General features: G+C 41.4%; 98 protein-coding genes and 1 pseudogene. 55 read left to right on the top strand and 44 right to left on the bottom strand.

The window, feature by feature from the left end:
• The first annotated feature begins 381 nt into the window (after nucleotides 1-381).
• A complete protein-coding gene (locus RMZ95_RS19130; protein WP_322684291.1) occupies nucleotides 382-1,599 on the top strand; it encodes an acetate kinase in 1,218 nt (405 codons plus the stop codon).
• A gap of 266 nt (nucleotides 1,600-1,865) precedes the next feature.
• Here the strand turns inward: RMZ95_RS19130 and RMZ95_RS19125 are convergent, their stop codons facing one another.
• From RMZ95_RS19125 to RMZ95_RS19115, 3 genes are all read right to left on the bottom strand, one after another.
• Nucleotides 1,866-2,837, bottom strand: coding sequence for a hypothetical protein (locus RMZ95_RS19125; RefSeq protein ID WP_322684292.1), 972 nt, complete (start codon nucleotides 2,835-2,837; stop codon nucleotides 1,866-1,868).
• The gene (locus RMZ95_RS19120) at nucleotides 2,834-3,664 is read right to left on the bottom strand and encodes a hypothetical protein (RefSeq protein ID WP_322684293.1); all 831 of its coding nucleotides are present in this window, start codon (nucleotides 3,662-3,664) and stop codon (nucleotides 2,834-2,836) included. The genes RMZ95_RS19125 and RMZ95_RS19120 overlap by 4 nt, the downstream gene beginning before the upstream one ends.
• A 109-nt stretch (nucleotides 3,665-3,773) precedes the next feature.
• On the bottom strand, nucleotides 3,774-4,280 hold the full coding sequence (locus RMZ95_RS19115) for a hypothetical protein (RefSeq protein ID WP_322684294.1): 507 nt from the start codon (nucleotides 4,278-4,280) through the stop codon (nucleotides 3,774-3,776).
• Nucleotides 4,281-4,807: 527 nt separating this feature from the next.
• On the opposite strand from RMZ95_RS19115, the gene RMZ95_RS19110 reads away from it, so the two are divergent.
• From RMZ95_RS19110 to RMZ95_RS19090, 5 genes are all read left to right on the top strand, one after another.
• Nucleotides 4,808-5,593, top strand: a complete 786-nt coding sequence (locus RMZ95_RS19110; RefSeq protein ID WP_322684295.1) for a hypothetical protein — start codon at nucleotides 4,808-4,810, stop codon at nucleotides 5,591-5,593.
• A gap of 80 nt (nucleotides 5,594-5,673) precedes the next feature.
• Nucleotides 5,674-6,093 (top strand): GNAT family N-acetyltransferase, encoded by a 420-nt coding sequence (locus RMZ95_RS19105; protein WP_322684296.1) that lies wholly within the window; start codon nucleotides 5,674-5,676, stop codon nucleotides 6,091-6,093.
• Nucleotides 6,094-6,119: 26 nt separating this feature from the next.
• Nucleotides 6,120-6,902 (top strand): aminotransferase class IV, encoded by a 783-nt coding sequence (locus RMZ95_RS19100; protein ID WP_322684323.1) that lies wholly within the window; start codon nucleotides 6,120-6,122, stop codon nucleotides 6,900-6,902.
• A gap of 139 nt (nucleotides 6,903-7,041) precedes the next feature.
• Nucleotides 7,042-8,883 (top strand): ATP-dependent zinc metalloprotease FtsH3, encoded by a 1,842-nt coding sequence (gene ftsH3 / locus RMZ95_RS19095; RefSeq protein ID WP_322674696.1) that lies wholly within the window; start codon nucleotides 7,042-7,044, stop codon nucleotides 8,881-8,883.
• Nucleotides 8,884-9,205: 322 nt separating this feature from the next.
• Nucleotides 9,206-9,862, top strand: coding sequence for a Uma2 family endonuclease (locus RMZ95_RS19090; protein ID WP_322684297.1), 657 nt, complete (start codon nucleotides 9,206-9,208; stop codon nucleotides 9,860-9,862).
• 166 nt (nucleotides 9,863-10,028) lie between these two features.
• Here the strand turns inward: RMZ95_RS19090 and RMZ95_RS19085 are convergent, their stop codons facing one another.
• Both RMZ95_RS19085 and RMZ95_RS19080 read right to left on the bottom strand, forming a co-directional pair.
• Nucleotides 10,029-10,247, bottom strand: a complete 219-nt coding sequence (locus RMZ95_RS19085) for a hypothetical protein (protein WP_094350008.1) — start codon at nucleotides 10,245-10,247, stop codon at nucleotides 10,029-10,031.
• Nucleotides 10,248-10,772: 525 nt separating this feature from the next.
• On the bottom strand, nucleotides 10,773-11,549 hold the full coding sequence (locus tag RMZ95_RS19080) for an ABC transporter permease (RefSeq protein ID WP_322684298.1): 777 nt from the start codon (nucleotides 11,547-11,549) through the stop codon (nucleotides 10,773-10,775).
• A 327-nt stretch (nucleotides 11,550-11,876) separates the two neighbouring features.
• Between RMZ95_RS19080 and RMZ95_RS19075 the strand changes: the two genes are divergently transcribed.
• The gene (locus RMZ95_RS19075; RefSeq protein WP_322684299.1) at nucleotides 11,877-13,025 is read left to right on the top strand and encodes a DegT/DnrJ/EryC1/StrS family aminotransferase; all 1,149 of its coding nucleotides are present in this window, start codon (nucleotides 11,877-11,879) and stop codon (nucleotides 13,023-13,025) included.
• 112 nt (nucleotides 13,026-13,137) lie between these two features.
• Here the strand turns inward: RMZ95_RS19075 and RMZ95_RS19070 are convergent, their stop codons facing one another.
• Together RMZ95_RS19070 and RMZ95_RS19065 are read right to left on the bottom strand one after the other, a co-directional pair.
• A complete protein-coding gene (locus tag RMZ95_RS19070) occupies nucleotides 13,138-13,881 on the bottom strand; it encodes a DUF561 domain-containing protein (RefSeq protein WP_322674700.1) in 744 nt (247 codons plus the stop codon).
• A 176-nt stretch (nucleotides 13,882-14,057) separates the two neighbouring features.
• Nucleotides 14,058-14,600 carry a Uma2 family endonuclease gene (locus RMZ95_RS19065; RefSeq protein WP_322684300.1) on the bottom strand — a complete coding sequence of 181 codons (543 nt, stop codon included), beginning with the start codon at nucleotides 14,598-14,600 and terminating at the stop codon, nucleotides 14,058-14,060.
• A gap of 126 nt (nucleotides 14,601-14,726) precedes the next feature.
• Here RMZ95_RS19065 and RMZ95_RS19060 point away from each other — a divergent pair, with 126 nt between their 5' ends.
• Nucleotides 14,727-15,251: a GAF domain-containing protein gene (locus RMZ95_RS19060; RefSeq protein WP_322684301.1), complete on the top strand. Its 525-nt coding sequence runs from the start codon at nucleotides 14,727-14,729 to the stop codon at nucleotides 15,249-15,251.
• 15 nt (nucleotides 15,252-15,266) lie between these two features.
• Here RMZ95_RS19060 and RMZ95_RS19055 read toward each other — a convergent pair whose 3' ends face one another.
• The gene (locus tag RMZ95_RS19055) at nucleotides 15,267-15,788 is read right to left on the bottom strand and encodes a hypothetical protein (RefSeq protein ID WP_322684302.1); all 522 of its coding nucleotides are present in this window, start codon (nucleotides 15,786-15,788) and stop codon (nucleotides 15,267-15,269) included.
• Nucleotides 15,789-16,101: 313 nt separating this feature from the next.
• Nucleotides 16,102-17,037 carry a putative 2-dehydropantoate 2-reductase gene (locus tag RMZ95_RS19050; RefSeq protein ID WP_322684303.1) on the bottom strand — a complete coding sequence of 312 codons (936 nt, stop codon included), beginning with the start codon at nucleotides 17,035-17,037 and terminating at the stop codon, nucleotides 16,102-16,104.
• 169 nt (nucleotides 17,038-17,206) lie between these two features.
• Between RMZ95_RS19050 and RMZ95_RS19045 the strand changes: the two genes are divergently transcribed.
• Together RMZ95_RS19045 and RMZ95_RS19040 are read left to right on the top strand one after the other, a co-directional pair.
• The gene (locus RMZ95_RS19045; RefSeq protein WP_322674704.1) at nucleotides 17,207-17,608 is read left to right on the top strand and encodes a fasciclin domain-containing protein; all 402 of its coding nucleotides are present in this window, start codon (nucleotides 17,207-17,209) and stop codon (nucleotides 17,606-17,608) included.
• Nucleotides 17,609-17,809: 201 nt separating this feature from the next.
• Entirely contained in the window at nucleotides 17,810-18,139 is a 330-nt protein-coding gene (locus tag RMZ95_RS19040) for a hypothetical protein (RefSeq protein ID WP_322684304.1), read from the top strand.
• Between the two features lie 141 nt (nucleotides 18,140-18,280).
• Here RMZ95_RS19040 and RMZ95_RS19035 read toward each other — a convergent pair whose 3' ends face one another.
• The 4 genes from RMZ95_RS19035 to RMZ95_RS19020 all read right to left on the bottom strand — a co-directional run bounded on the left by RMZ95_RS19035 (nucleotide 18,281) and on the right by RMZ95_RS19020 (nucleotide 21,098).
• The gene (locus tag RMZ95_RS19035) at nucleotides 18,281-18,838 is read right to left on the bottom strand and encodes a GNAT family N-acetyltransferase (RefSeq protein ID WP_322684305.1); all 558 of its coding nucleotides are present in this window, start codon (nucleotides 18,836-18,838) and stop codon (nucleotides 18,281-18,283) included.
• Nucleotides 18,835-20,190, bottom strand: a complete 1,356-nt coding sequence (gene murF, locus RMZ95_RS19030; RefSeq protein WP_322684306.1) for a UDP-N-acetylmuramoyl-tripeptide--D-alanyl-D-alanine ligase — start codon at nucleotides 20,188-20,190, stop codon at nucleotides 18,835-18,837. Before murF ends, RMZ95_RS19035 begins: the two co-directional genes overlap by 4 nt.
• Nucleotides 20,191-20,337: 147 nt before the next feature.
• The gene (locus RMZ95_RS19025; RefSeq protein WP_322684307.1) at nucleotides 20,338-20,784 is read right to left on the bottom strand and encodes a tellurite resistance TerB family protein; all 447 of its coding nucleotides are present in this window, start codon (nucleotides 20,782-20,784) and stop codon (nucleotides 20,338-20,340) included.
• A 176-nt stretch (nucleotides 20,785-20,960) separates the two neighbouring features.
• Nucleotides 20,961-21,098 carry a hypothetical protein gene (locus RMZ95_RS19020; protein WP_180277588.1) on the bottom strand — a complete coding sequence of 46 codons (138 nt, stop codon included), beginning with the start codon at nucleotides 21,096-21,098 and terminating at the stop codon, nucleotides 20,961-20,963.
• A 179-nt stretch (nucleotides 21,099-21,277) separates the two neighbouring features.
• Here RMZ95_RS19020 and RMZ95_RS19015 point away from each other — a divergent pair, with 179 nt between their 5' ends.
• Nucleotides 21,278-21,445, top strand: a complete 168-nt coding sequence (locus RMZ95_RS19015) for a hypothetical protein (protein ID WP_322684308.1) — start codon at nucleotides 21,278-21,280, stop codon at nucleotides 21,443-21,445.
• Between the two features lie 147 nt (nucleotides 21,446-21,592).
• Here the strand turns inward: RMZ95_RS19015 and RMZ95_RS19010 are convergent, their stop codons facing one another.
• Both RMZ95_RS19010 and RMZ95_RS19005 read right to left on the bottom strand, forming a co-directional pair.
• Nucleotides 21,593-22,513, bottom strand: coding sequence for a histone deacetylase (locus RMZ95_RS19010; protein WP_322684309.1), 921 nt, complete (start codon nucleotides 22,511-22,513; stop codon nucleotides 21,593-21,595).
• Between the two features lie 73 nt (nucleotides 22,514-22,586).
• Nucleotides 22,587-25,223 (bottom strand): EAL domain-containing protein, encoded by a 2,637-nt coding sequence (locus RMZ95_RS19005; RefSeq protein ID WP_322684310.1) that lies wholly within the window; start codon nucleotides 25,221-25,223, stop codon nucleotides 22,587-22,589.
• A gap of 851 nt (nucleotides 25,224-26,074) precedes the next feature.
• Between RMZ95_RS19005 and RMZ95_RS19000 the strand changes: the two genes are divergently transcribed.
• A complete protein-coding gene (locus RMZ95_RS19000; protein ID WP_322684311.1) occupies nucleotides 26,075-27,430 on the top strand; it encodes a GTP-binding protein in 1,356 nt (451 codons plus the stop codon).
• Between the two features lie 331 nt (nucleotides 27,431-27,761).
• Nucleotides 27,762-28,019 (top strand): Calvin cycle protein CP12, encoded by a 258-nt coding sequence (locus RMZ95_RS18995; RefSeq protein WP_322674713.1) that lies wholly within the window; start codon nucleotides 27,762-27,764, stop codon nucleotides 28,017-28,019.
• Nucleotides 28,020-28,160: 141 nt separating this feature from the next.
• Here the strand turns inward: RMZ95_RS18995 and RMZ95_RS18990 are convergent, their stop codons facing one another.
• The 5 genes from RMZ95_RS18990 to apcB all read right to left on the bottom strand — a co-directional run bounded on the left by RMZ95_RS18990 (nucleotide 28,161) and on the right by apcB (nucleotide 30,662).
• A complete protein-coding gene (locus RMZ95_RS18990; protein WP_322684312.1) occupies nucleotides 28,161-28,979 on the bottom strand; it encodes a TlyA family RNA methyltransferase in 819 nt (272 codons plus the stop codon).
• Complete coding sequence (locus RMZ95_RS18985; protein ID WP_322684324.1) at nucleotides 28,980-29,414, bottom strand: DUF29 family protein; 435 nt, start codon at nucleotides 29,412-29,414, stop codon at nucleotides 28,980-28,982.
• Nucleotides 29,415-29,553: 139 nt separating this feature from the next.
• Nucleotides 29,554-29,889 carry a XisI protein gene (locus RMZ95_RS18980; RefSeq protein WP_322684313.1) on the bottom strand — a complete coding sequence of 112 codons (336 nt, stop codon included), beginning with the start codon at nucleotides 29,887-29,889 and terminating at the stop codon, nucleotides 29,554-29,556.
• Nucleotides 29,877-30,002 (bottom strand): hypothetical protein, encoded by a 126-nt coding sequence (locus tag RMZ95_RS18975; RefSeq protein WP_409883186.1) that lies wholly within the window; start codon nucleotides 30,000-30,002, stop codon nucleotides 29,877-29,879. The genes RMZ95_RS18980 and RMZ95_RS18975 overlap by 13 nt, the downstream gene beginning before the upstream one ends.
• A gap of 150 nt (nucleotides 30,003-30,152) precedes the next feature.
• Complete coding sequence (gene apcB, locus RMZ95_RS18970) at nucleotides 30,153-30,662, bottom strand: allophycocyanin subunit beta (RefSeq protein WP_322674716.1); 510 nt, start codon at nucleotides 30,660-30,662, stop codon at nucleotides 30,153-30,155.
• 356 nt (nucleotides 30,663-31,018) lie between these two features.
• On the opposite strand from apcB, the gene glnA reads away from it, so the two are divergent.
• On the top strand, nucleotides 31,019-32,443 hold the full coding sequence (gene glnA / locus RMZ95_RS18965; RefSeq protein WP_322684314.1) for a type I glutamate--ammonia ligase: 1,425 nt from the start codon (nucleotides 31,019-31,021) through the stop codon (nucleotides 32,441-32,443).
• 115 nt (nucleotides 32,444-32,558) lie between these two features.
• Here the strand turns inward: glnA and RMZ95_RS18960 are convergent, their stop codons facing one another.
• Entirely contained in the window at nucleotides 32,559-32,759 is a 201-nt protein-coding gene (locus RMZ95_RS18960) for a hypothetical protein (RefSeq protein ID WP_100899525.1), read from the bottom strand.
• Nucleotides 32,760-33,151: 392 nt separating this feature from the next.
• Here RMZ95_RS18960 and RMZ95_RS18955 point away from each other — a divergent pair, with 392 nt between their 5' ends.
• A complete protein-coding gene (locus RMZ95_RS18955; protein WP_322674718.1) occupies nucleotides 33,152-34,051 on the top strand; it encodes a ferritin-like domain-containing protein in 900 nt (299 codons plus the stop codon).
• Nucleotides 34,052-34,884: 833 nt separating this feature from the next.
• On the opposite strand, the gene patX is transcribed toward RMZ95_RS18955, so the two are convergent.
• Nucleotides 34,885-35,112 (bottom strand): heterocyst-inhibiting protein PatX, encoded by a 228-nt coding sequence (gene patX / locus RMZ95_RS18950; RefSeq protein ID WP_322674719.1) that lies wholly within the window; start codon nucleotides 35,110-35,112, stop codon nucleotides 34,885-34,887.
• A gap of 107 nt (nucleotides 35,113-35,219) precedes the next feature.
• Nucleotides 35,220-36,986: an FAD-dependent oxidoreductase gene (locus RMZ95_RS18945; protein WP_322684315.1), complete on the bottom strand. Its 1,767-nt coding sequence runs from the start codon at nucleotides 36,984-36,986 to the stop codon at nucleotides 35,220-35,222.
• A gap of 452 nt (nucleotides 36,987-37,438) precedes the next feature.
• Between RMZ95_RS18945 and RMZ95_RS18940 the strand changes: the two genes are divergently transcribed.
• The 3 genes from RMZ95_RS18940 to RMZ95_RS18930 all read left to right on the top strand — a co-directional run bounded on the left by RMZ95_RS18940 (nucleotide 37,439) and on the right by RMZ95_RS18930 (nucleotide 43,446).
• Complete coding sequence (locus RMZ95_RS18940; protein ID WP_322684316.1) at nucleotides 37,439-40,675, top strand: efflux RND transporter permease subunit; 3,237 nt, start codon at nucleotides 37,439-37,441, stop codon at nucleotides 40,673-40,675.
• 89 nt (nucleotides 40,676-40,764) lie between these two features.
• Nucleotides 40,765-42,189 carry an efflux RND transporter periplasmic adaptor subunit gene (locus RMZ95_RS18935; RefSeq protein WP_322684317.1) on the top strand — a complete coding sequence of 475 codons (1,425 nt, stop codon included), beginning with the start codon at nucleotides 40,765-40,767 and terminating at the stop codon, nucleotides 42,187-42,189.
• A 210-nt stretch (nucleotides 42,190-42,399) separates the two neighbouring features.
• Complete coding sequence (locus tag RMZ95_RS18930; RefSeq protein WP_322684325.1) at nucleotides 42,400-43,446, top strand: zinc-dependent dehydrogenase; 1,047 nt, start codon at nucleotides 42,400-42,402, stop codon at nucleotides 43,444-43,446.
• A 27-nt stretch (nucleotides 43,447-43,473) separates the two neighbouring features.
• On the opposite strand, the gene RMZ95_RS18925 is transcribed toward RMZ95_RS18930, so the two are convergent.
• Nucleotides 43,474-43,959, bottom strand: coding sequence for a hypothetical protein (locus RMZ95_RS18925; protein ID WP_322684318.1), 486 nt, complete (start codon nucleotides 43,957-43,959; stop codon nucleotides 43,474-43,476).
• 36 nt (nucleotides 43,960-43,995) lie between these two features.
• Between RMZ95_RS18925 and RMZ95_RS18920 the strand changes: the two genes are divergently transcribed.
• The 3 genes from RMZ95_RS18920 to hetR all read left to right on the top strand — a co-directional run bounded on the left by RMZ95_RS18920 (nucleotide 43,996) and on the right by hetR (nucleotide 51,221).
• The gene (locus RMZ95_RS18920; protein WP_322684319.1) at nucleotides 43,996-45,297 is read left to right on the top strand and encodes an inorganic phosphate transporter; all 1,302 of its coding nucleotides are present in this window, start codon (nucleotides 43,996-43,998) and stop codon (nucleotides 45,295-45,297) included.
• Between the two features lie 799 nt (nucleotides 45,298-46,096).
• On the top strand, nucleotides 46,097-48,418 hold the full coding sequence (locus tag RMZ95_RS18915; RefSeq protein WP_322684320.1) for an EamA family transporter: 2,322 nt from the start codon (nucleotides 46,097-46,099) through the stop codon (nucleotides 48,416-48,418).
• A gap of 1,903 nt (nucleotides 48,419-50,321) precedes the next feature.
• Nucleotides 50,322-51,221 carry a heterocyst differentiation master regulator HetR gene (hetR, locus tag RMZ95_RS18910; RefSeq protein WP_094349731.1) on the top strand — a complete coding sequence of 300 codons (900 nt, stop codon included), beginning with the start codon at nucleotides 50,322-50,324 and terminating at the stop codon, nucleotides 51,219-51,221.
• Between the two features lie 796 nt (nucleotides 51,222-52,017).
• On the opposite strand, the gene RMZ95_RS18905 is transcribed toward hetR, so the two are convergent.
• Entirely contained in the window at nucleotides 52,018-52,701 is a 684-nt protein-coding gene (locus RMZ95_RS18905) for a hypothetical protein (RefSeq protein WP_409883184.1), read from the bottom strand.
• 632 nt (nucleotides 52,702-53,333) lie between these two features.
• Between RMZ95_RS18905 and rpsD the strand changes: the two genes are divergently transcribed.
• Nucleotides 53,334-53,942 (top strand): 30S ribosomal protein S4, encoded by a 609-nt coding sequence (gene rpsD / locus RMZ95_RS18900; RefSeq protein WP_069071263.1) that lies wholly within the window; start codon nucleotides 53,334-53,336, stop codon nucleotides 53,940-53,942.
• Nucleotides 53,943-54,008: 66 nt separating this feature from the next.
• Here rpsD and moaA read toward each other — a convergent pair whose 3' ends face one another.
• Nucleotides 54,009-54,995: a GTP 3',8-cyclase MoaA gene (gene moaA / locus RMZ95_RS18895; RefSeq protein WP_322684496.1), complete on the bottom strand. Its 987-nt coding sequence runs from the start codon at nucleotides 54,993-54,995 to the stop codon at nucleotides 54,009-54,011.
• A gap of 162 nt (nucleotides 54,996-55,157) precedes the next feature.
• Between moaA and RMZ95_RS18890 the strand changes: the two genes are divergently transcribed.
• Nucleotides 55,158-56,189 (top strand): hypothetical protein, encoded by a 1,032-nt coding sequence (locus RMZ95_RS18890; RefSeq protein ID WP_322674727.1) that lies wholly within the window; start codon nucleotides 55,158-55,160, stop codon nucleotides 56,187-56,189.
• Between the two features lie 60 nt (nucleotides 56,190-56,249).
• On the top strand, nucleotides 56,250-56,966 hold the full coding sequence (locus RMZ95_RS18885) for a Uma2 family endonuclease (protein WP_322674728.1): 717 nt from the start codon (nucleotides 56,250-56,252) through the stop codon (nucleotides 56,964-56,966).
• 149 nt (nucleotides 56,967-57,115) lie between these two features.
• On the opposite strand, the gene RMZ95_RS18880 is transcribed toward RMZ95_RS18885, so the two are convergent.
• From RMZ95_RS18880 to RMZ95_RS18850, 7 genes are all read right to left on the bottom strand, one after another.
• Complete coding sequence (locus RMZ95_RS18880; protein WP_322684497.1) at nucleotides 57,116-57,346, bottom strand: hypothetical protein; 231 nt, start codon at nucleotides 57,344-57,346, stop codon at nucleotides 57,116-57,118.
• Entirely contained in the window at nucleotides 57,324-57,425 is a 102-nt protein-coding gene (locus tag RMZ95_RS18875; protein WP_322684498.1) for a BrnT family toxin, read from the bottom strand. Before RMZ95_RS18875 ends, RMZ95_RS18880 begins: the two co-directional genes overlap by 23 nt.
• A 333-nt stretch (nucleotides 57,426-57,758) precedes the next feature.
• Complete coding sequence (locus RMZ95_RS18870; protein WP_322684499.1) at nucleotides 57,759-60,182, bottom strand: filamentous hemagglutinin N-terminal domain-containing protein; 2,424 nt, start codon at nucleotides 60,180-60,182, stop codon at nucleotides 57,759-57,761.
• A 202-nt stretch (nucleotides 60,183-60,384) separates the two neighbouring features.
• Nucleotides 60,385-60,708 (bottom strand): hypothetical protein, encoded by a 324-nt coding sequence (locus tag RMZ95_RS18865; protein ID WP_322684500.1) that lies wholly within the window; start codon nucleotides 60,706-60,708, stop codon nucleotides 60,385-60,387.
• A 576-nt stretch (nucleotides 60,709-61,284) separates the two neighbouring features.
• A complete protein-coding gene (locus RMZ95_RS18860) occupies nucleotides 61,285-63,747 on the bottom strand; it encodes a filamentous hemagglutinin N-terminal domain-containing protein (protein ID WP_322684501.1) in 2,463 nt (820 codons plus the stop codon).
• Nucleotides 63,748-63,915: 168 nt separating this feature from the next.
• On the bottom strand, nucleotides 63,916-64,242 hold the full coding sequence (locus RMZ95_RS18855) for a hypothetical protein (RefSeq protein ID WP_322684502.1): 327 nt from the start codon (nucleotides 64,240-64,242) through the stop codon (nucleotides 63,916-63,918).
• Nucleotides 64,243-64,444: 202 nt separating this feature from the next.
• Nucleotides 64,445-65,272 carry a carbohydrate ABC transporter permease gene (locus RMZ95_RS18850; RefSeq protein ID WP_322684503.1) on the bottom strand — a complete coding sequence of 276 codons (828 nt, stop codon included), beginning with the start codon at nucleotides 65,270-65,272 and terminating at the stop codon, nucleotides 64,445-64,447.
• A gap of 181 nt (nucleotides 65,273-65,453) precedes the next feature.
• On the opposite strand from RMZ95_RS18850, the gene RMZ95_RS18845 reads away from it, so the two are divergent.
• The 5 genes from RMZ95_RS18845 (at nucleotide 65,454) to folE (ending at nucleotide 70,353) form a co-directional block, all read left to right on the top strand.
• Entirely contained in the window at nucleotides 65,454-66,152 is a 699-nt protein-coding gene (locus RMZ95_RS18845) for an aldehyde oxygenase (deformylating) (RefSeq protein WP_322672174.1), read from the top strand.
• 137 nt (nucleotides 66,153-66,289) lie between these two features.
• Entirely contained in the window at nucleotides 66,290-67,309 is a 1,020-nt protein-coding gene (locus RMZ95_RS18840; protein WP_322672173.1) for a long-chain acyl-[acyl-carrier-protein] reductase, read from the top strand.
• Between the two features lie 168 nt (nucleotides 67,310-67,477).
• Nucleotides 67,478-68,458: an acetyl-CoA carboxylase carboxyltransferase subunit alpha gene (locus RMZ95_RS18835; RefSeq protein ID WP_094349744.1), complete on the top strand. Its 981-nt coding sequence runs from the start codon at nucleotides 67,478-67,480 to the stop codon at nucleotides 68,456-68,458.
• Between the two features lie 362 nt (nucleotides 68,459-68,820).
• Nucleotides 68,821-69,546: an SDR family oxidoreductase gene (locus RMZ95_RS18830; protein WP_322672172.1), complete on the top strand. Its 726-nt coding sequence runs from the start codon at nucleotides 68,821-68,823 to the stop codon at nucleotides 69,544-69,546.
• Nucleotides 69,547-69,645: 99 nt separating this feature from the next.
• Nucleotides 69,646-70,353: a GTP cyclohydrolase I FolE gene (gene folE / locus RMZ95_RS18825; protein WP_322672171.1), complete on the top strand. Its 708-nt coding sequence runs from the start codon at nucleotides 69,646-69,648 to the stop codon at nucleotides 70,351-70,353.
• 99 nt (nucleotides 70,354-70,452) lie between these two features.
• On the opposite strand, the gene RMZ95_RS18820 is transcribed toward folE, so the two are convergent.
• Nucleotides 70,453-71,082 carry a phosphoribosylanthranilate isomerase gene (locus RMZ95_RS18820; protein ID WP_322672170.1) on the bottom strand — a complete coding sequence of 210 codons (630 nt, stop codon included), beginning with the start codon at nucleotides 71,080-71,082 and terminating at the stop codon, nucleotides 70,453-70,455.
• A 114-nt stretch (nucleotides 71,083-71,196) separates the two neighbouring features.
• Here RMZ95_RS18820 and psaK point away from each other — a divergent pair, with 114 nt between their 5' ends.
• The 9 genes from psaK to RMZ95_RS18775 all read left to right on the top strand — a co-directional run bounded on the left by psaK (nucleotide 71,197) and on the right by RMZ95_RS18775 (nucleotide 82,358).
• Complete coding sequence (gene psaK / locus RMZ95_RS18815; RefSeq protein ID WP_322672169.1) at nucleotides 71,197-71,451, top strand: photosystem I reaction center subunit PsaK; 255 nt, start codon at nucleotides 71,197-71,199, stop codon at nucleotides 71,449-71,451.
• A gap of 339 nt (nucleotides 71,452-71,790) precedes the next feature.
• On the top strand, nucleotides 71,791-72,987 hold the full coding sequence (locus RMZ95_RS18810; protein ID WP_322684504.1) for a site-2 protease family protein: 1,197 nt from the start codon (nucleotides 71,791-71,793) through the stop codon (nucleotides 72,985-72,987).
• A 283-nt stretch (nucleotides 72,988-73,270) separates the two neighbouring features.
• On the top strand, nucleotides 73,271-74,641 hold the full coding sequence (der, locus tag RMZ95_RS18805) for a ribosome biogenesis GTPase Der (RefSeq protein WP_322676536.1): 1,371 nt from the start codon (nucleotides 73,271-73,273) through the stop codon (nucleotides 74,639-74,641).
• Between the two features lie 190 nt (nucleotides 74,642-74,831).
• Nucleotides 74,832-75,749: an energy-coupling factor transporter transmembrane protein EcfT gene (locus RMZ95_RS18800; RefSeq protein WP_322684505.1), complete on the top strand. Its 918-nt coding sequence runs from the start codon at nucleotides 74,832-74,834 to the stop codon at nucleotides 75,747-75,749.
• 862 nt (nucleotides 75,750-76,611) lie between these two features.
• Nucleotides 76,612-76,890 (top strand): transcriptional coactivator PipX, encoded by a 279-nt coding sequence (gene pipX / locus RMZ95_RS18795; protein WP_069068710.1) that lies wholly within the window; start codon nucleotides 76,612-76,614, stop codon nucleotides 76,888-76,890.
• Nucleotides 76,887-77,555: a YggS family pyridoxal phosphate-dependent enzyme gene (locus tag RMZ95_RS18790; protein ID WP_322684506.1), complete on the top strand. Its 669-nt coding sequence runs from the start codon at nucleotides 76,887-76,889 to the stop codon at nucleotides 77,553-77,555. The genes pipX and RMZ95_RS18790 overlap by 4 nt, the downstream gene beginning before the upstream one ends.
• Before the next feature lie 392 nt (nucleotides 77,556-77,947).
• Complete coding sequence (locus RMZ95_RS18785; protein WP_322659462.1) at nucleotides 77,948-78,553, top strand: cell division protein SepF; 606 nt, start codon at nucleotides 77,948-77,950, stop codon at nucleotides 78,551-78,553.
• Between the two features lie 169 nt (nucleotides 78,554-78,722).
• Nucleotides 78,723-79,541: a pyrroline-5-carboxylate reductase gene (proC, locus tag RMZ95_RS18780; protein WP_322684507.1), complete on the top strand. Its 819-nt coding sequence runs from the start codon at nucleotides 78,723-78,725 to the stop codon at nucleotides 79,539-79,541.
• A 141-nt stretch (nucleotides 79,542-79,682) separates the two neighbouring features.
• Nucleotides 79,683-82,358 carry an RNA helicase gene (locus tag RMZ95_RS18775; RefSeq protein WP_322672163.1) on the top strand — a complete coding sequence of 892 codons (2,676 nt, stop codon included), beginning with the start codon at nucleotides 79,683-79,685 and terminating at the stop codon, nucleotides 82,356-82,358.
• Between the two features lie 242 nt (nucleotides 82,359-82,600).
• Here the strand turns inward: RMZ95_RS18775 and RMZ95_RS18770 are convergent, their stop codons facing one another.
• A complete protein-coding gene (locus tag RMZ95_RS18770) occupies nucleotides 82,601-82,981 on the bottom strand; it encodes a hypothetical protein (RefSeq protein WP_322684508.1) in 381 nt (126 codons plus the stop codon).
• A gap of 630 nt (nucleotides 82,982-83,611) precedes the next feature.
• Here RMZ95_RS18770 and RMZ95_RS18765 point away from each other — a divergent pair.
• From RMZ95_RS18765 to RMZ95_RS18750, 4 genes are all read left to right on the top strand, one after another.
• Complete coding sequence (locus tag RMZ95_RS18765) at nucleotides 83,612-85,606, top strand: heavy metal translocating P-type ATPase (RefSeq protein WP_322684509.1); 1,995 nt, start codon at nucleotides 83,612-83,614, stop codon at nucleotides 85,604-85,606.
• Nucleotides 85,607-85,700: 94 nt separating this feature from the next.
• On the top strand, nucleotides 85,701-86,378 hold the full coding sequence (locus RMZ95_RS18760; RefSeq protein WP_322684510.1) for a hypothetical protein: 678 nt from the start codon (nucleotides 85,701-85,703) through the stop codon (nucleotides 86,376-86,378).
• A gap of 45 nt (nucleotides 86,379-86,423) precedes the next feature.
• A complete protein-coding gene (locus tag RMZ95_RS18755; protein ID WP_322672159.1) occupies nucleotides 86,424-86,750 on the top strand; it encodes an SMI1/KNR4 family protein in 327 nt (108 codons plus the stop codon).
• 117 nt (nucleotides 86,751-86,867) lie between these two features.
• Nucleotides 86,868-87,020: a hypothetical protein gene (locus RMZ95_RS18750; protein ID WP_322672158.1), complete on the top strand. Its 153-nt coding sequence runs from the start codon at nucleotides 86,868-86,870 to the stop codon at nucleotides 87,018-87,020.
• Nucleotides 87,021-87,051: 31 nt separating this feature from the next.
• Here the strand turns inward: RMZ95_RS18750 and RMZ95_RS18745 are convergent, their stop codons facing one another.
• Nucleotides 87,052-87,582 carry a HEAT repeat domain-containing protein gene (locus tag RMZ95_RS18745; RefSeq protein WP_322672157.1) on the bottom strand — a complete coding sequence of 177 codons (531 nt, stop codon included), beginning with the start codon at nucleotides 87,580-87,582 and terminating at the stop codon, nucleotides 87,052-87,054.
• A gap of 64 nt (nucleotides 87,583-87,646) precedes the next feature.
• Between RMZ95_RS18745 and RMZ95_RS18740 the strand changes: the two genes are divergently transcribed.
• Nucleotides 87,647-87,778, top strand: coding sequence for a hypothetical protein (locus RMZ95_RS18740; protein ID WP_322672156.1), 132 nt, complete (start codon nucleotides 87,647-87,649; stop codon nucleotides 87,776-87,778).
• Nucleotides 87,779-88,413: 635 nt separating this feature from the next.
• On the opposite strand, the gene RMZ95_RS18735 is transcribed toward RMZ95_RS18740, so the two are convergent.
• Entirely contained in the window at nucleotides 88,414-89,502 is a 1,089-nt protein-coding gene (locus RMZ95_RS18735; protein WP_322684511.1) for an aromatic ring-hydroxylating dioxygenase subunit alpha, read from the bottom strand.
• A gap of 321 nt (nucleotides 89,503-89,823) precedes the next feature.
• Between RMZ95_RS18735 and RMZ95_RS18730 the strand changes: the two genes are divergently transcribed.
• Nucleotides 89,824-90,249: a heavy metal-responsive transcriptional regulator gene (locus RMZ95_RS18730; protein WP_322684512.1), complete on the top strand. Its 426-nt coding sequence runs from the start codon at nucleotides 89,824-89,826 to the stop codon at nucleotides 90,247-90,249.
• Nucleotides 90,250-90,255: 6 nt separating this feature from the next.
• Here RMZ95_RS18730 and RMZ95_RS18725 read toward each other — a convergent pair whose 3' ends face one another.
• From RMZ95_RS18725 to RMZ95_RS18715, 3 genes are all read right to left on the bottom strand, one after another.
• A complete protein-coding gene (locus RMZ95_RS18725) occupies nucleotides 90,256-90,480 on the bottom strand; it encodes a hypothetical protein (RefSeq protein ID WP_322684513.1) in 225 nt (74 codons plus the stop codon).
• A gap of 22 nt (nucleotides 90,481-90,502) precedes the next feature.
• On the bottom strand, nucleotides 90,503-92,797 hold the full coding sequence (locus tag RMZ95_RS18720; protein WP_322684514.1) for a heavy metal translocating P-type ATPase: 2,295 nt from the start codon (nucleotides 92,795-92,797) through the stop codon (nucleotides 90,503-90,505).
• Between the two features lie 221 nt (nucleotides 92,798-93,018).
• Entirely contained in the window at nucleotides 93,019-93,213 is a 195-nt protein-coding gene (locus RMZ95_RS18715) for a heavy-metal-associated domain-containing protein (RefSeq protein WP_322672151.1), read from the bottom strand.
• Between the two features lie 411 nt (nucleotides 93,214-93,624).
• Here RMZ95_RS18715 and RMZ95_RS18710 point away from each other — a divergent pair, with 411 nt between their 5' ends.
• Nucleotides 93,625-95,064: an RtcB family protein gene (locus RMZ95_RS18710; protein ID WP_322684515.1), complete on the top strand. Its 1,440-nt coding sequence runs from the start codon at nucleotides 93,625-93,627 to the stop codon at nucleotides 95,062-95,064.
• Between the two features lie 244 nt (nucleotides 95,065-95,308).
• Here the strand turns inward: RMZ95_RS18710 and RMZ95_RS18705 are convergent, their stop codons facing one another.
• The gene (locus tag RMZ95_RS18705; RefSeq protein ID WP_322684516.1) at nucleotides 95,309-95,614 is read right to left on the bottom strand and encodes a hypothetical protein; all 306 of its coding nucleotides are present in this window, start codon (nucleotides 95,612-95,614) and stop codon (nucleotides 95,309-95,311) included.
• 503 nt (nucleotides 95,615-96,117) lie between these two features.
• Here RMZ95_RS18705 and RMZ95_RS18700 point away from each other — a divergent pair.
• Together RMZ95_RS18700 and RMZ95_RS18695 are read left to right on the top strand one after the other, a co-directional pair.
• Nucleotides 96,118-96,532: pseudogene (locus RMZ95_RS18700) on the top strand (DUF1016 N-terminal domain-containing protein); the annotation flags it as partial.
• Nucleotides 96,509-97,258 (top strand): YhcG family protein, encoded by a 750-nt coding sequence (locus tag RMZ95_RS18695; protein ID WP_409883182.1) that lies wholly within the window; start codon nucleotides 96,509-96,511, stop codon nucleotides 97,256-97,258. The pseudogene RMZ95_RS18700 and the gene RMZ95_RS18695, both read left to right, overlap by 24 nt.
• Nucleotides 97,259-97,348: 90 nt before the next feature.
• Here RMZ95_RS18695 and RMZ95_RS18690 read toward each other — a convergent pair whose 3' ends face one another.
• Entirely contained in the window at nucleotides 97,349-97,684 is a 336-nt protein-coding gene (locus tag RMZ95_RS18690; RefSeq protein ID WP_322672145.1) for a hypothetical protein, read from the bottom strand.
• A 360-nt stretch (nucleotides 97,685-98,044) separates the two neighbouring features.
• Between RMZ95_RS18690 and RMZ95_RS18685 the strand changes: the two genes are divergently transcribed.
• The 4 genes from RMZ95_RS18685 to RMZ95_RS18670 all read left to right on the top strand — a co-directional run bounded on the left by RMZ95_RS18685 (nucleotide 98,045) and on the right by RMZ95_RS18670 (nucleotide 103,745).
• The gene (locus tag RMZ95_RS18685; RefSeq protein ID WP_409883180.1) at nucleotides 98,045-98,293 is read left to right on the top strand and encodes a Rieske 2Fe-2S domain-containing protein; all 249 of its coding nucleotides are present in this window, start codon (nucleotides 98,045-98,047) and stop codon (nucleotides 98,291-98,293) included.
• Between the two features lie 138 nt (nucleotides 98,294-98,431).
• Entirely contained in the window at nucleotides 98,432-99,217 is a 786-nt protein-coding gene (locus RMZ95_RS18680) for an HAD family hydrolase (protein ID WP_322672144.1), read from the top strand.
• A gap of 170 nt (nucleotides 99,218-99,387) precedes the next feature.
• A complete protein-coding gene (locus tag RMZ95_RS18675) occupies nucleotides 99,388-100,566 on the top strand; it encodes a DNA double-strand break repair nuclease NurA (protein ID WP_322684517.1) in 1,179 nt (392 codons plus the stop codon).
• A gap of 485 nt (nucleotides 100,567-101,051) precedes the next feature.
• A complete protein-coding gene (locus RMZ95_RS18670) occupies nucleotides 101,052-103,745 on the top strand; it encodes a PAS domain S-box protein (RefSeq protein WP_322684518.1) in 2,694 nt (897 codons plus the stop codon).
• A 97-nt stretch (nucleotides 103,746-103,842) separates the two neighbouring features.
• Here RMZ95_RS18670 and RMZ95_RS18665 read toward each other — a convergent pair whose 3' ends face one another.
• Nucleotides 103,843-106,017, bottom strand: a complete 2,175-nt coding sequence (locus tag RMZ95_RS18665) for a DEAD/DEAH box helicase (protein ID WP_322684519.1) — start codon at nucleotides 106,015-106,017, stop codon at nucleotides 103,843-103,845.
• Between the two features lie 209 nt (nucleotides 106,018-106,226).
• Between RMZ95_RS18665 and RMZ95_RS18660 the strand changes: the two genes are divergently transcribed.
• A complete protein-coding gene (locus RMZ95_RS18660) occupies nucleotides 106,227-106,607 on the top strand; it encodes a Spx/MgsR family RNA polymerase-binding regulatory protein (protein WP_322684520.1) in 381 nt (126 codons plus the stop codon).
• Nucleotides 106,608-106,740: 133 nt separating this feature from the next.
• Here RMZ95_RS18660 and RMZ95_RS18655 read toward each other — a convergent pair whose 3' ends face one another.
• The gene (locus RMZ95_RS18655; RefSeq protein WP_322684521.1) at nucleotides 106,741-107,571 is read right to left on the bottom strand and encodes a lectin ESA-2; all 831 of its coding nucleotides are present in this window, start codon (nucleotides 107,569-107,571) and stop codon (nucleotides 106,741-106,743) included.
• 695 nt (nucleotides 107,572-108,266) lie between these two features.
• Between RMZ95_RS18655 and RMZ95_RS18650 the strand changes: the two genes are divergently transcribed.
• The 3 genes from RMZ95_RS18650 (at nucleotide 108,267) to RMZ95_RS18640 (ending at nucleotide 111,050) form a co-directional block, all read left to right on the top strand.
• The gene (locus RMZ95_RS18650; RefSeq protein ID WP_322684522.1) at nucleotides 108,267-108,704 is read left to right on the top strand and encodes a DoxX family protein; all 438 of its coding nucleotides are present in this window, start codon (nucleotides 108,267-108,269) and stop codon (nucleotides 108,702-108,704) included.
• 23 nt (nucleotides 108,705-108,727) lie between these two features.
• Nucleotides 108,728-109,294 carry a DUF2808 domain-containing protein gene (locus RMZ95_RS18645; RefSeq protein ID WP_322684523.1) on the top strand — a complete coding sequence of 189 codons (567 nt, stop codon included), beginning with the start codon at nucleotides 108,728-108,730 and terminating at the stop codon, nucleotides 109,292-109,294.
• A 436-nt stretch (nucleotides 109,295-109,730) separates the two neighbouring features.
• The gene (locus tag RMZ95_RS18640) at nucleotides 109,731-111,050 is read left to right on the top strand and encodes an acetyl ornithine aminotransferase family protein (RefSeq protein WP_409883151.1); all 1,320 of its coding nucleotides are present in this window, start codon (nucleotides 109,731-109,733) and stop codon (nucleotides 111,048-111,050) included.
• Nucleotides 111,051-111,241: the final 191 nt, after the last annotated feature.

Raw genomic sequence — 111,241 nt, 5'->3', positions numbered from 1 at the left:
GATCTGCCTTGTTAATACATCGGCTTGTATTGTGAATGCGGCCGCGGCCTTGTTAATACGTCAGCTTGTATTGTTAATGCAACGGCCGCCTTGTTAATGCATCGGCTTGTATTGTTAACATGAGTTCGACGAGTGCTATTTTGACCTCTCCCCCAGCCCCTCTCCTACCAGGAGAGGGGAGTAAAAACCCTCCTTACTCATTACTCCTCCCTCTCCTACCAGGAGACGCAACGCGTTCGCCTTTTAGGAGAGGGAGGCTGTCTGGGAGAGGTCTGTCGAACTTACATATTGTTAAGGCTACGCTTTTACGCAAGACTGTACTAAGCATGAAGCTAGAATTAGTGACACGATCAAAAGAGATCGTCTTTTTGTGTTGTCACTATGAAAATATTGGTGCTAAATGCCGGATCGAGCAGCCAAAAGAGTTGTTTGTACGAAATTGCAGGTGAAACTCTGCCCACCCAAGCACCCCAACCCCTTTGGGAAGGAAAAATCAACTGGACTCAAGATCGGGGTGTGGCAGAAATTGAGGTGAAAACTGCTACGGGTGGAACGCTACAAAAATCAATCTCTGGTGATTCCCCACAGGCGCACCTCACCTATATGCTCAATACACTCGATCGTGATGCCACCAAGGTAATCGATCGCTTGTCAGAAATCGATGTGGTAGGGCATCGGATCGTACACGGTGGAGAAGATTATCGAGATAGTGTAGTAATTACCGAAGATGTCAAAAAAGCGATCGCCGATCTGTCTAATCTTGCTCCCGAACATAATCCAGTTGCTTTGGAAGGCATAGAAGCAATTGAACACATCCTAAAAGATGTCACTCAAGTAGCAGTGTTTGATACCGGATTTCACGCCACTTTACCCGATGCAGCAGCAATTTATCCAGGCCCGTATCAGTGGGTAGAGCAAGGTATTCGCCGCTATGGGTTTCATGGTATTAGTCACCAATACTGTTCTCAACGTGCTGTCCAAATTCTCGGTCGAGATGTTGCACCTAAGCGATTAATTATCTGCCATCTGGGGAATGGATGCTCTTTAGCGGCGATTAAAAACGGTCGCAGTATTGATACTACTATGGGATTCACGCCCTTAGACGGATTAATGATGGGTAGCCGTTCTGGTTCAGTCGATCCGGGGATTTTGATTTATCTGTTGCGACACTGCAATTACTCTATTGAAAAGTTGGATGAGTTACTAAATAAAGCTTCTGGGTTAAAAGGAATTTCGGGTGTATCTAGCGATATGCGTGAAGTCAGAGAAGCGATGGCTCAAGGTAATTCCCGCGCTCAACTGGCGTGGGATATCTACGTACATCGCTTGCGTTCTGGTATCGGCGCAATGCTTGCTAGTTTGGGGGGATTAGATGCTTTAGTATTCACAGCAGGTGTAGGTGAACACTCTGCGGAAATTCGCCAAGCCGCCTGTGAAGCCTTTGGATTTATCGGATTGAAAATAGACCTTGAGAAAAATCAACAGCAGCCAGTCGATAAAGATATTGCCACACCTGACTCAACAGTGAGAGTATTAGTCATACATACTCAAGAAGATTGGGCGATCGCCGGACATTGTTGGCAAATATTAACAAAGTAAAAATCATCAAAAAGCCAACCCCTTTTAGAAGTTAGCTAAATTGCAGCAGATTTCAAGGAAAGTGTTGTACAGTATTTAGGTCTTAAAGCTAGACAGAGAGATTATTCTAATTCTTTTAGCGCACCGGGGCGTAGCCGATTCAGAATTCAGAATTCTGAATTCTGATTAATCACTTTCGGGAGAGAATATTCAAAGCTCAATTCTGAGTAAGAATTTTGGATTTTACTCTAGCGATAGTGAAAAAAAGAGAGTTAAAAGGATTTTATTTAATTGAAATTTCTTAATAAGGGACGCATAATTAATTTAACAACTCGCCCCCATGTAAAGCTTAAAATGTACTTTACAAGTTTTGGGGCGATCAGTGAAAAAAGCGGTAATAATAAGCCAGTAATGTTACTAAAGCTAGTAGTAGCAACAACACTAGGAATGAAACAAATCAGCGTCCATATCAAGCTATTTATAAATTTAGAGTTTATGGAAGTACGACTTTGAAGTTGATTAACAACTATATAGCGAGTAGTAGCAAATAATATAGTTAACCCTAACCAAGCAAATATTACTAGCATCCAATTTGCTGGATGAAGATTGTAAACTAGAAAACCAGCAGGAAAGAGAGAAGCTATCTCCCAAACTAGCAGATTTAATTTACTCCGAAGACAGCTTAGTATTTGTTCAATAAGCCAATAATGAACAGAAACAATATTTAAACACTGAGGATTTTGGATAACATCACTCCTAATTTTGTGAATTATGTCGCCATAAAATAAGATATTGCTTTGTAAAATAATATCTTGTTCTTTCCAAAAATATAAAGCTGATGTATCTTCTCTATAATAAGAATTAAAAGTAAGTCCATACTGTAATTTCGATTTATTTTGTAATGCTTTACTCCAGAATAATTTGATAAAATTTACGATAAAAGTATTGTCAAATATTTTAAAATTTTTTTTATTAACTACTAATTGAGTGTATAACGTAGTGTTAGTACTAAAGCAAATTTTATCGCTAAAACAATTGTAGTACCAAAGATAAGCTAGTAATTTTGGTGGAATGTATAAAGAGCAGCCTATTTCTCGTGCTTCTTCAATTTGTTTTAAAACGGTTTTATTTAGATAAAAAGTATACTGTCCTGGTTCAACCTTAATTTCTAGTTCAATAGGAGTGCCTTGAGGTATTTGTACAAAGAAAGAGAGTTGAACATCAACTTCGTTATCTGTGTGTGTTTGTTCGGCGTTCATTGTCGGGATAATTTTGCGATATTTTGTACAATACCAATCAGAAAATCTAGTGTTCCACGCCACTGTTTCTCTCCAGCAACTACCCCTTCATTATGTATTTTTAGAATTAAATCTCTATCTACTTCAGGTAATTGAAATAGCTTTTTATGATAACGACTAATAATATCTCCATCTAATTGCATAACAGTTTGAGCATAAATAACATCAATATCTACGGTGGTAATATTGCCACTATTAAGTGCCGCTTTTAGTTCAGACATTTTCCGCAAAGTACGAATAAATTTATCATTATTTAAAAGTTCTTCAATCTCTTTCCATCTTTGCTGCAAACTTTTTAGATTATTTTCTTCTCGATCTGCAACAGGAGTGGGAGCAGGCAATATTGGTCGAGCTAACTTTATGTATACCTCGTCAGTTGGAAGAATATTCGCTTTATGTTCCACCTGATATTTAAGACGCTCTTGATATTGGATTATTCTGGAATCTGGCTCACTACTCTCATTACTTTTTTCTAGGAGAATGTAAAAATATTCTCTTTCAAGTTGCGAAAATAGACTTGTATAACGCTTGCGTAATTCTTGAGCTTGAGTTTTTTGTGGTTCTGGTAAATCGTCTGGATTTGGAATTCCTTTGACATCAAAGTAGTCTTTGTCATTTATTGAATAAATCTCTTCATACGCTTGCCAAGCATTAAACTTTGCACCAGTAATTTGATCCACAACCATTGTATTTATTTCTAAAGCTGTAATATCATCAACTAATTCATGTACAGATGAGACTACTTTCTCTAGCAAATCTTTGGCTTGTTCTTGAATTTTGTTAGGCATAGTCATAATTTTCTTGATTTATTTAAAGCAAATTAACCTACAGGTTTGGATAAATTCCTATTCTGTAGGTATTTTAGGTTTACTAACTATTAATTAATATTAATAATTACTATGGACGAGATAGCGATTGTTGTGAAGTTTTACGAGATTTCATAATTTCTATAAAAAATCCATATAGCTTATGCAAACTTTCTATATTTTTTTGCATAATTTCCCGACTTTCTTTGATTTGAGTTAGATGAAATTCGCGAAGTTCTGTATATGGCCCGCTCCCAACAAATTGACTACCAACTTCATTAGTTATATCACCATCAATTAGATTGATTATAGTGCGCATTCGATTACCTGGTTGAGCAATTTGCTGCTCTTTTAGTTGTTCTAACTGAGTAGATGATTCTGGAACCCAAGTGGTAATTTCTAACTCGATAACTTCAACTATTGCTGTTTGAATAGCATCAATAATTTCATCAATATTGAATCCTTCTTTATTACTATTCAGCTTCTTAACTTTGATTTTAAATTCACTACTTGGTTTGCTATATTGACTATTGTTTTCCGAATTTTCTATGGCTTGACCATTAGTTTCTGTGTTTTCATTAAGAGTATTATTCACCATGATGTTTTAGAGGTTACAGACAGATTTAAATATAAACAAGATACAACTATAGGTGATGTCAAAAGTTTTCAGGCTTTTACTACAAAAAAGTAATTAAAGTCAAAACAACTTAATATTTTAGAAATTTTTACTAAAAAAAATTATGATTTCCTAGAGCAAAATTTATCTTAGAAAAAGAATAATACCATTTTAGATTTTGGAATAACTGCGTTGCAGTGAATCCAGCACTACCGTAGGGTTTCCCCATTGTCCTATGTAGCGTGATTCTGAAATAATTATTTAATTAGCTTTTGGACGTTTCCTTCAAATCAGTATAAATTAGATATAATTTTATACAAAAGTGAATTAAATATATGTCAGACCAAAGATAAAATTGAAGTATTAACAGGCACTAAATAATAAAATTAGTTTATTTAAGTCAACTTTTTTATCTTACCTAGCAAAGCTTAGACACACAAGTAGTCCTGACTTTTGCTATACCACTGTGTATACAATGATATGACTGCGATCGCAAAGCCAAGGAAAATATGTTGTTATCTCGTCAAGCTTTTGCTACACCTTGTGTAATTTCTATGTGTATTTTAGGAGTTGGCTTGATTCAATTCCCCCAATTGCAAAAACTAATAAATAGAAAACAATCTGCCTCTTTAGAAAGTTTAAAAAAAGAAATAAAAGCTGAAAATATCCGTCTAAATTTTCTCAAAAAAACACCTAGTTTTGGTTATGATAACTTTGTTGCAGATTTGGTATATCTCAATTTCCTCCAATATTTTGGAGATGATGAAATTCGGGATAAAACAGGTTACAGTTTAAGTCCAGAATATTTTGAAGTTATTCTAGAACGTGACCCGCGATTTTTAGCAGCCTATCACAGTCTTTCGATCAGTACTTCATTATATGCTGGTATGCCAGAACGGGCGATCGCAATATCAGAGAAAGGCTTAAAATCAATATCTCCCTCAGTTCCCAAAAAGTCTTATTATATATGGCGTTATAAAGGAGTTGATGAGTTATTATTTTTAGGCAACGCTAAAGCTGCGCGACAGTCTTTTGCAACGGCGGCAAACTGGGCAAGTAAATTTTCAGATCCAGAGAGTCAACTTATAGCTAATACTTCCCAAAGGACTGCGGAATTTCTGAGTCGAAATCCTAATAGTAAATATGCTCAAATTTCTACATGGTCAATGGTTTTAAATAATCATGCTGATGAAAGAACTCAGAAGCGCGCAATTAGAGAAATCGAAGCTTTGGGAGGAAAAATAGTTACAACTCCTGAAGGCACGAATAAAATTATATTTCCACCTAAAGATTAAATTATTGTAAGTGTAATCTAGGATTATATTCACTCAATTAGTTTCAAGTTTATCATACATGATTAAGAAGGGTAATACTGATGTCAATAAAATTGGCAGAATCTGACTTTCAAATATTAGGGTGTTTTCCTGTTATTTCTCAGTTGCGCCCGCACCTTGAGCAGGATAATTTTGTAGAAAAAGTTCGATATCAAATGAAAGAAGGATATCAACTTGCATTCTTGGAGGTAGAAAAGCAAGCTGTAGCGATCGCTGGATTTCGTATTTCTAATTGTTTAGCATTGGGAAAATTTTTATACATTGACGATTTAGTTGTTGATGAGTTGAAGCGATCGCACAGCTATGGTCAACAATTATTTCAGTGGCTAATTGAATATGCCAGAAATCATGAGTGTAAACACCTGAGTCTAGATTCTGGTGTTCAGCGATTTGCAGCCCACAGGTTTTATCTCATGCAGCGTATGAGCATTACAAGTCATCACTTTTCAATGGAGTTGTAGCAACAAGCACTTTGGTTGTGACAAATATTTTTTGGTATGACGGCAAATTAATTCACTCTCAAACCCTAGAATTAAACATTAACGATCCGGGTTTACTTTATGGGGCAACTGTTTTTACAACACTGCGGGTTTATCAGAACTCCCTAGATAGTAATTTAACTAATTGGCAACCACATTGCGATCGCTTACTCTTCTCACTACAAACTTTTGGCTGGCAGCAACCCGATTGGAACCGTCTGCGTCAAGGCGCTCAAATTCTTCTTCCACACTTTCCCGTTCTCAGAATCACCCTGTTTCCCGATGGACGAGAATGGATAACTGGTAGATTATTACCACAAAATTTGACAGAAAAACAAAAAATTGGTATCTCATGTGCAGTTGCGAGTCCTGAATTTTCTCGCTCTCTCCCCTCTCATAAAACTGGAAATTATTTGAGTGCTTGGTTGGCAAAAACTAGCTCAGATGCTCAAGAAGCAATATTAGTCGATGCTCAAGGAAATTGGCTAGAAACCAGTACAGGGAACCTTTGGGGATGGTGCGATCGCAGTTGGTACACGCCACCGTTGACAGCCGGAATTTTGCCGGGAATTGGGCGATCGCAACTTGTAAACTGGTTGCAAAACCACCAGCAGCCAGTGCGAGAAGAAACTTGGAGCGTCGAGCTAGTCCAGAGATTTGAAGCGATCGCTTACACTAATAGTGTGGTAGAAATTATTCCCATTCATACAGTTCATCTGCCTTCAGGGTCGCTACAATGTAATCCCTACCATGATAGTTTTCAGCTAATAAGGGAGCTTTTTTTAGCATGACAACCACGCCAAATTTGTTATATCTTAAGATAAGTTAACATAATTCTTAATAATCACATTTGCGATCGCAGACGCTAGGCGATGGCGCAAAGCACCCGCTGAAAGCTAACGCGCAAAAAGTACCGGAGGATAGACCTTAGTGAATAAAAGATGGAGAAATGCAGGGCTGTACGCGCTGCTGTTTATTGTCGTAATTGCGCTGGGAACAGCATTTTTTGACAAACAACCCCAAAGCAGAGAAACATGGCGATACAGTCGCTTTATTCAAGAAGTTCAGCAAGGCAGAGTAGAAAAAGTCAGTTTGAGTGCAGACCGCTCTACAGCATTGGTTACAGCCAAATATGACGGAAATAAACGGATTGTGACCTTAGTCAACGATCCAGACTTGATTAATACTCTGACTTCTAAAGGCGTTGATATTTCTGTTTTGCCCCAAACCGACGAAGGATTTTGGTTTAAGGCACTGAGCAGCTTATTTTTCCCTGTATTGCTTTTGGTTGGCTTATTCTTCTTACTACGTCGCGCTCAAAGTGGCCCAGGCAGCCAAGCGATGAACTTTGGCAAATCCAAAGCCAGAGTGCAAATGGAACCACAAACTCAGGTGACATTTGGCGATGTTGCTGGTATTGACCAAGCCAAGTTGGAATTAAACGAAGTCGTAGACTTTTTGAAAAACGCCGATCGCTTTACCGCCGTTGGTGCAAAAATTCCTAAAGGTGTGTTGTTAGTTGGGCCTCCTGGTACAGGTAAAACCCTCCTAGCTCGTGCCGTAGCTGGTGAAGCAGGTGTACCCTTCTTCTCAATCTCCGGTTCAGAATTTGTGGAAATGTTCGTTGGTGTGGGTGCATCCCGCGTCCGCGATTTATTTGAACAAGCTAAGACCAATGCTCCTTGTATCGTCTTCATCGATGAAATTGACGCCGTAGGTCGTCAACGGGGTGCAGGTTTAGGTGGTGGTAACGATGAGCGGGAACAAACCCTCAACCAGTTGCTTACAGAAATGGATGGTTTTGAAGGTAACACTGGCATCATCATTATTGCCGCTACCAACCGTCCTGATGTTCTAGATGCAGCCCTGTTGCGTCCTGGTCGCTTTGACCGTCAAGTTGTGGTAGACCGTCCCGACTACGCCGGACGCAGCGAAATCCTCAAGGTACACGCCCGTGGCAAGACCTTGGCGAAAGATGTGGACTTGGATAAAATCGCTCGTCGTACCCCTGGATTTACTGGCGCAGATTTATCCAACCTGTTGAATGAAGCCGCAATTTTGGCAGCCCGCCGGAATTTGACTGAAATTTCGATGGATGAAATCAACGACGCGATCGACCGTGTATTAGCTGGGCCAGAGAAGAAAGACCGGGTAATGAGCGAAAAGCGCAAAACCTTGGTGGCATATCACGAAGCTGGTCACGCTTTAGTTGGTGCTTTGATGCCAGATTATGACCCAGTACAAAAAATTAGCATCATCCCTCGCGGTCGTGCAGGTGGTTTAACTTGGTTTACTCCTAGTGAAGACCGGATGGACACTGGTTTATACAGCCGCGCTTATCTGGAAAATCAGATGGCTGTGGCTTTGGGTGGTCGGCTTGCTGAAGAATTAATCTTTGGTGAAGAAGAAGTTACCACTGGTGCTTCTAATGACTTGCAGCAAGTAGCACGGGTTGCGCGTCAGATGATTACCCGATTTGGGATGAGCGATCGCTTAGGCCCTGTTGCTCTTGGTCGTCAACAAGGTAACATGTTCCTCGGACGCGATATTATGTCAGAGCGCGATTTTTCTGAAGAAACTGCCGCCGCCATTGATGAAGAAGTCCGCAAACTTGTAGATGTAGCCTATACACGCGCGAAAGAAGTGTTAGTGGGCAATCGCCACATTCTAGATCAGCTAGCGCAAATGCTGGTTGATAAAGAAACAGTAGACGCTGAAGAGTTGCAAGAAATTCTGTCGAATAACGATGTGACAACTGCTGCGTTTGCCTAATTTAATGAATAGTTAGGAGTAGAGACGCGATTCATCGCGTCTTTACAAGAGTTAGGAGTTAATGGCAAAAGCCCGGTCTTCACGATCGGGCTTTTACCGTAATGGGGTTATATTCCCCGGAGGTTCGTTATAGAGTTTCAGTATAAATCGCTCATCTGATGATAAAGACTACCACGCGAGCATAATCAGTTCCGGAAAATTAGAAAAAATTTTTTAGATACACCAAAATCAAAAGAGCTATAACTTTGACTTCACAAGGGAAAAGATACAATCTAGCTACAATTTAAGAAGTCTGGATTGTGAAAAAATCCCCGAACCCATCATGTTAGAGTACAATCCATTAGCTTGCTTGCCTTCCTCTGAGGAACTGCCCGACTCTGACGATACCCCTGTGGATAATGAACTACAAGACTTAATTCCTAGTTTACTTAAAGCCGTACTGGCAATGGCATGGGCAGATCGAATGGACTGGTTTTTCGGGGCTGATATGGCTGTTTACTATGACCCCAATCTACCAGCGATAGTGCCAGATGCATTTTTAAGCCTGGGAGTCGAGCGATTTTTTGATGAAAACCTCCGTCTAAGTTATGCAATTTGGGAAGAAGAAAAAGTTCCTATATTGGTACTGGAAGTAGTATCTCAAACTTATCGCGGGGAATACACTACCAAAAAAAACGAGTACGCAAAGCTCAAAGTCTTGTACTATGTTGTTTATAATCCTACTCGCCGCCGCAAGCAACACTTAGAGGTCTATAAATTAGTCAATAACGAGTATCAATTGCTGTCAGGAAATCCTGTTTGGCTACCAGAAGTAGGTTTGGGAATTGGCATAGAACGAGGAATATATCACGGTATCACGCGAGAGTGGCTGTACTGGTATAACGAGCAAGAACGACGTTTACTAACGCCAGAAGAACGTGCCCAAATGTTGGCACAGAGGTTACGCGAACTTGGTATCGATCCTGATTCTCTCCCGTAATCACTCGAAAGCAGGGTAACTCGGAGATTTTACGAATTACCTTGATTGCGATCGATGCAAAAGAATTTATGCATTCTGTCGCACACCCCTTATGACATCAAATAGATAACTTTCTAAATCTCGATCGGACTAGCGCCTGTGACTGGATACTAATCAGTTGGTTAACTTAAACTCTAGATGTCGGTTTCAAAAATAGCCATGCCACAAAGAATGTAGCTGCCGTAAATAGTTGCGTCAAATCCAAAGCAGATAGATAGCCATCTGCAAATGAAGCAATACTGCGATCGGTAATGCCAAATACCCAAGATGACAGGCCAAATAGCCAAATCCCATTCTTGAGATTTCCGACGAATTCTTTAGAGTCCGATCGTTTTTGATCTTTCATAATCTTCTGTTCCGTTGCTGAACAATCTGGTGATTGATGCTAAATACCTGCCATTAGGAATTTTTTCGGATTCCTGACGCTGAATTTACATTTACTATCTATTAACAATATTAATAAATATTTCACCTACTTGACATCCCTACCTAAAGGGACATCTCCTAATGATGACATTCCTCTTTTGGTTCTGTTACCTCCGATAGACGGCAATACGTTGAGTTCTCAGCTTTACAGCGTCAGGTTTGAATACTGAAATCACATGATTTTTAAATAACCATATAAATATTTATTTATATTTTGTATAAAATACCTCATAGGATAGATGCGTTTCCAAAATATTTTCATATTTCAATTATGTAGAGACTATGTAGGGGCGCATAGCTGGCTGTGCGCCCCTACAAGGAAATGAAATACTTATTTTGGAGTAGATTAATTCCTTACTCTTGATTCTTGACTCAGCACTCTTCACTCTTAACTCTTCACTCTTGATTCTTGACTCAGCACTCAGCACTCTTGACTCAGCACTCATCATCTCACCAACTGCGCGGCAGAATTAAAAAATTGCCGACACAACCCCTTCGTGACTAAAACTGTTGTCAACAAGTTAGCAAAAGCAACCATGAACATAATCAAAATTTCGTAGGAGACAGCATCTAGAGGTTTGACACCAGCTAATAACTGTCCGGTGGTAATTCCTGGTATTGCGACCATACCTATGAGTATCATTTGATTGAGAGTAGGAATCAATCCGGCTTTGATGGCGTCTTTGCGATACTGGCTAACTGCTTGCTCTGGAGTTGCACCTAAGCTTAAATGGGTTTCTATTTCGAGATGGCTGGAATTAATGGTGCTGACAAGGCGATCGCCTGCGATCGCCGCTGCATTGGTAGCATTACCTAAGACTATCCCTGCTAGGGGAATTATATACTGTGGTTCGTACCATCTCTCTGGTTGAACGATTAAGAAGTTGATGTAAAACACTGTCACGGCGGTACTAATTAAAATTGCACCCCACACCAAAGGCAATAAATGAGGAATTTTTGGAGTAATGCGATTTCGTGCGACAATCGCCGTAATTGTCAGCATTATTGCTAATAGCGCCAAAACTGCCCAAGCATTGTCTAAAGCCAAGATGAAATCTAAAATGTATCCCAATACAAGAAGTTGTAAGATGGTTCTCCCAGTAGCAAGGGCTAAGTTCAACTCTAATCCTAATTTTTCCCAGGCAGATAAACCAATGGCGATCGCCATCAATCCCACAGCTATAGCTAAATCCACGAAATCCAGCTTGATCAGATCCTGCATGGGTTCTCTATTTCCTAATGTTTTCTTCTCCAAGCAGTCTACACAAGAGGAACTTTGATCCGATGTGTTGGATCTTGGTTGATATATATCACTTTCATCAATTCAAAATTCCAAATGGTACGACTTTAACATGGCAAACACCTAGTATGCCTACTATCTGTAAATTAAATGTGCAGTGGTTTCCCGCACCACAATTTAAGTAAAAACCCTAATAGATGCGTATCTTGGGCGATAGTCTTTTCGTAGCTCCTCTTTGATTAACAATTCAATCAGCAAAAATTGACTGTCGAAGTGCATCCTTTGTATCTCCCGATAAAATGAGAACTCATGATCCAAAGTGTAAATCCCATCCCAGCCTTTGATATCAAGCAGCAATACACCACCATCGAAGCAGAAGTAAGTGCAGCCGTCTTAGAAGTTTTAGCTTCTGGCCGCTATATTGGCGGCCCCTTAGTCGAAGGCTTTGAACAACAATTTGCCGCTTATAATACTGTTACTGAATGTGTGGCTTGTAATTCTGGTACTGATGCGCTCTACTTAGCGTTACGAGTCTTGGACATTGGTGCAGGCGATGAAGTGATTACAACGCCTTTTACCTTTATTGCAACATCTGAAGTAATTAGCGCCGTCGGTGCAAAGCCTGTTTTCGTTGACATTGACGCGACTACGTTTAATTTGGATGTGGAGCAAGTCGCGGCGGCGATTACATCTAAAACTAAAGCGATAATCCCGGTTCACCTCTTTGGACAACCTGTGGATATGACATCATTGATGGCGATCGCTCAATCTTACAATTTGTCAATAATTGAAGATTGCGCTCAGTCTACAGGCGCGATTTGGGTCGGTGAAAAAGTCGGAAGTATTGGACATATTGGTTGCTTTAGTTTCTATCCTACCAAAAATCTTGGTGGTTGCGGCGATGGTGGAGCAATAACGACTAACGATCCAGCGATCGCCACTAAACTGCGAATACTACGAGATCATGGTAGTAAAATTCGATATTTACACGAAGAAATCGGTGTAAATAGCCGATTAGATGCTCTCCAAGCAGCCATTTTGCAGATTAAGCTACGTTATTTGGATATTTGGAACGATCGCCGCCGAGATATCGCCAACTATTACTATCAGTTCCTCAGTCAACTTCCGGGGATTGTCCCGCCCCAAGAATTACCTGGGGGTATTGGGGTATGGAATCAATACACTATTCGTATATCCGGCGAAGGGCGCAATGGTTCTAGCGCTAAATATCGAGATTGGGTGCGTAGTCAATTGCAAGAACAGGGCGTGAGTTCAATGATTTACTACCCCCACCCTTTACATTTGCAGCCAGTTTATCAAAGTCTGGGCTATGAAATTGGGGACTTACCAATAGCAGAGCAAGCTTGTCATGAGGTTATATCCTTGCCTATGTTCCCAGAACTGACACAACAGCAGCAAGACCAGGTGATTTATGCGTTGAAAGAAGTTATGAGTTAGAAGTTAGGAGTTAGGAGTTAGAAGTTAGGAGTTTGAAATTAGAAGTTAGGAATGAATAAGTTCCTTCAACTCATAACTCATAACTCTTAACTCTTAACTCCTAACTCTTAACTCACTTAATTACTGCATTTGCAGTTGCTAAGGCTTCTACTAGTCCACGCACAGCGGCAATCATTGCAACTTCGCTATTGAGTTGGTTGATGGCGGAACCAACACCAACACCAGCAGCACCAGCCGCGATCGCTAATGGTGCGGTAACGTTAGAAATGCCGGAAGCACACAATACGGGCACTGACACTACACGGGAAATCTCAAAAGCTGCTGCCAAGGTGGGAGCAGCTTTTTCAATTAATCCTAGAGTTCCGGGGTGAACTGGGTTACTGCTAGTACCGCCTTCGGTTTGGATAATGTCTGCTCCAGCTTTCACCAGTTCTTCTGCTAGCTGTACTTGTCGATCTAGTTCCAAGATGTGGGGAACGGTGACAGATAGGGTGATTTCCGGGAGAAGAGCGCGAGTTTGCTTAGTCAGTGCTAGCACTTCTGGAGCTTCAAAACGGCGTCCTTGAGCATAAAAGGAATCGAAATTCCCGATTTCAATTAAATCAGCACCAGCTGCCACTGCTTGTACAAATTTATCTGGCTCTACTGCTGACACACAAATCGGTAAAATTGTCAAACTTTTAGCTAGTTGGACTAAGGCTACATCGGCGGCAATATCGACAAAAGTAGCACCGCCTAATTCAGCAGCTTTGACTGTTGCAGCGACGCTAGTGGCGTCGAAGTTATTCAAGCCGCTAATCACTTTGAGAACGCGGCGGTTAGTAAATGCACGTTGGAGTGTGGAATGCATCGTCATAGTTTGGCTTTTGAAGCTACGAAAATTAGGTATATTCTACCGTCCCTCATGTTGATGAGAGACTAAATCAGTATGGTAGTTGCCAAATATTGATAATTTTATCTTTATTGCCACTAATCAAAATTTTGCCATCTGTACTGAAAGCGATTTAAGTCTGTAGGGTTTTTACCACTATCCTAGTCAAACTCTGGAGGCCACAAATCTGCAATTGGTACTTCCCATCCTGGGAGCAGTTCGGGAACTGTTAAAATATCGCCATCATGAAGTATTATTGGCTCTTGTCCAAAGTTGTAAACTTCAACAATCCGCTCATCTGGATTGAGCAAAATTCCTACCTTAGTTCCTAAACTCAGAAATTCTTGAATTTTGGCTCTCAGATCCTCTAAATTATCGCTAGGGGACTTCACCTCTACAGTCAAATCGGGAGCCAATTGAGCAAAAGACTTGGGACTACGACGCAAGCGTTCGGCTAAAACAAATGAAGCGTCCGGTGCGCGCAAATCAGAATTAGGCAACCTGAAACCGGCGCTAGAAGCTGCTGTTCGCCCCAGTTTGCGCGGTCTAACCCAGTTACGTAACTCGGTAATCATGGCAGCTGCGACTTCATCTGATTCGTATCCTGATGGACTCGAAACAATAATATTACCCTTGACTAATTCCATACGAAAGTCAGGATAGTGTTGCTGCATTTTTTCCAAGTCTTCAAGCGTTAGGGACATAAAACCTCTAATTATCGCACGCCTTGTATTTATATTATGGAGACAACAGACCTCTCCAGATGCGATCGCTCCATGAATTACCTTGACTTTTTACGGAATGTAGAAAGGGTACATTGATTTTACTAAATGAATTTCCTAATTATTTTTCGCGTTTACAATCAAACTTTATTTCCTGCGACTATGATTTCAGATACCAAAACCATTTTTGCTATCTTGACTGATAAAAGGTCTACCATCGACTGGAACCGACTGCTTACCGAAATCTTGACTGCTTTCGATTGCTCTACAGCTACCATCCATACCCTAGATAAAGACAGCCAGTTATTGCACCTAAAGGCTTACCAAGGCATTCCAGAATTGCTTTTGCCTAAAATGACGATAATTCCCACTGGCAAAGGGATGGCTGGTGTCGCCGCCGAACGCAAGCGACCCGTACAGATTTGCAACCTGCAAACCGACGAATCAGGAGTGGTTAGACCCTCAGCAAAAGAAACGAAGGTAAAAGGTTCTATGGCAGTGCCGCTGATGCTGAATGGTCAATTGCATGGTACTTTGGGCATTGCAAAGCCAGTTCCCTACGAATTTACTGCCGAAGAGGAAGAGATACTGATGGAGATTGGAGAGGCTATTAGCCGGAAAATCGTCAGTTAAAATCAAATACTATTACTATTTTTCAAAATACTTCATTGCTGTTTGTAATTTTTCAACTTGTCTGGGTGCTTGCATTTCGTTAAAGAGTGCGTAGGCGTAGCCCGTCGCAGACATCGCTTGCACAAAATTTTCCTGACTACGCTCAATTTCACCCATTTTTTTATAAGTTAATGCCAACTGATAATAAGCCTCGGCTAAGTCTGATTTAGCGCCGATTTTATCAAGAATTTCTATTGCTTCTGAATGATGAAAAATTGCTATAGTAAATTCTCTCTGCTCTCGAAAAATTTCTGCAAGACAACTTATAGCTTTAGCTTTAATCTGGGTAAAGTTGTTTTCTTCGGCATGAAATATAGCTTGTTGGCAGAACTTAAAGGATTTTTTAAGATTACCTAAATTTTTATAAGTTAAGCAGAGAGTTACTAAACTATGCCCGATTCCCCATAAAGTCACTCTACTTGACAATGACATAGCATAAAAGGCATCTTCAGCAAGATAAAATGCATCTTTTCTGCTACCATAGCGTGATTTTATCAAAGCTAAACAGCATTAAAATATTTTTTGTTGGTACTATTTGGCATTGCGATCGCTTACGTTTTATCAAGTGGTTTGGGTATCTTACAAATCATACCCATACTGCTGTACCTTTTACAACAGTTTTTGCTTCCACTGGGAATTATCCTGTTGTGTTTAATGACAATAGCAGTCATTTTTGAATCCCTGCGTTAAAAATTGGGGGAGTTAGGAGTTAGGAGTTAGGAGTTAGGAAGTTAGGAGTTAAAAGTTATTTTCTGCCCCTGCTTCCCCTGCTTCCCCTGCTTCCCCTGCTCCCCTATCTCCCTAATCTCCCTCACTTTCCCCTGGCATCTAAAAACTTCAACTGGTGGTATAAACAGCTAATCTGCATTAAATTCACACCCTTTACTTGGGCTTTCCGTAATGGGTTGCCGAAAATTGCTTCTATCTCCAAAGGACGATGTTCGTCGTAGTCAATTTTCATGCTGGGGCGGTAAGGTGTCATTTTGACAGTATAATCGAGCATTGTTTGAATGAAGCGATCGCTAATAATCCGCCCATAACTTTTTGCCCCCGCCGCTACTTCATACATCAATTGTTCAACTAACTCGCGGGTGTACTCATACGCCATTAATTCATCAGTTCTAGCGTTGAGAATCACAGAAAGCCCATTGTAGGGGATATTCCACACCAGCTTTTTCCAACGTGCTAGTAGTAAATCTTCAGCTAATTCAATTGATATACCAGCGCTTTCAAAGTCATCAGCAATTTGCTGCATCCTCTGAGTTATCCCACTAGGCTGATAATTAGGAGTATATTCACTGAAGGTAATTTGCCCATAGTCTAGGTGGTGTATATGCCCTGGCCCCACTTTATTAGAACATAAAAAGCACAATCCACCGATAACCGTTACATTACCAACAATTTCAGCAACTTCCTCTTCTACACCAAGTCCATTCTGTAATACCAACACCACACCATTATCTGTAACTACAGGTGGCAACATCTTTGGTAGTAAATGGTTTTGCGTCGTCTTCAGTGCCACCACCACCACGTCGCATTGTGGCATCTTTTCTACGTCGTTGTAGGCGTGGACTTCAGGAAGGGTAAAGTCACCGTCTTTGGACTCTACCACTAAACCATATTTCTTTACCTGTTCGTAATCACTCTTGAGCAAAAAGTGGACATCTAACCCAGCTTTTTGCAGTCTGGCACCATAGAACCCACCTAATGCTCCAGTTCCCAGAATGGCATACGTGCGATCGGACATTTCTTTAGATAACGGAATTTTCCTAGAAACATCATAAGGTGATGTCTGGCGAGGGTACGCGTCTAGGTGTAGTTTATTCAACACCTGATTTTAAATTTATTTTGTTTAATAAAACTTAAAATAGGTTTATTATCCTTTAAAATCTTTTGCAGAGATTTAGGTAAGATATATGGCTGATATTGTTGATATTGCAGTTACGTCTGAGTCGTTTAAAACACTGGTAGCGGCTGTACAAGCTGCTGGTTTAGTAGAAACTTTAAAAAGTCCTGGCCCGTTCACTGTCTTTGCACCAAATGACGATGCTTTTGCCAAGTTACCACCGGGAACTATCCAAACTTTGTTACAGAATATTCCCCAGCTAACACGGATTTTAAAGTATCATGTCGTTCCCGGAAAGCTGCTAGAGGCTGATTTGGCACAACTCGGTACGGTTAATTCTGTGGAAGGTTCACCCATTAAAATTCATTCTTCTGATGGTTTTGAAGTTAAAAATGCCACAGTTTTAGCAGCAGATATCGAAGCTGATAATGGTGTGGTACACGTTATCGATACGGTGATTTTACCAGGTTAATTCTGGCTAGGGTGGGTATTTTCCACCCTACCGATCCAAAATCTTTATAATTAACTAACTATTGGTACTATCAAAACGCAACTCAAAAGTTTAGTTTGTGTTATGTTTGCAATGTGAGTACTCACTGTTATGTTAATGTAAATTTCGTTGTTTTAAAATAAATTAAATTCTTAAAAAGCCAACATCTATCCCAGGAAATTAATGCTCGAATTTACCACCTTAGCTGAGTTCTCTCGTGGCAACTGCGTAAGCATTTGTACATTTCTCGTACCAGCGAACTTACTTGTCACAATTTTAACGATGAGCCTAGTTGCCTTACGTCGTCCATCGCCTCAAGTGTGGCAATCTGCTGGAATCGCTAGCTTTTTCGCTTCTGTAATGATACTGCACGTATATACTTGGTTCATGATTGGTGTGGTGATGGCTCCTACTTATATCTTGATGTGGCTAGCAATCACCTGCTTAGTGACTAATTTTGCAGCAATTCTTTTTCAAAGACGCTACAGCAACAGTCCTAGTCTTTCCAACTGAAGTCTATCAGACATCTATGGATGATATTTTCAGCAAATCAATCATCATTCGATCGAATAATTACTAATTCGTAATTCGTAATTATGAAGTTAAATTACGAATTACGTTAGCGTAGCGGTAGCGAGTCTGCGAGCGTCATTATCAATTACGAATTATGTTGTCGCCTCTCCATTCATGCTCAAGGATGGCATATAGCCAAGAGTCTCGCCATTCTCCCTTAATCCAATGGTGTTTTCGCAAATACCCTTCCTGCTGCATTCCGATTTTTTGCATAACTCTTGCTGAGGCAATGTTTTCTGGGTGACAAGTGGCAAAGATGCGATGTAAGCCTAACTCATGAAAACCAAATGATACAACTGCTTTTACAGCTTCAGTTGCATATCCTTGTCCCCAAAATTCCTTAGTAAAAGAGTATCCAATAGAGCCTATTTGATTGTCAGTATCCCGAACGGATATACGACAGATACCAATTAATTGCTTTTGGGGTTTTAAAGTCACTGCCAAGGCAAAATGCTGACGGGGTTTTTCGCCTTGTAATGAAATCTCTTTTTGCAAAAAGTTTTTGGTATCTTCTTCAGTATTCGGGCCAAAAGTCAAGTAACGCACAACTTCAGCATCAGCAGCATATTGATGAACCTCTTGCCAATCTGATTCTACAAAGTCTCGCAGTATAAGACGTTTGGTTTCTAGTGGTATCATTTGGGAAATTCTGCACGTAACTGACTGACTACCCGATCTAGTCCTACGGAATGGGCGGCTTTGAACAATAAACGATCGCCTGCTTGCACAAATGTCTTCAATCTAGCCACCAACTCGGCATGAGTTGCAAAACACTCCGATGCAACACCCTCTGCACTAAGAGCGATCGCTTCGGCATCTTGTCCATCTACCAAAACCAACAAACCGTCTAAATTCAAGTTACGTACTGTTTCGCCCACTCGCTGGTGCAACTGCTGCGATCGCTCTCCCAATTCTTTCATTGCACCCAATACGGCAATCTTCCGTTTTCCGGGTGTATCTGCCAATAATTGCAATGCTGCAATCATAGCTTCTGGTGCAGCATTATAAGTTTCATCTAAGATTACCACATCGTTGGGTAAGGTAAATCGCTGCGATCGCCCTGTGGGCATATCCACCATTACACCTGATTTGAGCGTTGCCCAATCGATCCCTAAAACCTTTGCCACCGCTAAAGCTGCCAAGAAATTAGTGGCATTATGGCGACCAGGCAAAGGTAGAGGTAGTTGGATTCCTGCGACTTCCACCTGGTCGTTATCAATTAACTGCCCTTGAATATCTCCACCAGAAAAGCCGTAAGTCAAAACTTCTCCGTGCCAAAATTTCGCCGCCGTGGCCATTAATAAAGGATTGTCGTGGTTGAGAATTGCCACACTATCAGCAGGCATTTCGACTAACAACTCACATTTTGCCTCAGCGATCGCTTCTTCGGAACCTAGTAACTCAATATGTGCTGTGCCTACATTGGTAATCACTCCAATTGTTGGCCGCGCTATTTGCGTCAGTTCGGCAATTTGTCCTCTACCGCGCATCGCCATTTCAATCACGGCGTAATCATGTTCTGCGCCAAGTTCTAAAAGAGTTTTCGGGACACCGATTTCGTTGTTGTAATTTCCATAAGTTTTGTGAACTCGTCCCTTTGTTCCTAAAACTGCGGCGAGCAATTCTTTGGTTGTAGTTTTACCCACCGAACCTGTTACACCAATCACAGGAATATTAAAGCGATCGCGCCACCATCGAGCAATTGTTTGATATGCCTTGAGAGTATCTTTTACTTGTAGTACAGGAAAACCAGGATTTTCGTATTCAAAATCTACGATTGCAGCTATTGCCCCCTTTGCGATCGCAGTTGGCACAAATTCATGTCCATCAAACTTATCACCTCTCAAAGCGACAAATACTTCACCCGGCTTCAAGGTACGGCTATCTGTTTGGATACCGCTAGTGACTTGTGTTAAAGCAGCTTCAGATAAGTTTACAGAATGAGCAAAAATAACTTCAACCAGTTGGGTTAGGGTGGCAGAACAACGCATAAGCAATTGATAATTTAAAGTTCAAAATCATAAAAGCAAAAAATAGTGGCAAAGAAGCTTAACTTCCGTGCCACGCTTTATTTATAAGCTACTTATACAGTTTAATCAAGTAAGGACAATGGGCATAACAAGTTATGTTCGATCGCCCTATGCACGATTTTTAATCAAGATTACTTGCACAATTTGTATTGCTATCTCACTCGAAACCCCTAAAGCTTGATATAAATCAATTAAGAAGTTTTTTTCTTCTTCAGGTATAATACCTTCAGCTAGGACTAAATCGGTAGCTACTGCAAAGGCTGCTTCCCGCAACTCTTGAGATAGAGAATCTTTGGCTGCATTAAACAAAGCATTAAAGTCATCGCCTTGGAGAATGCCCAAAATTTTTTCAAACAGCCTGTTCATCATTTCATTAGAATAACTTTTAAAAAGTTTCATCCGAGACAGCACAGAAATGATAGAATTTGCTTGCTCAACAGAAAGATAACCGTCTGAAGCAGTTGCCGTCAATATAATGACAGCAAAAGCTTCCGCTGGATTGAGTGCTGCTTGGATTTGGCTATCTGTACCCAACACAGCGTCGAATAGACCCATTGTAGTAGCTCCTTGGTTAGAGTCCCAATAGCGTTACTGTTACCTGTATGTTTGGTAGATTTACAGGTAAGACTGTGACGCTTGAGACTTTCATCCTTTAGTGTTCCCAGGATTTATTCACGGCGAACACTCGTATCCAAAGGTTTTTGGTAGGAACTACATTGCCATCCGTAAACTTAGCGTTCTCCTGTCTTTTCTATTGTCTCAATTACCGCCAGACCTATACCAGAAGCTGCCATTAACAGTACTACTGAGATCAAATAGGCGTTGGTCAGCATTTGTAGAGCTTCGTCGAAAAAAATATAGGTGGTCATTGCTTCACCTTTGGGAATTTGTGCTGCTTGTGCTTTTTATTTCTCCACACCCCGATAGGTGAATTTCGCTGAGAAACTGCTAGCAATTGCATCTTAACAAAACTTTAGCTCTTTCAGAACCCCGCTGAAAATTTTTCTTTCTGAAGATTCTATGAAGTTTATAAAAAAGGGAATGGGGCATGGGGCCCATACCAGTACCTTTGCCGATAGGTGTCGTGGTGAAAAAAGGATTAAAAATGCGCGATCGCACTGTTTCAGGTATCGCACAACCATCCTTGGCGATCGCAACCGCACCAACTACAATCCTTAATAAGGAAACACCAACAAAGCTTGCAACCAGTTTGTGAGAAATTTTCATAACTGTATGTCAGCTATAACCGCGTCAGTATTCAGTGTTCCCAAATCTTTGCAGAAAATTTAGGCTATTACCTTGGTAATTGCGATCGTCGGTGTATATATCAGGTATTTCGTGAAATGGGATAAACAAGACAAGCTTAAAGTAAACAGCGTTCAATCGTCGCTACAACTGATTGAGAAAGAGTATCGAAGTCGTAACCACCTTCTAAGCCAAACAGAATTTTACGAGTTAGCCCCAAACAATAATCAGTAAATAAAGCGTAGTTTTCTGGCTGTAAATTAATACTTGCCAAAGGATCTTCTGCATTGGCATCGTAACCAGCACTGACAATTAGTAAATCTGGCTGGAAGTTGGCTAAAAACGGTACTACCTGTTTTTCAAATAGTGGCTGATATATTGCAATATCACTACCAGGGGGTACTGGTAAATTTAATACGTTATTGTGAAAACCCCGTTCTGTCGATCTTCCCGTACCGGGATAGCATGGGTACTGATGTAGGGAACAATAGGCGATGCGTGCTTCAGTTTCAACGATCGCCTGAGTACCATTACCATGATGTACATCCCAATCAAGGATGGCGACGCGGTTAATTCCAGGTTTTTCTAGAGCAAATAAAGCGGCGATCGCGGCATTAGAAAATAGACAAAAGCCCATCCCTGCATCACTTTCAGCATGGTGTCCTGGGGGACGCGCTAATACAAAAGCAGGATTAGCCGACTTTAACACAACCTCAACTCCATCCAACCATCCACTGACTGCTAACAATGCCACATCATAACTGCGTGGGGAAACTGGCGTATCTCCATCCAAAGGGCCGCCGCCACTAGAAGCGATTTGCCACAGTTTTTTGATGTAGGCTGGGCTATGTGCTTTAACCAACGAAGACATCAGTGATGGTTGTTCTGATGCTGGTGTAGGCGAATACCAGGTAATTTTATCTGCGAATGTAGCTGCTTTTAAAGCATTTGCGATCGCACTTAAACGTTCTGGTTTTTCAGGATGGTATTTTCCAGTCTTGTGATCTAAAAATTCGTCGGAATAAATGACTGGTAGCATAGGACGAAAAAGGTCGGCAGCAAGACAATGAATTTTATTGTATCCTCACTGGTACAAAGAGTTTTCCTTTGTACTAGATCGTTGGTCGTTTACTTTCGAGGACTTCTGTTGCTTTCTGTTCAGAAAGTGGGCGGTAGAATAAAAAGCCCTGTACCTCCTCGCAGTTGATAGATTTCAAAAACTCCAATTCCTCTTCCTTTTCTACCCCTTCGGCTGTTAACTTTAATCCCAAACTGTGTCCCAAGGTAACTATGGCCTGGATAATATGAGCTACTTTGGCATCCTGCGTCAAATATTGAATAAAAGATTTATCTATTTTCAGATTGTGGAGTGGCAAAAGCTGTAGGCGCGAGAGCGAAGAATGACCTGTACCAAAGTCATCGATGGAGATATAAACACCCATCTGCTGTAGCTCCTCTAACACCCTTCTGGTAAAACCCAAGTCCTCAATTGCTGTGGTTTCCATAATTTCTAATTCTAAAAAACGCGGCTCCAGACCCGTTTGTTCTAAAACCTTAGCTATAGTCTCTACCAATTTGGGTTGGCGGAACTGCTTCAGAGAAAGATTAACAGCGATCTTAATCGGTGGCAATCCAGCATCTTGCCATGCTTTATTTTGGCTACAGGCCGTCTGTAGAGTCCATTCGCCGATGGGGACAATTAATCCACTTTCTTCGACTAAGGGAATGAATACACTGGGGGCGACCAATCCCATCTCTGGGTGCTGCCAACGCAACAGAGCCTCCATACTAGTAATTTCTCCTGTGGCGATGTTCACACGAGGCTGATAGTAAAGCTTAAATTCATTGCGTTCTAGGGCATAGCGCAAGCTCTTTTCTAAAGTCAGGAGTTCAGGATTTTTAGCACTTAGAGAAACACTGTAAAATTGGTAGTTATTCCGCCCTTTGTCCTTGGCGTAGTACAGAGCAGCATCTGCGTGCTGGATTAGTGTTTCGGTGTCAGGGCTGTTGCGATCGAGTAAGGCAATACCGAGGCTAGCAGTTACATAAAGTTCATGCTCTTGGAGATGAAAAGCATCCTCTAAGGCTTGTAAGATTCTCTGCGCCACCAAAGTTACCTCTTCAATATCATTGATTCGTGGAAGTAAAATAGTAAATTCATCGCCTCCCCAACGGGCTACAGTGTCTCCATCTCTGAGTGAGTTTTTTAATCTTTGAGAGACGCTTTGTAACAATTGGTCTCCCAGAGTGTGACCCAGAGTATCATTAATCACCTTGAAGCGATCCAAATCGAGGAAAATCACAGCTAAACTTTCGCCATTTCGAGTGGCGTTGGGCAGAGTTTTACTGAGCAATTCGTTAAATAGTAGACGATTTGGCAACCCTGTCAGCAAGTCATGGAGGGCTTGATGGCGAATCTTTTCTTCTACTTGCTGACGCTGCCGCGCACCAATGATACTGGCGGCCATGGTCAAAAGAGTAGATTCTTCATGCTTTGACCAATGACGTTCAAAGGTGCAGTCTGCCAAGCCAAGATACCCCCAGAAATGATTATCCAAGCGAAGAGGTACCAAGAGAAGGGATTTAATGCCATCTCGAATCAGGAATTCTTGTTCGGCGACAGGAAATTTTTGAGTGATGCCGCTAATCGACTGGCCGCTAGAGAGAACTGTGTACCAACGGGCTAATTCAGGAGCTTGATAAAACTGATTCTGCCAATCGTGGAGGGTAGATTTAATCCCAGATTGTGTCCATTCAAAGCGTAGGCTGACTGCCATTTCCTCTGTAATAGGATGGAGATGGTTTTGAAAGAGATAGGCACGATCTGCCTTAGCAGCTTCACCCACTACCGCTAGAGCTAGATCGATACCAGTTTCGTAATTCATTTCTCCTAGCAAATAATTAGCAGCTTCTGCAACTGCTTGTAGCAAGCGATCGCGCTGGCGTAGTTCGGCTGTAGCTTGCTTTTGCTCTGTAATATCTCTAATAATAAAAGTTCTAATTAAATCACTTTCTGGAAGATAAAGTACGGATTGTTCAAAAACTTCTGTACCTACTTCCACCTCGCGCACAAAAGAATTGTTTTCTAGATTTTTAGCTCCAATCAACAGTCCCGTTAAAATTGGGTGTTCTGTCCCAACTTCCCTAAGATTGGGAAACTTGATCGCTGCGGCTGGATTGAGATACGTAATTCTTCCCTCGAAATCCATCTCAATAATTGAATTGGGGATGAGTTCAGGGAAGGATGCTAGGCGAGCTAGAGCAGACTCACTAGCTGCTTCAAAGCTGGGATCGATGGCTAAGGTTTGAAAAGGATTGGCAGGACTGGCTTGCTCTGATAAAAAACCAGATAAGTCTTCAACATCAAAAGATTCAGAAAATGCTTGTTCGGAAATGTTGGAAATAGCATAATATTTAGCCTGAGCTTTATTACTGCCAAAAGCGATGATATCTCCATGCCTAAGATTATGAGAAAAGCATTTAGTGCCATTTACAAATAACCCATTAGTGCTTCCTTTCCCCTTATAGTTACCATCAATAATCTGAAAGCCGTATTGGTCAGTTTCTGGAACAGTGACTCGCAATAAAATTGCATGTTGCATTGATACCGAGCGGGAAGCCAAGACAATAGTGTTTGCAGGATGCCGCCCCAGAGAATAAGTAGTCTCTCGTAAAGGGACAGTTCGCCGCCCTTCTAGGTCTTGGATGACCAACAGATGGCGTATTTTTTCCCGCTCATTTCCTTGCATGGCTGTTCCTCAAATTTCTCATATAATTAATATTTATGTCTTAGTCTGAAAAAGACTGCTCCTATAAGTCCAGAATTTCAGGCTGCACTTATGGGAAAACTTGCTCAATCAAAGTTCTCACCATCTGCGTAGGCGAGCATTTACCGCAAGCATCGCAAAATTGGTATAAGGGTGTAAACGAGCTTTTACCTTCATGATTGACCGCACTCAGCACTCTTCTTTTTATAGAATGAGTTGGCTAATTATTCAATCAGTTTTTGTAGTAGAAATTATAGTTTTTTCTCTACTCATAGATAAGTTATAAATTTTGTTCCTTCATCTATATCATTTAACCTTGTCTTTCTTAGGATACCCAGATTAACAATTCAAAATTAAAATTTGAAAATTGCACCCTTACAGGGAAGCAAGCTAGGCGTAACGTGATGTTGCGGCAGCCTCTTGTAGAGAAGAGAGTTACATAAGAAAATTTCAAAGCCGACTAAAACTGAATAAAGTCGGAGCCAATGCACCTTCGATCTCAGTGTAGATTTTGGCGTTAGTCTCTCTTTACAGCTATCTATTAGTCACATGTTTTTTAAGACTTTATAAAATACCTAATCTCCGACCTCATAAACTTAGAGACTTTTTATGTCCCATATATAGATTATTAGTACAAGAGCTTAGGGATATAAGATAGAGAAGTATGTTTAACTTTTCCTTTCCCTGATAATGGGGTTGAAAAAGTGAGCATTGATTGAGTATGGTTAATGAGTACGAATTCATACCTATTATTCACAATCGAATGCTGAAAGTAAGTGTTTTGAGCATTGGATGAGCATTTTAGAGAGAGTGAAGGCTGAAGCGTTGATATTATGTCGGTTTATCGTAATCTGCAAGAAACTCACTTAAATCGTGCCCGCGCCAGTCTCAGACAAGGGCTTTCTTGGTATGGATATCTTCGCAAGTCAGGACAGTTATCATCTAACCCAGAATTAGCAGGTTTGATGAAACCAGAATTAGAAGCTTTGAGAGCCACACTCAACAAGCTAGATTCAAACGTCATTAGAATTGCTGTCTTTGGTTTGGTGAGTCGGGGAAAGTCAGCAGTTTTAAATGCCTTGTTGGGAGACAAGATTTTGCAAACTGGGCCTCTGAATGGTGTCACCCAATGGCCCCGTTCCGTGCGGTGGCAGCCCAGCGATAAGGTACTAGTAGAGTTAATTGATACCCCTGGATTAGATGAAATTGAGGGGGAGTCACGGGCGGATATGGCACGAGAAGTAGTACATCAAGCGGATTTGATTTTATTTGTCGTGTCTGGTGATATCACACGCACTGAATATCAAGCGCTGCTGCAATTAAGGCGATCGCAAAAACCCCTGATTTTAGTGTTTAACAAAATAGACCTTTACCCAGATACAGACAAAGGAGCAATTTACCAAAATTTACAACAATTGGGTGCAGGGCATCCAGAAGCGAAACCTCTACTACCTGATGAAATTGTGATGGTGGCAGCGGAACCAGCGCCAATAGAAGTGCGGGTAGAATGGCCTGATGGGCGTGTCACTTATGAATGGGAGACACCACCACCGCAAGTAGACGAACTCAAAGAGATAATTCTGAATATTCTGAATCGGGAAGGGCGATCGCTTCTGGCTTTAAATGCACTGATCCAAGCACGGGATGCAGAAGCCGCGATCGCTCAAAAAACCATCGATTTACGCGAAAAGGAAGCTGAAGAAATTATTTGGCAATTTACCAAATACAAAGCTTTGGCAGTAATGCTCAATCCCATCGCCTTCTTAGATATCCTTGGCGGAACTGTTGCTGATTTAGCTTTAATTCGCGCTCTCGCTAGATTGTATGGTTTGCCGATGACTAGCTATGAAGCCGGGAAAATTTTAAAAACGATTTTATTTAGTTCTGGCGGCTTGCTACTTGGAGAACTAGGTAGTAGTTTTCTTTTGGGTTTAAATAAAAGTACGGCTGCGATCGCTAGTGGTGACAATCCCAGCAATATTACTGCTTTTGCTGGCAGTGCGATCGCTCAAGCTGGTATCGCAGGTTATGGCGCATATTCTGTTGGCAAAGCTGCCCAAATCTATCTCGAAAAAGGCTGCACTTGGGGACAATTAGGCGCTAGCAGCGTCATTCAAGAAATTCTCTCTCAAGTTGACCAAAATACAATTCTGTATCGTTTGCGACAAGAATTAAACATAAAGTATTGAGAATAATTAAAAACTGCTATCTTTTTGTTACCGTTTATAAGCGTTTATCAACTTCTATCAAAGTCTTCTGACAATTAACCGACATTCTCAATTTGGGATGCAAGATTGAGAACATGACCACCTCTGCTTGCGATCGCAACTAGTAGAATTCCCATACCTTTTTGAATTTAAAGATGACAAGAGGGTAATCCCACTCAATTTTGCGAAAAAGATGGCGGTGTTTACCACTACTTATTGTGGGAAGCCTATCTAAACTAGAAATGTGAGCTGACTGAGGTCATTAAAAGCTCGCAGTTAATAACTCTGTCTGTAAATTAAAGGTGAAAGTATCATGACAACTACCCTAAAAATTGAAATTGCTGGGGCGGCAACTCTTGAAGAAGCCATTACTAATGCCATTACTGAAGCTCGGACAACTTGCGATCTAGATGGCAGTAATTCTGCTGGTTGTGCTGTAGCGTGGGACATTGTAGAAGAATTGCAGGCTGAAAAATCTCACCAACATCAAGCAAAATCCAAAAAAACCTCTTTGGAAAATTACTGCGATCGCCATCCAGATTCCGTAGAATGTCTAATCTACGACCTTTAATAAGAAAGAATTCAGGAGTCAGGAATCAGAATTCAGTATGAATTGGAGTCAGAGTGCAGACTTCGGCGTGAGCGCTCAGTCGAACGCTGAACATATCGGTTTAAGTCCCTGACTAATTGATTCTGAATTCTGCATTCTTTTTTAACTCTTGCGTAAATCAGTTGTTGCTGATTGCGTTATTTGCTTAATTGCTTCTAAATCAACTGGTGGTGTTTCACTTTCTATTGCCAACCACAAAAGATATTCGATATTCCCAGCCGGGCCAACGATCGGCGACCAAGTTAAGCCTTTGTATTTCCATCCTAATTCGTGGGCAGCTTGCAAAACCTGGAAAATGGCATCAGCTTGGTCGTTTGGATCGCGTACAACACCTTTTTTACCCACACGGGATCTGCCGACTTCAAACTGTGGCTTGACTAACAATACAGCTTCTCGGTTAGCTTGAGTTAGTTGCCACAAAGCAGGCAGAATCTTAGTTAAAGAAATAAACGATACATCAACCACCGCCAAATCAGGAATCGGGTCATTTTCACCATATAACTCATCTGGTCGTAGTTGCCGTAAATTGGTGCGTTCCCGTAAAATCACCCGCGAATCATTTCGCAACCGCCAGTCAACTTGTCCGTAACCAACATCAATACCGTAAACTTGTTTTGCTCCAGCTTGCAAGAGACAATCAGTAAAACCACCAGTAGAAATCCCACCATCTAAACAAATGCGCTCTACTACGGGAATGGCAAATACTGATAAAGCTTTGGAGAGTTTTTCACCGCCTCTAGAAACAAAAGGCGATCGCTTTTTAATATTTATTTGAGCCGAAATATCAACTTCAGTACCAGGTTTATCAACTAACTGCTGATTAACAGTAACTTCCCCCGCCTGAATTAACCGTTGTGCTAAGGCGCGAGAAGAACATAAATTTAGCTCTACTAATAGTGTGTCGAGTCGCTGTTTAGCCAATTAACTAGACTCTCCTGGTAAGATTAAAGCCAAAGCACGATTAATAATTTCTTCTTGGTTAACCAGCTTTTCTAATTCTTGGGTTTCATAACGACCTTCTTCTACTTCTAGAGAAGCCCGATCGATGGCATTTAAATAGGCTTCTGCTAAAATTTCTAACAATTCCTCTGGCGTAAGATAATAGCCCCCAGCTTTGCGCCGCTTATTTTCTCGTTGAATTTCCCGAATTGAATTCCGAATTGAGACTTCCCAAGAACGAGTCGTGCGATTTTCCGCTTGTTGTTTAATCAGAAGCAACAGCAAAATCACTGCATAGCTACGAATCGTTTTGATTATGTCATTTCGGCTCATTTCCTCTAATTCTTCAACTATAATCAATGCTCCTTGAACATCGCCTTTAACAAGCAAGTCTTTCAGAGTTAATAATTCTTCCATCATCAGCGCCTCAAACATCGGCAACTTCTATTGTGGCTTATAGAGGTTCCAGTTTAGATAAGATAGGCTAATGCGTTTCATCTATAAGCGATCGCTACTTAAATGTATTATTCTTTGCAAATACACAATATTCAGATAATTAAGATACAGCAAAATCGGTGTATTGCCGTAGTTCAGCAGGATGGAAACCCAAGACAATATCTTCGCGCAAAATACCCGCTTCTAATAATGCCTCTGCAACTGGCTCAGAAGTACGATCATATTGAATCCACACTTTATCATTAATAATATCTATATGTACCACCGAACCATGTACGCGGCGCACTCCATCCCAGCCAATGTGTAACACTTCGTAGTCGTTTCGCTCCGAGTCAATGACTGCTTCTGTGTCTATTTGACCGTTAGCAGGCTTGTGACTAGCATAGTCAAATATCAACTGACGAATAATTTCACGATACCGAGTTAGCTTATCCATCTGATAATCCTTTCTAGTTGCTCGTCAAAGACAATTAGGTTTATTCTTATACTATTAAGAATTAGCTGACCAAAGCGTTCGGAAAATATACCTTCGTAAACCCGCTTGGGAATTGCTGGTTATGATTTTGCCCTTTGCAGGCAAAATCTTGAATAAAGCCCTTCTCAACGTCTAGAGTTCACAAAAAAGCGATCGCTCCATTAAACCAAAGTGCGATCGCTATTTAAGTTTATGTCGGGGCAGACACCTTGCCCACCTAAAATCTAAATATCTATCTCGCTCAACTCACGTGTAATGTGATCGAATGGTTCATCTACAAAAGCACTATTAACCACACCTGCTGCTGCTACTTGCTCCTTAATTAGCTCCTTGAGAATCTGGATACCGCGAACCGTAGGGCCAATAGGTACTCCTAAAGAATTGTAAGTTTCCCGCAGCCCTTGCAGCACTCGTTCATCCAACACATTGGTATTCCCAGCAACCAGCGCATAAGTGGCGTAGCGCAGATAGTAGTCCATATCGCGCAGACAAGCTGCATAACGACGAGTTGTATAAGCATTTCCACCAGGGCGAATCAATTCTGGCAGTTCTTCAAATAACTGTAAACCAGCTTGCTTGACAAGTCCAGCCGCATTAGAATTGATTGCCGCCGCCGCTTGTACTCTTGCTGTACCACTATCAAAGTAAGACTTTAGGCTATCGATCGCATTCCGGTCAAAATAACGACCAGCTAAGTCATAATTCTTAATTAAACTTGTTACTGCATCGCGCATTCCTTCTTCTCCCAATCATTGCTATTTATGGTTTGATATTTATTTGGCTGCACTTATGCACCAGTAAATTTTTGTGCTATTAAAAATAGATTCGGCACAAAAACAATCTATCCACTACATAAGGATTTTATGTCAAAGTTGACCCTATATGATGAACTTTCCAGTTTTGTACAGATGATCGCCGAAAGGTTAATATAACCTGATAATCCAGATATCTGTAGCACAAGCTACAAAATCAGCTAATGTCTAGTATTTAAGATATTTCTGGTGTGTCACGGCCTGATTGAGATCGGTAGGGTTAGGATGCAATGTAAGATTTTGGTTTACTTTAGGAAATTGGTAGAGAAGGAGTAACAATGACAACACCACAAGAAGTCTTGAAATTGATCCAAGACCAAAAAATTCAGCTGATCGATCTCAAATTCATCGATACAGTAGGGACTTGGCAGCACCTCACACTGTACCAAAACCAAATCGATGAGACTGCATTCACTGATGGCGTACCGTTTGACGGTTCCAGCATCCGGGGTTGGAAAGCGATCAACGAATCGGACATGACGATGGTACTCGACCCCAACACTGCTTGGATAGACCCATTCATGGAAGTCCCAACGCTAAGTATAATTTGTAGTATTAAAGAACCCCGCACGGGTGAATGGTACAATCGTTGCCCACGCGTTATTGCCCAAAAAGCAATAGATTACCTGGTTTCCACTGGTCTTGGCGACACAGCCTTCTTTGGCCCTGAAGCTGAGTTTTTCATCTTTGACAGTGCTAGATTTGCCCAAACCGCCAACGAAGGCTACTACTTCTTAGAGTCCGAAGAAGGTGCTTGGAATTCCGGTAAAGCTGGTACAGATAACAAACCCAACTTGGGTTACAAACCACGCTTCAAAGAAGGTTACTTCCCAGTTTCACCGACGGATTCTTTCCAAGATATCCGTACAGAGATGCTGTTGACGATGGCACAATTAGGTGTACCCATTGAAAAGCATCACCACGAAGTTGCTACTGGTGGTCAGTGCGAACTAGGTTTCCGTTTTGGTAAGTTGATCGAAGCGGCTGACTGGTTGATGATTTACAAATATGTCATCAAGAACGTTGCCAAGAAATACGGCAAAACCGTTACCTTTATGCCAAAACCAATTTTTGGCGATAACGGTTCGGGAATGCACTGTCACCAGTCCATTTGGAAAGACGGCCAACCTCTGTTTGCAGGTGATAAGTATGCTGGTTTGAGCGATATGGGGTTGTACTACATTGGTGGTCTTCTCAAACACGCCCCAGCGCTGTTGGCAATCACCAACCCTAGCACCAACTCATACAAGCGCCTAGTACCTGGTTATGAAGCTCCTGTGAACTTGGCTTACTCCCAAGGGAACCGTTCTGCTTCTATCCGTATTCCTTTATCTGGTACTAACCCCAAAGCCAAACGTTTGGAATTCCGTTGTCCAGATGCTACTTCTAACCCCTATTTGGCATTTGCTGCAATGCTTTGTGCTGGTCTCGATGGCATCAAGAACAAAATCCATCCTGGTGAACCCTTAGATAAGAATATCTATGAACTCTCTCCAGAAGAACTGGCAAAGGTTCCTTCAACTCCAGGTTCTTTAGAGTTGGCTCTGCAAGCACTAGAAAAAGATCACGCCTTTTTGACCGAATCAGGCGTCTTCACGGAAGACTTTATCGAAAATTGGATTGACTACAAACTAGGTAACGAAGTCAAACAGTTGCAGCTGCGTCCTCATCCTTACGAGTTTTACCTCTATTACGATGCTTAATTAAGAGTCGTATCTAACTAAAAAGTAATAAGTAAGTTTTGCCACCCTAGAGTAAAGGGTGGCTTTTTTTAGAGTTGTCGGTTGAGATATTCACTCAAAAAATCAACCTTAAAACTTAGCTCATGGAAGCATGACTCGGCCCATAAATCATCCGAGTGTTAGCATCAACCTTCCCTTGAATCGGGTTCCAGTAGTGGGATGCTTCTTCAGGAAGACCAAGTTCTTGTGCAGCCCGCATCAGCATAGATTGTTGGCGATTCTTGACTTGCTGATGTTCGCGCACCATTAACGCACGGGATTTATCTGCGATAGACATAACCATAGTCCTCTCTATTTTGTGAATATATAATTTTTGGTTTTTTACTTACAAGACTAATATAACAAAAATTCTGTAACATAAGCTACTTTTTGCAAAAGTTTATATTTGCCTTTGCTGACAATATCAAGTATTTGTTTCCAAAAGCCGGAAAAATCTTCCCAATCTACTTTTGATAACTAAAATCATCTAGCTTCAGATTGGTCTAACCTAAAAAAACACACCTTACCCAAGGCTGAACATTTATTCGTTACTTTTTTCTACACTTAAGGTCAACTCAAGTGATTAATTTTTGTAACTTTGATTTTTTTTTCGGTGAAGCGACACGAATACAGCAGTTGCAAAAAATTAAGTTACGATCGAATAAAGATTTACAAAAATTTACATAAACTATGGCAGTTACCTATCCGCGTAAATTTCAGAATGTTTTGAGTGCCAGAGATATATTAAAACGGGTGGTATGCGATCGCGAAATCCATCTAATTACTCTCAATCGCTACCGTTACAGCGAACAACGCAGTTGCAAAGACCTAACTGAGGTAATTGAACAACTGAATGGACAGCCACGGGAACTGATCCGGGATTTGTCTCATCACGTCTCAGATGAAGCTCGTCATGCCATGTGGCTAACTGACTTGTTGATTGATTTGGGAAGCGATGTAGGAACTCCCCCCGGAACTTCCTATATTGATGAATTCGATCGGCTGCTCGACAAAGACACCTACGATCCAAAACACAACCTAGAGGACGGCATGATTGCTGCCTTGGCCGCAATTAACATTACCGAAAAGCGGGGTTGTGAGTATTTCTCTGCTCACATTCACGCGCTTAAACAAGCACCGCAGACAGAAGAAAACATCAAAATTCGGGAAACTCTTGAAAAAATTCTCCCAGAGGAAGCAGGACATGTCCGTTGGGGTAATCGTTGGCTAGGAGAACTTGCGCGTAAGAGTCCAGAACATCAGCAAAAGGTAGAGCAAGCCAAGCGAAAATATACTGCAATTGAACAAGCGGCCTTTGAATCAGGAATGGATATCACCTTGGGTGCAGAACTACGGGGAGTTGCCAACCTGGTGGAAGTCGCAAATACTATGCCGCTTTGGCAACGTCCCCAATACTTGATGGAACGTTTACCCCAGACTTTGCTAGCGCCGGAGTTGCAATTTACTAGGATTCAGGCTGCACAAAAGGCTTGGCAGCGAGATCCACAGACATTCATCGAGAAGTTTGTGCCAATGTTCCTCAACGGCATCCAGGGAAGAGAAAGTAGCCGCAAGAACACAACGGTGTAAAAAGGCATTGGGCAGAGGGGCACAGGGGAAAAACTTACTGCAACTTTTCCCCTGCTCCCCACTCTCCACTCCCTTTTCTTTAAGGAAAATTCATATAAAAAGACCAGATGCAAAGTTTTGCATCTGGCCTTGGGTGTAAAATAATTAAAAAGACTAAGATGATCTGGCAGATCCTTCTTAACATTTATTTTGTCGGGAGCTATCTACGAAGAGAACAAACTAAGGAACAAAAGTAGATTTACATTAGTAAATTTGTTAGCAAGCGTAATAAGCCTATACTACTTGTGTGAATGCCTACCTAGATAAGCAAGAGATGAAACGAAAGGGATTTTATGCTTCGGGAAAAGACGCTAAACAGATGTCAGAGCAAAGATCGGTTACTTGCTTATGTAGATAATCGGCTACTGGATGTATGAGAAGAAAATTTATTGGGAAATAAAGTGAAGTTGCCCTAAGGCTGTTTGTTCAACAAGCAAAATGTTTGAATTAGATGTGCTTTAGATTAACTCATAGCCTAAGTAACATCTATTTCTAGAGCCGTTGAGGATTGAGATGCAAAGCTTTCCATCGAATATGAGCAACAGTTGTAGAGCTTTTGAGGAGTTGGTAATGCTATCGATCCAAGCACTTAATTTGATTTGCTTTTCGATCGGCAGGATTGAGACCAACTATATATACAAAGTTTGCAGTTGAAATACTAAGCGATCGCTGAAGACTTTCGTGTGTCAACTGTATATATCTTTGCCAGAAAAGCTGTGTAAAAGACGTTAGCCCAACATCCTGTTTTCTGGTAATTCTGTTCCTTTGAGAAAAGAGGCATTACCTTACAGTAGTTAAACCACAGCATAGATAGTTCGGACTTTTTGTGTCACTTCTCTGCGCCCACTACCGCGATGACGTGGCGCATCATCTGAAGCTTGTTCAGATGCCGCCGAGAGCCACTGTTCCGAAGTAGGCGTGGAAGGCAGCCCTGTTGATAAGTGATTGACCATTGCTTGGCAGTTAAAAGCTAAGGGGCCGAACACCAGACTCGAGACTAAAAGTGAAATGGCAGCACGCATAGCAAATGTCTATTTTGGAACTCTCCACTTCACTGATACTTAGCTTTTTGATTAATATCCGGACAATTCATCAAAAAGTATTCTGTTTTACTGAAAATAAACTCTTCTTATCCTCCGTTTAAATGTTCGACTAATAACCAATTACCAGAGCGATTGTAACGACCCCACAATGTAACTAATTGTTCGTGGGGATAAGCGCGTAATTGCTCGTCAATATGCGATCGCAAAGTCACAAGCTGCCAGTTTTGCCCTTGATATGTGGCTGGTGCTATGACAGTGAATCTATATTCCTGCTGTTCCAAGCGGTAAAAAATCCCTTTGAAACAGTTACTTTCCTGAATTAATGGCTTGCCAAAAGCAGATTCAGGGCAATCGCCACTAACTGGATAGGCTTGTGGGTTATCTAAGTAATACAGTTGCCAGTGCCGCCAATCCGAACGATTGGGGGGAAGATTAAACAAAGGAATAATTAGCGCTTTTGAGCGATTATCTTCTAATAAAGCAGTTTGCAGCTTTCTAATAGGTAAATCCCTCGGCTGGCAGTTTAATTCAACACATATCGCCGCCGCCATCCCTGCTGCTTGACCAATGCCCATAACCACAGGTTGTAATCTAGTAGCGCCATTGGCAATGTGGGAGACAGAAATATTCTTTTCACAGACCAAGAAACCATCTGTTGTGGCTGGAATTAGACAACTGTAAGGAATTGTAAAAGGAGTTCCAGTCCAACGCCCTCCCCAGCGGATGGATTTAGGTTGCAGTGGGAATTGAACACCAGGATAATGATGGTCATTGGCGTAATTACCAACTGCGATTGCATCATTAAATATAGATGCAACTCTACCTTTTGCGATCGGCAAAATATCCTGTTCTCGGACAGTAGTTAGCCCCACTAAGCGGCGGCTTTCCCGGTAATAGGGATGTAGTGCAAAAGCTGTAGAAGTGTGAGGAAATACTTTTTCGGCTAAACCATAGCGATGACCAAGCCGTTTTTGGATAAAATGGGCAAAATTTTGGCTGTGCCAGCGAGATTCTTGGATGAATTCACCTCTGGATACATCTGACTCTATCAATCGCCCTACCCCTTCGCCGTAGTCATTGCCACAGATTGGCCAATTCATCATAAACAGGCCACCGGGCAAACGTCCATAATTTAAAAATGTCTCTGCTCCATAGCCATCCCAAGCACCTGTAAACTGTGATGAATTATAGTTAGGCGCAGCCGGAATCTCTGGTGCGTAGGCGTAGCCCGTCGTAGACATCGCTTTACCAAAGTCTTGCATAATCACTACATAAGTGGGCGCTTGCACAGGATATTTTTGGGTTAAAGAGTTAAAAGTTACTGGGGCGCTGGGTTCTCCCCACTCCGATTGCAATTCCCAACCCCAACGGTAAGGTATGTCAGCTAAAGCTAATAAATCTCCTAATTCTGTGCCATCAAGAATAATCTTGGCTGTGATAGCAAAATCAGCAAAGCGGACACCAGTTATAGAATCACCTTGTCGAAATACCTCTAAAGGTACTTGTCCAGAAATCCAATGCAAATTGGGCAATTCCTGCACCCAATCTGCAAAAATCTCTGCTCCAATTCGGGGATCGTAACTGAAAAAGCTTACCCAACTGTTATCTAATCCTCCAAGCTGTCGTTGTCGCAATTCCTGCAAAAACGCACCCCATAACCCTGTTTGAAAGGCTTCTAATTCATTGCCATCGGGTGCAGACACTCCAGACGAAGTTAGCATTCCTCCCAACCAAGGAAATTCACTCACCAAAATGGTTTTGGCTCCCCGTCGTGCCGCTTGAATAGCAGCCGCAGTTCCTCCGGTTCCTCCACCAACAACTATGACATCAGCTATGTATGTCTGATGAACCATGACCAAGTCCTCCACCAGGGTTAGCTATCTAGCTGATTTCGGTTGATCCTTGGCTCTACTTTTATCAGCTGAGTTTATAATTCACCTCTAGAAATCAGCTTTTGTCAAGTTTAAGAGGACTTTTCTAAACACTAAAGTGCTTACTACAAACATTTAAAATGTACTATCGCAATTACGTATGAAATATTACATATTTGTTTTGGTAAGTTACAGGGTCTTGCATTTTACACATCTGTATGCAAAGATAATTTTACATAAAATACTGTAAATCTATCGATTTACCGGATTAATAAGTTTTAGTGCTTTTAAATCTAACTGATTGCAAATAAAGGCATTCAGCAAGTATTCATTTGGCAATTAGCAATGAATAACTAAAATTTAAATAATAATTTCCTTTAATGTAAATCGCACTGACAGACTAAAGAAAAAAGAAGACTTGAAACTAAAAAATAATGTGGATTGTTAAACTTGCTCTTCGTCGCCCCTACACCTTTGTAATTACTTCCATACTTATTTTTGTTTTAGGAGTAGTTACTATTACGCGCATGGCAACGGACATTTTTCCAGAAATTAATATTCCTGTTGTCAGTGTAATTTGGTCTTATGGTGGTGTTTCACCAGAAGAAATGGAACAGCGTATCGTGACAGCGAGCGAACGCTCTTTTACAACCACTGTTAATGATATTGAACACATCGAATCACAATCACTCAATGGTGTTAGCGTCATTAAAGTTTTCTTCCAACCAGGAGCAAAAATTGAAGCAGCAGTAGCTCAACTTACTTCTAACACTCAAACAATTCTTCGAGGTTTACCTCCAGGAATTACACCTCCTTTAATTATTCGCTACAATGCCTCTAATGTGCCTATTCTTCAGCTAAGTGTTAGCAGCACATCACTATCAGAGCAAGAACTTTACGATAATGGCAATAATTTTCTGCGGACTCAGCTAGCGACTGTTCAAGGCGCGTCTGTACCGTTACCTTATGGAGGCAAACCTCGGCAGATTATGGTAGACATTGACCCGCAGGCACTATTTGCCAAAGGTCTTTCAGCTACAGATGTCACAACCGCAATCAGCGCCCAAAATCTTATCTTACCTGGGGGAAATGCCAAATTAGGCGATCGCGAGTACAGTGTTCGACTCAATAGTAGCCCCCAAGTCTTAGACGCGTTAAACAATTTACCCATCAAACAGATTAACGGCACTGTAATTTATATACGTGATGTTGCCCAAGTCCATGATGGCTTTGCAGTGCAAAACAATATCGTTCGTCGAGATGGTCGGCGTTCTAGCTTATTAACCATTCTCAAAAGTGGTAGTGCTTCAACTTTAGATGTTGTAGCTAGAGTCAAAGAAAGGCTACCAAAAATTCAAGCTACATTACCCAAAGAATTAGATTTAGAAATCTTATTCGATCAATCTATATTTGTTAAAGCTTCCATCCACGGAGTATTAATCGAAGGATTGATTGCTGCTTGTTTAACTGCCGCCATGATTTTATTATTCTTAGGCAGTTGGCGCAGCACTTTAATTGTGGCAATTTCTATCCCTTTATCAATTCTTTGTTCTATCATTGCTCTGCGATTGATCGGACAAACTCTAAATATTATGACCTTGGGAGGTCTATCTCTAGCAGTTGGAATTTTAGTTGATGATGCCACAGTAGAAATTGAAAATATCCACCGCAATTTGGCACAAGGAAAACCTCTGCAAGAAGCTATTTTAGATGGCGCACAACAAATAGCTGTTCCGGCTTTCGTTTCTACCTTGGCAATCTGTATTGTTTTTATCCCAATTGTCTTTTTAACAGGAGTAGCACAATCGCTATTTATGCCTTTAGGAATGGCGGTTGTTTTTGCGATGCTTGCTTCTTATCTACTGTCGCGGACAGTAGTACCAATGTTGGCAAAGTTTCTCCTTGGTAAGGAACTACATCTTTATACTGAACATGAAAATTTAGGTAATAACGGTAATGGTCATGTCATTCCCAAAAAAGATATTTTCTGGCGAATTCATGAACAGTTTAACCGCCAATTTGAGAAATTTCGCCAAACCTATCGAAATACTTTAGCCAAAGCTCTAAATCATCGGGGTATAGTTTTTGCGATGTTTGGTGCTTTTTGGGTAAGCGCCTTAGTTTTACTACCTTTTGTCGGTCAAGACTTTTTCCCACAAGTAGATGCAGGTCAGTTTCGGTTGCATGTCCGCGCTCCTGCGGGAACACGACTTGAAAAGACAGAACAGATTTTTACTCAAGTTGAAAATGAGATTCGCCAAGTTATTCCTGAAGAAGAATTAGAAATTATTCTTGACAATATTGGTCTACCTGTAGGTGGAGTAAACCTTGCTTTTAGCGACACAGCAACTATAGGGCCTGGTGATGGAGAAATTCTTGTCGGTCTTAAAGAAGGTAAACATCATTCAACTTGGCAATATGTTAGACAACTACGCCAAAAATTAACTGCCCAATTTCCTGAATTAACCTTCTTTTTCCAACCTGCGGATATAGTAACTCAAATTCTCAATTTTGGTTTACCAGCCCCTATTGATATTCAGATCATAGGCCCAGCTAAAAATCGTCGGGATAACTACAAAATTGCCAAACAAATCAAAACCCAAATAGCTCAAATTCCGGGAGCAGTTGATGTTCATTTACATCAAGTCGTTGATGCTCCAGACCTACGTATTAATGTAGATCGTTCTCAAGCACAACGTAGCGGTTTAACTCAACGAGATGTTGCCAATAACCTACTCACATCATTAAGTTCTAGTGGTCAAACATCACCCAATTTTTGGCTCGATCCTATCAAAGGAGTCAGTTATTTAATAGCAGTACAAGTTCCTCAGTACAAACTTAACTCCCTAGAAAAAATTCAAAATACTCCTGTAGCGAACGGTTCTAACTCGTCACAACTTTTAAGCAATCTTGCTGTTGTTAAACGTGGGAAAGCTCCTGCTGTTGTTAATCATTACAACGTACAGCCTGTATTTAATATTTACGCCAATGTTCAAGGTCGTGATTTAGGTGGTGTAGCCAGCGATATTTATAAAATAGTTAGGCAATTTCAGCAGAAGTTACCACGGGGAACTTCAATTATGGTGAAAGGTCAAGTAGAAACTATGAATTCATCTTTTCTAGGATTAGAAGTAGGATTGATATTTGCCATTGGATTAGTTTATTGCTTAATAGTAGTCAATTTTCAATCTTGGATCGATCCATTCATTATTATGATGGCACTGCCAAATGCTTTAGCAGGAATTGTCTGGATACTATTTATAACGAATACGACTTTTAGCGTACCTTCTTTGATGGGTGCAATTATGAGTATTGGGGTTGCTACTGCCAATAGTATTTTGCTCGTCACCTTTGCTAATGAGCAACGTCTAATAGGAGAAAAAGCTGTTTCTGCGGCTTTAGCTGCTGGTTATACCCGTTTGCGTCCAGTATTAATGACTGCTGGAGCCATGATTATGGGGATGTTACCAATGTCTCTTGGTTTAGGAGAAGGTGGTGAACAAAATGCTCCTTTAGGACGTGCTGTAATTGGTGGATTATTAGCAGCAACAGTGGCAACTTTAATTTTTGTACCTGTAATTTACAGTATTTTACGCAGAAAACAACCCCAAAATTTAGAGTTAGAGGAAGAATTATCTTCTACTATCAAATTAACTGTAGCCAATCGGTAAATTATTCGGGAATAATTAGATCCCCGACTTCTTTAATAAGTCGGGGATCTTAAAGAATTTCATCAACAAATCAAATAGAATTATATAGTATGGATACTCAAGAAAATACCAAAGTTGATAATTCTGATATCGCAGCAACGACTAAAAAAAGTCGCTTCAATTTTATCACCATTATTGCTACGACTACTTTTGTTGTTACTGGACTTTTAGCACTTGGTATTATACCTCGCTTACAAAAGCAGTCAGAATTAAATGCTTTCGCTAAATCTACAACAAAAAAAGCTTCTTCGGTTAATGTAGTTCAACCAAAAGTTGCTGCTAATTTCACCGAATTAGTTCTACCTAGCAGCATTCAAGCCAGCCAAGAAACCACGATTTATGCCCGTACCAGTGGCTATTTACAAAAAAAATTAGTGGATATTGGCGAACGTGTAAATAAGGGGCAGCTACTAGCTATAATTGATGCCCCGGAAACTGACCAAGATGTACAGCAAGCTCGTGCAGAATTGGCGAAGTCTGAGGCTAATCTCGCTCAAGTTCAGGCAGATTTAGCACAAAAGCAAAGTAATCTTTCTCAAACAAAAGCTAACTTAAAGGCTAGACAGGCGGAATTAGCCGAAGCACGTACTAACCTAGAACTAGCACGTCAAACTTGGCAACGTTGGCAATTACTTCAAAAGCAAGGAGCCGTGACTACACAAGCTGCCGATGAACGTCAAACTGCTTTTAATGCAAGTCGAGCTAATGTAGATACTTTAATTGCTCGCGTTAATTCAGACCAAGAAAGTGTAAATACTGCTCTTGCAGCTATTAATTCCCAAAAGGCTAACATTAATGCGTTTATCGCAAGTAGGAGTGTTACTAAATCAGATTTACAACGGATAACTGCTTTACAAACATTCAAACAAATTGTTGCCCCTTTTGCGGGTGTAATTACTGCTCGCAACATAGATTCAGGAGCTTTAATTTCTGCGGGTAGCAATAATAACAGTGGAAATTCCTGGTTATTTAAGATTGCTCAGACAAAGAATTTACGTATCCGAATTAATGTTCCCCAGGCTTTTGTGCAATCAATTCACCCTGGACAAAATGCGCTTGTTCGCGTTCGTGAGTTACCGAAAAAATCTTTTTCTGGTAAAGTTATTCGGACTGCTGATGTCTTGGATGCTACTTCTAATACTCTTTTAACTGAAATTGAAGTACAGAATTTAGAGAATGTATTGCGTCCTGGGATGTATGCTGAAGTCACTTTTAAGACTGAACGTGCTAATCCACCTTTATTAGTACCAGCTAATACCTTAGTGATTAATGCAGATGGTATACAAGTAGCCACTGTGACGAAAGAAAAGAAAGTTAAGTACCAGAAAGTAGAGCTTGGACGAGATTATGGTACTGAAGTTGAAGTTGTTTCTGGTTTAAGCCCTAATGTTAGGTTAATTACTAATCCTACGGATGCTCTCCAAGATGGGAAATCGGTTCAGATACTTGCATCCAAGCCTAAGACTAAGAATTGAATTTTGAATTCGGAGCGTACCCCTTCTCTACGGGACTCTCTGTGAATGGGAAGCAAGCGACGTGACTACGCAAGAGTTATAAAATAACGAACCACAGAGGCACGAAGGACACGGAGAAATCAGAGTTTGAGAGATATTTTGCGTAAGTCCTATAGCTTAACGTTGACCACTAATGTTACATCTAGTATCGTTGAGCGGGGAAAAACCAACGTGAAAGCACAGGTATTTAGAGGCGTTAATCAACTGTCTTACGAAGATATCCCAGTTCCAACCGTGGAACCAGATGAAGTGCTGGTACAGGTGCGGGTTGTGGGATTGTGTCAGTCAGATATTAAAAAAATTCGTTATCCACTTTATGAACCGCCGCGCATTTTTGGACATGAAACCGCCGGCACGATCGCAGCAATAGGCAATAATGTCAAAGGTTGGCAAGTTGGACAACGGGTAGCAGTGATGCACCACATCCCTTGTATGCGTTGCGCCTACTGCCTAAATGATAATTTCTCTATGTGCGATGTTTACAAGAACATCTCCACTACCGCAGGCTTTAATGCTAGTGGTGGTGGTTTTGCCGATTATGTCAAGGTTCCTGGACATATTGTGGAAAATGGTGGGTTGATTCCCATCCCGGATAACATCAGTTTTGAAGAAGCGAGTTTTGTAGAACCAACTAACTGCTGTTTGAAGGCAGTGAGAAAAGCTCAAATTGCCCCAGGACAAACTGTATTAGTTACTGGTGCTGGGCCAATTGGGTTAATGTTTATCATGTTGGTGAAGTATTTCGGAGCAAAAGCGATCGCTACTGATTTACTACCCTCTAGAATTGAAAAAGCCTTGAGTGTCGGTGCAGAAGCGGCTTTTGATGCTCGCGATCCCGATTTACCCGCCAAAATCTCTGCCTTAACTGGTGGACTAGGCGTTGATGTTACACTGCTGGCGGTTCCGAGTGAAAAAGCTTTCTTTCAAGCACTTGATAGTACTCGCAAAGGCGGTAAAATCTTGTTTTTCGCCGAATTTCCTGATGAAGTGGAAATTCCCATTAACCCAAATATCCTCTACCGTCGGGAAATTGACTTGATCGGCAGTTACAGTTCATCTTACCGGCTTCAGAATTTATCAGCCGATATTGTGTTTAATCAACGAATTGATGTAAAAGCATTGATTAGCGATCGCTATCCATTAAAAGATTTATCAGCAGCCGTGGAAGTTGCGATCGCACCCACACCGGATACTTATAAAATCTTAATTTATCCGTAAAAGGAAGATTAGAGAGATAGGAGAGTGTTAAATAATTCGTAATTCGTAATTCGTAATTACAGCAGATTTCAAGTTAGTGAGGTACACAAGCTCGCGTCTCAAAGCCAAGTATAAGCCTGTTTTACTTCTGACTCCTGAATTCTGAATTCTGAATTCTGCTGTAAGTTTTGCAATGGGGATTTTAACCCCACCGCAAAACTTGCCGCTTGATAGAAGCGGGGGACTTAAACCCACATAATTTGTTAAAACTAGAATTTTAAAGCTCAAAGGTTCGACGATGAGGCTCAAAGGTTCGACGATGGAGCTAAAAGGTTCGACGATGAAGCTCAAAGGTTCGACGATGAAGCTAAAAGGTTCGACGATGAGGCTAAAAGGTTCAACGACGAAGCTCAAAGGTTCGACGATGAAGCTAAAAGGTTTAACGATGAGGCTCAAAGGCTCGACGATGAAGCTCAAAGGTTCGACGATGAGGCTCAAAGGTTTAAAGTTCACCCTTAAAAGCTCAAGTTTCATCCTTATCTCTCTCACTTTCCTCTTGTCCCTAACAAAATGCTTATTACCCTACTTTTCGTCGCTCTACTAGCTTTCTATGTCGCCTGGAATCTCGGAGCAAACGATGTCGCTAACGCGATGGGAACCTCTGTAGGTTCCAAAGCTGTCACCCTCAAACAAGCACTAATAATTGCTGGGGTATTAGAGTTTACGGGTGCTGTGTTGTTTGGACATGAGGTAACGGAAACTCTAGCAACAAAAATTGCTAATCCCGCTTTATTCGCAGCTACACCCCAAATATTCGTAACTGGGATGGTAACGGTATTAATATCGTGTGGTGTGTGGTTGCAAATTGCGACATCACGCGGTTTACCTGTATCGTCTTCTCATGCGGTTGTTGGTGCGATCGCTGGATTTAGTTGGGTAGCTTTGGGAGTAAATGCAATTGATTGGTCATCAATTGGCTTAATTACCATTGGCTGGATTTTAACGCCGTTAATTAGTGGTGCGATCGCCGCTTTATTTTACAGTCAAATCAAGCACTGGATTTTAGATCGACCCAATCAAGTAGTCCAGTTACAAGAATGGATTCCCTGGTTGAGTACTCTGCTGCTAAGTGTCTTCGGTGTAATTGTCTTACCATCGCTCACAGAACCGCTAACCAATTTTGTAATTGAGCAAACTGGTTTTACGATCCCTTCTCATGACATCCCGCTTTTAACGGGAGCAATCGCAGCAGTTGGACTCACAATCATTAGTTGGCGACAATTGGGAGACAAACGAACAACAGCGCAAACACAAGAGTCTACCCAATCCCCCATGCCCAATGCCCCATGCCCCATGCCCAATCAAGTTGAGCGCTTATTTGCGCGATTTCAACTACTAAGTGCTTGCTTTGTAGCCTTTGCTCACGGTTCTAATGATGTGGGAAATGCGATCGCTCCTTTAGCTGCGATCGTTTACATCAATCGCACTGGTAGCGTACCTACTGATGGTATAACTATCCCCCTTTGGATTTTAATTCTTGGTGGTGCTGGTATTGTTGGTGGTTTAGCTGTCTGGGGAAAAAAAGTTATTGCCACCATTGGCGAAAACATCATTGCCTTGCAACCCAGTAGTGGTTTTTGTGCCGAACTGGCAACTGCTACCACTATACTTATTGCTTCCCGGCTAGGTTTACCAGTCTCCACCTCCCACGCTCTTGTCGGCGGTGTAGTTGGTATTGGACTAGTGCAAAATCTCAAGTCGATTAAGTTTGAAACACTAAAAGGTATTGCTGCCGCATGGCTAATTACAATCCCTGTGAGTGCTACCCTTAGCGCTGCCATTTTCAGCATCGCCCAGATTTTATTCTTCTAAAAATTATTAATATTTTCCAAACTTTTCCTCTATTGGAATTTACACAAAGCAAAACCCAGACTGCAACAACGCCAAAAAAAGCGTGCTTTTGCAGAATTGCTGCTCATTCATTAGAATGTTGTGCAGGGGATAACGTAACTTAGAATTTCCACAGAAGGATACTTTAATCCCCGTTTAGAGATATAAACTGTCACACCAGTTACATTCCACACAAATTTACAGTTAGTTTCGCAAGTCAGACAATTTGGTGGGGATATCTAGCGACAAATCGCCTACGCACAAGCATCTGTGAATCTTTGACAATTATTATTGGCAGCAAAACAATAAATATTATTTGGAGTGAGATTTCTTTAAAAGAAAAAATTTCATTGGCAAATAATTTATGAAAATTAAACTGACCAAAAATAAAAAAGTCTTTATTTAAGCGACTTCCAGGCGTGGCGATCGATCGAAAATCCTTTCGGGTTGGGCAATCCCCCAGATGCTCTGGCGTCGCTAACTATGGGAATCGCCATCGCTCTTAGCGTCTCCCCTTGGGAGAAGACGGGTGCTACCTCATCAAAATTCCCAATCTAATGGTTAAATACTTATCAATGTTGAAGAGAACACGGTGTAGTAAGCTGTATGGCAAACTTAGGATGCTTTGCTAACTTGTGTTCAGTATGACAGAATTACGTTGAAATGCGGAAGTGCTGTTAAAATTTTTAATTTATCTGACAAAATACAGGAAATTAGGATGACCGCCAATAAAGTGTACGGGAAGCAGCTTTATCGTCAAAGTGTTAGAGGTTAGAAGCTAATGGGGCGATTCGAGAAGCAACCAGAAAACCCAAGAGTCAGAGGGGAGCTATCTAGAGCAGCAGAAAATGCTCTTTGGGCTTTAGTTGAAGACTTAGAAAATCTTCAGCAGAATGTCCTCAGAGGCTTGCAGGAAGACGTAAAGCGGCTTCAGTCAGAAAAAAATCGGTTATCTGATGAGATTCAAAGCTTGGTAGAGGAAAAAGAGCATTTACAACAAGTGCGCCAAATCACCGAGCAGCAAGTATTAATTCGGCAACTGGCAGAAGTTCTGGCAAAGCATATATCTTCACAACTGCAATCCTCTCTGGCAACTTTAGCTAATCAAAGCATAGAGGGCAAATCTTACGAACAAGCCGCGCTCAAGTCTGCTGAAGTGAGCAGCAATGTAGTAGGTGAAATTAATGAAAAAGTCGAACATATGTTTGACAGTCTCGATGACACCGTTACTGTTACCTTTAATTCCTTACAACAGGAGCTGAAGAACTATCAAAGTAATCTTTCCCAACAGTTGTCACGGATGTATAGCCAGCAGCAGCAAGGGGAAACGATTTTGGCGGAGTTTGTTAACCGCCTGCATGGAGAACTAGAAAAAACTATAGAAGAAACTTCACGTAAATCAGCAACAGCAGGTATACCTACTGTTTTGCAGTTTACGGAGCCAGAAAAAAACAGTTCTGTTGAAACATCCTTACCAGAGTTTGAGCAAGTAGTAAGAAATTCCCTTGAGCCAATTTCACCGATTTCCAATCAATTTTCACCAAGGGAAACAACATTAGAACCGCCGATTGTTAAAGAAAACACCGCGCCTCCAATTTCTTCTCCCAGCAAAAATTTATCGGTAAGGGAAACGACATTAGAGGCGCCGATTGTTAGAGAAAACGTTGCGAATCCAATTTCTTCTCCCAGCAAGGATTTGTCGCCAAAAGAAACAACATTAGAGCCGCCGATTATTAAAGAAAACGTCGCGAATCCAAGCAAGGATTTGTCGGTAAGAGAAACGCCATCAGAATCTACTGCGGCTATAGTTCCGCCATCGAAGGATAATGCCACCGAGCCAATTTCTGTCCTTAATCAGGAATCGCCGGAAAACGAAACTAAATCAGAGCCTTCGATCGCATCTGTGCTACAGCCGAGAATAATCCGACCTTCTCTCAAGATTCCTACTGAACCACTTTCTGTCCGCCGTAAGAACGTATCGCAAAGCAAAGCTGAACCCTCATCGACCACTGCGCCAGAACCGCAGGTGGAAGCAAAACCCCCACAATCGCGATCGCCTAATTCTTCTAGCTCATCGACACTCAAAATCGGTTTGTTTTTGATCGTCTTATCGGCAGTGGTATCGTCGCTTTACAACGTAGCCATCAAGGTGATTTTCCACGAAGGTTCCCAGATTTTTGGAGTATTAGAGGTAGAACAATTGCTACCGCCGACTTTGGGCAATACTCTGTTAATTTTGACGCTACGGTTTATGGTAGTCGTACCATTAATGGTACTTTTGTCTCCGATATTGCATCCAAGACTGTGGCAAGACTTGGAAACTTTGTCTGCTTCAGTCCGAGGAAATGCTACACCTGCCAATGCAGCTACCAAGCAGATTTTGGTGTTGTCAATTGTGAGTGGGTGCTTTTTGTTTTTATCTCAGGTACTAATCTATATTGCGATCGCTCAAATCACAACTGGAATGGCGATCGCACTGTTCTTTATCTATCCAATGGTTAGCGGTCTATTTTCGTGGTTTCTGTTTCGCGATCGCCCCACTCTATTCCGCATCGCCGCGATCGCCGCAATTTGCTGCGGTGAATTGTTGGTTTTAGGAGGTTCTCCCAGCATCGGGATCGGTAATACTTCAATCGGAAGCAGCACTGCCATTCTTTCGGGTGTGGCTTTTGCTGCCTACATAATTCTGACGCGAGTCTGTGCTAGCAAACTCCATCCGGTGACTTTTACTTTAATCAACTTCACTACCATGTTGTTGTTGAGCTTTATCTGTTTGATGCTACCTTTGCCAAGCAGTTGGAATTTGGTAGTAGTTGACCCCTCGAAAATGTTGGAATTGGTTTTAAGCGCGTTTATTTTAGGCGTGCTGACCCTTGCAGGTTATTTACTCAATAATGTTGGTATTAGTAAACTAGGTGCCTCGCGATCGGCGCTCATCGGTGGTAGCATCCCAGTTTTAACCGTGATTTTCGCTGGGTTAATCATTCAAGAAAATTTGGATATTGTGCAAATTCTGGGAGTGTTATTTGTAACCTTTGGCGCGGCTGCTTTCAGCTTTGAAACAATGCGAAATCAGGTTAAACCCTCTAGTCCCACGAATTAAATGGCGAGTTCAATCAGCTTAAGAGTGATAGGAGCTACTTTACTCCTCATCACTCTCAGCATCAATCCTGACACTAATGTGACAAACAAGATCCCCGACTTCTCAAATAAGTTGGGGATTTAAATTTTTACGAATAATTTCAGAATGCTGTATAGGTGCAGATAACACTTAATAGATCGGCAAGCAGTATTCAGAATAAATCGACTTGTAATATATTTTTAGGAATTTAGCCTGATACAGGTAGGGAAAACACGTATATGTAAGCAATATGAGTAGTACTGACTCCAGCAATTGGGCACAAGTACTTGCTCAGAGAGAAGATTCGCAAGGAGTTAAGACTATTGCAGCATATTTTGGAACTAAGAGATGGAGAAGTCGCAGAAATGCTTAGAGGAACTCATTGTTTCAAGCCAAACGTACTTAATTGATATTAGGCGGTGAACCTACCTATTTTTCCAGTATGGGAGGCAAAGTAAGTGGGCAAGAATAGACTAACTTATGTTAAGCAATGTAAATTACATGAAATTGCCTTGTAGTGAGGACTAAAGCCCTTATCCTTTGGTTTTATTTGTCCCTAATGGGGAAGTTTATCAGACCGCACTAAGTCACTACAAATCTTTAATTATTCACACCCACTTACTAATTTTGTTTTGTAAGATGGTATCTTGATTTCTGTCGTTTTATACAAGCTCACTGAATCTGCGATCGCCAAAACACCCAGAAAAAGAAGCTTTTATCGTACCTTACTACGGATTATCACTCTTTTCTCGCAACCAACTATCTACGTAATTTAAGCCTCTGAAATATATAAAATAGCGAGGTAAAACATACTTAAAAGTAGCCAATAAATTAGTTAAATCATGAAAATTTAAAATTCTTTCATGAAAGAAATATAAATTTATGGCAAAAAACTTTTTAAACAATCATCGGATAGAACCCAAGATGTTTTATTATATGTATGGCTATTAACTAATTTTTCGGTTATTAGCACGAGCAGCAAAGCCTTATAGATACGCGATTTAATTGGGAATAATCGCGGCTTTTTGTGTCCAATCATCATATAGAAAATAATAAATAAAACTGGGATTTAGGCTAGATATAAAATATCATCAAACCTTGATTTAAGCAGAATATAAAATATTTAAATAGTCATCATTTATAAACTTTAAAATGCATAATTTTATTTCAAAACCAAAAAATAGTGATATGATGAGGAACAATATTTGAAAAACAACAGGTATTTTGAAATTGGAATTATTTGCTCTACTTGATGTCTATTATTTTCCCTCAAGCCAACGGCTGATACTGCCGAGACATCACTGGAGGTTGTGAACGGAATGATAGTTTACAACGGGCTGTATAGCTCAACCTCTAAATTTGGCTACACCTGGTAAACGATTTGTTTTGAGACAATTCCCAATTATTTCTAGTCAATTGTGTACTACAAATAACTCGCCAAAGTTGCAAAAAAGCATCTTTTTCTAGTAACAGATATCCCAGATTAACTGCGTAAACTAGTTTTTATTCTGAGTCAGCATAGCGCCATCATTCGGTGTATGCAGCTTGACGTTGTTGCTCTTGAAAGATGAAAAAAACCAGAAAACTGAAAGGCTTTGGAGATTAATTGCAGCATAGTTGAGTGTTGGGACATAAAGCACTGTTAAGCTAGATTTAATGGTGTCTCTAATTTTCCGGTTAGATGCTCCAGACAGTTATAGTCACAACTACTAACTCTGCTTTTTTAGCAGGAAATATGCGAAAACGGTAGTTTCCGCTACCACCGATATCATCGTTATCGCATACTAATATAGTTTGAAGTAAAGACAGCCTTCAGCCAGGTGTATACTACCTAATTCTCACTCGATTAAAAATTTTGTAAACGTGCTATTCAATTGTCTGTAATATGAGTAACGACATAGATCTGATCAAACGTCTTGACCCCAGTGCGATGGATCAGATCATGCTTTATCTGGCTTTTAGTGCCATGCGGACGAGTGGGCACAGGCATGGGGCATTTTTAGACGCAGCCGCAACAGCAGCAAAGTGTGCAATTTACATGACCTATCTAGAGCAGGGACAAAACCTGCGCATGACAGGGCATTTGCATCACTTGGAGCCAAAACGAGTAAAAATTATTGTAGAAGAAGTCAGGCAGGCACTAACAGAAGGCAAACTGTTAAAAATGCTGGGTTCTCAAGAACCTCGCTATTTAATTCAATTGCCTTATGTCTGGCTAGAAAAATATCCTTGGCAACCGGGGCGATCGCGTGTTCCTGGTACTAATCTGACAAGTGAAGAAAAAAGACAAATTGAGCAAAAACTGCCCAGTAATTTACCTGATGCTCAGTTAGTTAGCTCCTTTGAGTTTCTGGATTTGATCGAGTTTTTACACAAGCGATCGCAAGAAGACTTGCCACCAGAACACCAAATGCCTTTGAGTGAAGCTTTGGGCGAGCATATTAAGCGCCGTCTGCTTTACTCAGGAACGGTAACACGGATTGATTCTCCTTGGGGAATGCCCTTCTACGCGCTTACCCGTCTTTCTTATACCCCAACAGACGATGAAGAACGTACACACATCACCGTGGAAGATACTGCTCGGTATTTCCGCATGATGAAAAATTGGGCAGAACGGCGACGAAATGCCATGCGCTTGCTGGAAGAACTTGACATCCTCCCAGAAAAAATGGATCAGGCTATGGAAGAATTGGATGAAGTTATCCGTGCCTGGGCAGACAAATATCATCAAGACGGTGGTATTGCAGTGGTTTTACAGACAGCTTTTGGTGAAAGAGAAGACTAGTACAACTAACTGTCCAAACTGTGCAAAATCCTAAATTCCCAAAGCTGAAAAACTGACGTGAGTTCAACTAACCTCTCTCCAACTCCTCTTTGCGTTGGAGAGGAGAATTATAATGTTTTTCATTTATTTGAATGAAATGCTTACCTAGTCAGTGGACACTTTGGGAACAGTGCTAGGTATCGTATGCCCACAAGTGGCAGAAGTGCTACGGAAGTTTGTCCTAGCTAATAGAACGTTTGACAAAAGTTGCATTAGCGTACAATCCGCCTAAAAGTTCGCATGATATCTTTGTAGTCTAGATAATACCAGATGTTGACATCATTGAGAAGGGCAAAAGGACGGCTTTTTTGGGCGAGGTAGAGAAACTTCTGCAACCTTTTGATGATGATATAAAGACCAAAGTAAGAAATATAGTAACTAATGTAAATATTACTGTCATTGCCTAACCAAAGCTATACAGTCAGCAAAGGTAAATTAACGTGAGTTCGACAAGCCCTTTTTTGACCTCTCCCCCAACCCCTCTTGGACACCCAGAGAAGAGCCAAAACCCTAATTTCTCGTTGCTCCTCCCTTTCCCCGTGGGAGAGGGAGGTTGTCCGGGAGAGGTTCATCGAACTCACGTTAAATTATCCAGTCAGGTTGAAGCATTGTAAATATATAAGGTTGGGTTTCGCTGTTGCTCAACCCAACCTACAAATTAAAATCAGATAATTTATTTTTTGGTAGTCCCTGAATCAGGGTGGCAAATAGCCACTCTAAATTCAACCTGTATATCAATTACACAAAGCACTGTAATCTAATTAGTGCCCGGTTGAGTTGGAATAACTGGTTGAGTTGGAATAACTGGTTGAGTTGGAATAACTGGTTGGGTTGGAACAACCGGTTGGTTTGGAAATGGGGTAGTTTCTAAACTTGGACTTGAACCCGCAGGAATTATCGTTGGCGGTGTAGACGAAGATGAAGCACCGATAACACTATCATCAGCACTGATACAAGTATCTAGCGCTTGAGTAGCGGGAAAGTCGATTTGGCTACGCAAGCCAACCACACACTGGCCAAAGCGCACGGGTAACAAACTGCGTCCACAATAATCTAAAACTGTTGGATTAGCTTCTTCTTTAGTACTTAAGCTGACGCCAACTACACAGGTTGCTAACTCTTCAGGACGCCGGGCCTTTCCACAAGAATAAAGCGCATCCGTTGCAGCAATTTGGGTTTCCTTATCAATTTTCACCACGCAAGCAGCCAAATCTCTTGGACGCAATGCTGCTGCACAACCTTCTGATGCCGCTTCTGCCCTTACACCCACACTCAGGAGGCGACCCGCACAGACACTATAATCATTTCTGTAAGAGGCAGCGACAGCCACATTAGGCAAGATTGCTAAACATCCAGCTATAGCCAAAACTGGTAATGTTAAAATCCTGGAGGTGGAACTGCCTTGTTTGTTCTTAACTCTGCTAACCACTTTTTTGCTCATTGACATTGCCATTCTCCAAACACCCAAAGTTATGCTAACTCAAATATCTTAAAAATCCTCTGTAATCTAAGAATTTCAGAGGTAGTAAGCTGTTACGCAAAAAGAAAAGCACATCAACTGGTGTTCGCGCACCATCTCCTTCAGGAGAAGTTGTCCTAAGTCAATTGTCCTTAGTAAACACAAATGACTAATGACTAATGACTAATGACGGTCTACACGGAGTTTGTGCAATATGTAGGCGCGTTAGCTTCAAGTATAGACATAATTAATTATGTCGAAAATTGTGTTAATATAGCTGTTTGAAAGATAAGTAGGCAACGTAAAAAGTATTTCAGAGTAAGAATACTGCGTAAACCAATCTGATGATTGAGTAGCCTACGAAACTAAATAAACACAAAAAACTTATTGGCAGGAGTACGGCGTGACAGGTCGGAATTCAGGCTTGGAGGCTAGTTTGTCGGGTTTACCGATTAAAAGCAACTGGCGCAAAAATCGATGCGTCTACCTTGGTGAGATACGTCTTACCTCGGTAAGCAGCTTCAAAAAACCAAGAATCCCCTGATTAAAAATTAGGGGAATGTCAAAATTGAATGTTTCGGTAAAGTTTAAACAGGATTAGATTAAGGAAACTCATGTCCCGATATAGAGGGCCCCGCCTCAGAATTGTCCGCCGCTTGGGCGACTTACCAGGATTAACGCGTAAAAGTGCCAGACGCGCTTACCCACCTGGGCAGCATGGCCAGAATCGCAAGAAGCGCTCTGAGTATGCTATCCGTCTAGAGGAAAAGCAAAAGCTCCGCTTCAACTACGGTTTGACTGAAAAGCAATTGCTCCGCTATGTGCGGAAAGCCAGACGTGTTACTGGTTCTACCGGACAAGTGCTGCTGCAATTGCTGGAAATGCGCTTGGATAATACCGTTTTCCGCTTGGGTATAGCCCCGACTATCCCAGCAGCTCGTCAACTGGTAAATCACGGTCACGTAACTGTTAACGGTCGTGTGGTGAATATTGCCAGCTACCAATGCCGTCCTGGGGAAACAATTGCAGTCAGAGATCGGGCACAATCCCGGAAGTTGGTGGAAGCTAACTTGCAATATCCCGGTTTGGCTAACCTCCCCAGTCATTTGGAATTTGACAAAAATAAGTTGGTTGGTAAAGTCAACAGCGTTATTGAGCGCGAATGGGTGGCACTACAAGTTAATGAACTACTTGTGGTGGAATACTACTCACGACAAGCTTAATAATCATTTGTCCTTAGTCATTTGTCCTTAGTTATTTGCAAAGGACAAATGACAAATGACCAATGCCTAACCACCAATTTGCGACATGGTGCGGGTATATGCACCTGAAATGCCAGAATCGCGCCCTTTAAAGTTAATTTCTGGTTTGATTCCGAGTAAATGTCTCACCTGCTCTTGTAATTGAGCGGTGCTGACACCAGAACGCAGGGCAGTTTTTAAATCTATTTGACCAGTTTCATTTAATAAACAGGGGCGCAGCCAGCCATCGGCACTTAGGCGCATCCGATTACAACGATCGCAAAAACATTCTGACATCTGACTAATAAATCCTAGTGTCCCCTTCGCATTGGGAATTTGAAAGACATCAGCAGGGCCAGCACCACGAACTTGAGCTTCTGTCAAGCCCCAGCGATCGCGAATGCGTTCTCGTAAATCGGCTGAAGATACCCAACCGCGATCGCCAAATAAATGCACATTACCAATGGGCATAAATTCAATAAATCGAACGTGCCACTGTTTATCGATTGTCAGGGCAGCTAAATCGAGAACTTCGTGGTCATTAACCCCAGGAATCACCACCACATTCAGCTTCAGGGGGTCGAATCCGACTTGATGGGCAGCTTGAATCCCCTGCCAAACTTGTTGCCAACGAGAACGCCCCTGATTACCGATAATTTGGTCAAAAATATCGGGATCGAGAGAGTCAAGACTAATATTAATTCGTCGCAGACCAGCATTATAAAGGTTTTGTGCCATCGGAGCCAGCAAAAAACCGTTGGTCGTCATTGAGATATCTTGAGTTTGGGGTAAAGTTGCGATCGCACCGACTAAATCCACCACACGCGGACGCAATAAGGGTTCTCCCCCAGTCAAACGAAATCGGGTAAAGCCTACTGGAATAAATACCTCTTCAATTAAGGTGAGTAGTTCTTCATCAGTCAATAACTGTTGCTTGAGAATATAATCCAGTTCTACTCCCTCTGGCATACAGTACTGACAACGAAAATTGCAGCGATCGATTAAGCTAATGCGGAGGTAGTCTACCTGGTTCATCGTTTTATTTTTATTCTCTCTGATTAATTAAAGACTTTACAAAAGTTGTTTACCCCTTCCTACTATCTTTGTTGTAACTCAAAATACCGTACTCCCCCTTAAGTGAGAGTCCACAGATTGTGGCATAATAAGCCGATCGCATCCACTAGTTAGTCATCAATCGTGCAAGATACCGACTCCATCAACGACCTTGCTGCTGCTTTACAACAGCCAGCCGATATCAGCTTTGAACTGCCCGATCCAGAAGATGAACAGATTCTAGAGTCAGATTTTCAACAGCAGCTAGAAGTAGCTTGGCAGGTATGCGATCGCTTTGATTTGCAAACTGAAATCTGGCGAGGGCGAATTTTACGGGCGATCCGCGACAGAGAAAAAGTCGGTGGTGACGGCCGCGGTACTGGCTTTTTGCGATGGCTAAAAGAGCGGGAAATCAGCAAAAGTCAAGCATACTCCTGGATTCAACTGGCGAATAGTGCCGATACTCTGATTGAAGATGGTAAACTTGACCCCGGATCTGTGAATAACTTCAGTAAACGGGCATTTGTCGAAACCTCCAAAGCAGTCCCAGAAGTGCAACAGATGGTGAGTGAAGCTGCCCAAAAAGGCGATCGCATCACTAGGCGAGAAGTGCGTCAGCTCAACGATGAATGGACAGCCATGTCCTCAGATTTATTACCCGAAGCAGTTAAAGAAAAAGCCGCAGATAACACCCTTCCCCCGCGCTACATTGCCCCACTGGTGAAGGAAATGGAAAAACTCCCAGAATCGCATCAAAAGTTTATCCAGAAGGAAATAGCTGCTAATCCTGATGTAGATACCCTGAAACAGGTAACTAGCGAAGCGCGTAACTTGGCGAAATATCTCAAAGGTGCGGCTCAAGTTCAGGCGTTAACGCAGGAAAATGTTGATATTGAAACAGCTTTAGAAGAAGCGCAAAGGGTCGGCTGTTTGAGCATTGCTGCTGATTTGGTAAATCAAGCATCGCAGATTGAACAAACGATCGCTAAATTGTACATGACTTGGAAACGGATCGGTAATTTAGCAGATCGATTATATGTAGATACTGGCGCAAGTACACCCAACTTGCGATCGCTCCTCACCTGCTTGGAACCTCTGGGTGGTGAAATCATGGAATTGCAACTTAGTGGTGCGACTGAACACACTGTTCGTTTGCAAATTCAAGAGACAAATTAGGGAGTGGGGAATTAAGAGTTGTGCGACATAATAGCAATAACCACCTGACTCCAGGTTTCTATGTCAACAACTATCATTGAACCCATTGTCACTTGGGAAAAGTTACCTGATGACTTTCCTTTACCCGATGAGCCTGTGGATAATATTAGTCAGCCAGCGATCGCATTTGCCTTAACTGAAAGCTTGGAACTGGCTCTTTTAATTCAGCCTCAGATACTCATTGGTACAAATTTTGGAATTTGTGCAACTGTAGATGGCAAGTTGGTAATTAAAGCCCCGGATTGGTTCTATGTCCCTTCTGTGTTACCGACAGTTCCACTAAACCAAAACCGTCGTAGTTATACCCCGAAGCTAGAAGGAGAAATTCCGGCGATCGTCATGGAATTTTTGTCAGAGACAGAAGGTAGTGAATACTCAATTAAAGCTAAGTACCCACCTGGTAAGTGGTACTACTATGAGCGCATTCTTCAAGTCCCCATCTATGTAATTTTTGAACCAGAGGCGGGGTGGGTGGAAGTCTATCAACTTAGTGCTTCAGGGCAATACGAACTCCAGCAACCGAATCAGGATAGACTGTATTGGATTGCTAACATTGGACTGTTTTTAGGAATTTGGCAGGGTGCGAAAGTAAATCGCACTGGATATTGGTTGCGCTGGTGGGATGAAACTGGTCAATTGCTGCTGTGGGGAGCAGAACGCTTACAACAAGAGCAGCAATTGCGATCGCGTATGGCCGCAAAGTTACGAGAATTAAACATTGATCCAGAGACAGTTTAACTTATAGCCGTTTTATGCTCTTTTTGAACCACAATCTCCTCTAGGGGCACACAGCTAGTTATGCGCCCCTACCCTATGGTTTTATTTGCTATATCGGCGTACGCATTTGCTATATCGGCGTACCCATTTGTTATTTCGGCGATCGCAGTTTATCTTTCAGTCTTTGGAATTGCTGAGAGTAAGGCACGGAGAGCGTTGTTAACAGCTTCTGATGTTTTGAATATCTCAGCGACATCAGCATCAAGAGTAACTGTCAAAGGAGCTTTTTCTTGCTGACTAGCAAAACGGTTGGGCAAGGCTTTGCGATAGTCAAAGTTATACTCTAGAAGCAAGTCATCGTCTGCGTTGTTGTAGAATTCAGAAGCCTGTGAATTCTTCATAATCTCTTCGTTCTTTCTTGGTTGCTAGACGTGCGCTAATAATACGGATAACGTTTGCTCTTTCTGTAAAACAGACCAATAACAGGCGATTGTCTTGGTCATGTCCGATGATGATTTTTCGACGTTCACCAACAGAGTGCTATTCATCATTGAATATGTAAGCTAGAGGTCGTTAAAGACAGTCTTAACTGCGTCAAAGCTGATACTATGCTTGTTGAGATTCAAACTAGCTTTTTGGTTATCCCACTCAAATTTTAAATTCATCCCCTGATATCAGGCTACTCTACTTGCAATGAAATCCTAATTTGTGAAGGTAGAGCGATCGCAACAAGAGCAGCAATTGCGTAGGTGTAGCCAGCCGTAGGCATCGCGGATGACTGCAAAGTTACGAAATATCGCCATATCTCAAATTTTAATGAGCAGCGCAAGATGTATTGGTGAGCGATGAATTATGGGGCGATTGTGTGGGTACTTGAGCAACCAGAACTACGTTCCCATTGGCATCTATTACCCAGCCTTGGGCTTCTACAATTTGAGTAGGTTCATTGACAAAATTAACTTTCTGTAATTTTTTTTCTGTGTTTCTCTGCGCCTGAACAACGGCTCTTTTCTGAATACCGCCAGCACGATTCTGATTCTCTGGAGGGAGCGCGATCCAATCTGCTAGTACAGCATCATCAGCTATCAATGGCTCCGTGGGATCGGCTACTACTCCTCCACGTCCAGTGGTAATAAATGAATTTCTTGCTATTTTTCCACCAGAACTACAACTAGCAACAATTTGCCGCGAAGCATCAACCAGATTTAGGGGCAGTTCCACTAATCCTTTGCTGGGGTCAGCATCCGGTGAGTTGATTTGTACAGTGCCATTTAATGAAGGATTTTGCTGAGAAAATGCAGTGATGTCACTTGTTGGTAGATTATTCGGGTTTGTTTTGCCTGTTGGATCGAGCTTCTCTACATCTGCACCTGTGCGAGGCACAAAACCAAAGAGGTTCTTAGCAGTGATTGTGATTTTACCACCAGAGCCAGAGAAACCGTTGGCGGTGATATCGTTGTTTCCGAAGGGAGTGGCGACGAGGAAACCATTAGGTGCATTAATGGTGATATTACCGCCAGTTTTATCACCCCCTCCATTAGTGGATATTTGACTATTGCGGCGCATCAGTAACAAGTCTCCCACCTGTAACCCAATATCACCACCCCGATTTGACTCACTATTAGATGTGAGTGTTCCTTCGTCGAGTAGGATGGAGCTAGCAGTTATATTTAGATTTCCGGCTTCTCCTAGTTGATAGGTTGGATCATTTTGAAATTCACTGCTTACAGTTACTACAGCTCCATCCTGAACAATCAATTGCTCTGTAGTCAGCGTTAAGTCTCCAGCAGCTCCAAAACCTCGTGTAGAAGCAAGCAAGCCGCTGACTCTAGAAGTATTTTCCGGGATTCCAATTAATTCTATAGACTCGGATGCGTTTACAGTCAAACGTCCTCCTTGTCCTTTAGCTGGTATAAATTCGCCATAAGGTGACATAGAACCAGCAGATTCTGTTAGTATCCTTGCTCCATCTTGAATACGCAATCTTTTAGTGGTGATAGTTATGTCGCCAGCATTTCCGTTTCCTGAAGTTGCAGTAAACAATCCGCTTGCCAAAAAATTATTACTATTTGGTAAATAGGATTGGGATGCACCGCCAATCAGTTCTACGGAGTCTGAGGCGTTTACGGTCAATAGTCCAGGGGAACCTGAACTAATACGATTACTATTAAGTACTACTTGTGCGCCATCTCTAACAACTAACTTCCTAGTTGTGATTGTTAAATCTCCGGCATTTCCAATGCCGAGATTTCTGGTTCTCAAAGAGGTGCCAGAACCAATCAATTCTACTGAATCTGAGGTAGTTACCGTTAAATTTGCTCTTGGTTCCAAGCTAAGAGTATTAGCTAAAATAATCGAACCTCCATCGAGTACTAACTGCTTACCTTGCACCTGGATATTGCCGCCACCTTCGCCACTGACATCTACATAAGACGGAGTATTAGTTCGTTGAGTTAGTTGAATATTTTGAAAATTCTGAACTCCTTCATATCCCAAACTCCAAGCTTGGTTTGTTGGGTTTAGGTTGACCTTAACCAGACTATTAGCAGCAACACTTCCGAGTTCAATTCTTCCTGACTTTGCTGTTAAATTCCCGCCCTCCAACGTTATGTCACCACCCACTAGTGCCAAAGTTTTACCTGTTTGCACTTGTAGACCAGGAGGGGAACTCAAACTATTAGCTTCGCCATCAAGACTAGGTGCTTGGGATCTATTGTATATGGGAGCTGCACTTGGCCCAAATTGTAAGCCAAAAGGAACGCTGACTGTGAGCAGAGGTATATTTTGAGGTTCTATGGCACTAAACGTTGTACCATCAGCAAAGTTCAGACTATTCGCCGTGCTTGCAATAAATGAACCGTTAATTTGTAAAGACGCATTAGGTCCAAAAACGATCCCATTAGGATTAATCAGAAATAGATTAGCTTTGTATTGAGCTTTAATGATGCCTTCAATGTTAGAAAAAGACTTACCTGTTACTCTGCTAATAATATTCTGAACACCCTCAAGATTTCTAAAATCAGCAGTAGTTCCATTCCTTACAGAAAACTCTTTAAAACTGTGAAACAAGTTGTTTCCTACTAAGGTGCCACCTTCAATACTTGTGATGTTGTTACTTTCTGTAACTTGAGAATTAGTAGGTAGAGTATTATCTCCAATAATTTGAGCTATAGCAGAGTTTGCATAGAAAGTTATTGCACTACTTATTATGACTCTTAGCCATCGATTCCAACTCATAAAATTATTCATACCAAAATATTACAACCCACTAGATAAAAGTTTATTTAGAGGATGTCTGAAAAGTTTTGGCAAGGTATATTTTGTCATTCTGAGTGGAGCGAAGCGGGACGAAGAATCTCGATTTTTCGTTAATTTGTGAGATGCTTCACTTCGCTAGCGCTACGTTCAGGATGACATTTTTGACTTCTCAGACATCCTCTTAGGGACATATCCACCCACCATCTGGACAGCAAGGTAATTTGTCATACCATACACATCCCATTAGTTTCTTTTTCTGGCCTGGAATTGCTAACAATAGTTCATTAACTTTTTGGTCGTTAACAGCATCACTCAATTTAATCTGAGTTAAGTCGAGAATACACTGAACCTTGAAAAATTCTTGCCCTGATATGCCATATTTTTTCACTATCTTGCCTAAATTAGAGTTATTCAATATATTATTCAATTCGTTTTTAATCTCGTCTTCTAATTGCTGTAATTTTTGAGTATCAATGACTGTTTGCTGTGAGGTTTTAGATTCCATGAATTTTGCTCTCCTTGTAGACTGTTAGATGTGTGAACTTATCTTGTGATGTACTAAATAAACGTGAGTTTGATTAATACAGTTTGGCAACGAAGAAATAAATAATACAGAGTTTAGAGTGGTACAAAAGCACTAAGTTTCTAACGCTCTTGTGAACTTCGATAATTATGAATTCAGCTTGACTAGTTATAATTACGCATGGTGTTACAAAACTTCATATATTCTGCCGGATTTGCTTAAAGCATTCATGAATCTGGCTACTCACCGTTGATTACTCAAAAGAATTGAGTAATTGATACCTCCTCAAGTCTCCCACTCTGCTTACGGTTTGGATAAGCCTACAGGCTTTATTAAGGCGATCGCTTGCATAAAGTCCATAGCGAATCAGCGATCGCACTCACACACCTGAATTCAGCCAAAAGAGCGATCGCTTGCATAAAGTCCATAGCGAATCAGCGATCGCACTCACACCTATTTGAGTAAAAAAGCGATCGCTCATATAAAGTTCATTGCAAATCAGCGATGTCTACGATGGGCTACGCCGACGCACCAACAAAAGTTTGAGAATCTCAATTTTTAATTAGCACCGCAAGATGTAGCGACGAGCGAGGAGTTATGAGGCGATGCAGTAGGTACTTGAGCAACCAGAACCACATTCCCATTGGCATCTAAAATCCACCCTTGGGCTTCTACAATTTGAGTAGGTTCATTGACAGAATTAACCTTCTGTGATTTTTCTTCTGTGTTTCCCTGCGCCTGAACAACTGCTCTTTTCTGAATACCGCCAGCCCGATTCTGACTCTCTGGAGGAAGGGCAATCCAATCTGCCAACACTGCATCATCAGCTATCAATGGCTCTGTGGGATCGGCTTGTATTCCTCCACGCCCAGTAGTAAAAAATGAACTTCTTCCTATTTTTCCACCAGAACTACAACCAGCAGCAATTTGCTGCGAAGCATCAACCAGATTTACAGGTAGTTCCACTAATCCTTTACTGGGGTCAGCATCCGGTGAGTTGATTTGTACAGTGCCACTTAATGAAGGATTTTGCTGAGAAAATGCAGTGATATCACTTGTTGGTATATTATTCGGATTTATATCTTTTGGATCGAGTCTCTCCACCTCTGCACGGGTGCGTGACACAAACCCAAAGATATTCTTAGCAGCGATCGCGATTTTACCACCAGAACCAAAGTTGGCGTTAGCGGTAATATCGCTATTTCCGAAGGGAGTAGCGACGAGGAAGCCATTAGGTGCATTGATGGTGATATTACCGCCAGTTTTATCACCTCCAGCATTAGTAGAGATTTGACTGTTGCGACGCATCAGTAACAAGTCCCGCACCTGTACCCCAATATCACCGCCCTTACCTGACTCACTATTAGATGTGAGTTCTCCTTTATCCAGCAGGATGGAACGAGCGCTTATATTGAGTTCGCCTGCTAGACCGAAATTGGATACACCCCCTTGATAGTTAACATTGTTTCGAGCTTCACTGCTCACAGTTATTGCCGCCCCATCTTTGATAACCAATTGCCCTGTAGTTAAGGTCAAGTTGCCGCCATTTCCAGGCCCTTGAGTGCCAGCAAATAAGCTACTGAGCCTAGAACCATTTGCTGAGGTTCCGATTAATTCTACGGACTGAGAGGCGTTCACTGTCAAATCTCCTCCATTTCCTGTAGCTGGTATAAATTGGTTAGAAAAACGCCCAAGTACACCCTCAGAACTTGTTGATATTGCTGCCCCTCCCTCGATACGTAACTTTCCAGTATTAACTATTATGCTGCCAGCATTTTGAGCGCCATAAGTTGCACTAAATAATCCACTGGATATTAAATCACTACCATCTGGCAAAGGAGAAATGGGGATACCTGCAATTAGTTCTACGGAATCTGAGGCGTTGATGGTCAATTGCCCGGCCAATCCCGAACCAACATTGAACATTAAGACTTGCGCTCCATCTTTGGCAATCAACTTTCTGGTAGTGATATTTATATTCCCAGAGTTTCCAGTGTCGAAAGTTCCAGTAGACAAGAACGTATTTAGTCCAAGTTCTACAGACTCGGAAGCGTTCACTGTTAAATTTCCTCCTGGTTGCGCTCCCAGGGTAAAAGCCAAAATTTGTGAACCGTCAGTTACCAGTACTCGTTGTCCTTGCAGGTGGATATTACCGCCACCTTTGCCACTGGTATCTACAGTAGATGGAATCTCACTTTGCTGGGTGAGTTCGATGTTCTGAAAATTTTGAACACCTTCATATCCTAGCGCCCAACCTTGATTCGTTGAATTAAGACTGACCAAACTATTGCCAGCAACGCTTCCTAACTCAATTCTTCCCCCACTTGCTGTTAAATTCCCGCCCTCTAGCGTTATATCGCCGCCTATAAGTGCTAGGGTTTTGCCTTGCTGCACCTGTAGACCAACACCTTGTCCAAAGGTATTAATTGCATTATTGGGACTTGCTTGGGATTGATTGCGGATAGGTCGAGCATTTGTTCCGAATTGTAAACCTATAGGAACACTTTCTGTGAGTAGAGGTGCAGTTTGAGGTGATGTAGCACTAAAGTTTGTACCATCAGCAAAGTTCAAACTACTCGCCGTACTAGCCACAAATGAACCGCCAATATTTAAAGAAGCATTAGGCCCAAAAACGATGCCGTTAGGATTAATCAGAAATACGTTGGCTGTGCCGTTAGCTTTGAGAATGCCATCTATATTAGAAACAGAATTGCCTGTCACCCGACTGATAATGTTCTGAATATTGATTGCATTGTTAAAATGGGCTGTCCTTCCCGCAGAGATAGAAAATTTTTCAAAGCTGTGGAGCAGGTTTGTACCACGAACTGCTCCACCATCGATCTGGTCTATAGGCTGACCATCGATTAGCTTTGGTGTAATGATTGAACTTTCAGATCCAAGCGTAGCATCTTGTTGAATTTGAGCTAGAGCAAAACTCTCAGCAAAAGTGAGCACTCTAGCAATTACTAAAGTACTCACTATTCCTAACTTCCAGTGGCAACTGCTTCGATTTTGAGACATGAAAAACTGGCGCTCAAAACATCAGAGTTTATTAAAATACTGCTTTTTGCTAAGTAGTGATGTTAGTACGCTGATGTTATCTTTGTAGCCTAGCTACTACATAAAAGCAAAGTTTAGTATTTTTACATTCACTAGAATAAACTCTTTGCAGTCCGAAGATAAAATTATTTAGCAGTTACAGCCTAAAGGGCTACCAGTTGATGGACAAGGGATACACAATGCTTTTTTGACTAACACAATTTCTGGTATTGAAGGTCTTGAAGTTTCTGCCAATAATGCATTGGGTTGCTGTTCATCAAGTGCATCATCAGATTTGAGTTGATTTGGATCGAGATTACACTGCCAATGAATTCTCAAGACTCTATATTCTAATAAGCCGTACTTTTCAAGCACTGAGTGTAAGTCAGCGTTTTCTAAGCTTTCATTCATTTTCTGCTGAATTTCTTCTTGTAACTGCTGTAATATTTGAGGATCTATGACTTGTTGAGAACTCATGAGTGTTTTCGTTCCTGACGGGAGGTGTATAATTATTGCTTCAGTTTAGTTAGCAATGATTACGCTCAGTGTCATAAAAGTTCATAATTTTCCTGCGAGATTTTCTTTACAGCTATTTTTAACTAATACCAATTCAAATTATTTCTTGTCGAGTGGGCATCTCTAGTAACTAAAATCGGGCTTCCACTTACCGCCTTCCCCACTAATTCTTAATCCCTGTCGCAGCAATACCCTGAAGAAATTGACGCTGACCGATGAGAAATAATACCATCACTGGAATTGTGGCTATTGTTACTGCTGCCATCATCAAGGGCCAATTATTCGTAAATTGCTCCTGAAACTCAGCCAATGCTAGTTGCACTGTGCTTAATTCTGGTCTTGTCGTAAATACTAGAGGCTTAAATAAATCATTCCACTCACCGATGAAGGTGAACAAAAACAGCGTTAGCAAGGCCGGACGGGCTAAAGGTAACATCACCCGCCACAAAATTTGCAGTCGGTTCGCCCCATCTATCGCTGCGGCTTCCTCTAACTCTACAGGAATTGTCTGGAAATACTGACGTAATAAGAAAATCCCATATCCGCTAACCGCAGTGGGTAAAATCAGCGCCCAGTATGTATTTATCAGGTGTCCCCACTTCAACACCAAAAAGATGGGAATCACCAATAACTGAAAGGGAATCACTAAAGTTGCTAAAACGACTAATAACAGTGCTTGGCGTCCCCGAAACTTCAACCGTGCTAGGGCGTAACCAGCCAAAGCAGAAGTGACAATCTGAAACGCCGTCACAGCGATCGCTACCAAGGTAGAATTAGCAAACGCCAGCAAAAATTTTCCTTGTTGCCACGCAACGCGGTAATTTGCTAAAGACCAGTTATTTTTGAACAAATTTTCTGGGCTGGCGGATGTCGGTGCAAAGGAGGTGAGAAAGACCACAAACAATGGTAGTAAAACGATAAATGCCCCTAGCAGTAAGATTACTAGGCTCAAAAAATCGCTAGATTTCAGATTCGGGTTTGATTTGAACATAAACTTAAACTGCAAAGCATTTATTTCGCTAGTACTAGAACATTGCCCCCAGCAACAATTAATCTATAAACATAGTCTACTTGTTAAGTTAAATTAAACCACAGTAATTGTTACTCTTAGTTCATAGGGAAAATCAATACTTGGTGTCAAATAACTCAGGTTTACAGGAGTAAAGATAACTATGCAGCAGCTTGCAGACCAATTTAAAGAATTAGATTTCAAGAGCGAAACATACAAAGATGCTTATAGCCGGATTAATGCGATCGTGATTGAAGGGGAACAAGAAGCCCATGAAAATTACATCACATTAGCCCAACTGCTGCCAGAATCTCATGATGAATTGATTCGCCTCTCCAAGATGGAAAGCCGACACAAGAAAGGATTTGAAGCTTGTGGGCGGAATTTGGATGTCACCCCAGATTTGCAATTTGCCAAGGAATTTTTCTCTGGACTACACCAAAATTTCCAAACAGCAGCAGCGTCCGGGAAGGTCGTTACTTGTCTGTTGATTCAGTCTTTGATTATCGAATGTTTTGCGATCGCAGCATATAACATTTACATCCCCGTTGCCGATGCTTTTGCCCGCAAAATCACGGAAGGAGTAGTAAAAGATGAGTATAGCCACCTCAACTTTGGAGAAGTTTGGTTGAAAGAACACTTCACAGAATCCAAAGCTGAACTTGAACTTGCAAATCGCCATAACCTACCCATCGTCTGGAAAATGCTCAACCAAGTAGAGGGTGATGCCCACACAATGGCAATGGAAAAAGATGCTTTAGTAGAAGACTTTATGATTCAATACGGTGAAGCATTAAGTAACATAGGCTTCACGACTCGCGACATCATGCGCTTGTCAGCCTACGGACTCATAGCCGCTTAAAAAAGTTAGGAGTGAGGAATGATTAGTGAGAAATTATGAATCGTACTCCTAACTCCTAACTCCTAACTCCTAACTCCTAACTCCTAACTCTACTAAATTCCACGCCCTCAAGACAGCATAAGCCTAATAATCACTACATGTTTGGTCTAATTGGACATTTGACTAGTTTAGAACACGCTCAATCGGTAGCTCAAGAATTGGGATACCCAGAATATGCCGATCAAGGGCTAGACTTTTGGTGCAGCGCCCCACCACAAATTGTCGATAGCATTATTGTCACCAGTATAACTGGGCAACAAATTGAAGGACGGTATGTAGAATCTTGCTTTTTGCCAGAGATGCTTGCTAGTAGGCGCATCAAAGCTGCAACACGCAAAATCCTCAACGCGATGGCCCATGCACAAAAGCATGGCATTAACATTACAGCTTTAGGCGGATTTTCCTCAATTATTTTTGAAAACTTTAAGTTAGACCAGTTTAGCCAAGTCCGCAACATTAAACTAGAGTTTGAACGGTTCACTACAGGAAACACACATACTGCATACATTATTTGTAAGCAGGTGGAAGAAGCCTCAAAACAATTGGGCATCGATCTGTCAAAAGCGACTGTTGCTATATGTGGCGCAACTGGAGACATTGGTAGTGCAGTTACCCGCTGGCTAGATGCGAAAACAGATGTCAAAGAACTTCTGTTGATCGCCCGCGACCAAGAACGCCTCAAAGAACTGCAAGGCGAACTGGGGCGAGGAAAAATCATGGGTTTGACAGAAGCATTACCTGAAGCTGACATTGTAGTTTGGGTTGCGAGTATGCCTAGAGGCGTGGAAATCGACCCGGCCACTTTGAAACAACCCTGTTTATTGATTGATGGTGGCTATCCGAAAAACTTAGCAACAAAAGTTCAGCATCCTGGTGTATATGTGTTAAATGGTGGGATTGTAGAGCATTCCCTGGATATTGACTGGAAAATAATGAAAATCGTCAATATGGACGTGCCAGCCCGCCAGTTGTTTGCTTGTTTTGCCGAATCAATGCTGCTGGAATTTGAGAAGTTATACACGAACTTTTCCTGGGGACGGAATCAGATTACCGTAGACAAAATGGAGCAGATTGGTAAGGTATCAGTGAAACATGGATTTAGACCGCTGTTGGTTTAGTCATTGGTCATTGGTCATTGGTTATTAGTCATTGGTCATTAGTCATTGGTCATTGGTCATTGGTCATTGGTCATTAGTCATTTGTTATTTGCAAAGGACAAAGGACAAAAGACAAAAGACAAAAAACAAAGGATAGATAACTTATAACTCGTACTTATAAACCCTACGATGGCAACTACCGAGCGTAAACCGCTACTGTTAGATTTTGAAAAGCCCCTAGCAGAACTTGCAACCCGAATCGATCAAATTCGGCAACTTGCAGAAGAAAATGGCGTAGATGTTTCTGGTCAAATTCGTCAACTAGAAGCACGCGCCATGCAACTACGTGAGGAAATTTTCACTAGTCTATCCCCGTCCCAGCGATTACAAGTCGCTCGTCATCCGCGTCGCCCCAGTACTCTCGATTACATTCAGGCAATTAGTGATGAATGGATGGAATTGCATGGCGATCGCTGTGGTGGTGACGATCCGGCTTTAGTTGGTGGTGTTGGTCGTCTGAGTGGACAACCTGTGGTGATGTTGGGTCATCAAAAAGGCCGCGATACTAAAGACAATATTGCCCGTAACTTTGGAATGCCTTACCCTGGCGGCTACCGCAAAGCCATGCGGTTGATGGAACACGCCAACAAGTTTAGTATGCCGATACTAACTTTTATCGACACACCAGGAGCTTGGTCTGGGGTAGAAGCAGAACACCAAGGTCAAGGAGAAGCGATCGCTTACAACTTACGGGAAATGTTTTGCTTAGATGTGCCAATTATCTGCACAGTTATCGGTGAAGGTGGTTCCGGCGGCGCACTTGGTATTGGTGTAGGCGATCGCTTACTCATGTTTGAACACTCCGTTTATACCGTCGCCACTCCCGAAGCCTGCGCTGCAATTTTGTGGAAAGATGCTGGTAAGGCTCCCCAAGCCGCTGTGGCGCTAAAAATTATTTCCCACGACCTGAAAAAGTTGGGAATTATCGACCAAATACTGCCTGAACCCACTGGTGGCGCTCATTCCGACCCCTTAAAAGCCGCTACTACTCTTAAGCAAGTGCTGATGGAAAACTTAGACGAACTCAATCGTTTAACCGCTCCAGAACGCCGCCAACTGCGCTATGAAAAATTCCGCAAAATTGGTGTCTTTACAGAAGTTGCCCACTAAAGCAACTCTATAATGATAGATTAGCAAAACAGCAATGCTATAATTGCCTATGTGCTTAAAGATTTTTAACAATCTAGCCATAGGCATTTGCATTTTTTGCAAGTCTACTCAATTTGATTGAGTGGATTTTGTATTATGTAAATAATCTAATTTGAATGTACGATGTACCGCGTGGTTTTCCAGGCAACAATTTGTTGTCTTTACTGTTAAAAACCACAATATGGTTACTATTGTGCTGCATCATAACATCTGCTTAATGAAAATCATCAGATTTTTAGATTCCTTTAATCTATCCAAACCGAGAAGTGTGAATAATGGGGTGGTAATAGGCTTTGGGAACTGCCAAAACATTGGGAGACACTATGAGTGTTGAGCAAAAACGACGCGCCCTGATTACTGGGGCCAGTAGTGGAATTGGGAAAGCAACAGCTTTAGCCTTTGCAAAAGCGGGAATAGATGTTGCCTTAGTCAGCCGTTCTTTGGATAAGTTGGAGGCAGTAAGAGAAGCCGTAGAGCATACTGGGGTGGAAGCGAAAGCTTACGCTGTAGATTTAGCGCGGATTTTGGAAGTCAAAGACAAGATCCAAGCGATCGCCCTTGACTTTGGTGATATAAACATTCTGGTAAACAATGCTGGCATCGCTTATACAGGCGCTTTGAGCGAAATTCCCCTAGAAGACTGGCAGCAGGTAATTGACTTGAATCTCACCAGTGTGTTTCAGTGCATTGTGGGGATTTTACCTTCAATGCGCGATCGAGGCACAGGCACAATTATCAACGTCGCCTCAATTGCCGCCAAGCAACCCTTTCCCGGTTGGGGAGCATACAGCGTCAGCAAAGCTGGTTTGATAGCCCTCTCTCAAACCCTGGCACAAGAAGAACGCATTCACGGTATTCGTGTCACAGCTATTTGTCCCGGCGCAGTCAATACCGAACTTTGGGATACAGAAACAGTCCATGTCAACTTAGACCGTTCCAAAATGTTAACCCCGGAAATTGTGGCTCAATCAATTCTCTACACAGTTCTGTTACCACAACAGGCAGTGATTGATGAATTGACTCTGATGCCCAGCGCTGGCGCACTCTAAATTAGTCCTTCGTCCTTTGTCTTTTGTCTTTTGCAAATGACCAATGACTAATGACTAATGACTAATGACTGATGACTAAACCATAACCAAGACTGAATCATGACTATTGCTAGTTCCAACGGTTCCAATTGCTCTCAATCGCCTCTGATTCCCGATTTGGCAGAAGCCATAACTCCTAGACCCGATCGCAACACCCACAACGGGCGACAACCGGATGTGTTCCCGCCAACAGAGGAACAGATGGAGGAAATGAAAGACGCCGTGCGGACACTAATACTGGGAGTTGGCGAAGACCCCGAACGCGAAGGACTCCTAAAAACACCCAAACGAGTAGCCGAAGCAATGCGGTTTCTGACCAGTGGCTACAACCAATCTCTTGAAGAACTTGTTAACGATGCCATCTTTGATGAAGGGCATAGCGAGATGGTACTTGTTAGAGATATTAACTTCTTTAGTCTGTGCGAACACCACATGCTGCCATTTATGGGTAGAGCGCACGTTGCTTATATTCCTAACCAAAAAGTTGTTGGACTGAGTAAGCTGGCCCGGATTGTTGAGATGTATTCCCGTCGCTTACAAGTACAAGAGAGACTAACCCGCCAAATTGCCGAAGCAATCCAGACCATTTTAGAACCTCAAGGCGTTGCTGTAGTGATGGAAGCTAGCCACATGTGTATGGTGATGCGTGGCGTCCAGAAACCAGGTTCTTGGACTGTCACGAGCGCAATGCTTGGTGTATTTCAAGAAGACAACAAAACCCGCGAAGAATTTTTCAACTTGATTCGCCACCAACCAGCATTCTTTTAATAAATGGGGAGTGGGGTTAGGGGAGAGGTGACAGGTGACAGGTAACAGGTGACAGGGAATAATCTGTACCCTGTTACCTGTACCCTATTGCCTTCTTCACTACCTCCTCCCCAACTTCTCAAACAACTTGGCTACTTTATCTAAATCCTTATCTCCTGGTGTCCGTTCCACACCACTAGATAAATCAACGCCGCTAGGATTGACCTGATTTAGGGCTTGCACAATATTATCGGCTGTTAATCCTCCTGCTAAAAGCCAAGGACAACTAGGGCTAAATTGCTCTAGCATCGTCCAATCTAAAGTTTTGCCTGTACCACCTAGTTGTTGCGGATGGTAGGCGTCAAGTAGCAAAGTATCTACAAATTTGGTGTAATCAGCCGTTGTGTCAAGATGCTCAAGACTACGAATTCTCAGTGCTTTAATAATTTCGACATTGGGTAAAGCTTGACGTAATTGGTAGCAAAAATTTGTTGATTCATCTCCGTGCAACTGCACACCAGTCAATCCAGAATCAGCAACTATCTGACTGATTTCAGGGATACTAGCGTTGGCAAAAACCCCAATTGTGTCAATATTTGCTGGGAGTTCTGCCACTGCTGCCCGAATTTGGGATTTAGTCACGTAACGAGGTGAGTTTGGCACACAAATAAATCCTAGTGCCGTTGCGCCTAGAGAGGCGATCGCTATAGACTGCTGTGGTTGAGTGATGCCGCAAATCTTAACGCGCATAAAAAATTTAACAACAAATTTAAAATAATATCAAGAAAGTCTAAACTATCCGAAAAACTTTTGTGCCTTGGTAATTTTATAATCTTGTAGGTCTATATTTTAGGAGACAAAAGCTTGATTTCATCTATTTTACTAGCAGCAGCTGAAACTGTTCCCGCAACACCCGCGTGGAATCCCACAGTAGGAATCATCATCAGCATCAGTAGCTTAGTAATAGTTTTACTAAGTACTAGGATTGAAAAACCCTTAGTTGGCCCCAAGTTCCCTATCCTGCCGATTAGTATTCCAACATTCGTTGCAGCGATGGCTTTTGGTCATATTATCGGCGTTGGCATTGTTTTAGGATTGACTAACATCGGTCGTCTATAGTTTTGTGATGACAGAGGTGTTACTTGTAACCTCGCTATCGATGCAAAACTCCTAAAAATGATTTTGGGCAGGGGGAGTAGGGGGTGAAGAAGGGAATAGGTTACAGGGTAAAGAGTATAGATTATTCCCTGTCACCTGTTACCTCTCACCTTTACCTTAACCTCATGCCCAATTCCCAATTCCAGAGTTTTGCTCACAGGCATTAATTGTCTATTCTAGAAATAAGAGCATTTCGTCACTTGTTACTACCGAATCGATACTCAATATAGATGTGTATAGGAACAAAGGAAGTATTTCGGTATAAAAAGTACTGGCGATATCTAGTTTTAGGGCAATGTAATGCAAACAAATTGGAGAATTGGGTCATTATTTGGAATTCCCCTGTTTTTAGACCCGTTATGGTTTGTGATTTTAGGGTTGGCAACCCTGAATTTTGGGGTAGCTTACCAGGAATGGGGGCCTGTTATAGCTTGGAGTGCTGGAATAGTTATGGCACTGCTGCTATTTGGTTCGGTGCTATTGCATGAGTTGGGTCATAGCTTGGTAGCCCGATCGCAAGGTATTAGAGTTAATTCAATTACCCTATTTATGTTTGGCGGGATTGCTGCCATTGAAGAAGAATCTAAAACTCCTTTTAAAGCCTTTCAAGTAGCGATCGCTGGGCCTTTGGTAAGTATCATTCTATTTTTCCTGCTCCGTCTGGCAGCTTTGGCGATACCTGATACTAATCCCCTCAGTGTCATGGTCGGAGATTTGGCAAGAATTAACTTAGTGGTGGCTCTATTTAACTTGATTCCCGGCTTACCTCTAGATGGAGGGCAAGTATTAAAAGCAGCACTATGGCAAATCACAGGTAATCGTTTTCAAGCCGTACACTTGGCTGCAAAATCTGGGCAAATATTGGGTTATGCTGCGATCGCTTTCGGATTTGTTGTAGATTTCGTCACCAGAGAGTTAGTAGTTGGTTTGTGGATTGCGCTGTTAGGTTGGTTTGCTGTCCGCAATGCTAACACCTATGACAACATGACTACATTGCAAGAAAGCTTACTCAAAGTGGTAGCAGCCGATGCGATGACCCGTGACTTTCGCGTAATTGATGCTGACCAGACATTGCGTTCCTTTGCCGATTTATACCTCTTAGAAACCACTCCCTCACAGGTTTATTTTGCCGCTTCTGATGGACGTTATCGGGGTCTAGTTTCCATTGACGATTTCCGTTTAACCCAAAGGAGTGAATGGGAAACCGAAACCTTACACAGCATAGTGCGTCCGCTGACAGAAATACCTACCGTCACAGAATCAACAGCGATCGCTGAGGTAATTAACAAGCTAGAAAATGAGCAGTTACCGAGAATTACCGTCCTGTCTCCGGCTGGTGCTGTAGCTGGTGTAATCGATCGGGGAGATATTGTGCGATCGCTGGTAGAAAAGTTAAATTTGCAGATAACCGATGCTGAAATTAAGCGCATCAAGGAAGAAGGTAGCTATCCACCAGGGTTGCAACTGGGAGTAATCGCGAAATCAACTACAAATTAAACGTCATACCCTCGTCATAGGTTTGCAATAGATACGTCAAAAGCGTGTGTGATATTTAATTTGGTATTTGGTTACAAAATGCTTTTTTTGGGTAAAAGGTAGGAAAATTTCCTACCTTTTTTATTTTTCAAAGTATGGTATTACCAAACAGCCCACACTTCGGCTGCGCTCAGTGACCGTCGTAGACATCGCCTCAGATGATGGGAAATTATTAAAACTTCAAGTTTAAAGCGAGTAAAATGTAAGTACGTGATATACTACGTCTCTCACTTACCCTGGTTTTATGGCACTGCCAATTGTTGCAATTATCGGACGTCCAAATGTGGGCAAATCCACCCTGGTTAATCGACTCGCCGGGGAACAAACGGCGATTGTCCATGATGAACCGGGAGTGACACGCGATCGCACTTATCTACCAGCTTTCTGGAATGGTCGCGAATTTTTAGTGGTAGACACCGGTGGTTTAGTTTTTAATGATGATACCGAATTTTTACCACTGATTCGCCAACAGGCAATGACAGCCCTTGCAGAAGCGTGTGGCGCTATTTTTGTCGTCGATGGTCAAACAGGCCCCACATCGGCAGATTTAGAAATCGCCGAATGGATGCGCCAACAACCCGTACCTGTGCTACTAGCTGTAAATAAATGTGAATCCCCAGAACAAGGCTTAATGCAAGCTGCCGAATTTTGGGAATTGGGATTGGGCGAACCTTACCCCATCTCCGCGATTCATGGCAGTGGCACAGGAGAATTACTCGACGAGTTAGTTAATCACATCCCTGCTATTGAAGACATTCCAGAAACGAATGAAATCAAAGTAGCAATTGTGGGACGGCCGAATGTGGGCAAATCGAGCTTACTCAATGCTTTTGTCGGGCAAGAAAGGGCAATTGTCAGCCCTATTTCCGGCACAACCCGCGATGCTATTGATACCGTCATTGAACGAGCCGGACAAACCTACCGCTTGATTGATACCGCCGGCATTCGCAAAAAGAAACACATCGAATACGGCACAGAATTCTTTAGTATTAACCGGGCTTTCAAAGCGATTCGCCGCGCTGACGTGGTTTTATTAGTAATAGATGCTTTAGATGGAGTCACCGAGCAAGACCAAAAATTAGCTGGGCGGATTATCGAAGATGGTCGAGCTTGCATCATCGTCGTTAATAAGTGGGATGCTGTCGAAAAAGACTCTTACACAATCTACGACTACGAAAAAACTCTGCAATCGCGGTTACATTTTACCGAATGGGCAGAAACAATTTTTGTAAGTGCCTTGTCAGGGCAACGGGTAGAAAAGATTTTGGAATTGGTGAAAACGGCGGCTGAATCACACAAACGCCGTGTCAGCACATCAGTAATTAACGAAGTCTTAACCGATGCCGTGAGTTGGCATTCACCGCCGGCATCCCGTGGTGGGCGTCAAGGGAAGATTTATTATGGTACACAAGTAAGTAGCCAACCACCAACGATCGCTCTATTTGTCAACGACTCGAAACGCTTCAACGACAACTACCGCCGCTACATTGAACGCCAATTCCGGCAACAGCTAGGATTTAAAGGCACGCCAATTATTTTGCTGTGGCGGAGCAAGAAAGTCCGTGATGCCGAAAGTGGTAATGTTAATAGAGCAACTCGCGTCAAAATAAGTTAGGAGTTATAAGTTAGGAAGGAGTTAAAAGTTAGGAGTTAAGAGTTAAGAGTTATGAGTTAAAGTCAAAATTGCTAACTATAGAACCCTATCGACTTGAGTTTGATAACGGCAGAAGGTGAAAGTTATGAGTTAAAGTCAAAACTCCTAACTCCTCACTCCTAACTACTCACTCTTAACTCCTAACTCTAAAATGGATTTATTGCGATCGCTGCCACTTGGACTTTATTTAGAACAACCCCAAACTTGGCTGCATAAAATCGATCCGCGAGTCAAGTTCGCCTGGTTGATGAGCTTTTTGACAAGCTATGTTTTAGCCAACAACTTTTGGCGGGTGCTGCTGGTGGTAATTTTGATTATTGCCACCTTGATTGCCAGAATTCCTCGACGCGTATGGCAGCAGCAAATGGGTTGGCTATTAATGCTATCGTTTTTTGTGCTAGCGATCGCAGCCATTAGTCCTGATGGATTGGGTGTAGATTATCAGTCACGCCTGCCAGCTAACGAACAAATATTAACCCAGCAAGCATTCTCTAATAATATTCAAGAGCCACCAGCCGAGAAAAAAGCATACAGCTACGTGCTATTTCATAAAGGCCCGGTTAAAGTAACTCGCTACTCATTGAGTTTGGCAGTACGCCTGAGTACACTTATATTTACCGTCATTTACAGCACTAACCTCTATCTGCTGACAACCGCACCAGAAGAAATCACATCTGGTATAGAAAGCTTAATGCAACCCTTGCGACGCTTCAAGTTGCCTGTCACAGAAATCGCTTTAACTTTAACCTTGTCCTTGCGCTTCATTCCCTTGGTTTTAGAAGAAGTGCAAAACTTATTTCGCTCCGTGATGACAAGGGCAATTAATTGGAAAAAGCTGGGATTAAAAGGAGCATTCAAGGTTTGGATGACAGTCGCAGAGAGACTTTTGGAAAATCTGCTCTTACGAGCCGACCAAATGGCAAATGCCATGATGGTGCGGGGTTTTACCAGTCCCAACGAGCATCGAGTCCAGTGGCACGATTTACGATTAAAAGGGCGTGACTGGTTGGCGATCGCAACTTTAATCTTATTCTGGGGAATACGGCTAGCTATCGGAACTCAGGCGTAATTTTGCACCGAAAAAATGGTAAGAGGTAATACAGCAGAATTCAGAATTCAGGAGTCAGAAGTAAAACATTAAATTGCCGTCTCTACCAAAGATTAATTATTGTAGAGACTGCGATTCATCGCGTCTCTTGCCTTAACCGAACACTATTGAGCTATAAGTAACAATATGGTAGGGTAATTTAAATAGCTACCCAGCCATAAAATTGATCCCCTACCATTTCCTGTAGATTTTAGCTATTAACCAGCCTTCCGCGAACACTACAAACTAATCTTAAGATTTTCGATCGAGTACCCTTATAAATCTCTGCACAATGCTCAGGCACAAATTGCACCACTGAAAATACTGGATAATCAATAGACCTTTTGCATAAATGATAGTTTTCTTCCAGTACCCAGTACCCAATCCCCATTACCCCTTATCCCCAGAGGGAACCCCACCTTCCCCAATTTTGTGCCATTGGGCAACAGTTGTGGCAGTATGGAAAGAAGTTGAAAAATTCGCCGTTGCCGTTGGGAACTTCAAAGGGTGTTTTTCCTTCTCACGTCGAACTTTCAACCAGAGGAGCGGCAATGTTTTGTGCCTTGTCCCCACAGATTGCTAAATTGAAGTCACCAAAGCAGATGGTGATATTTGTCAAACAGCCTCTACTCTTTGAATCTACGCTTCGCGGCTTCTGTTGTACCATTGCGCTTCACTACCACTAGCTTCATCTGCCCATTAGGAACTAGATCGAGGTCTTCGTAACCGCAGCTTCGCATTTTAACCAAATATTCTGACGAATGTTGGTATTATCGTCTGAATGTTTGGAATTCACTGCGAAAAGATATATATACTTCCACCTTGACTACACCTTGACTCTTAAATGAATCCAGAAAACGCAGAAACTTACATAAACCATCCAACTTGGGGTTTACTCTACAAAATCTGTATGGTTGATGAGAACCAGGATTTGTTCACCACACTTTATGCCCAGCGCTTATTTTTTTTGGTGGCAAATGACGTTAAAGGTGTTAAATTCCAGTCTCTAGGACGTACTGAGGCAAGAATGATGTTGGAAAATCGCTTACGTACCCTGCGGCGCAGTGGGCATTCTCAGGAGTACGATCAGCTTCAGAGTGTTTTCCAGCGCACCTTCCAATGAACAGTTCGATTTCCGAACGTATTGTTACTATTCGCTCCTCACTGCCAACTTCAGTCAAATTGATTGCTGTTAGCAAGCAAGTTTCTGTCCAGGCCATTCGCTCTGCATACAACGCCGGAATTCGTGATTTCGGGGAAAGTCGTATCCAAGAAGCTGCCAGCAAACAAGCCGAGTTGCAAGACTTACCGGATATTACCTGGCACTTTATTGGACATTTGCAAAGCAATAAAGCCAAAAAAGCCATTGAGCATTTCCCTTGGATTCACTCCGTGGATAATTTGAAGCTGGCACAGCGCTTAGACCAATTGGCGCAACAGCTAGGAGTGAGTCCCCAGGTTTGCTTACAAGTGAAAATTCTCCCCGATCCCAACAAGTCTGGTTGGAGTGTGCCAGAACTTTTGGCTGATTTACCCACACTCAATCAATACAAAAATTTACAAATTCAAGGTTTGATGACAATTCCGCCTTCAGGATTAAATGATTCTGAAATTCTCAGTGTGTTTAATCGCAATCGTCAGCTAGCCAAAGAAATCCAGGAGCAAAACTGGTCGCATATTAAAATGCAGCACCTATCTATGGGTATGTCAGGCGACTACGAACTAGCAGTGCAAGCAGGCGCAACGATGGTACGATTAGGAACCATATTGTTTGGCGATCGCTCTTAGCCGATTAATCATCAGCCTTACTCTTCAGTATTAATAGAAATTAATAGAAGCTAAGGATTTGATGACAAGAATTTTGTAACAGACTGGTGCAATCGGAAACAAAGGATATAGTATTGACAAGAGCAATAGCCAAGAGAAAATGGGGTATAAAGAAGTTTCCTTCGGATAAACCTTAGGATATAATCTTGACTCATTATTGTGTTTGGGCGATGCACAGACCTTTCCAATAAGTGTCAGTTCATCGCCAAAACTCGTAATATAGGCTACAACTAGCAATAAAGTTGCTGAAGTATCCATTGATGTAGCGTATACCGCCGTAGGCATCGCTCTTAACTCAATCAATCCTCAGCCAAGTCAATGCAGGCAATTCGCATCAGGAGAGTACACGCACCATGAACAACATATTTTCCAAACTCAGAGACTTTGTGGGTCTAAATGAGCAAGTAGAATACGAGTATTACGAAGAAGAACCAGAAACAGATAATAATAATTACCAAAATCTGTATCAGCAAGAAAATCCCCAGCCAGCACCACAAGAGAGTCCAGCCGCTCAAAATCGACGCTGGCGGGAACCAGTGCCTACAATGGGAGATGATATGACAGCAGGTTCAAAGCCAATGGGGAATGTGATTGGTATGCCAGGAGCAATTAACGGAATTTCGGAAGTTTTAGTACTCGAACCACGCACCTTTGAAGAAATGCCCCAGGCAATTCAAGCGTTGCGCGAACGCAAGTCAGTGGTATTAAATCTGACAATCATGGACCCAGATCAAGCTCAACGAGCAGTAGATTTTGTTGCAGGTGGTACTTACGCACTAGATGGACATCAAGAGCGCATCGGTGAGAGCATCTTTTTGTTTACACCAAGTTGTGTCCAAGTTAGCACCCAAGGTGGCGTTCTTCATGAAGTACCACAACCACCAGTACGTCCCTCTCGTCCGACAACAGGTACTCCAAATCAAACCTGGGGCAACGAAACTAACCGGATGGCACAATAAAGTTAAATTAGTATTTAGTCCTTTGTCCTTTGTCATTTGTCCTGGGTTTTGCTCATGGTGACAAATGACAAACGACTAATGACTAATGACCAATGACCCTTACGGGTTCGCCAGTCACTCATGGGGGAAACCCCCAAGACCGCGCTGGCTCACTAATGACTAATGACTAATGACTATAAAATTTGGCTTAATTGGTGGTGGGGTAATGGGAGAAGCGCTCTTATCCCGCCTGATCGCGCGTGGAATTTATCAATCATCAGAAGTCATAGTTAGCGAACCACTATCTTCACGCCTAGATTTTTTAAAGCAGCAATACGGTGTTGCTGTAACGACAGATAATAGCCAGGTTTTCACTGAAGCAAAAGAAGTTCTATTTTTGGCAGTAAAACCGCAGGTGTTTAGCGCGATCGCTCAAGAATTAGCAGATATTGATATTCTTAATAGAGAACATACACCTCTAATCATTTCTATTTTGGCGGGTGTGCCCTTAAGTCAGCTAGAAGCTGCATTTGTGCAATTGCCAGTGATTAGAGCAATGCCCAACACCCCGGCAACAGTGGGAGCAGGAGTTACTGCGATTTGTTTAGGTGCATATACTAATGCCAAGCATTACCAAATAGCACAGCAAGTTTTTGCTGCTGTCGGTGAAGTCGTGGAAATTTCAGAAGGGCTGATGGATGCAGTTACAGGGCTATCTGGTAGCGGCCCCGCTTACGTAGCGCTCATGGTAGAAGCACTTGCAGATGGCGGAGTAGCCGCAGGTTTACCCAGAGCAATTGCCAATCAACTAGCCTTGCAAACCGTACTAGGAACAGCGAAACTGTTGCAGGAAACCAAAATACACCCAGCAGAACTCAAAGATCGTGTTACCAGTCCCGGCGGTACAACCATTGCGGGGATTGCCAAGCTAGAACAGGCAGGATTTCGTTCAGCTTTAATTGAAGCAGTCAAAGCTGCCACAGAGCGATCGCAAGAACTGGGAAAATAAATAAGAGTCATTTGTCATTAGTCATTGGTCATTAGTTTTAGACAAAAGACAAAGGACAAAGGACAAATGACAAATGACCACTAACGAAGTTGACAAAAGACTCGTTAGTATAGTAAACAATCTGGTTGCAAATGTGATTGAGTGAATTATCCTGCACCGTCTCCAGAACTTGACTTAGGGTTTATATTTCCCTTTGAACTGGATCAGTTTCAAAAAGAAGCGATCGCGTCCCTGAACGCTGGGCGCTCCGTAGTTGTATGTGCGCCCACAGGTTCGGGCAAAACATTAGTCGGGGAATACGCCATTTATCGCGCCCTAGCGCGAGGAAAGCGCGTATTTTATACTACTCCCCTGAAGGCGCTATCGAATCAAAAATTACGTGACTTTCGAGAAAAATTCGGGTTCGATCGAGTCGGACTGTTAACTGGAGATGCTTCTATTAACAGAGATGCACCGATTTTGGTGATGACCACAGAAATTTTCCGCAATATGCTCTATGGCACACCCATTGGGCAAATCGGCATCTCATTAGTAGACGTTGAAGCGGTGATACTTGATGAGTGCCACTACATGAACGATCGCCAGCGCGGTACAGTTTGGGAAGAATCAATCATCTATTGTCCCCGTGAAGTGCAACTGGCAGCCCTCTCAGCAACGGTTGCCAATAGCGATCAACTCACCGATTGGCTAAACCGCGTTCACGGGCCAACTGACCTGATTTACTCCGATTTTCGCCCAGTCCCCTTAGAATTTCACTTTTGCAATCCTAAAGGGTTATTTCCCCTGCTGAATGATAGTAAAACCAAAATTAACCCTCGACTTCAGAAGAAAAAGGGGAAAGGGGGAGAAAGGGATAGGGGCAGAAATGGCAGACCAGAGGCTCCTGGTATAATTTATACCTTGAGCCAGTTAGAACAACGGGATATGCTCCCAGCCATTTACTTTATCTTCAGCCGCCGGGGATGTGATAAAGCGGTGGCGGAAGTGGGTGATTTATGGCTGGTAAATAATGAAGAGTCTCAGATTTTGCGGCAACAGATTGATGACTTTTTAGCCCGCAATCCCGAAGCTGGACGTTCTGGACAAATTGCCCCCCTGTATCGGGGAATTGCTGCCCACCACGCTGGGATTTTACCTGCTTGGAAAGCACTGGTAGAAGAACTATTTCAGCAAGGGCTGATTAAAGTAGTATTCGCCACTGAGACACTAGCAGCGGGAATTAATATGCCCGCCCGAACAACGGTAATTTCTACCCTTTCCAAACGGACTGACACCGGACACCGCCTGTTGAACGCTTCTGAATTTTTGCAAATGGCGGGACGAGCAGGCCGCCGGGGGATGGATAAACAAGGTCATGTGGTGACAGTTCAAACTCCCTTTGAAGGAGCCAAAGAAGCCGCGTATTTGGGAACATCCAAGCCAGACCCTTTAGTAAGCCAGTTTACGCCCAGTTATGGCATGGTACTCAACTTGCTGCAAACCCATACCCTAGAGCAAACCAGGGAACTAATAGAGCGCAGTTTTGGGCAGTACATGGCGACCTTGCATTTACGGCCGGAATACGATGAGATTGCCGAATTGCAAAGCCAATTAGCTCAACTTCATGAGCAAATCGCCGCAGTTAATGAAAATGAACTGGCTGTTTATGAAAAATTGCGGCAACGCCTGAAGGTGGAACGCCAGATATTGAAAACCTTGCAAGAACAAGCACAGGAAAACCGCCAAGAAGAATTGGTGATGATGTTGGGCTTTGCAGTGTCAGGAACTCTGTTGAGTCTCAAGGGCAAAAATATCATGGTGTCTTCCCCGGTAACGGCAGTTTTAGTGGGAAAATCACCTGGTTCTGGTCAAGCTCCTTACTTGGTATGCTTGGGGCACGATAACCGCTGGTATGTGGCAACTACAGGGGATGTAGTCGATTTGTATGCCGAACTACCGCGAATTGAAGTGCCGCCTGATGTATTACCACCACCAGAGATGCCTTTGAAGCCAGGACAATCGCGCCGTGGTAACGAAGAAAGCTTTGCGATCGCCGTGCGTATTCCCAATCCGATAGAATCTTTGCATGTAGCACCAGAAGTAGCAGAACAACTCAGTAAAGTTACCGCTGTTCAAGAGCAATTAGAAGCTCATCCCCTACATCAATCAGGCAATGCGGCAACGCTTTTCAAACGTCGGGCCCGTTATGTCGAACTAGAAGCCGAACTCGAACAGTTGCAAGGGCATGTAGAACAACAGTCACAACGTCATTGGGAAGAATTTCTCAATTTAATCGCCATTCTGCAACATTTTGACGCTTTGGATAACTTAGTCCCCACACAACTAGGGCAAATTGCCGCCGCCATTCGAGGGGAAAATGAATTGTGGCTGGGTTTAGTATTCGCTAGTGGTGAATTGGACAACTTAGACCCGCATCATTTAGCAGCAGCAGCAGCAGCTTTGGTGATGGAAACGCCCCGTCCAGATAGCAAGGTTAACTTCGATCTAAGTAATGAAGTGACAGAAGCCTTGAAAAAATTGCGGGGAATTCGCCACCAAATGTTCCAACGACAACGGCGGTATAACGTAGCGCTGCCGATATGGTTGGAATTTGAGTTGATTGCTATAGTCGAACAATGGGCCCTGGGAATGGAGTGGACTGAACTCTGCGAGAACACTACCTTGGATGAAGGCGATGTAGTGAGAATTTTACGCCGGACTTTGGATTTATTGTCGCAGATACCCCACATTCCCCATTTGCAAGACTCTTTCTTGCGCAATGCCTATCGGGCGATGCAGTTGATTGATAGATTCCCTGTGAATGAGGTGGTTGAATAAATAGGACGCTCTGGCAGACACAGGTATTTAATAATTTCTGTGCGTCTTTTTCTCTCAGTACTTATGCAAAAATAGTTGCTGTTAGGGCAATTTATGAATTGCCCCAGCAATGAACTTACATGTTATCAAATAATAGTAGTGGTACTTAGTTAAAAATGCTTTTTTGGTTTCGTATATTTTTTATGCGTGATTAATCGCGTGTATCTAACAAAAGTTATAGTCGCTATCAGCGCTATTCAATCTTAGTACACCAAGTTTCCAGTACCCTGCAACTGACGCAAAGAATTTATACATAATGGACAGTCGCAACCAAATACTCTAATTGCAGCGTCGCTTTCCTCTTCAGTAAAGTTCAACATCGCAACATTCCGATCTGATACTGATGTGACAATAGTTGAGGAACTTTTAGAGGTATACGGACGTTTTCTCTCTGAATCTCGAATGCACACAAAATCTTGTCCACCATGTGGGTTAGTGATACAGGTACGACCGTCTTGTGTGTGCAGTAATCGCTGTGTAATGCTACCACTAGCATGGGCAGGATGAAATGCCACCAGCGTAGACATCATCGACACAAAAATTGAAGAACTGGAAAGCAAATTCAGAAGAATTTTTTTGTTCATAGATTTCCTTGAGAAAATTGTCTATTAGATTAGGGTATTCGATTAACTTTCAAACTTCAAGTGAATTTTCCCTGAGAATAGCTAGATAGACACTTGTTACCCAAGAAAGTTCCATCTCTACACCAGTTCGCTCGGAAATTATTTACGACATTATAATTCAACAATCAAACAGGCTTGATATCTAGCTTTTAGACGTAACCTTATGCAATTGAGCAAATTTCAATCCGCTGTATATTCCCAAGACGGTTATTATTTGCTTGATATAAGTATAAAAGCTTAATCAAATTAGAGCTAGTAATTAGCCCCTCTAGCCCTTTAAATTTTTATACAGAGCAATAAATTGTTCGCTACGAACAAAATTTATATTTTAGATAATTCTATATAATTGAAAGCCGCCATAGCTATTTTTACAAGATTAAAAATCTTAATTTTAATCATCAAGATAGGTTAAGACAAGAGACAGTGATTTATTGCATCTTTAGCTATCTATAATTTTCATCAAAAAATTTTAACCAACCGGATTGAGATAGATTCTCGTTCTTAAAATACCAACTTGTAAAAAATTCTTTTTTTCATTACATTTAAAAAAAGGCTCATATCTCAATTAATTTACTAGCCTACATAGAAAAAATGAAGCAGAAAGTACATTTGGAATCTTCAGATTGTTGCAGCTGTGAACATGACCATCACGAGAATCATAACCATGTTCATCATCACAATCATAATGAGAATCATCACCATGACCACAATCACGAACACGGAGGAGAATTCAATCTGAAAAATGAGATATTGCCTTTGGTAGCAATTTTAAGTTTATATGCGCCTGGTGTGATTTTTGAAAATCAATTACACAATACATTCTACTCAGTAGGAGAATATCTACTTTTCATTCCTGCTTATTTATTAAGTGGATGGAGTGTTTTAAAAACTGCTGGACGCAATATAGTCAGAGGTAGAGTATTTGATGAAACCTTTTTAATGACGGTAGCAACATTAGGAGCGATCGCAATTCATAAATTACCCGAAGCTGTCGGGGTAATGTTATTTTACAAAATTGGAGAATTGTTACAAGATATTGCCGTCAGCCGCTCTCGTAATTCGATCAAATCATTATTGGAAATTCGCCCAGACTATGCGAATATCCAAATAGAAGGAGAACTGAAGAAAGTATCGCCAGAAACAGTAAATATTGGAGATATTATTGTTGTAAAGCCGGGAGAAAAGATTCCTTTAGATGGCGAAATTATAGATGGTAATTCGCAAGTTGATACATCTGCATTAACTGGAGAATCTGTACCGCGAACGGTAAGAATTGGAGAAACAGTTTTTGCTGGGACGATTAACAAAATAGGTGCGCTCGTCATTAGAGTCACAAAACTATTTGATGAATCTTCTATTGCCAAAATTTTAGATTTGGTGCAAAATGCCAAAAGTAAAAAAGCAGCAACAGAAAAGTTTATTACTAAATTTGCCCAATATTATACACCAATAGTAGTTTTTACATCGCTAGCAGTTGCAATATTGCCTCCTTTATTCATTTCGGGTGCAACTTCTTCCGAATGGGTTTATCGTGCCCTGATTTTACTAGTTATCTCCTGTCCGTGTGGACTCGTTATCAGTATTCCATTAGGTTACTTTGGAGGTGTGGGAGGTGCAGCTAGACGTGGGATTTTGGTAAAAGGCTCTACTTTTTTAGATACTTTAAATGCAGTTAAGACAGTTGTTTTTGATAAAACTGGGACATTAACGAAAGGAGTATTCAAAGTAGTAGAAATAGTACCATTAAATGGCTGGAATGAACAAGAACTGCTGCTATTAGCTGCCAAAGTAGAATCGCACTCAAATCATCCCATTGCTCAATCTATCTGCAAGGCTTATGGTGGAAAAATTGATGAATTTGAGATCGGAGATTATGAAGAGATAGCAGGCTATGGAATTAGAGCCAAAATTGAAAATAGGGTAGTGATAGCGGGAAGCGATCGGCTATTGCATAGAGAGAAGATTTCTCACGATAATTGCCAGTTAGAGGGAACAGTTGTTCACCTAGCAGTGGATAATATTTACGCTGGCTATATTGTCATTGCTGATGAACTCAAAGAAGATGCAAAACTTGCTATTCAAGCACTCAAGCGAATGGGTGTAGAAAGAACAGTAATGTTAACAGGAGATAATCAAGCGATCGCTTCTTGCATTGCTCAACAGATCGGTATAGATACCTACGAAGCAGAGTTATTACCTGAAGAAAAAGTTAATGCCATTGAGAAGTTACTCAGCACCGCCGGTAAGCATGGTAAAGTTGCCTTTGTTGGGGATGGAATTAATGATGCCCCAGTGATTGCTAGAGCAGATGTTGGTATGGCAATGGGTGGATTAGGCTCAGATGCAGCGATAGAAACTGCAGATATTGTGATCGTGACAGATGCACCATCGAAAGTGGCAGAAGCAATCCAAATCGCCAGAAAAACAAGGCAAATTGTTTGGCAAAATATTGGGTTTGCGTTAGCAATTAAAGGTGTATTTATTGGATTGGGTATTTTCGGGATAGCGACAATGTGGGAAGCTGTATTTGCTGATGTCGGAGTAGCAATGCTGGCAATTTTAAACGCAACTAGAGCGATGAAATAAAATTTTGGGAAAATTGGGAATCTGTAACTGGGAAATTGTAGTAGTTAAACTATGAGTACTTCTCACTCATATTTTACTAACCAAAATAAAACCCATGAATTCATCAATCAAAGGCATTGCTACAGCTACTTTAGCTTTACTGCTAAACTATTCAGCAAACCCAGCCTTTGCACTACCCCAGAAAATCAATCACCTAATTACTGTTGCTAAATCGCAACCCTTACAAGATACCTTAATTGTTCCTGGGGAAAGAGTTGGCCCGATAACACGCAAAACCACCAAGCAGGATTTAGTCAAACTGTTTGGTGCATCCCATCTCGTTGATAAAACTATCTCTGGTGCTGAAGGAATCGGTAGTTTTGCAGCTACTCAGGTAAATCTAAATCAGGGGCGATCGCTGCTAGTGGTTTGGAGTGATAATACTCGTACCAAACCTCTAGATGTGCGTAATCTAGGTTCAGCTTGGAAAACCCGCGAAGGTATTGGAGTGGGAACCTCGTTGAGCGAGTTACGTAAAAAATTAGGTAATTTTAAACTTTATGGATTGGGTTGGGATTACGGCGGCACGATTTTGTTAGATAGTAGTAAATTATCCCGTTATCAAGGCAAAATCATTTTCCGAGTAGACGCTGCTCCCAATGCTTCTGAAAAGTTTCTCAATGACTACCAAGCAGTGTCAGGGGATGGTACTTTTTCCTCCAGCAATCCACACTGGAAACCTTTGGGAATTAGGCTAGCAGAAATTATCGTTGTATTGAATTCAAGTGAATAATAGTATGTTAAACATCAGTTTAGCTATCTTAAAATATTACAAAGAATGAAAAAAACTCACTGGGAAAACCGTATTAGAGAATGGAGCCAAAAGCGAATAGAAATATTTCTTGAAGATAATTATGAAGAAGATTTATCCCCAGAAGTTCGCAAATCTGGCTACTTAGGTTATCTTGGTGCAACTGAGGAGGAAATAGTTGCTACCGAAGCTCGTTTAAATGTAACTTTTCCACCTTCTTACCGAGAGTTTTTGAAAGCTTCTAATGGGTTGCGTCCTATATCAGAATATGGTCTAGAATTTTGTGGAACTGAAGATATTGTATGGTATGCTCCTGACCATCAAGATTTTGTAGATGAATTAATCGAAACTTGATCTGAATCACCATTAACAGATGAAGAGTATTTTGTTTATGGCGATGAGCAATATGATGTCATATCCCGACCAGAGTATCTACAAACAGCATTGGAAATAAGCAGTGAAGATATGGGTATGATATTTTTACTAAATCCTCAGATCGTTGCAATAGATGGTGAATGGGAAGCTTGGTTTTGTAGCTTTTCAACTGCTTCATTTGGCGCACAGCGTTATCGCTCATTCGGTGAAATGATGGAGCAAATATTAAACGACCCAGAATTTCTTTGATAGATTGAGATATTCAATAAATTTGAATATCTCAATAATCGTAAAATGGTAAATAATTAAAATTACAGATAGAAGTTTGGCGAACATAATCATAAGAACTATTGTGTATTAAATAAATCAAAGTTTGAATTGCATCCTGGTTCCCTTTACCGATGTACCCCAAGGTATAAGCAATGGCTTCGCGAGTTACTTCATCAGAGGTGTTACGTGCTAGGTTAGCCAGAGTCGTAATTGCCTGTTCGTTACAAACAGCAATTTTCGCTAGGTTCTGTGCTATTACCCTACAGGTAGGTGGCTGAACAGTACTGAGTTGCTTAATTAGTGTTTGAATAACATCATTGTTATCAGTACCAATTTTGCCTAAGCTTTGAATTCCTACCCAGCGCGTAGGTTCATCTTGTGTGGTACATACTAGGTCAATTAACGCATTAATTACATCTGCATTACCAGCACCCAAAAACCCCAAACGTTCAGCAACCTGTTTGAGAACTGAGTTATCCTGACTTGTGTGTAGTTGTTGAATTAAAAAATTAATATTGTCTTGGTCTTGCTGGTTGCTCATTGGTTTTCATAAAAATTACCTTGTAACCAATATCCTAAATCTGTGTAAATAATGGCATTTTACAGTGCGATCGCAACAAAAACTAGACGCACTTCAGGCAGAGTTTGACATCCGCAGCGAGAAGTTAAGGCAGATGAAGAAAGCTTTGGCTATTGAGGCTGCTACGGCAGTCAAGTTTCAATTAGAGGATGTCTGAGAAGTATTAAACATTACGCCCGATCCCCCCTAGCCCCCCTTAAAAAGGGGGGAATTTATCTCAAAGTCCCCCTTTTTAAGGGGGATTTAGGGGGATCTACAAGTCTAAAATACAACACTAAAAAGTTTTCAGACATCCTCTTAGAACAGCAACTTCTTGATGAAGAAGCGAAACTAGCATATCTCAACGATGAACTTGATAAACTTGAGTCTGCATTACAATCATGAGATTTATGTAAATATACAGTTATTTAGTACATAAAAATCAGGATTTACTCACCTAGAAACAAGGAAAATAGAGATATTCAGTTAATTGGTGTTTGTTTATACTATTTCATTTTTTTGTAGTCGTTATACTCATAACTTAGGTTCTACCTGGGAATTAGGAAGTGGCTTATGCCACTTCTTTTTATTTATCTAGTAATCCAGTAAAAAAGTAACTTTGTTAAACTTTTAATTTTTATTAATCGTTAGATCATTTTGGAAAACATTTGCTAGACATCCATTGGTCGAGGCGTACATCTATACGCCTCTACAAACGATTCATTTCTTGAAAAGATTGTTGACAATAGTTATAATGCGTGCATTTAATTGGCCAAGCAGTCTGACGAACTTTTGGTCATAATAAACATGGTGTTAGTCATTACTCATTGTATCTTCCCATCTCTCACGTTTGGGCTTGCTTTCCACATCGCGCGATCGCGCTTCTTGCCAAGTCCCCCACATTAGGGATTGCTGTTTTTCAACATGGTTAATAAACTGCATAATTGAGTAATCTGCTTTGATGGGAGTTTTCAAATCAAACTGAATTGTTTGAAGAATCTTGATGTCACCCATGAGAAAGTACTTAGCTGCAATCTTAGTCAGCCATAGCACAACTCGATTGCATAACCAACCAAAAACTCCTTTACGTTTTTTAGTCATCAACAGAACTTGACCTTCAGTTTTTCCGCCTTCGTGGAGGCGAACTGCAACCATCATGTGGACATGAAAGAAATCAGGGCCAAGTGTCACAATGCCAATGCTACCGTACCAATAGCAAATACTGTAAGTTATGACATTTTTGTAGAAAAGACGGATGAGCTTAATCAAAAAGAAATTGTCTTTGATGGGTGTAGTATTACTGAAGATAATCGCATTCTCGTTTAGTTCGTGTCTTTCAAAAATAATTTCTAGTGGCAATTGGTGAACTGTATTGAGGTGTTGAGCATCAATCGCATTAATCATCACCACATTGGGATGACAGTTCATTACGAAGTGGGAATGGATGGCGACATCACACTCTTTTTGCTCTAACTCTGGAACAAAAGGTAGAGGTTGCTGTGGTATTTCTCCAGTCCAAACCCAAATCATCCCGTATTTTTCAGCAGTGGGCCAAGTTTGTAACTTTAGGGAAGGTGGTACATCTAAACACGGAATATCAGTACACATTCCTTCAGCATCAAACTTCCAGTGGTGGAAAAAACAACGTAGTGCATTACCCTCAACTTTGCCTTCAGCAAGGTGAGCGCCCATGTGTGGACAGTAGGCATCTAAGGTAACTACTATTTTATCTTTACCACGGTAAATTACTAATTCTCTACCCAAAATCGTGACAGGTTTTACTTCACCCACCCGCAGATTTTGAGAGGGTATTACCCAATACCATCCCTCAATAAAACGCTCTGGATTATTGAAAATTTTAGGTTTACGGATTGAGCTAAAAGTCTGCGAGTTGAGATTCATTTTTATGGTTTCACTTGAAGTGAAGCAGTTAATCTAGAAGTAACATGGCAACTCCAAAAAAACAGTTACTTTCAGTACCATGAGAAACAGCTACCCATTAACAATTCAAAATTCAAAATTCAAAATTCAAAATTAAAGACATTTCAGATATGGATTTAAACCCTGACTAGAATTGGTGCTATATGTAGATGTAGGGGTCTTAAGCCTTTTAATTTACGATAAAAAGTTCTAATACTGGTGATAATATTTCGCTTACCTCTCAAACCACTTGATGTTTAGCAAAATATGTAATAATATTTACAAGCCTTGGGAAAATCTACCATGTTAACTCAAGATAAAAAACTGCTTTTAATTGGTCAGGTAACAGATTTAACTGGAATACCCATCAGAACAATTCGTTATTACGAGAGTTTAGGTTTAATCAATTCATTAAGACGAACCGAGGGAGGCTTTCGCCAGTTTTCATTGGACGTGCTAACTCGTCTAGCATTCATTAAAAGGGCACAAAATCTTGGTCTTAGCCTAGAAGAGATTGGAAATATTCTTCAAGTTTATGACCAAGGGCAAACTCCCTGTGGTGAAATCAAAGAAAAGCTTGAAGATAAAGTCTTGCAGATCGATCGCCAAATCGATCAGCTGTTTACTTTGCGCTCTGAAATTAAGGGATTACTTTCAGGCTGGAAGAATATCAGCAACCATCATGAGAAGACAATTTGTCCGATTATTCAAAACACCTCTCAGGACTGACACTAATCAGGAATCAGGACTTTTATAGAGAAGAAACCACCACAACTCTAGTCCAATCAAGGCTAAACCTGCGATCGCAACACCAACTTTCAAGCCCAAAGGTTGCTCAATACGATGAAATTGGCTATTTTGCTCTGACGAGTGGGCTGGCATTTCTGCTAATGTTACACCTGATGTTCCAGTGAAAAGCACTAAAGCTATCAGGCTTCCCCAAAGCGTTTTTTTGAACATTTCCTAAATTACCCTACAATTATCAGATAGTTTTTGGTTGAAAGTTACGCAATCTGAGGGCATTGCTAACAACAGACAGCGAAGAAAGAGCCATCGCAGCGCCAGCGATAATTGGATTGAGTAACCAACCAAAGATGGGAAACAAAATTCCCGCCGCAATAGGAATACCAATGACGTTGTAAATAAAGGCAAAGAATAGATTTTGCCTAATGTTGTTGATGGTGGCGCGACTAAGTTGAATAGCCGTGACAATTCCTTGCAAATCGCCAGAAATTAGAGTGATATCGCTAGCTGCGATCGCTACATCTGTTCCCGTCCCAATAGCAATTCCCACATCAGCTTGTGCTAGCGCTGGCGCATCATTTATCCCATCACCTACCATTGCGACAATTTTAGATTTTGGATTTTGGATTTTGGATTTGGGAAATTTCTTTATCTCCCCTTGCAAAGATTGGATAATCGCTGCCTTTTGATCTGGACGCACTTCGGCAAAGATTCGCTGGATGCCAACTTGTCTTGCGATCGCTTCAGCAGTTTTACGATTATCTCCAGTAAGCATTACTACTTCTAAACCTAATTTCTGTAAAGCTTTCACTACTGCTGTTGATGAAGGTTTTAGGGCATCGGCAATACCCATTATTCCTTGTAGTTCGCCATCCACAGCAATCAAAATGACTGTTTTACCAGCAGCTTCCCAGGCATCTTTATACTGTTGGAGACTCATAGTGTTAATTCCAAGTTCGGTTAACCAACGTTGTGTACCAATTTGCACAAGCTGATTTGAAATAACTGCTTGGACACCACTACCTGCATTAGCCTGAAAGTTGTTTGCCTCTATTAAACTCACTTCTTGAGACTGGGCGTATTTCACAACCGCTTCAGCTAAAGGATGCTCAGAATTGCGTTCTACCGTTGCTGCTAACTGTAAAAGCTTGATTTCATTACCATTAGCTGTGCCGTTGACTGTTACAAAGTCTGTAACTGTCGGTTTACCCTGAGTCAAAGTGCCGGTTTTATCTAAAACGATGGTTTGAATTTTGTGTGCTAGTTCTAAACTGTCAGCACCTTTAATCAAAATGCCATTTTCCGCACCTTTCCCCGTCCCCACCATTACAGAAGTGGGGGTAGCTAAACCCAAAGCACAAGGACAGGCGATAATTAGTACACCCACCGTTGTCATTGTTGCTAGGGTAAGGTTGCCAGTGAAATTAAACCAAATGATGAAAGTGGCGATCGCGATCGCAATCACAGCTGGTACAAACCATCCTGTCACCCGATCTGCCAAGCGCTGAATTGGTGCTTTAGAACCTTGTGCTTGTTGTACTAATTTGACAATTTGAGCCAAAAACGTATCATTTCCGACTCGTGTCACCCGAAACTGAAATGCACCCGCACCGTTAATCGTTGCCCCAATTACCTCATCTCCTGGCTGCTTTTTGACTGGCAAACTTTCACCCGTCACCATCGCTTCATCTACTGTCGAAGCGCCTGTAATCACTTCGCCATCTACTGGAATCTTTTCACCAGGACGCACCAAAATTACATCGTTGATTCTGACTTCGGCGATGGGAAGATCAATTTCTCTACCATCGCGAATGACTCTGGCATCTCTAGCTTGCAGTCCAATGAGTTTGCGGATGGCTTCAGAAGTTTGTCCCCTAGCGCGATTTTCCAGCAACCGCCCCAACAAAATTAAGGTAATGACAATGGCGGCTACTTCGTAATAAATATGAGGTATTAAGCCCTGAGCAATAAAAAATTTCGGGAAAACAGTGACAAACAAAGAATATAAATATGCTGCGCTTGTGCCCAAAGCAATCAGCGTGTCCATCGTCGCTGTATGGCGCTTGAGGGATTTCCAGCCATTGCGGTAAAAAGATCCACCACACCAGAACACGACGGGTGTTGTCAGCAGTAATTGTATCCAAGGATTTTGCAGGAAACTTGGAATCAAGGGTAAATTTAGCCCAGTCATCATGGGCAACGACCCCAAAAATAGGAAAATGCTGATTACACCTCCCACCACTACTTTGAGGGAGAGTTGGCGTTGTAATGCTTGCCTACTCGCAATCTCGGCATCATCTTCTTCAGTGAGCAATTCTTCCTGGAGTGAGTAGGAAGAGTATCCAGCAGCAGCGATCGCACCTTGGATTTTCTCTAAATTGGCTAGAGAGCGATCGTATTTGATGGTAGCTTGCTCGGCTCCAAAATTAACGTTGCAGTCAATTACCCCAGAAACAGAGCGAATTGCCTTTTCGATATTGTTGGCGCAAGCGGCGCAACTCATGCCTCGAAGTTTGAGTGTGAGAGTATCCATAACTAGATGAACCCCTGTAATTGGTGTGAGAGGAGCGTGAAGAAGGCAGGAGGCAGGAATATTATCTGTTGCTCTCAACTCCATCTAATTGCAAGCCACCAAATCATAAATTTTGATTAGGGACTTAACGCGGCAGGAGGCTCCAGAGAATTATTCCTTCTGCCTCCTGTCTGGTTGTTGAGCGTAGTCGAAACACCACCTCGTGCCTTTCTTGCTAAAAATTAAGCAACTGGATAACCCGCAGCAGCTAACGCTTCCTTAATTGCTGTTTCTGATGCTTGAGTTTCAACATTGACAAGCTTGGTTGTTGGATCGGCCTGAACGCTAGCATTGGCATCGACTGCCTGAAGTGTTTTGGTGATGGTGCTTGCACAAGCAGAACAAGCCATGTTGGGAACTGTAAGTTGGAGAGTCATAGATTTACGGGATAATATGAACAACTTAGCCGGATCGGGCTGGAGACGTATCTCTCACACATTAGAAATAACTGGAAAGAGAGTCGCCTTGAATTTATCCTAGACTCTCTAGCCGGCTGGAGAGTCTAGAGATTTTTAAAAGTTTTTCGCCAAACTTCAAATTTCTTTACAACTTTGGTTGATTGAGTAACCGTTGCCCATGAAAAATACAACGTACTACAAAACCCTTGTCATTTGATGAAACTGTGTGTTATTAAGGCTATATAACCACGTTAGTCAGAATTAACTTGTTGTTTTGCCCACAGTTCTGGAAAAATGACCTTCTGTACTAATTGAGACGCGGCTGCTAAACCAAGTCTTCTCCTCTCTTCACAACAAGAGGTCTTTTTTAAGACCTTATTTGGAGTTTTCATGCAGCCAAAAAATCTTAAACGTCTCCTGCGTGCTTTAGAGCGGCAAGGTTTAGATGTAACTTATAACAATCGCACTTATTCAGTTCGTTTAGTTAATTCTCCTGATGCTCCTGTAGCAGAAGTGTTGCTGCCAGAAGACTTCCCCGTAGAAGCTAAGGCATTGAAGCAGTTAGCAAATTTAGCAAGCGTCCGTCACCCGTCAGGTGGATGCGTTTGTCGTGCCTGTGCTACGCCTGACTTTCACCCAGGTGATGCGGGTGTTGCCATTGGTTCAGTCGTAGAAACGGTGGGTCAAGTCATTCCTGGTGCTGTCGGTTCTGACATCAATTGTGGGATGCGCCTGCATGTTGTTGATTTGACAATCGACGAATTCCTGGCAAAGCGCGACCAATTCGTAGAACGGATGAAGGGGGATTACTTCTTCGGTACGCGTGATGTGACAATGACTGCTCAAGCAATGCGATCGCTATTTCAGTACGGAGTTCCTGGTTGGCTGGATGCCATGCTAGACGAGCCTACGGGGAGTGTAATCAAATCTGATTTACAACAACTTGCCCAAGAGAGCGAACGCATTTTCTTAGATGGTTCAATGGATGGTGACTGGAAACTAGCGCCTGAAGAATTGGTTCCCGATGCTGGACTAGTACGCGATGGCGGACTGGCAACCATTGGCGGCGGCAATCATTTTGTCGAAGTGCAACGGGTTGATAAAGTTGAAAATCGCCCACTTGCCCACGCCTGGGGAGTGCGCGAGGGACAGCTAGCTTTTATGATTCACTCTGGTTCTCGAAACGTGGGTAAGTATATTGGGGGAATGTGGCGAGATAAAGCTAAGGCGACTTGGCAAAAAGGTCTAAAGTACCCTGATTCTCAGATTTTTCCTCTCTCTACTTCTTCTCACCCGGAACTAGTTGCCAGTTACCTACAAGCTGAGGCAACTGCTGCTAACTATGGCTTTATCAATCGCCTGCTGTTAGCGGAATTGCTACGTCTGCGTTTGCGGGAAGTATACAAAGATGTGGAAGCACCTTTAGTTTATGACTTGCCCCATAACATCACTTTACCAGAAGGTCAGGGATGGGTAACACGCAAGGGCGCTTGTCCTGCCCATATAGGACAACCAGTGATTATCCCTGGTTCGATGGGTGCTTATTCTTATCTGATGGTGGGTAGAGGGAATCCAGCATTTTGTAATTCGGCCTCACATGGGGCGGGAAGAATTCGTTCTCGGTTCGACCTCAGTCGCAAAGGTGCATCTCAAAGTCAGGCAGAACTGGGATTAACCGGAGTAGACTGCATCACCTTGCGTGAAGAACGCCGAATTGAGGAAGCACCTGCTGCCTACAAACCGATTCAGTCTGTGATTGATGTGCAAGTTGAGGCAGAAATGGTAAACGTTGTGGCGCGATTGAGTCCGGTGTTGACGTTTAAGGGGTAGCTGCCAAATAAAAAGCCCCTGGTAAACACCAGGGGTATCCATCTTTATTCCCTCATTTAGAATCGCATCTGTGAAGCTATAGTAAATCCGTATTGATGCGATAATTGCATATTAATGATGATTATTTTGCAATTAGCGAGTTAGATCGGAATTTACTCAGTGGCATGGATGAGAGCGATGTCTACGACGGTCACTGAGCGCAGCCGAAGTGCGGGTTGCGCCTACGCTTTTTTGCAATCACCATTCAAAACATGGGATTGTGTTCATTATCCCAACACTTGCGATCGCTCCAATTTCTGCCAGTATGTTCGCATTCAGATGCATTATCTATCCAAGGAATCGATGTAGAGTGATACGAGTTTCCAATGGAAGCGAATAAGCTAGCACTGAATAAGGGTAATAATAAAGATAAAATTATTAATGTACCAATTGGTAGAGTGATTAAATATGCAGTCAGCAGTAAAATGTTGCTATGAGTCAAAATAAATGTACCTATTTTCTTGTTTTTTTGACGAGTTTTTAAGCTGGTTTTTGAATTCGAGAAATGCATAATGCAACCCTATTAATACCAGTTTATATAACAATCAAATTTGATTTTTAAAAGCCAAGCTAACTCAGAGCAAGCGCGATCGGGTTTTGCTCTCAGTATATTTAGCAAAAATCAAATATGATTCTTATATAAGTATGGATTTTTACGTAAAAATATTATTCAGGCTATACACTCTGATGTCAAAGGTACAAGTGACGACTTCTTAGAACCTTTAATTTTTCAGGGCTAAAAAAGGTTTTTAATGAAAAAAGATTGAAGTTGTGGCGATCGCTCTTGCGTAAATTCTGGCAAATTCCACTCACATCCTGTTTAACCGATACAGCAAAAATACTGCCATAATGCTGGATACTTGTATACAGCAGCTTTCAAGTTGGTGAAGTACACAAACTAAGTCTATTACCCAGACAGAAAGAGTGTTTTACTTCTAAATTCTGCTGTATCTGTATCTGATACCAGAATTTGGTGTGATGGTGGCAGAATAAAAGTAGCACTAATTCTTTTTTATGCCTAGAGACGATAAATCCGAAACTTCACAAAAGAGTGCATCTGCGATCGTTGGTTATGAAGATTTTTTAACTGAACTAAAAACACGAATTTCTAGCGCTCAGTTACGAGCCGCAGTTGCAGTCAATAAAGAATTACTATTACTCTACTGGCAAATTGGGCGAGATATTCTGAATCGTCAACAGCAGCAGGGTTGGGGCGCAAAAGTTATCAATTGACTTGCAGAAAGCTTTTCCAGAAATGAAAGGCTTTTCGCTTCGCAATCTTAAATATATGCGGGCATTTGCCGAAGCTTATCCAGATGAGCAATTAGTGCAACAAGTTGTTGCACTAATTGCCTGGGGTCATAATGTTCGGATTTTGGATACTGTTAAAGACCAAACAGAACGCTTGTGGTATGTACAACAAACTATCCAGCATGGATGGAGTCGGAATATTTTAGTTCACCAGATTGAAAGCAAGTTGTATCATCGTCAGGGTAAAGCAACCACCAACTTTAACCGCACTTTACCTCAAGCACAATCAGAATTAGCACAGCAATTGTTGAAAGACCCCTACACTTTTGATTTTCTCAATTTAGGAGAAGATTTTCTGGAACGTGATTTGGAACGTGCTTTAATCAAACACATCCGCGATTTTTTAATAGAGTTAGGAGTTGGTTTTGCTTTTGTAGGTAGTCAATACTATCTTGAAGTTGGGGGTGAAGATTTTTATATCGATTTATTGTTTTACCACTTGCGTTTACGCTGCTATGTAGTGATTGACCTGAAAGTTGAAGAGTTCAAGCCAGAGTATTCCGGCAAGATGAATTTCTATGTTAGCGCGGTGGATGATTTATTGAGACACCCAGACGATCAGCCTACTATTGGAATGATTCTATGCAAGAGTAAAAATAAGGTAATTGCCGAATATTCTCTCCGAGATATGCATAAGCCAATTGGTGTCTCTGTGTATCAGCTAAAAGATATTTTGCCAGAGGCTTTGCAAGGTAATTTGCCAACAATCGAGCAGTTAGAAGCTGAATTGGAAACGATTACTAAAATTGAATTAGGACTCGGTTTAGGTGCAAAATTTGAGGGGAAAATAATTGATCCACTTGGAGAAACAGTAGATGAGCAAAACGAAATCAAGCAAGACTAACTTGACCAAACAAAACGTGGTCAGCGCGAGACGCAAAGAAGCAGAGAGTATTTGATAACTTCTCTGCGTCTGTGCGTATTTAATAGACAACTACCACCAAACTCGATTTCCATTTTCGTCAACTCGTGCTTCCCGAATCATGTCGGAAATTTCTTCAGCATCTTTAACGTGGTGGAGTGCCTTTTTTTCACCATCAGGTTCATCCACAACGAAGTAAGTTGGTACTGTGATTTTGTCGCCTGTAATATCTGGTACATCATCAACAGCTGCCTGTTTAGCCTTCTCTTCAACTGATTGAGGCTTATCAGAAATTCTATCTCCTGGATTCGCGGTTAAGTTTCTTTCGTTCACATCTGGCTTTTCACGAGAATCCCGATCTTCGCCTACTGGTTGATTAATTTGATTTTCTTGATTTTTATCACTCATGGCGCTTTCAGTTATTCAAAAATGGAACTCGACTAACAACAGCTTAAAAAATTAAAGACATAAAGAGTTCTTTCTCTGGAGAGAGTTTGAGAAGATATTTTGAAGAATTTTTTTTTAAGGAGCATATCTGAGGTTATAGTTTAGCTCTGAGGTTTATAAATAACCTCCTACTCCAGAAATAAATAATAATTAAAAATTACAGTTTAGGCGCAACTCTTAAAAAACTAATTTTATGAAAATCAACCCACAGTAAACACAAATGTATATTAATATTAATGCGATCGCACCGTAGTATATTAGTAGACCTTTGTGGCTAAATCCAATCATCATGGAAGATTATTCTACTAATGGTAAAATTATCTGATTATTCAAAACGGGCCACAGATTGCTGAGTACGCTATCAGTCCAATCTGTACCCATTTAGGATGTACAGTCAAGTGGGATCTTGAGAAGAATCACTTTATTTGTCCAAGTCATGGATCTCAATACGATTCTCAAGGCCGAATTGTTCGTGAGCCAGCTAAACGCTCTCTACCACTAATCACCGTAGTAGTCAAGGAAAATCAAATTCGTTTAGTCGATCGCAAACCTGCTGTAGATCCTCGTTAACCTACCATTAACAAATCAAATTTTACAATGCCACCACAGTTTTTCAGCAAATTTATGAATTATAAAAGACTAACAAAAATTACTGCATGATTTAAATTTGTCGGGTAAGCTGACAACAGCAGTTTTATTCTCAAACCAATGACCACAAGTAGTCCCCAAATTTTAGCCCTGGACTTTGATGGAGTGATTTGCGACGGATTAATTGAATATTTTGAGGTAGCATGGCGTACCTACTGTGAAATTTGGTCTTCTGCTAACGACACACCGCCAGATGATTTGGCTTTAAGATTCTATCGACTAAGACCTGTTATTGAAACAGGTTGGGAAATGCCCATTTTAATTAAAGCCTTGATAGATGGAATTTCTGACGAAAAGATTCTTCATGAATGGGTAAGCATTGCCCCACAAATTTTGTTAAACGATCGGCTTCAAGCAAGAGAAATTGGTGTAAAACTAGATAACCAACGAGATGAATGGATTACCACGGATTTAAGTGGTTGGCTGAGTCTGCATAGATTTTATCCGGCTGTAGTAGAAAAAATCAAATTAACTATCGACAGTGGAGTTAAGCTATACATTGTGACAACTAAAGAAGGGCGTTTTGTACAGCAGTTGTTACAACAAGAAGGAGTAAATTTACCACCAGAATCAATCTTTGGGAAAGAAGTTAAGCGTCCCAAATATGAAATTTTGCGAGAATTAATTCAGTCATCAGAAGACAAATCTGTTAGTCTCTGGTTTGTAGAAGATAGACTCAAGACATTACAATTAGTCCAACAGCAAGCAGACCTTGAAGATGTGAAACTTTTTCTTGCAGACTGGGGCTATAATACCCAAGTAGAACGAGAAGCTGCTCAAAACGATCCGCGAATTCAGTTGTTATCACTTTCTCAGTTTGCCAAAGATTTCTCAGCTTGGCTTTAATATATTAAATATCTAGTCAAAAAGAGATGTAGCAGTGCTACGTCTCTATAAAGATTTTGAATAATCCATATTTAATTTCTGACGTATTTATATAAATCAAATATGTATTTTGTCAATTTAGGTGAAATAATAACTCACAAGTATTCACTCCTCACTTCGCACTTACTTTTATGCTTGACCTAACAAAACTGGCGCGACAAATGCAGGGTTTAAGTCAGCATCTTACCTTAGAAGCTGCTGCTAGTCGTCAGCGTTTAGAACTGGCACAACAACATTTAAAAAATGCCTACGAGTGTCAACAAGATTTAATCGATCGCCAGGAAAAATGGCGCGATCGCATTCTCTTTGCTAATGCTACCCCAATTGAGGCGCTAGAAACCTGCATCGATATCCCAGTTCCCCCAAAAATTCATACTGTCATCGCTACGGATGGTTCTCAAATTGCCCCCAACCATCATGAAATTGCTTACTGTTATCTGCTAAATATTGGCAGAGTCGTCTTGCACTACGGACAAAATCGCCATCCGCTACTCGATAGTTTACCAGAAGTATTTTATCGTCCAGAAGATTTATATATGTCTCGGCAATGGGGAATTAGAACCGAGGAATGGATGAGTTTTCGCCGCACTGCTTCAGAAACAACGGTGTTAGCAGAACTTGCGTGTGATGCAGCACAAGCGGAAACGCCAGCGCTAGCGATGGTAGATGGTTCGCTAATTTACTGGTTTTTAGAACAGTTGCCGATGGATGCACGCGATCGCATTTTACCCCCCATCTTAGAAGCTTGGCAGCAGATGCGTGATGCTCGAATTCCTTTAATGGGCTATCTTAGCGCCTCTCGCAGCATCGAAACAATGAACTTTTTACGGTTATTAGCTTGTCCCCATCCAGTGCCAGACTGTAAAACTTATTGCCCAAATCAGCTAGAAAAAGTAGCTTGTAAAATTTTTGAACAGTTGCGAGATACTTCTGTTTGGTCAACTCGACTCAAACCAGGACAACGCAGTACTCTGTGGCGCAGCAATTCTCCTATTCTCGAACTTTATGGCGATCAAACAATTTACTTTTGCTACGTCCACGTTGGCACCGAAATCGCCCGAATCGAAGTTCCGGTATGGGTAGCTGAGAATACAACCATGTTAGATCAAGCACTGGGACTGATGTTAGCACAAGTGCAAAAAGGATATGGCTACCCTGTAGCGATCGCCGAAGCGCACAATCAAGCAGTGGTAAAAGGTGGCGATAAAGCGCGTTTCTTTGCTCTTCTCGAACAACAAATGATTAAAGCTGGTTTGAAAAACGTGGGAACTTCCTACAAAGAAGCCAGAAAGCGCGGGAGTATTGCTTAAAAATAATTTGTAATGACGCCCCTGCGGACGCTTGAATACTCGCTACCGCAACGCTTTCGCTAACGCTTAACGTAATTCATAATTCGTAATTGAATTCTTAACTACGAATTACGCTTTGTGGTACTAATGCCTTAGCTATTTAAGGACAATTACAAATAAAAATTCTGATTAATTCAGTTTACGTAACACTTCTTATTTTAAATTTTAAATCTAAATGTTTACTTTACAGCTTTTTAGGGAAAACTTTATTCAGTAGAGAATTAACTCGATAACTAGCTAGTTTACTCAGTAGAAACTACTAGATACTTATTGGCTCTACATCAAGTTAATTACGTTTTTATTGGTCAGATCAACAGTCTTGCTTAGAATTGACATTAGGTAAGTCTCTAGGTTGATATATTACATTAAAATGGTCATTCAACTTCAATAAAAAATGTATTAACTTATTTAACCTTTTAAAAAAAAGATTCATACCTAAAAAGCTGATGAAACTAGTTAAATATGAGTTCAAACAATTTGAAGAAAAATACTCCCGCTTTTTCTCACTTTCTCTAGACTTATTGTGTATTGCTAACTTTGATGGTTATTTTAAGTATTTAAATCCGGTATGGACAAAAATACTAGGTTGGTCAATTCAGGAACTTGTTGCTCAACCCTTTATCGAATTTGTTCATCCTGAAGACCGTGAATCCACTATTGTTGCAGCTGAAAAAATTGCACAATCTGTAGATGCAGTCAGCTTTGAAAACCGCTATCTTTGTCAGGATGGTTCTTACAAATGGCTGTCATGGAATGCGACTGCTTTCAGTGAAGAACAATTGATTTATGCAGTAGCTCGTGACATAACTATTAATAAAGAGAATGAGATAGCTCTACAAAAATCTATCAAAGAATTAGAAGCTTTTAGATTTGCCTTAAATGCTCATTCACTGGTAGCTATTACTGATATAACTGGAAAAATAACCTATGTCAATGACCTATTTTGTGAAGTTTCTAAATATTCTTCAGAAGAACTTTTAGGGCAAGATCATCGGATTATCAATTCTGGATATCACACAAAAGAATTTTTTGCAAGTTTATGGAAAACTATTGCCCAAGGAAAAATCTGGAAAGGAGAAATTCAAAATAAAGCCAAGGATGGAACTTTTTATTGGGTTGATACTTTGATCGCCCCAATGTTGGGACAAGATGGAAAGCCCTATCAATATGTATCAATTCGTACAGATATTACACAGCGTAAGCTTTCAGAGTTAGCTTTATTGGAGCGATCGCGCTTGTCAGTTTTGAGTGCAGAAGTCAGTTTAGCCTTATCTCAAAGTGGCACACTTCCAGAAATTTTGCAAAATTGTACAAATACTATTTCCCAATACCTTGATATCGGCTTTGTTTGTATCTGGACATTTGAACGACAAACAAACCAGCTACAATTACAAGCTGGTGTTCATTGCACAGATATTACCTGTAGTACTTTGAGCGATACCCAAGATTTCCCAGAACATATTGCTTTAGTCAATAATATTATTGGCTTAATGATTCAAAACCATCAAGCTATTTTTAACCAAGAATTATCTGTTAATCATTCAGAAAAGCTTATAGAGTCTACATTCTCAATTTCTCGATTTTCTGCTTATCCCTTAATAGTAGAGCAGCAAATAATCGGTATAATGGCTTTATTTAGTAAACAATTATTTACCGAACCAACTCATAATCTATTAAATTGGATTGCTAATAATATTGCTGTAGCTATTGACCGAATCTGGGCACGAGAAGAACTCCTCAGCCGTCGGGAAGCTTTGTTACTGCGTCTAGCTAGTCAAATTCGCAGTTCTCTTGACCTAGATATGATCCTAGAAACTGCTGTGAATGAAATTCGCAGCTTATTACAAATTGACCGTTGCTACTTTCTTTCTTATTTACCGCACCCATCCCAAGCAAGCCTAACTATTACCTATGAAGCACGAAACCCTAACTTAACAAGTATGTTAGGCAGTATTCCACTGCAAAAAAGCAATTTTTTAACTCAAAATCTTCTCTCTCAAGAGCTAATCTGCATCGAAAATATTAATAGTAAATCACAACTTGATTATGATATACAAAAACTTTTAACTGAGTTTGGCATCACATCTCAACTAATGCTACCAGTTAAAAGTAATTCTGGAGAAATTGGAGCAATTGTGTGCAGTCATTGTAGTGGCGATCGCATTTGGACTAACAGTGAAATTAACCTGTTACAAGCTGTTTGCGATCAACTAGCGATCGCTATCGATCATGCACAACTTTATACCCAAAGTCGCACTGCTACTTTAGAAGCTCAAACCCAAGCTGAAAAACTCACCGAAACCTTGCATAAATTGCAACAAACTCAATCTCAACTGATCCAAAATGAAAAAATGTCTAGTTTAGGGCAATTAGTCGCTGGAGTTGCTCATGAAATCAACAATCCAGTTAATTTTATTCATGGTAACTTAACCTTTGCTAATGAATACTTTCAAGAGATGTTAACTCTTTTGCACCTTTATCAGCAACATTATCCCCATCCAGAAGTAGAAATTGAAAATTTCGCTAAAAAAATTGATTTGGAATTTCTTACTAGTGACCTTTCTCAACTTCTATCATCGATGAATATGGGTACTAATCGTATTCGTGAAATTGTTTTAGGATTGCGAAATTTTTCTCGCCATGATGAAGCAGATAAAAAATTAGTTGACATTCATGAAGGAATTGAAAATACCTTATTAATTTTGCATCACCGTTGGAAAAATAACGGAATTGGCTTTGATATAACTATAGTGAAAGAATATGGTAATTTGCCTTTAGTTGATTGTTATGCTGGCCAGTTAAATCAAGTGTTTATGAATATTTTAACTAATGCGATCGATGCTTTAGAAGAGTCAATGGTTAAGATAAAAACAAATCATAAACCGCAAATTGTAATTCGTACTGAAGTTTTAGAGAGTAAATTTGTTGTCATCAGAATTGCTGACAACGGATTAGGAATGGTAGAAGATATTAAAAAGCGGTTATTCGATCCATTTTTCACCACGAAACAGGTAGGTAAGGGAACAGGTTTAGGACTATCAATTAGCTACCAAATTATAGTAGAAAAACATGGTGGAATTTTGAATTGTCTATCAGAACCAGGAAAAGGCACAGAATTCTGGATTCAAATTCCAATTTAAAACTTTTGAAGACTGGAAAAATCTTAAATTATGATTTGCGATCGCTCCAAAAGTTAATTCAAAAATAGCTACTTTTCAAGAGTTCCGAATTATATTTTTATTCTTCCCACAATGCCACTTGTTTTTTGAGTTCATTCATATCCAAATAATCAGTAGCAAAAGCTTTCCGTAAAAGGGAATGAGGAATAAAACCATCATATTTTTGAATTTCCGGTGCTTCTGAGCTACTGACTAAATCTTCTGGAATAATTCTTTGTTCACATAATGAAGTAATTTCACGATAAAGATATTTAAATTTATCCTTGCCTAATTTAATTGTCAAATAATAAGGATTTATTCCGCCAATACTTGTAATTTCCAACGATTCCCGACAGTATGAGTTGAGTAATCTTTCTAAGGTGCGATAAGCAACCGTACCCATCCAAGGAAAAATACAGCATTTACCTTTTTCTAATTGCAAAATATTCTGCTTATCTAATCCAACTTGCTGCGCCATTTGGCGAACTTGACGTAATCGTTGCAAAGCATTTTTTTGTAAGTAACTATACTCGATATTCTCAAATAAGACTTGCTGCATTCGTTGCAAAACTTTGGTATGAATAGTCCCACCACCACCACGCCAATAAATACTAGATTTACCCTCAGCTTGTTTAACAAAAATAGCCTTCTTCTTAAAGTCAACTTCTACGACTTCCCAACTTCTGCCAGCTAAAGCAAATTGATTACCAACAGGAAGCGGTGTGACAATACTGCCAATTTCTGTTGTACCTTGCTTAACAATATATTCTTGCTGTTCAGCAAAGACAGCATAAAACTGAAATTTTCTCACCACCTTTTCTCCTGCCAAATCTAGGATTAATTTACCTTGTTCAGTCTGCTGAATATGACCAATATCAATTAAATAGCGTAGTAATAATTGAAAATCTTCTTTTAAAAGAGCATTAAAGGGGGGTAGACTAAAAATTTGTTTAGCTAGAGCATTAGCTGAAATTTCCCCTGCTGCTGTTAAAATACTCATGGTTTGGTGATAAAGCAAACTCAAAGGATATTTAATTGGTCTAATTGGTTCAATCCATTGTTCCTCTAAATAAAGTTGAATAATAGCAATACATTGCAAAAGTTGCCAGGGTATTTGTTCTGGTAGAGAAGCTTCTGCTAATGGCTTATCTTCAGCGCAGACAAAACGCATATCAGCAGCTTCTCCTCTTCTACCACTTCGTCCCAAGCGCTGTAAAAAGCTAGCTACAGACAAGGGTGATTCTAACTGAATCACTCGCTCTAAATAACCGATATCTATGCCTAATTCTAGAGTTAGAGTGGCGGCGGTAACGGCTGGATTGTTGGGTTCACACATCGCATTTTCAGCAGCTTGCCGTAAGCTAGCAGATATACTCCCATGATGCACATGATATATATCTGGTAGTCCTTGTTCTGTGGCAATTTGTCGCAAAGATGCAATTATAGATTCGGTACGTGTGCGATTATTAGCAAATATCAGGCATTTGCGAGACTTGCTGAGGTTGAAAATATATTGTTCATCTGCTGTTGCTTCTGATTCATCTACTTCATCAGTAATATAAAAATGTTCTACAGCTAGTTTTATCTGGCGTTTTATACCATCAATTTTTGGTGTAATTACTGGCTTATCTGTTCCTGAACTCAACCAATTTTCCGCTATTGAGTAATCCCCAAGAGTTGCTGATAAACCAATACGACGCGGTTGTTTTTGCGTCAACTTTGCTAAACGTTGTAATTGGCAAATAATTTGACAACCGCGTTCTGAACCCATAAAGGCGTGAATTTCATCAATGATGACAAACCTTAAATCACCAAATAAGCGAAGCAAGTCGTTATTTTTATTAATTAGCAAACTTTCTAGAGATTCTGGGGTAATTTGCAGAATACCTTGCGGATTTTTTAACAGTTTGTTTTTTCGAGTTTGCGAAACATCACCGTGCCAGTGCCAAACTGGAATATCTGCTTCTTTTAGTAAGTCATTAAGACGCTCAAATTGATCGTTAATTAAAGCTTTAATTGGACTAATATATAATGCACCAATTGTGGCAGCAGGGTTTTCATGTAATAAAGTCAAAACTGGTAGAAAAGCTGCTTCTGTTTTACCAGCAGCAGTTGCAGCAGTAACTAGCAAATGAGCATCAGTGTCAAATATAACTTGACAAGCGGCAATTTGAACTGGTCGTAATTCAGTCCACTGGTGATGATAAATATATTCTTGGATGAAGGGTGCAAGTCGGTTAAAGGCATCGCTCATATTTTTTATGGATAAAGCGTTAGTAAAACTACTCCTTGGTATTTTAGAACCCTCGAATTATGGATCAACCAGTTCCATACTTGGAATTACCGATTGCTAAAAGCGATCGCTACTCTTAAATTTATGCCATAGAGATTCTACGACAAGAGCATTGATGGCAGAAGTTCTACCTACTATGTCATATATGGAGATTGTTGCTTAATTATTTTATGTCTATTCAAGTCTACGGAATTCCCAATTGCAGCACTTGCAAAAAAGCTTTGATGTGGCTCCAACACAACAACATTGACCATGAATTTATCAACACCAAAGATACTCCGCCGACTCGTGAGATGATTCAAAACTGGGTAAAGTCTTTGGGTTTTGCTCCCATGCGAAACACCTCCGGTCAATCCTACCGCGCTTTAGGAGATGAAAAGAAGACTTGGGCTGATGAACAGTGGGTTGATGCATTCACTCACGATGCGATGCTGCTCAAACGTCCACTTTTCATCAAAGATGGAACAGCTGTGTTGATCGGCTTTAGAGATGAGAGAATAGTTCGAGAAAAATTAGATTTAGCTTCAGGAGTGTTGTTAGCGGATAGCTAAGGTTTAGCCTGTGCTGAGTGCTGAGTTACCCTATAGTTACATCATAACCCCCTGCCACGAAACAGCGAGCAGGGGGTTAGGGGTGCGGTTCAGTACCTACTTAACCGAAAACCTATATAGGGCGATCGCCTTTTTAGATTTGGTGCGATCGGAAGCCGATAGGGCCTTCACCAGAATATGTCGTGGTTCCAGTTAGGGTCTTTCCACCATCATTAGATGTGACATTGAGCGCTACTACATTCTGTCCCACACGACTACCGATTATCCAAGTCCCACCAGGATTCCAGGGTGCTGTATTACCACCCCACTGGTTTTCTACTGTGTAGTTGTTGCCGGCGACAATGTTACCTTTAAAGCCAATGGGGCCTTCACCAGCATAAGTGATAGTTCCAGTCAGGGTTTTACCGCCATCGTTCGATGTAATATCGATCGCAACAACATTTTGATTCGATCGAGAGCCAAGTACCCAAGCTCCGCCGGGATTCCACGGAGCAGATGAGCCTCCCCATTGGTTTTCCACATTATAGACACGGCCATCAACAGCAGCACTCTTAAAACCGATGGGGCCTTCACCAGCATAAGTGATAGTTCCAGTCAGGGTTTTACCGCCGTCGCTCGATGTAATATCGATCGCAACAACATTTTGATTTGATCGAGCGCCAAGTACCCAAGTCCCGCCAGGATTCCACGGAGCAGATGAGCCTCCCCACTGGTTTTCTACGTTGTAATTGTCGCTTCCAGTTAAGGTAGCCTTAAAACCGATGGGGCCTTCACCAGCATAGGTCGTAGTTCCATTAAGTGTTTTGCCGTTGTCACTTGATGAAACTTTGAGTTCGACAATGCGCTGATCTGCTCTAGCTCCAATTACCCATACTCCACCAGGATTCCACGGAGCAGATGCACCACCCCACTGATTTTGTACATTGTATAGATTATTAGCATTAGTGGTTGTTGTAGCTGTCATTGTTTTCCTCCAAAGTTTTGATTGTTTAGTCAAAGTGAATCTATAGCAATCCAATTTGATTTGGAAAAAATTACGCACAATTAACAATACCTTTGCCAAATTACAAGGCTTGACATCGAACAAACCTAAGATAATAAATGCTTCTTTTTACCATGTAACAAAAAATTCCGTCAAGAAAATTCTGTTCTGTATGGTTTTACAGAAGTAGTTTTAACTGTCGTGTAAGTCTGAGTGCAGATTCTAGTTTCTGCCTCATATTCAAGCAAGCGCTTGTCTTAGGCTATTTTGGCAAAAGTATTTTTGAACAGCAAATATGATTGTTTTGTGCTGTCGTAGTTATACTAATACAAGAGTAGTAAAAAATGCAAGCGTAGTTAAGAAAATTTTGGATAAAAATGTTGTTTTGCTTTACTAACCGAGCCGTGGCATAGTTAATAAATCCTTTAGTACAGTCCGGTGCATCAGTTTTATTTATAGTTGCAATCACTTTTTTCAGGAGTAGCCCAGTTGTGAGTTCCGTTAGCGGATAGCTAGGTTTAGCCCGTGCTGAATGCAATTATTGCTTTTTTACTCAGCATTGTTTTGGTAAGTACTTGGGAAAATTTTGTCGATTTTTACTCCTATTGACTCAATGCAGATTAACATCCATCAGTCAAACTGAAGTAATAGGGCAAGTATATAAAGAGGCAAAAACCATGAATAAGCATAAGGAAACATTACGTGTCATCCTTGCTATATCTATCATTGTGGTTGGAGTAACACACTTTCTTGTTCCACAAGAATATGTCAAAATCGTGCCGCCACAACTACCTTATCCTTTAGGATTAGTTTATCTCAGTGGCTTTTATGAAATTTTGGGTGGCATCGGGTTATTAGTTCCGCCTGTAAGTCAAGCTGCTGCTTGGGGACTTCTTGCTCTTTTTATTGCTGTTTACCCAGCGAATATTTACATGGCAGCTAATCTGATTAAGATTGAACATATACCAAACTCACCTTGGGTACACGTAGTTAGACTTCCGTTGCAAGCCGTTTTAATTGCTTGGGCTTGGTGGTATACAAAATCTTCTGTTGGGGAAAAACAAGCTTCGATCGTTCCTCAGTCATTGATTCCCAAGGAACTAGAATCAGAATAAGTGCGTTTTTTTATATCTGAATTATGCGCCTTACAAATTTGTTTGGAATAACACTCTCGTTAGCAATAGGCATTGGAGAAGTTACGCTGCCGGTGGCTCAAGCTGTGCAGCTTAGAGATGGCCTAGTCTATTTTGTCCAACCGCCAACACTTGTTAACGCGACAACTACTTACAAAGATGTTAATGTTTTGAGCGCAACTTACTATTTCACCATCAATGTGCCGGAAAATGCTGGAGAAGCTCTCCAGAAGGTAACGATCGCCCAAAAAGAGGGGTCAGAATACATCCGCTACAATCTTGATGATACCCGCGCATTTGTCGGCACACGCGATCGCAAAGAAACGCAACTGCAACTAGGTTCAGTCATCAACGAGAGCAAGATACGCACGGTTTCTGTAATCTTCGATCCACCTGTAACTCCAGGACAGACAATTACCATCGCCCTCCGCCCTATAAGTAATCCCAGTTTTTCTGGTGTTTACTTATTGGGTGTTACTGCATTCCCTGTGGGTGAAAAATCTCACGGTCAATTTCTTGGCTTTGCACGATTTCAGTTTTACAGCGATAGAGGAAGTTGGTGGTTCCCATAAAGAGAATAGGGAACATTTTTAGGACTTACGCACTATACAAATCAACCAAAACGTGTACTACGGTATTTAGTCTTTTCAGAGGCTTCAGATAACCCTGATTTATTCCGACATTTGCGATCGCTGGATGCAAAACATGGCTAAAATACCCAAATTGTGTTTAGTACTTATGTACGATGCGTAAGTCCTAATTTTCTCAAAGTTGTGTTATAAAAACGGGCAATAGTCTTAAACAATACGAAACGGCTTACCATCAAGCTTTTTCGTTAAATATCTTTGAGGATTCAGGAAAGATTAGCTGTATTTTTCCTGAGTCGCTGACGTATACTCTGATTTTTAGGTAAATGCGTAATTCTTACAGTAATAGAATCAAATGCTACTGTCAGCAATCAAGCTTTAGCGTTTAATCATCAGTAATCTTTAAAAAATAGAAAAAATTATGTTAAGTATTCCTATTAACCTAAATTTACCTTCTATACCCCGTTTAGTAACTTCCTTACCTGGGCCTCGCGCTCAAGCAATTGTACAACGCGATCGCGCCGTAACTTCTCCTTCTTATACCCGCGATTACCCGTTAGTTGTATCTCGCGGTCAGGGCTGTATGGTAGAAGATGTGGATGGCAATGTATTTCTGGATATGACCGCAGGTATTGCTGTCACCGCTACCGGACACGCTCACCCAGAAGTTGTCAAAGCAATTCAAGAACAGTCGGCGCGGCTGTTGCACATGTCAGGGACGGATTTTTATTATGAGCCGATGGTAGAACTAGCGGAACAATTAGCAATTCGCGCTCCCTTTCCCCACCCACAAGGTAATGCTGGGTTTCCCGCAAAAGTATTTTTCACCAATTCCGGGGCAGAATCGAACGAAGGAGCCATCAAACTAGCTCGATATTACACCAAGCGATCGCTAATCGTAGCCTTCTTAGGTGCATTTCACGGACGCACTTATGGAGCGATGTCTCTGACTGGTTCCAAAGCAGTGCAGCGAGCTAACTTTGGGCCTTTAGTTCCTGGGGTAACTCATATCCCTTATGGCACTCACGCTAGCTTACATTACTTGGAACAACAGCTATTTACAACGATTTTACCACCGCAAGAAGTAGCGGCGATCGTCGTCGAACCGATTCAAGGAGAGGGTGGGTATATCGTACCCGAAGATGGTTTCTTGCAGCGAATTCGGGAGATATGCGATCGCTACAGTATTCTGATGGTAGTGGATGAAGTACAAGCGGGAATGGGGCGGACTGGTCGCTTATTTGCGATCGAGCATTGGAATGTGATGCCTGATATCATTACTACTGCTAAAGGTATCGCCAGTGGTATGCCGTTAGGAGCGATACTTGCTAGACCAGAGTTAATGACTTGGCCTCCTGGTTCTCACGCTACTACATTTGGCGGTAATCCCGTAGCTTGTGCTGCTGGTATTGCCACATTGCGACTGCTAGAAAGTGGTTTAATGACCAACGCTACCCAGATGGGAGAATTCTTACAAGCTAGTCTTACCGAGTTGCATCAAAGATTTCCCAGAGTATCACCACCACGAGGTAAAGGTTTGATGGTAGCGGTAAATTTATTAGATGAACAGGGTAATCTCGATTATAAATTGCGCGATCGCATTATTCAAGAAGCTTTTTTACGCGGTTTATTATTGCTAGGTTGCGGTAAAGCAGCAATTCGTTTCTGTCCCCCTCTAGTTATCGACAGCGACCAAATTCAGATAGCCCTTCAGATTATCAGTGAGATTTTAAGTTCTTAAAAGATGAGGCAGATGAGGAGTAGGGGAGCACGGGAGAAAAGGGCAAATGACAAATGACAAATGACAAATGACAAATGACAAATGACCAATGATATCATGTCCGCATAATTAGTTATGCTAACCACAGTCATTACACCCCACCCCCAACCCCTCCCCGCTGTTCGGGAGGGGAGACAAGGCGTAGCTTTGGC

Origin of the sequence: Nostoc sp. DedQUE07 (assembly GCF_034530975.2) — a bacterium.
GTDB lineage: Bacteria > Cyanobacteriota > Cyanobacteriia > Cyanobacteriales > Nostocaceae > Nostoc.
The sequence above is the reverse complement of the archived record's forward strand: the minus strand, read 5'-3'. Positions and strand labels throughout refer to the sequence as shown.

What these genes read in the sequence shown, in the direction of transcription:
- RMZ95_RS19130 (WP_322684291.1), top strand. Translation starts at nt 382, where the DNA reads ATGAAAATATTGGTGCTAAATGCCGGATCGAGCAGCCAAAAGAGTTGT.
- RMZ95_RS19125 (WP_322684292.1), bottom strand. Translation starts at nt 2,837, where the DNA reads ATGAACGCCGAACAAACACACACAGATAACGAAGTTGATGTTCAACTC.
- RMZ95_RS19120 (WP_322684293.1), bottom strand. Translation starts at nt 3,664, where the DNA reads ATGCCTAACAAAATTCAAGAACAAGCCAAAGATTTGCTAGAGAAAGTA.
- RMZ95_RS19115 (WP_322684294.1), bottom strand. Translation starts at nt 4,280, where the DNA reads ATGGTGAATAATACTCTTAATGAAAACACAGAAACTAATGGTCAAGCC.
- RMZ95_RS19110 (WP_322684295.1), top strand. Translation starts at nt 4,808, where the DNA reads ATGTTGTTATCTCGTCAAGCTTTTGCTACACCTTGTGTAATTTCTATG.
- RMZ95_RS19105 (WP_322684296.1), top strand. Translation starts at nt 5,674, where the DNA reads ATGTCAATAAAATTGGCAGAATCTGACTTTCAAATATTAGGGTGTTTT.
- RMZ95_RS19090 (WP_322684297.1), top strand. Translation starts at nt 9,206, where the DNA reads ATGTTAGAGTACAATCCATTAGCTTGCTTGCCTTCCTCTGAGGAACTG.
- RMZ95_RS19085 (WP_094350008.1), bottom strand. Translation starts at nt 10,247, where the DNA reads ATGAAAGATCAAAAACGATCGGACTCTAAAGAATTCGTCGGAAATCTC.
- RMZ95_RS19080 (WP_322684298.1), bottom strand. Translation starts at nt 11,549, where the DNA reads ATGCAGGATCTGATCAAGCTGGATTTCGTGGATTTAGCTATAGCTGTG.
- RMZ95_RS19075 (WP_322684299.1), top strand. Translation starts at nt 11,877, where the DNA reads ATGATCCAAAGTGTAAATCCCATCCCAGCCTTTGATATCAAGCAGCAA.
- RMZ95_RS19070 (WP_322674700.1), bottom strand. Translation starts at nt 13,881, where the DNA reads ATGACGATGCATTCCACACTCCAACGTGCATTTACTAACCGCCGCGTT.
- RMZ95_RS19065 (WP_322684300.1), bottom strand. Translation starts at nt 14,600, where the DNA reads ATGTCCCTAACGCTTGAAGACTTGGAAAAAATGCAGCAACACTATCCT.
- RMZ95_RS19060 (WP_322684301.1), top strand. Translation starts at nt 14,727, where the DNA reads ATGAATTTCCTAATTATTTTTCGCGTTTACAATCAAACTTTATTTCCT.
- RMZ95_RS19050 (WP_322684303.1), bottom strand. Translation starts at nt 17,037, where the DNA reads ATGTCCGATCGCACGTATGCCATTCTGGGAACTGGAGCATTAGGTGGG.
- RMZ95_RS19045 (WP_322674704.1), top strand. Translation starts at nt 17,207, where the DNA reads ATGGCTGATATTGTTGATATTGCAGTTACGTCTGAGTCGTTTAAAACA.
- RMZ95_RS19040 (WP_322684304.1), top strand. Translation starts at nt 17,810, where the DNA reads ATGCTCGAATTTACCACCTTAGCTGAGTTCTCTCGTGGCAACTGCGTA.
- RMZ95_RS19035 (WP_322684305.1), bottom strand. Translation starts at nt 18,838, where the DNA reads ATGATACCACTAGAAACCAAACGTCTTATACTGCGAGACTTTGTAGAA.
- murF (WP_322684306.1), bottom strand. Translation starts at nt 20,190, where the DNA reads ATGCGTTGTTCTGCCACCCTAACCCAACTGGTTGAAGTTATTTTTGCT.
- RMZ95_RS19025 (WP_322684307.1), bottom strand. Translation starts at nt 20,784, where the DNA reads ATGGGTCTATTCGACGCTGTGTTGGGTACAGATAGCCAAATCCAAGCA.
- RMZ95_RS19020 (WP_180277588.1), bottom strand. Translation starts at nt 21,098, where the DNA reads ATGACCACCTATATTTTTTTCGACGAAGCTCTACAAATGCTGACCAAC.
- RMZ95_RS19015 (WP_322684308.1), top strand. Translation starts at nt 21,278, where the DNA reads ATGGGGCCCATACCAGTACCTTTGCCGATAGGTGTCGTGGTGAAAAAA.
- RMZ95_RS19010 (WP_322684309.1), bottom strand. Translation starts at nt 22,513, where the DNA reads ATGCTACCAGTCATTTATTCCGACGAATTTTTAGATCACAAGACTGGA.
- RMZ95_RS19005 (WP_322684310.1), bottom strand. Translation starts at nt 25,223, where the DNA reads ATGCAAGGAAATGAGCGGGAAAAAATACGCCATCTGTTGGTCATCCAA.
- RMZ95_RS19000 (WP_322684311.1), top strand. Translation starts at nt 26,075, where the DNA reads ATGTCGGTTTATCGTAATCTGCAAGAAACTCACTTAAATCGTGCCCGC.
- RMZ95_RS18995 (WP_322674713.1), top strand. Translation starts at nt 27,762, where the DNA reads ATGACAACTACCCTAAAAATTGAAATTGCTGGGGCGGCAACTCTTGAA.
- RMZ95_RS18985 (WP_322684324.1), bottom strand. Translation starts at nt 29,414, where the DNA reads ATGGAAGAATTATTAACTCTGAAAGACTTGCTTGTTAAAGGCGATGTT.
- RMZ95_RS18980 (WP_322684313.1), bottom strand. Translation starts at nt 29,889, where the DNA reads ATGGATAAGCTAACTCGGTATCGTGAAATTATTCGTCAGTTGATATTT.
- apcB (WP_322674716.1), bottom strand. Translation starts at nt 30,662, where the DNA reads ATGCGCGATGCAGTAACAAGTTTAATTAAGAATTATGACTTAGCTGGT.
- glnA (WP_322684314.1), top strand. Translation starts at nt 31,019, where the DNA reads ATGACAACACCACAAGAAGTCTTGAAATTGATCCAAGACCAAAAAATT.
- RMZ95_RS18960 (WP_100899525.1), bottom strand. Translation starts at nt 32,759, where the DNA reads ATGTCTATCGCAGATAAATCCCGTGCGTTAATGGTGCGCGAACATCAG.
- RMZ95_RS18955 (WP_322674718.1), top strand. Translation starts at nt 33,152, where the DNA reads ATGGCAGTTACCTATCCGCGTAAATTTCAGAATGTTTTGAGTGCCAGA.
- patX (WP_322674719.1), bottom strand. Translation starts at nt 35,112, where the DNA reads ATGCGTGCTGCCATTTCACTTTTAGTCTCGAGTCTGGTGTTCGGCCCC.
- RMZ95_RS18945 (WP_322684315.1), bottom strand. Translation starts at nt 36,986, where the DNA reads ATGGTTCATCAGACATACATAGCTGATGTCATAGTTGTTGGTGGAGGA.
- RMZ95_RS18940 (WP_322684316.1), top strand. Translation starts at nt 37,439, where the DNA reads ATGTGGATTGTTAAACTTGCTCTTCGTCGCCCCTACACCTTTGTAATT.
- RMZ95_RS18935 (WP_322684317.1), top strand. Translation starts at nt 40,765, where the DNA reads ATGGATACTCAAGAAAATACCAAAGTTGATAATTCTGATATCGCAGCA.
- RMZ95_RS18925 (WP_322684318.1), bottom strand. Translation starts at nt 43,959, where the DNA reads ATGAAACTTGAGCTTTTAAGGGTGAACTTTAAACCTTTGAGCCTCATC.
- RMZ95_RS18920 (WP_322684319.1), top strand. Translation starts at nt 43,996, where the DNA reads ATGCTTATTACCCTACTTTTCGTCGCTCTACTAGCTTTCTATGTCGCC.
- RMZ95_RS18915 (WP_322684320.1), top strand. Translation starts at nt 46,097, where the DNA reads ATGGGGCGATTCGAGAAGCAACCAGAAAACCCAAGAGTCAGAGGGGAG.
- hetR (WP_094349731.1), top strand. Translation starts at nt 50,322, where the DNA reads ATGAGTAACGACATAGATCTGATCAAACGTCTTGACCCCAGTGCGATG.
- RMZ95_RS18905 (WP_409883184.1), bottom strand. Translation starts at nt 52,701, where the DNA reads ATGAGCAAAAAAGTGGTTAGCAGAGTTAAGAACAAACAAGGCAGTTCC.
- rpsD (WP_069071263.1), top strand. Translation starts at nt 53,334, where the DNA reads ATGTCCCGATATAGAGGGCCCCGCCTCAGAATTGTCCGCCGCTTGGGC.
- moaA (WP_322684496.1), bottom strand. Translation starts at nt 54,995, where the DNA reads ATGAACCAGGTAGACTACCTCCGCATTAGCTTAATCGATCGCTGCAAT.
- RMZ95_RS18885 (WP_322674728.1), top strand. Translation starts at nt 56,250, where the DNA reads ATGTCAACAACTATCATTGAACCCATTGTCACTTGGGAAAAGTTACCT.
- RMZ95_RS18880 (WP_322684497.1), bottom strand. Translation starts at nt 57,346, where the DNA reads ATGAAGAATTCACAGGCTTCTGAATTCTACAACAACGCAGACGATGAC.
- RMZ95_RS18870 (WP_322684499.1), bottom strand. Translation starts at nt 60,182, where the DNA reads ATGAGTTGGAATCGATGGCTAAGAGTCATAATAAGTAGTGCAATAACT.
- RMZ95_RS18865 (WP_322684500.1), bottom strand. Translation starts at nt 60,708, where the DNA reads ATGGAATCTAAAACCTCACAGCAAACAGTCATTGATACTCAAAAATTA.
- RMZ95_RS18860 (WP_322684501.1), bottom strand. Translation starts at nt 63,747, where the DNA reads ATGTCTCAAAATCGAAGCAGTTGCCACTGGAAGTTAGGAATAGTGAGT.
- RMZ95_RS18855 (WP_322684502.1), bottom strand. Translation starts at nt 64,242, where the DNA reads ATGAGTTCTCAACAAGTCATAGATCCTCAAATATTACAGCAGTTACAA.
- RMZ95_RS18850 (WP_322684503.1), bottom strand. Translation starts at nt 65,272, where the DNA reads ATGTTCAAATCAAACCCGAATCTGAAATCTAGCGATTTTTTGAGCCTA.
- RMZ95_RS18845 (WP_322672174.1), top strand. Translation starts at nt 65,454, where the DNA reads ATGCAGCAGCTTGCAGACCAATTTAAAGAATTAGATTTCAAGAGCGAA.
- RMZ95_RS18840 (WP_322672173.1), top strand. Translation starts at nt 66,290, where the DNA reads ATGTTTGGTCTAATTGGACATTTGACTAGTTTAGAACACGCTCAATCG.
- RMZ95_RS18835 (WP_094349744.1), top strand. Translation starts at nt 67,478, where the DNA reads ATGGCAACTACCGAGCGTAAACCGCTACTGTTAGATTTTGAAAAGCCC.
- RMZ95_RS18830 (WP_322672172.1), top strand. Translation starts at nt 68,821, where the DNA reads ATGAGTGTTGAGCAAAAACGACGCGCCCTGATTACTGGGGCCAGTAGT.
- folE (WP_322672171.1), top strand. Translation starts at nt 69,646, where the DNA reads ATGACTATTGCTAGTTCCAACGGTTCCAATTGCTCTCAATCGCCTCTG.
- RMZ95_RS18820 (WP_322672170.1), bottom strand. Translation starts at nt 71,082, where the DNA reads ATGCGCGTTAAGATTTGCGGCATCACTCAACCACAGCAGTCTATAGCG.
- RMZ95_RS18810 (WP_322684504.1), top strand. Translation starts at nt 71,791, where the DNA reads ATGCAAACAAATTGGAGAATTGGGTCATTATTTGGAATTCCCCTGTTT.
- der (WP_322676536.1), top strand. Translation starts at nt 73,271, where the DNA reads ATGGCACTGCCAATTGTTGCAATTATCGGACGTCCAAATGTGGGCAAA.
- RMZ95_RS18800 (WP_322684505.1), top strand. Translation starts at nt 74,832, where the DNA reads ATGGATTTATTGCGATCGCTGCCACTTGGACTTTATTTAGAACAACCC.
- pipX (WP_069068710.1), top strand. Translation starts at nt 76,612, where the DNA reads ATGAATCCAGAAAACGCAGAAACTTACATAAACCATCCAACTTGGGGT.
- RMZ95_RS18790 (WP_322684506.1), top strand. Translation starts at nt 76,887, where the DNA reads ATGAACAGTTCGATTTCCGAACGTATTGTTACTATTCGCTCCTCACTG.
- RMZ95_RS18785 (WP_322659462.1), top strand. Translation starts at nt 77,948, where the DNA reads ATGAACAACATATTTTCCAAACTCAGAGACTTTGTGGGTCTAAATGAG.
- proC (WP_322684507.1), top strand. Translation starts at nt 78,723, where the DNA reads ATGACTATAAAATTTGGCTTAATTGGTGGTGGGGTAATGGGAGAAGCG.
- RMZ95_RS18770 (WP_322684508.1), bottom strand. Translation starts at nt 82,981, where the DNA reads ATGAACAAAAAAATTCTTCTGAATTTGCTTTCCAGTTCTTCAATTTTT.
- RMZ95_RS18765 (WP_322684509.1), top strand. Translation starts at nt 83,612, where the DNA reads ATGAAGCAGAAAGTACATTTGGAATCTTCAGATTGTTGCAGCTGTGAA.
- RMZ95_RS18760 (WP_322684510.1), top strand. Translation starts at nt 85,701, where the DNA reads ATGAATTCATCAATCAAAGGCATTGCTACAGCTACTTTAGCTTTACTG.
- RMZ95_RS18755 (WP_322672159.1), top strand. Translation starts at nt 86,424, where the DNA reads ATGAAAAAAACTCACTGGGAAAACCGTATTAGAGAATGGAGCCAAAAG.
- RMZ95_RS18750 (WP_322672158.1), top strand. Translation starts at nt 86,868, where the DNA reads ATGATATTTTTACTAAATCCTCAGATCGTTGCAATAGATGGTGAATGG.
- RMZ95_RS18745 (WP_322672157.1), bottom strand. Translation starts at nt 87,582, where the DNA reads ATGAGCAACCAGCAAGACCAAGACAATATTAATTTTTTAATTCAACAA.
- RMZ95_RS18735 (WP_322684511.1), bottom strand. Translation starts at nt 89,502, where the DNA reads ATGAATCTCAACTCGCAGACTTTTAGCTCAATCCGTAAACCTAAAATT.
- RMZ95_RS18730 (WP_322684512.1), top strand. Translation starts at nt 89,824, where the DNA reads ATGTTAACTCAAGATAAAAAACTGCTTTTAATTGGTCAGGTAACAGAT.
- RMZ95_RS18725 (WP_322684513.1), bottom strand. Translation starts at nt 90,480, where the DNA reads ATGTTCAAAAAAACGCTTTGGGGAAGCCTGATAGCTTTAGTGCTTTTC.
- RMZ95_RS18720 (WP_322684514.1), bottom strand. Translation starts at nt 92,797, where the DNA reads ATGGATACTCTCACACTCAAACTTCGAGGCATGAGTTGCGCCGCTTGC.
- RMZ95_RS18715 (WP_322672151.1), bottom strand. Translation starts at nt 93,213, where the DNA reads ATGACTCTCCAACTTACAGTTCCCAACATGGCTTGTTCTGCTTGTGCA.
- RMZ95_RS18710 (WP_322684515.1), top strand. Translation starts at nt 93,625, where the DNA reads ATGCAGCCAAAAAATCTTAAACGTCTCCTGCGTGCTTTAGAGCGGCAA.
- RMZ95_RS18705 (WP_322684516.1), bottom strand. Translation starts at nt 95,614, where the DNA reads ATGCATTTCTCGAATTCAAAAACCAGCTTAAAAACTCGTCAAAAAAAC.
- RMZ95_RS18690 (WP_322672145.1), bottom strand. Translation starts at nt 97,684, where the DNA reads ATGAGTGATAAAAATCAAGAAAATCAAATTAATCAACCAGTAGGCGAA.
- RMZ95_RS18680 (WP_322672144.1), top strand. Translation starts at nt 98,432, where the DNA reads ATGACCACAAGTAGTCCCCAAATTTTAGCCCTGGACTTTGATGGAGTG.
- RMZ95_RS18675 (WP_322684517.1), top strand. Translation starts at nt 99,388, where the DNA reads ATGCTTGACCTAACAAAACTGGCGCGACAAATGCAGGGTTTAAGTCAG.
- RMZ95_RS18670 (WP_322684518.1), top strand. Translation starts at nt 101,052, where the DNA reads ATGAAACTAGTTAAATATGAGTTCAAACAATTTGAAGAAAAATACTCC.
- RMZ95_RS18665 (WP_322684519.1), bottom strand. Translation starts at nt 106,017, where the DNA reads ATGAGCGATGCCTTTAACCGACTTGCACCCTTCATCCAAGAATATATT.
- RMZ95_RS18660 (WP_322684520.1), top strand. Translation starts at nt 106,227, where the DNA reads ATGTCTATTCAAGTCTACGGAATTCCCAATTGCAGCACTTGCAAAAAA.
- RMZ95_RS18655 (WP_322684521.1), bottom strand. Translation starts at nt 107,571, where the DNA reads ATGACAGCTACAACAACCACTAATGCTAATAATCTATACAATGTACAA.
- RMZ95_RS18650 (WP_322684522.1), top strand. Translation starts at nt 108,267, where the DNA reads ATGAATAAGCATAAGGAAACATTACGTGTCATCCTTGCTATATCTATC.
- RMZ95_RS18645 (WP_322684523.1), top strand. Translation starts at nt 108,728, where the DNA reads ATGCGCCTTACAAATTTGTTTGGAATAACACTCTCGTTAGCAATAGGC.
- RMZ95_RS18640 (WP_409883151.1), top strand. Translation starts at nt 109,731, where the DNA reads ATGTTAAGTATTCCTATTAACCTAAATTTACCTTCTATACCCCGTTTA.